Genomic DNA, 115,343 nt, shown 5'->3' on the forward strand with positions numbered 1-115,343 from the left:
CTCAAGCCCCATCCGCGCCTTGCCCCACAGGCTGTTGGCGGCCTGGTTCAGGGTCTCGACCCCGTGGACCTTGAACACCATGCGGATCTGCAGATGATCCTGCAGGTTTTCGCCGACCCCCGGAAGCGCATGCCGCACGGCGATATCGTGCCGGCGCAACAGGTCCGCGGGACCAATTCCAGAGAGCTGCAAGAGCTGCGGAGAACCGATCGCGCCGGCAGACAGCACCACCGCGCGCCGCGCATCGACGCGCTGGACCTCGGAGCCGGCGATACGCAACTCGACGCCGCTCGCACGCAAACCACGCTCTGAATGTTCGAAGCGGACACGTTGCACCTCGGTATCGGTCCACACCTCGAGATTGTCACGGCCCCGTACCGGTTCGATGAACGCCTGATGGGTGTTCTGCCGCCGGCCACGATGCTGATTGACCTGGAAATAGGCACAGCCGAAGTTGTCGCCGCGGTTGAAATCACTGACCTTGGGAATGCCGCACTGTTCAGCCGCATCCCGCCAGGCGTCGAGGATCTCCCAGTCGACCCGACGCTCCTCGACACATACCTCGCCCTGGTCGCCGTGCAAGGCATCGGCGCCGTGTACATAGCGCTCGCTGGCCTTGAAGTACGGCAGGACGCTGTTCCAGTCCCAGCCCCGGTTGCCAAGGCCCGCCCATTCGTCGTAGTCGCGCGGCTGACCGCGCATGTAGATCATCGCATTGATCGACGAGCAGCCGCCGAGCACCCGACCACGCGCGTAGTGCAGCGAACGCCCGTTGAGTCCGGGGTCGGGACGCGTCTTGTAACACCAGTCGGTGCGCGGATTGTTGATCGTATACAGGTAGCCGACCGGGATATGGATCCAGAAGTAGTTGTCGGCGCCGCCCGCCTCGAGCAGCAACACGCGCAAGTTACGGTCCGCCGACAGCCGGTTGGCCAGCAGGCAGCCGGCCGAGCCGGCACCGACGATCACGTAGTCGAACACCTGTTGCATCAGACGAGTCCTGTCGGTGCGATATATCGGGCCGTACGACACGGCGCCGCCTGCACCAGAAGATAGCAAACCGCAGCCGGCGCAGTCGCTCGGCCGGACCCGCTGCGCCTAAACCGCCTCCCCGTCCGCCTGCGCGTACGCCGAGATCGCCTCCAGGAAGGCCTCACCGTACTTGCTGAGCTTGTGCTGTCCAACACCGTTGATCTCAAGCAGCGCGTCTTCGCTCATCGGCTTTTCGCGCGCCATCTGCATCAGTGTCGCGTCCCCGAAAACGATATACGGTGGCTTGCCTTCCACATCGGCGAGACGTTTGCGGACACGCCTCAACGCATCGAACAGCACCGTATCGTAGCTACCTTCGGCTCGCTCTTTGCGCCCAGCGCGGACGCGACCCTCGTCGCGAATCCGTGGTCGCGCCAATGCGAGACGAACCTCGCCCCGCAGCAGCGGCCGGGCCGCAGGCGTCAACCGCAGCACCGAATAGTTCGCGATGTCCTGCTCCAGGTAGCCGTGATGTATCAACTGACGCAGGATCGACGTCCATTCATGCACGCCCCTGTCGCTGCCAATGCCGAACGTCGAAAGCTCGGTGTGTCCCAAGGTACGCACCCGCTCCGTATCGGCGCCACGCAACACGTCGATGACGTGCCGAATGCCAAATCGCTGACCGACGCGATAGACGCAGGACAATGCCTTCTGCGCATCGGTCGTCGCGTCGAAACGCTCCGGCGGGTCGGTACAGACGTCGCAGTTGCCACAGTCCTCGGCCAGCTGTTCGCCGAAGTAGCCGAGCAGCACCCGGCGCCGGCAGGTCACCGACTCGGCCAGTGCGACCATGGCGTTCAGTTTGTGCAGTTCGACGCGCTGCTGCACCGCGCTTTCGTTGCCCTCGATCAGCCGTCGCGCGGTGACCACGTCCTGTGCTCCGTACAGCAGCAACGCCTCGGACGGCAGTCCGTCACGGCCCGCACGGCCGGTTTCCTGGTAATAGCCCTCGATATGCTTTGGCAGGTCGAAGTGCACGACGAACCGGACATTGGGCTTGTCGATGCCCATGCCGAATGCAACCGTGGCCACCACGACATCGACCTCATCCCGAAGGAACCGATCCTGAACCTGTTCCCGCGTACCACTGGGCATGCCGGCATGATAGGCCGCGGCGCGTACGCCCTCCGCGGCGAGCTTGTGAGCGACTTCCTCGACGCGTTTTCGCGACAATGCGTAGACGATGCCGGCCTGATCTTGATGCTCCGTCACAAAACGCAAAAGCTGCTCGAACGGCTTGTGCTTGTCGAGCACGCGATACCGGATGTTTGGGCGATCGAAACCACTTACGTAGTGCGCGGCCGTCTCGAGTCGCAGGACGCGCACGATGTCTTGCCGTGTCTGTGCATCGGCAGTTGCCGTGAGCGCAACCAGGGGAACCTCCGGGAACCGGTCGCGCACGCTGCCGAGCGCCGCATACTCCGGTCGGAAATCGTGTCCCCACTGGGAGACGCAATGCGCCTCGTCGATCGCGAACAACCCGATGTGGACTTCCTGGAGGCGCTCCAGGAATCCGTCGGACAAGAGCCGTTCCGGACTGACGTACAGCAGGTCGAGTTCACCGGCATGCAGGCGCGCCAACACCTCGCGTGCGCCACGCTCATCCTGGCTCGAGTTGTAGAACGCCGCGGCAACGCCGTTGGCGTTCAGTGCGTCGACCTGGTCCTTCATCAACGACAGCAGCGGCGAAACGACGATACCCACACCGGCCCGGTGCAATGCCGGGATCTGGTAGCACAGCGATTTTCCGCCGCCGGTCGGCATCAGTACGAAGGCGTCCCGGCCTGAGATCAGATCTTCGACAATCGATTGTTGATGCGGTCGGAACGCGGTGTAGCCGAACACGTCGCCGAGGGTTTGCTGGATCGTCGAGCGAGCTTTCGAACGGCTACCCGTCATCGGCCGTACCCTGACCGGCGAAGGTCGGATGGTCGGCGATGTCTGCAATGGTGGAAATCGATCGCTGCCGTCATCACAGGTAACGCAGGTAGATGTACAGGCTGCTGACCGCGATCCCGAGGATCATCAGCGGAAACGCCGCGAGGGTGAAGGCGAGAAATCCGATCGGCTGCTGCGATCGCTCGGCAAATCCGGCAACAATGAGATTGGCACTGGCGCCGACAAGGGAGCCGTTGCCGCCGAGGCAGGCTCCGAGCGCCAGCGACCACCACAACGGCATCAGGTTCTCGGCACCGCCGAATGTCGGTGCCATCGACTTGATCAGGGGAATCGTCGTCGCGACGAAAGGAATGTTGTCTACGACTGCCGAAGCGACTGCAGAGCCCCATAAGATTGCCATCGCCGTCACGGTGAGGTCACCACCCGTCAGGCGCAGAATGCCCTCGGCCAGCATCGTCAGCAGACCGGTTCTCTCGAGGGCATGCACCACCACGAACAGGCCGACGAAAAAGAAGATCGTCACCCATTCGACCTCGGCAAAGGTCGCGTGTACCGACTTGGTCTGTGCGGCGGCATGCCTGCCGAGGTTATCCAACAGCAGGAGCAGAGCTGCACCGGCGAGCGCTATCGTCGATGGCTGCTTGTCGATGAAATGCGACAGAGCAAAACCGAGAATGACCAGTGCCAGCACGGCCAACGACTTGATCAACAGCACCTTGTCGGTGATGGCCTCACGTTCTTTGTAGTTCATCACGCGTTGCCGGCTTTCGTCGCTCGCATGCAGATGGCGCCCCCAGATCCAGTACACCGGCACCATCGTGACCAGCATGACGATCACAGCCGCGGGTGCCGTGTGAACGATGAAATCGTTGAAGCTCAGTCCCACAGAAGACCCGATCATGATGTTGGGCGGATCACCGATCAGCGTTGCAGCCCCCCCGATGTTCGATGCAAATATCTCGACAAAAAGGTACGGATAGGCCTTGACACCGAGTGCCTCGGTGATGAGCAGCGTGACCGGAGCGATCAACAGTACCGTCGTGACATTGTCCAGCAAGGCCGACAGCACCGCGGTGACCAGCGACAGCATCAGCAGTATGCCCCAGGGTTGCGCCTTGACCTTTTTCGCCGACCATACCGCCAGGTACTGAAACACGCCGGAACGACGCGTGATCGCGACGATCACCATCATCCCGGTCAACAGGCCAATGGTGTTGAAATCGACCCCGTCGACCGCGTGCTGTTCGCTGATCACCCCGGCGAGCACCATGATTGCAGCCGCACTGGTCGCGACGATCGCGCGATTGATGCGTTCGCTCATGATCAACGCGTAGGTCACCACGAACAGGCTGCCCGCAAACCAAACGGGGTCCCAGCCGAAGATCAACTGAGGTGTATCGACTGCGTGCATGTCAGTCCTCCTGCTCGAGAATGCGCCTACCGACATCCCAGTAGGAGATCATCCCCACCAGGCGGCAGGTGCCCGGCTCGACGACCGGCACGCTGGCGCGAGTGCGATAGAGCGCAAGCAGGGTCTCCACCAGCGGCGTATCCGGATTTACGGCGACCGCCTCGTCGTTCATGAACGCGCGCACCGGCTGTTGCTCCACGCCAGCCAGCCGGCGTCGCAGGTCATGTAGGTCGTCGGATACGAAAGGCGCGGTGGTCAGTCCCTTCTCCAGGATGACCGCGGGCGGCAACACCATTTTCAGCAGCACGTTGACGCCGAAGACGCCCAGGTAGCAGCCGTCTTCGTCCACCACCGGCAGACTGCGGTAGCGGTGTTGCATAATGATTTCAATCGCTTTCGCCACCGTTTCGTCGGCGCGCATCACCGACGGATGGGGGTCCATGACCAGTCTGGCCGTCATCGTTGCTTCCCTCCGGCAACCGGTCACCCGGGGCACCCACTATGCCTCTTTACTTTGCCCGGTTTCCGCTACAATAGTAACGGACAAATACGGCGGCAGCGGTTGTTTGAACGGCCCGCCAGCCAGGGCACGCTTGGCCGGCCTCCTGGCAATTAACCTGAGTCAATGCGAACGGGACCCCAAGTATCCGGGGCGGACGTGTTGCGCCGATGTTGAGGAGCGGCTGCGTTGCATCGATCGGACCACGCACGGTATCGGCTTGAATTGAGGCAGGCTGGCACTGAGGGGACATCCCTGCGTTGAACAACCCAAAGGTCTTCGTCAATCTCTGGTTGACCCTGATGGCGATCTGGCTGATCGCCAACGCCTCGCTGCAGTTCCAGGTCGTCGCAAGCGGCGTGCTGCTCGCGACGTTGCTCAGTCTGGTGATGGTGCGATTCAGCGCCGCCTATGCAGAAGTGAATCTCACGCCGAGGGCGCTGCTGTATTATCTGCGCTACCTGGCCGTGTTCACCTGGGAGCTGATCCGCGCGAACCTGAATGTCGCGCGACTGGTGTTTTCGCCGCGCATCGACATCCACCCGGGCATCGTCGAGATCAAGACCAATCTGAAGACGCGCACCGGACGCCTGGTGCTCGCCAACTCGATCACGCTGACTCCCGGCACCCTGGTGGTCGATATCCGTGACGACACCCTGTTCGTGCACTGGATCGACGTGCAGAGCGTCGATCCGGAGGCCGCGACGCGGGCGATTGCGGCGCGCTTCGAACGTTACCTGAGCGTGATCTATGGCTGACCTGGTACTGAATCTCGCCTTCGTGCTGATTGGCTTCGCCATCCTGTTCGGCGTCATCCGACTGGTAAAAGGCGAAACCGAGACCGACCGGATCATTGCCGTCGATTTGATCACCATCGTCTGCATGTCGGTGATCGTGCTGCTCGCCCACCTGTCGGAACGGTTCATTTATGTCGATGTCGCGATCGTGTACGGTCTGTTGAGTTTTCTGGGGGTACTGGCGGTGGCGCGTTATCTCGAGCGAGGCATCTGATGGATCCGACGCTGTTGCTGACCCTGCTTCTTTGTGCCGGGATCCTGGTCGGGGGCATCGCGGCCGTCAGCCTCGGCAACGTGGTCAGCGCAGTGATTGCCGCGGGCCTGACCAGCCTGTTCGCCTCGGTGACCTACGTGATCCTGTCTGCGCCGGACGTCGCGATGACCGAGGCGTCGATCGGCAGCGGCCTGTCCACCGCGATCTTTCTGTACGCGATCAACCGCACGCGTCGCCGGGAGCGCGAAGACGATGATTGAGCTGCTCGGCAATCTGGTGATCCTCGGCGGCGCGGTCTTTCTGTTCGCAGCCGGACTCGGTGTGCTGCGCATGCCGGACAGCTACAACCGCATCCAGACCGGCACCAAGGCATCGACGCTGGGCACCATTTTGGTGCTCATCGGCCTGTGTTTCCACCATCCCGACTGGATCGGGAAGATGCTTCTGCTGGTGTTTTTCGTGCTGTTGACCAACCCGATCTCCTCGCACGCCCTGGCACGCGCTTCGCATAGTCGGCGAATACCACGCAGCGAGAAGACCGTCGTCGACCGGCTCGAAGAGTTGGAAAACCGCGTGGAAGAGGTATAGACACCCCGACATGGCAAAACGCCTGCTGATCGTTCTGACCCTGTTCCTGCTGGCCTCGATGTTCTGGCAGGCGATCTCCCACTATACCGAGAAGACGGCGCTTTCTCCGCTGGCGACGCGCTATGTCACCCAGGGGCCGGACGAACTGGGGGCGCAAAACCTGGTGACCGCGGTTGTCGTGACCTATCGCGGACTCGACACCCTGGGCGAGGTCACGGTGCTGTTCCTGTCGGCAGCGGCGGTCGGTCTGCTGCTGACGCTCGGTGGCCGGGAGGCGGCGGAACAACCGCCGACCCCTGCGAGCGAGCTGGTCCAGACGGCGGTGCAGTATCTGTTCCCGATCGTGCTGCTATTCGGGATATACATCTTCGCCAACGGTCACCTGACGCCCGGCGGTGGCTTCCAGGGCGGCGCAGTGATCGCTTCGGCGACCCTGCTGCTGTTCCTTGCACTGCCGCTTTCACGCCTGCGCCACATGCTGCTGTCACTGACCGAGTCGCTGTCGGGATTCGGATATGTCGTGATCGGCGTACTCGGACTGGTCCTGGCCGGTGGTTTCCTCGACAACCGGGCGCTGCCGCTCGGTGAGTACGGCCATCTGTTCAGTGCCGGTGCCATTCCGGTGATCTACGTATTCATCGGCCTCAAGGTCGGTACCGAACTGAGTGCCGTCCTCGAACACTTCAAGGGCGATTCGCAATGAGCGAACTGGCGCTGTCGACGGTCACCCTGGGCACCGGTTGCGGCCTGATGCTGATCGGCATGTGGGGCATGCTGATACGCAAGAACATCATCCGGATGATCGTCGGTTTCTCCCTGATCGATACCGGCATCCACATGATCATGGTGTCGCTCGGGTACGTGCGCGGTGGTACCGCACCGATCATCGATGCGTCGGTCGAACGCGCCACCGCGGTTCAGAATGTGGTCGATCCGGTGCCATCGGCGCTGGTGCTGACGGCGATCGTGATCGGACTGGGGATCACCGCGGTGATGTTGGCGTACGCGGTTCAGATCCATCACCACAAGAAGTCGCTGTCGATCGAAGACTGCACGGACACCAAATGGTAGACGTCCTGACCAATCCGCTGAACCTGATCATCGTCGCACTCGGCGTGGGTTTCCTGCTGCCGCTGGTCGACCGCTACAACCCCGTACTCTGTCGCAGCCTGTTCAATTTCGCGCTGCTCTACCAGGCGGCAGTACCGCTGCTGTGGCTGGTCTGGCTCGGTGACGGCGCACCGGTCAGGGAGATCGAGACAGCCGGCATCGCGCCGCCATTTGCGATCAACCTGCGGTTCGGTCTCGAGGAGGCATTCTTCGTCGCGGGAGTCAACCTCGCGTCGCTGCTCGGCGCCTGGTATCTCAAGGGGTTGTTGCGCGGGCGTGCCACGGCGATGTCGGTATTCGTTGTCCTGACGATGGGCATCGACGGGATGATCATGACCCGTGACCTGTTCAACCTGTTCATCTTCATCGAGATCACGGCGATCGCCACGTACGGGCTGCTCGCGCTGGAGCGGACCGCGACGGCCCTCGGCGCCGGTTTCAAGTACATCATCGCCACGTCGCTCGCGTCCTCGTTCTTCCTGCTTGGCACGATGTTCTTCTACTACCTGACCGGGACGCTGAACATCGACGACATGCACGCCCAGATCCATCTCGTACAGGGTCCACTGGGCATACTGGCGATGTCCCTGCTGGTCGCCGGCGTCGTAATCGAACTGAAGCCCTACCCGGCAAACGGTTGGGGGTTGGACGTCTACCAGAGCATGCCCAGCGGCGTCGCCGCCATGGTCTCGGTCGGCGTTTCGGCCGGCGCATGGTTCGCGCTCTACAAGGTCTTGCCACTGATCGATCCGTTCCTGCCCGCAGTGGCCGCAATTGCTGGCGCGACCTTCCTGGCCTCCAACGTGATTGGCCTGAAGCAGGACAAGGTACAACGCCTGCTCGGTTATTCGTCGATCGGGCAGATCGGCCTGCTGACCTTGGCCGTGGTACTGCTGTCACAACTCGGCCGCGTCGACGCGCTGCCGCTGGTGATCGGTGGTCTATTCGTGAACCACCTGCTTGCGAAGGCCGGCCTGTTCTGGCTGGCGGGTGCCCTGCACCGCGAACGCATCGACGACTGGTGCGGGTTGCGCAGCAACCGCCTGTTGCTGATGACGCTCGGTCTGTTGCTCGCGGCGCTCGCCGGGCTGCCGCCGTTTCCGGGCTTCTGGGCGAAGTGGGAACTGGTGATGCAGTTGTCGGCCGGCGGCATGCAGTTCTGGGTCGCAGTGATACTGATCGGTTCGCTGTTCGAGGCCGTCTATCTGTTCCGCTGGTTCGGGCGCGCCATGCAGGCGCATTCGGTGGGCGCCGGCGAACCCGCGTCATCGCTGCTGATGCCGGTGCTGGTCGCGATCCTCGGGCTGTTCGGCACCGGGCATCTGATCGCCCAGACGATGGGAGTGCATACCGTGCCGGCCCTGCTGCCCGTTTACGCAGCGCTGGCGTTGAGCCTGCTCGACGGTCTACCCGGGCGCATCAAGGCCGTGCTCACCCTGTTGGTCGTCGCGCTCTACAGCTACCTGGTCATCCCGACGCTGGTCGGATTGCAGGGGCTGTTCGGGCTGATGCTGCTCGGGGGCGGCCTGGTGATCACGGTCGCCAGCCTGTACCGAAGCGACGCCCGTCCCGCGTACTTCCCGCTGCTGACCATGCTGTTGCTGGCGTTCGGCAACCTGGTCGGCGCGGAGACCAGCCTGGCATTCTTCCTTGCCTGGGAATTCATCACGATCAGTTCATACCTGTTGCTGTGCCTGGGCCGTGACGCCGGTCCGGTCACCCTGCCGTACCTCGTGTTCTCGCTGGCTTCGGCATTCCTGCTGCTGGCCGGTTTTGGCATCGCGTACGCGGAAACCGGGTCGCTGGCACTGGCCGATCTCGATCAGGTCGGGGAACTGGGAGGCGTGGTGCTCGCCTTGCTGTTGGCCGGTTTCCTCACCAAGGCGGGGGCGCTCGGTGTGCATGTCTGGCTGCCCGGCGCCTACGCCGAGGCCGACGACGACGTCTCGGCGATGCTGTCCGCCGTGCTCGGCAAGGCCGCGATCTTCGGCCTCTTCCTGGCCGTGGTTCACCTCGGCTTTGCCAGCGGCAGCGACACGGTGCTGTACCTGCTTGGATGGATCGGCCTGCTGACCGCATTCTTCGGCGCCTTGATGGCCGTGTTCCAGGAGGACATCAAGCGCCTGCTGGCGTATTCCAGCATGGGCCAGGTCGGCTACATGATCGCCGCGCTGGCGACCGGCACCCATCTCGGCTGGCTCGCGGGCGGCTATCTGGCGGTCAACCACCTGCTGTTCAAGGGGCTGCTGTTCCTGGTGGCCGCAGGCGTCATCCTGCGTACCGGCCAGCGCGAGATGTACCGCATGGGCGGGTTGATCCAGAACATGCCGTGGAGCTTCACCGCAATGCTGATCGGTATCATCGCGTTGTCCGGCGTGCCACCGCTGACGGGCTTCGGTGGCAAATGGCTGATATTCAATGCATTACTGGAGAGGGGCTGGCACTGGCAGGCCGGCCTGGCGTTCTTTGCCAGCGCGGTCGCCTTCCTGTACCTGTTCCGCATGATCCACACCGTATTCCTCGGCCAGCGCAAACATGTCCACAGGGACCTGGGCGAGGCGCCGCTGGCGTTGATCGTGCCGCAGATGGCTCTGGTACTTGTGATCGTGGCGCTTTCGGTGCAGCCGAACTGGCTGGTCGGCCCGGTCGCAGGGATCCTGGCGGACTATCTGCCGCAGACCCTGGTGGTCGACGGCACCCTGGTGCAGAGTGGGTTGGGATATTGGGACGGTTTCATGATCATCAACGTGGTCGGTGCCGTGTTCATGGTTCCACTGCTCATGCTGTTGGTTTTTTCGACGTTCATGCGTGTTCAACGTGTCAAACAGTTCAACATCGTGTTTGCCGCCGAACGCCCGGAGTCACCCGAAACCACGCATTACGCCTACGATTTCTACCGTTTTTACGACCGTGCCCTGGGTTTTCTGGTGGTACCCAGGGCAACGGCGTTCTGGAACGGGGTCGCGGAATGGAGTCACTCGCTCGGTAGCGGGCTGCGGGTGTTCTACACCGGCAACGGCCAGACCTATGCCCTGTATGTTCTTTTGTATGTCGCCCTGCTGCACTTCGCCGTCGGAGGTTAGGCCCGATGTATGACTGGCCGCTGCAGATCAGTTATTTCGTACTGAACCTGACGATCATCGGGCTCTACGGCATGCTCTTGTCCGGTATCGTTGCGCGCACGCTCGCCAAGGTACAGGGACGCATCGGCATCCCCGTGTATCAGCCGTTCCTCGATCTCTTCAAGAACCTGGGTAAACGCACCGCCGTCAGCCACGGCTCGATGTTCTACCTCGGCCCCGTGTTCCGCTTGGCCGGCGGGATCGGCACCCTGGCGTTTGTCCCCGTGCTGTACGGCAGCGACATGTTCAGCAACTTCAATTTCGCCGGCGATCTCCTGCTGGCGATGTACTTCATGTTCTTCGGCCAGCTGGGCATGGCGATGGGGGCCGGCGAGAGCGGGCATCCGTTCAGCGCGATCGGTGTCGCCCGCGGTCTCGGCCAGATGACCGCTTACGAGGTGCCATTCGCGTTGGCGATCATCGCGGTCGTCGTGCAATACGACACCCTGTCGATCAGCGAGATCGTCGCGGCCCAGCAAGGCGGCGTCCTCGACTGGACCCTGTTCACGAACCCGCTGGCGGTTGTCGCAGCGATGATCGCGTTTCTGGGCATGACCGGTTATTCGCCGTTCGACGTCACCATGGCGCCCAACGAGATCCCGATCGGTCCACCGACCGAGTATCACAGCTCGTATCTGGCGATGATGACGATGAACCGCGCGGTATTCACCGGTGCCAAACTCGTGCTGTTCATGGATCTTTTTTTTGGTGGTGCCACCAACCTGGTCGAACTCGTCATAAAGACGTGGGCGATCTACATGGTGGCGGTTATCGTCGGCGCGGCCTTCCCGCGGTTCCGTGTCGATCAGTCGATCCGTTTCTTCCTGCGTTATCCGACACTGATCGGTATCGTTGCCATCGCCTATACCCAGGCCTTTCTGTTGGCCTGAGCACGGTAAGGAGGAATTGCCATGGACAAACTTCCGCAGACCCTCGGACCCTTGCCAAACCTTGGATTGAGCCCGGAGGACCGCGATCTTTTCTCTGACGCCCGGCCTGTGCCCTACGAGCCGTACCCGGTCGCGGTGGTCGAGAAGTTCGTCAACTGGGTGCGCGCCAACTCCCTGTGGATACTCGCGTTCGGCACCGGTTGCGGCGCGGTCGAGCTGAATCCATTGATGACCGCCCGCTTCGATGCCTACCGCATGGGCGTACAGATGCGCCCTACCCCGCGCCAGGCCTCGGTATTCATTATCGGCGGCTACGCCTCGGTGAAGACGTTGAAACGGATCATCCGCTCTTACGAGCAGATGCAGGGGCCGAAGTTCGTCGTGTGTCTCGGTATCTGTCCGATCAACGGCGGCATGTACTGGGACAGCTACAACACGGTCAACAAATTTGATGAGTACCTGCCGGTCGATCTGTACATAACGGGATGCATGCCGAGGCCCGAGGTGCTGATGGCCGGCGTTCTCGAGTTGAAGAAGAAGATCAAGGAAGGGCGCGCAGACGGCGCGAACCGCTACATCGAGAATTTCGAGTGGTACAAAGCCAATCAGCGACGCGTGATCAAGGATTGGAACATGCCCGATTACAACTGGTGACGACGATGACGACCGCGACCGAGCTGCTGGCGGCATTCGCCAGAAACTTTTCGATCAGCGAGATTCACGAGCAGAAGCCCGAGCTGACCCTGTTCAAGGTGCCCAAGGAGCAGGCGGTCCGGTTGTTGCGCGAACTGCGCGACGACGCCGGCTACACGCACCTGGCATTCCTCACCAATATCGACTACATCGAGCGCGGGGTCTTCACCCTGACCTACATGCTGCACAATTACGCTGCACGGCATTCTATCGGTATGCATGTGGATCTCGACCGCAACCATGCCGAGATGGAATCGATCCACAACCTCTGGGCCCAAGCGGCCACCTACCAACGTGAGCTGCGCGAGATGTACGGCATCCGTTTTCCCGGAAGCCCGCGACTCGACGACGACTTTTGCCTGGAGGGCTGGGATCAGATCCCGCCGATGCGCAAGGAATTCGATACCGCTGCGTTCAGCCTCGAACGTTTCTACAGCCGCGAAGGACGCGGAACCGAGGATCCACGCGAGCATATGAAGCAGCAGATGTATCCCACGCATACCGACAAACCATCGTCGGGGAGCCATTGACCGTGTTCGAGCCGAATCCGCCCGTCGATCTGAGTTCCGGCAAGTACCTGAAGCTCTGGCAGGGACCGCAGCACCCGGGCATCACCGGCAACATGGCACTTGAACTCACGACGCTCGGGGACGAGGTCGTCGAATGCACGACGCACGTCGGTTACCTGCACCGCGGCTTCGAAAAGCTGATGGAGCGGCGCACCTTTATCCAGAACTTTCCCATCGTCTGCCGCATCGCGGTGCCCGAACCGACTTTCAACGAATACCTGTATGCCGCTGTCGTCGAGGAACTGGCCGGCATCGAGTCACCCGAGCGTGCCGAGTGGATCCGCACACTGAACCTGGAGCTGATGCGACTGGCCAGCTACCTGATGTGGCTGGGCGGAATCGGCGCGGCGTTCGGCCAGGGAACCGTGTACCAGTGGACGGTCACCCACCGCGACTACATCCTCGACCTGTTCGAAGAGATGACCGGCGCGCGGGTGTATCACATGTACATCGTGCCGGGCGGCGTGCGCGGTCGCCTGCCCGACGGTTTCGAGGATCGATGCCGTGACGTGCTCAACCGGGTCGAGAAACTGTTGTTCGACGTGGAGAAGGTGTTGTTCAACAACGTCGTCTTCAAGGCCCGCACCAAGGGGCTGGGCCATATTCCGAAGGAAATGGTCGACCCGTACGGCATCACCGGACCGAATCAGCGCGCCGCGGGTTTTGCGCGTGACCTGCGCAAAGATGAGCCCTACCTGGTCTACGACCAGCTCGAATTCGATTTGATCACGGCGACCGAATCGGATACCTACGCCCGTTCCTGGGTCCGTTATCAGGAAATGCACCAGGGTATCCGGATATTGCGCCAATGCCTCGACCGCATGCCGAAGGACGGCCCGTTCCAGGCCCGGATGCCCAATGTACTGCATTGGCAGGTGCCGGCCGGCGAGACCTATGTGAAAGCGGAGTGCACACGCGGCGAGTACGGCTATTACATGGTGACCGACGGCAGCGAATACGTACGCCGGGTGCATGTACGTGGCCCGAGCTACACACACGCGATCGCCCTGATGGAAAAGCTCGCCGTGGGTACCAACATCGCCGACATCGCCGGGCTGATGGTGTCGCTGCACACCTATCCGCCTGAGATCGAGAGGTAGCGTCGATGAGCCTTAAAGACCTGATCTCGCCGTTCTACGTCTGGCAGCGTGCGTTCGAAAAACCATACACGCAGAAGCGCCCGATCGAGGAGCGACCCGGCGCACCGCGTTACCGCGGGTTTCACATGAACAGCGAGGACTGCATCGGCTGCGGTACCTGCGAGTCGATCTGCCAGAACCGTGCGATTGACATGGTCGCGGTCGAGGGGCTGGAACCGCGGCCCGGTGACAGCGGCCTGCGGCCACGTTTCGACTATGGACGCTGTTGCTGGTGCGCGCTGTGCGTCGACATCTGCACCACCCGTTCGCTGCGTCTGAGCAATCACTACGCCTGGGTGACCGAGGACCCCGACGCCTTCCATTTCACCGCGGGCACCGACCCGATGCCGTGGAACGAGAACCAGTACGGCTATCGGCGCGATGACGATTACCATCTGCTGGTGCACGACCGCGTCGAGATGGACGCGCTGACCGCCGAGCAGAGCGTGCAGGGCTTCGACGAGGTGATGAAGGGCTATACCGAAGAGCAGGCGGTCCTCGAAGCCGACCGTTGCGTCGAATGCGGCATCTGCGTCGCGACCTGTCCGGCGCACATGGCGATCCCCGACTATATCCGCACGGTGCGCCAGCGCGACTACGAGGCCGGGCTGCGTCTGCTCTACGAGACCAATCCCTTCTCGTCCACCTGCGGACGCATCTGCACCCATCGCTGCGAGACGGTCTGTGTCATGGGATACCAGGGCGACCCAATTGCAATCCGCTGGCTGAAGCGCGCGATCGTCGACCGGGTGCCACGCGAGCGCTATCGGGAGATTCTCGACGACAAGATCGTCGACAACGATCACCGGGTCGCCGTGATTGGGGCAGGACCGGGCGGCATGAGCGCGGCCTACTACCTGCGTCGCCTGGGCTACGCGGTGACCGTGTATGAAGCCCAGAGCCGCGCCGGAGGCATGCTGCGGTATGGTGTGCCCTCGTACCGCCTGCCGGACGATCAGCTCGACAAGGATATCGAATACATCCGTTCCCTGGGCGTCGACGTCAAATTCAACACGCACATTGGACGCGACGTGGCTTTCGGCCAACTGATGGACGACTACGATGCCGTGTTTCTCGCGGTCGGACTGAACCAGCCCTCGGCGCTGCGCATCCAGGGGGAAGAACATCCACGGGTGCTGTCCGGGCTGAAAGTGCTCGACGACGTGGCCAACGGGCTCGATCCGGGTATCGGCAAACGTGTGGCGGTAATCGGTGGCGGTAACGTGGCGATGGATGCCGCGCGGGTCTCGCGCCGGCTGGGCGCCGAGGTCACGGTGCTGTACCGTCGGCGCATCGAAGACATGCCGGCCGATCCGGAGGAGATCCACGAATCGCAGGCCGAGGGCTGCACGCTGGTACAGCAGGCCATTCCGGTCGAGATCAGGGATGCGGACTCGAAGGACCAGGTGGTGATCGTCTGGGGCGAAGCCGAGATGGTCGCCGACGACAAGGGTGGCCGCCCGCGACCGGTACTGCAGGAAGACCGGATGCACGAAGAAACCTACGACTGCATCATCGCGGCGATCGGCCAGGGAGGACAGCTGGATTTCATTCCTGCCGAGTACCGCGATCAAATCGAATTCAAGTGGAACAAGTTCGTTCCCGGTGAGTATCAGCAGACCGGGTTGCGTAAGCTCTTCGTCGGTGGCGATATTGCGAACAGCACGGCAGATGCGATCAGCGCCATCGAAGACGGCCACCACGCAGCGCGTGGTATCCACCGTCTACTGAGCGGGACGAACGATGCCTGAGCCCAGATGCGACACTGTTTTGCTGGCACTGCCGGCAGGATCGACCCAGCGACACAGTGGCGATTGCCGCAAAGGAGGTGACGCATGAACACCGTGGACGAGATACTCGACTTCGCGATCGAACGTGAGCAACAGGCTGCGGACTTCTATAGCAATCTGGCCGAGCGCGCGAACAGTGCCTGGATGAAAGAAATGCTGTTGGGCTTCAGCCGCGAGGAGATGCGTCACAAAGGCAAACTGAAGTCGGTGAAACTCGGCGATCGCCTGCTCAATGCCGACCAGCACGTCCAGGACCTGAAGATCTCCGATTACCTGGTCGATGTGGAGGCGGCCGCCGACATCAACCTGCAGGACGCGTTGATCGTCGCGATGAAACGCGAGAAGGCGGCCTACCGTCTGTACAGCGACATGGCGCACAAGATCGACGATCCCGAATTGAAGATGATGTTTCTCGGTCTGGCTCAGGAAGAAGCCAAGCACAAGCTGTATTTCGAGGTGCAATACGACGAACAGATCATGCGAGACAACTGATTAGTCTTCGCTTCATCTACCGCACGGAGTCTCGATGAACAAGCTGGAACAACTCAAGGCAATGACCACGGTTGTTGCAGACACCGGCGATATCGATGCGATCGCCCAATACACACCTACCGACGCCACGACCAATCCGTCGCTCCTGCTGAAAGCGGCCCAGCAAGCTCAATACGCCCATCTGCTCGATGACGCCATCGACCACGCCCGTTCGCGCAGCAACGCTATCGAGCAGATGTCGCGCGACATGATGGACAAACTGGCGGTCAACTTCGGTGCAGAGATTCTGAAGATTGTGCCCGGCCGCGTATCCTCGGAGGTCGACGCGCGGTATTCGTTCGATACCGCAGCAACCATGGCGCACGCCGATCGCCTGATAGCGCTGTACCAACAAGCAGGCGTCGATGCGGACCGGATCTTGATCAAGATCGCGTCGACCTGGGAGGGAATCGCCGCCGCCGAGCAGCTGGAGCGCCGTGGCATCCATTGCAACCTGACGCTGATGTTCAGCATCGCTCAGGCGGTAGCCAGCGCGGAGGCAGGCGTGACGCTGATCTCGCCGTTCGTGGGACGGATAATGGATTGGTATAAAAAGGCCGAAGGTGTCGCGAGCTATGCGCCGGCCGACGATCCCGGCGTGAAGTCAGTCACCCGTATATACAACTACTACAAGTGCCACGGTTATCCGACCGTCGTGATGGGCGCCAGTTTTCGCAACAGCGACGAGATACTCCAGCTGGCCGGTTGCGACTACCTCACGATAGCGCCTTCATTGATGCAGGAGCTGCGCGACACCGAGGGCGAGGTGGCGCGCCACCTGGATCCCGAGCGGGCCCGCACCATGAAGGTCCCCACTGTGGCGGTCGACGAGGCGAATTTCCGCTGGCATATGAACGAAGACGCCATGGCGACGGAGAAACTGGCCGAAGGTATCCGCAACTTCACCAAGGACACCTTGAAGCTCGAGCAGTACGCCTGCCAGCAGTGTGCGTGATTGGTGGCGTCCTACGACTTATCCGATCCTGAGCGCTCAGCGACATCGAGATTGTGTCGCCAGTGGTCGATGTCGCGATCGAACAGGCGGCGACTCTCTTCCGGCCCCCAACTGCCGGCAGGATAGGTGGTGATGAAATCGCGCTCGATCGACCATACCCGAAGAATCGGGTCGACGATCCGCCACGCGTACTCGACCTCGTCGTAACGCAGGAACAACGAGCGGTCACCTTCCATGATATCCAGCAGCAGCCCCTCGTAGGCGTCGGCGTAGACATCGCTCTGCGCGCGGAAGCCGGCATCCAGGCTCACCTCGCGCGTCTGCATCTCCAGGCCTGGAACCTTCGCAGTCAACTGGATGCGCAGGCATTCGCATGGCTGGATACCGAGTATCAGCCAGTTGCGTTCCATCTGCTGGATATGGGTGTCGCGGAAAAACTGGGTCGGCGGCTGGCGGAACCGGATCATGATGCTGGACATGCTTTCGGTCATACGTTTGCCGGTGCGCAGGTAGAACGGCACGCCGCGCCAACGCCAGTTGTCCACATAGACCTTCAATGCCGCATAGGTCTCGGTCACGCTGTCGGCGGGTACGCCGTCTTCGTCAAGATATCCTTTCACCGCCTTGCCGCCGATCCGGCCCGCGCCGTACTGGGCACGAAACGCCTGCGAGTGCACCGCACTCGCTGGAATCGGGCGCACTGATTTCAGCACCTTGACCTTCTCGTCACGCAGCGCTTCCGCTTCCATCGAGACCGGTGGCTCCATGGCCACCAGTGTCAAAAGCTGCAGCAAGTGGCTCTGTATCATGTCGCGCAACGCACCGGCACCATCGTAATACGGTGCACGCGAGCCCACACCCAGCTGCTCCGAATGCGTGATCTGCACGTGATCGATGTAGTTGCGATTCCACAGCGGCTCCAACATCACGTTTGCGAACCGGAACACGAGGACGTTGCGGACCGTCTCCTTACCCAGGTAATGATCGATACGGTAGATCTGCCGCTCGTCGAGGAACCGCGTCAACCGGGTCTGTAGCGCCTGCGCGCTGTCGAGGTCGTAGCCGAAAGGCTTTTCGATCACTACCCGCCGCCAGCCCGTCTCCTCCTTGAGCAGACCGGCACGACTGAGGCTCTCGGTGACTATGCCAAACTCGGCCGGACGGATCGACAGGTAGAACGCGACGTTCGACGAATAATCCGGTTGTTTGCTCAGATAGTCGGCGAGCCGATCGTACATCTCCGCATCACCGATCTCGCCGCGGAAGTAGTCCAGGCGCTGTTCGAAACGCGCGAGCACCTCGGGATCGACGCCGGTCTTGATACCATCGTTGAGCATGGTGCGAGCTTCGTTCAACCACCGCTCACGGTCCCACGGCCGCCGGCCGGTTGCCAGAATTCGGCAGTTCGCGGGCAGCTTGCCGGCCGCGTCCAGCTGGTACAGGGCAGGCATCAGCTTGATGCGCGACAGGTTGCCCGTCGATCCGAAGATCACGAAGGTGCAGGGCTCGATCGACACGCTCATGCTCAGGCCTCGTAGGTCGTGGATGCGACCTTGCCGCCATGCCCCGTCCAATCGGTATGGAAGAACTCCCCGCGCGGTCGGTCGACGCGCTCGTAGGTATGTGCACCGAAGTAATCACGCTGTGCCTGCAGCAGGTTTGCCGGCAGACGTTCGCTGCGGTAGCCGTCGAAATAGGCCAACGCCGACGCGAATGCCGGCGCCGCGATCGCCTGTTCGACCGACAGCACCAATGCCCGCCGCCATCCCGCTTCGGCCCCTTGCAGTGCTGTGGTGAAGAAATCGTCCAGCAACAGGTTGTCGAGTTTCGGGTTGCTGTCGAACGCCGCCTTGATGTTGCCGAGGAACTTGCTGCGGATGATGCAACCGCCGCGCCACATCAGCGCGATACCACCATAATTGAGCTCCCAGCCCTGCTCCTTCGCCGCTTCGCGCATCAACATGAATCCCTGGGCATACGAGATGATCTTGGATGCGTACAAGGCATCGTGCAGTGCCCGGAGATGAACCTCGCGGTCGCCCTGCACGCCCTGGCGGGACGGCATACCGAACTTCCGCGACGCCCTGACGCGTTCGTCCTTGAGCGACGACAACACCCTGGCGAATACCGCCTCGCCGATCAGCGTCAGAGGAACGCCGAGATCCAGCGCGCTGATCCCGGTCCACTTGCCGGTGCCTTTCTGGCCCGCGGTATCGAGGATCTTGGTCACCAGCGGTGTCCCGTCGTCGTCCTTCTTCGCGAGGATGTCCGCGGTGATCTCGATCAGGTAGGAATCCAGCACACCGCCATTCCAGCGGGCGAACACCTCGTGCATCTCGTCGTGGCTCATGCCGAGCGCGCCTTCCATCAGGGCGTAGGCTTCGCAGATCAGCTGCATGTCGCCGTACTCGATACCGTTATGGACCATCTTGACGAAATGCCCGGCGCCCTCCTGTCCGACCCACTGGCAGCAGGGTTCGCCGTCGACCTTGGCGGCTATCGACTGGAAGATGTCCTTGACCAGCGGCCATGCCTCCGGGTCTCCGCCGGGCATGATCGAGGGGCCGTGCCGGGCCCCCTCTTCACCGCCCGAGATCCCGGTACCGATGAAACGAAGGCCCTTGTCACGCAGGTAGGCGGTCCGCCGCGTGCTGTCCGGATAATGGGAATTGCCGCCATCGATGATGACATCGCCAGGCTCCAACAGGGGCACGAGCATCTCGATGAAGCGGTCGACCACTTCGCCCGCCTTGACCATCAGCATCACTTTGCGTGGCTTGGACAGCGCTTCGACCAGTTGCTCGAGACTGTGCGCACCGACGACCGTCGTATCTTTCGCCGGCCCATCGAGAAACTCGTCGACCTTGCTGGTCGTGCGGTTGTAGACCGCCACCCGGTAACCGTGATCGGCCATGTTGAGTACCAGATTCTGACCCATTACCGCGAGGCCGATCAGGCCGATGTCCGCCTTTACCATGTCGTCTTCCTTTGTGCAGTTACCGCCATCCCGCAAATGTAGACGAATAGCCAGGCTTGTTCATGCCCGCGGCTAGACGCAGATCAAGCGAGTTGGATGCGGTGTGGTTTGAACCAATGGGGCCGGTTTCGATCCCTGCAGAATCTGCGCGCTTCAAGTCGATCCTTCGTTTCCGGCTGGCTGCGGCATGCCGGCGAGATGCACGAATGCGGGCGGCGCCGAACCGTCCTTGTCCTGCCCGAAGTAGATCGTCTGGTGCGGAAATGGGATCTCGATCCCCTGTTCGTCGAACCGCTGTTTGACGAGACGATAAAACGTTCTGCCCGCGGCCCATTGCTTGCCGGGTTGGACCTTGATGCGACCTTTTATGACCACGGCAGAATCCCCCAGCGCATCCAGGCCAAACACCTCGACCGGTTCCAGGACCGTCTCGCCGATCTCCGGTTCTTGGCGCAGCTCCTCGCCGATCTGCTTGATCAGCTCGATCACGCTCGCGACATCCTCCCGGTAGGCGATACCGATCTCGAACACATGGCACGAGTAGTCGCGCGTCAGGTTGCTCACACCCTCGATCGCGCTGAACGGAATGGTGTGCACGGTGCCGCTCAGATCGCGCAACCGGACCGTGCGGATCGACAGTGCCTCGACGACCCCACCCTTGTCGCCCAACTTCACCACGTCACCGACGGCCATAAGGTCCTGGAACAGAATGAACACGCCGGTGATGACATCCTGCACCAGGCGCTGGGCACCGAAGCCGATCGCCAGGCCGACGACCCCCGCACCGGCCAGCAGCGGCGCGATGTTGATGCCCAGTTCGGACAGCACCATCAGTGTCGATACCACCGTCAGGATGACCAACAGCGCATTGCGCCCGACCGCGAGCAATGTGCGGACGCGTGGCGACCGACTGGCACCGGTATCCGGATCGTTGCTCGCCAGAAAACGCTCGATCGCACCGCTCGACAGTTCCCAGAGCACGATCGCGATCCCCAGGATCAGCAGGATGTTCAGGGTCGCACCGATCAGCACCTTACCGCTGCCCTCGGCAAACCAGCTCAGCGCATCGATACCCCAGGCGTCCGCGATCAACAGCACCGCGACCACCGCAATCACGCCTTTGAGCAGCCATTGCAGGATCGGGAAGTAACGGTTCAGCCGGGCCTCGAGGCCCGGCAGGCTGTTGCGCAGTTCATCGGACAGCCTGAGACCCGTCCCGAACACGCGATCCGATGCGCGAAACAGCAGCACCGACAACGCAATGACCGCCAGCGAGACCAGCGTCGCCTTGAGCACGAACACCGCACCGTGCTCGACCTGCATCGCCCAGACGCCGAAAATCACGACCAGGTAGAGACTCGCGACGACATGCCAGATACGTGCGAATCCACGCCGCAAAGGTGCGAGCGGTCGGGGTTGTTCTCCCTCCCTGGAACCGGCGATCGCATCACCGATCTTCTGTCTGTTCTGAGCGATCAGCACCAACAGCAGCGCAACGACCACGGCACCCAGGAGATGCAGCAGGAGCTGATACACGGCGCCCTTCAGGCCCAGCAGCAGCGCGGCCTGCAACGTGAAGAATCCGTAGATCGAGATCAGTGCCAGACGTTTGACCCAGTGATGCACGTAGTTTGCCGTCTCGTCGCTGGTCTCCCACAGCCTCAGGTGCGATGCATCGGGGGCAAACAGAAACGCAGAAACCGCCAGCACCAGGCGTGAAATGATCGACGCGTTGATCAGTGCGAGCGCCACCAGCCGGGTCTCCTGGCGCGGATCAATCACGGTCAACACACCGTAGGCTGCGACGGCGAACGCCGCTATCGGCAGGATGTCCAGCAACAAGCGTCCGAGCAGGTGGACCAGCCGCCGCACCAGTCCCGGCACCGGTTGCCTATCGCCTCTGCGACGCGCACGACGGATGGGCCAGGCGATCAATGCCGCAGCGGCGAACCCCGCGGCCAACACGACGAACAGGCGTCCGATGATCCTCAGCCAGCGTGCTCGTACCGCTGGGTCACGCAGTGCCGTGGCCCACTGCACCAGCGTATTCGGCAGGTCGCGCAGGTGGCCGAGCAGCAGGGAAGCGCTGCCGGCCAGTTCCGCGATCCGCTCCGAGACGGCCGTGAGTGCGTCGGCAGCCGCGGACTTCACGCTGTCTTGCGGTTCGGCCTGCTGCGCATCGACTGCGGCCAGCGTCCGCAGCGACTCGATCAGCTGCTTGCGCTGCGCCTCATCTTCGAGCCGTTCTATCAGCACCTGGATCTGTCGACTACTGAGCGGTGCCTGTTCCGCCACTTCCGCGGTCTCCGCCGCGTCGAGCGGGCGGACCGCCACCATCAGGACCAACAACAGGACGCGCCGAATGAATCCACCAGTTAACTGCATACTTGTTCTGTTATCCCGTTCCCGGGCGGCTGTCACCACCCAGAGGCTCGCAGAGAACCACGACCGATTGCAAGGTCGACGACGAATAACGCCCGCGGAAACGCGGGATATACGGCGTTCTACTAAAATAACGACAGGCAGAGCGGTCGACTCAGGTCATGGATCCTGTCGGCGTGGCCGGGGCCCTTGCCTCGCACCGCGCCTGCACCCACCGCATCGGCTGTCGATCGGGGACGTGTGCCCATACCGGGTGACGGCGGTGCAACCGGGCGAACCGCGGGTTCTGGGCCAAAGCTCACGTCCACGGCGTGAATTTTTCACCCACGCCGCGGGTGGCATCGACCTAGTCTAGACCGCACAGAGAGAACGACTTGAAGGCGCTGGAGGCCAGTGATGTATTGTCCAGAATGTGGAGCAGAAAACCCGGATGATGCGCGTTTTTGCGGCAGCTGCGGCAAATCGATGCAGGTGACGACGCCCCCCCCGGTGACCGACCGGCCGACCAGGGTAATCGAACCCACCGGAGGTGACGAAGCGGTCTCGGATGGCCTGAAATACGGCGTCATGGCGGCCAGCCTGCTGATCCCGCTGATCGGCATCGTGATGGGCCTCTACTACATGGCCAAGGGAGACAGCGAAGCCAAGAAAGGCGTCGGGCGGCTGTGGCTGTACGTCGGCATCGGCATCGTGGTGTTCTACATGGCGATCAGCGGCGAGTTCTGAGATGGCAACAGGCACCGGGTACATTTCGATCAGCCGCGAACGTTCGGTTTCCTACGGCCTGCGCGCTTTCACGCTGGTGATCGACGACCAGACGGTCGACAAGATCCGATCCGGTGAATCGAAGCGTTTCGCATTGCCTGGCGGGCGGCACAGTATCCGGGTCCAACTCGACGGGTACAAGAGCAGGCCGCTCGAGGTCGACCTGCAGGCCGGCGAGACGATCACCGTGGAATGCGGCAATCTGGCGCCCAAGACGCTGCGCGAATCTTTCTCGTTGAGCGGGATCGGGCAGTCGCTGAAGGCGTTGTCGGCACCCGAAGACTATCTGTTCGTCAAGCGGGTCGGCAGCGACCACGCCGCCGCACCGGCAGCGCCACGCCGCGAAACGCCTTCGCCCCCGCGCAAGGCGCGCAGCGACCTGACCCTGTTCGTTTCCTACCGGCGCGAAGACAGTCGTGCGGTCACCGGTCGAATCTGTGACCGCCTGACCGCCCACTTCGGCCGCCGCGGGGTATTTCGCGACGTCGATTCGATCCCGATCGGCATGGATTTCCGCGACAAGATCCGCGAGACCATCGATCAGGCCGACATGCTGGTCGCGGTCATAGGTCCACGGTGGGTCGACATCCGTGACCAGCACGGCGAGGTGCGTCTCGCCCAACCCGAGGATTATGTCCGACTCGAGATCGAGAGCGCACTGGCCAAGGGTATCCCGGTGATCCCTGTCCTGATCGATGACGCGCCGATGCCGGGCACCGATCAACTGCCGGAATCGCTGGCGCAGTTCGCGTACCTCAATGCACTGTTTATCCCGCGCGAGCCGTTCTTTCACGCCGGCGTCGACAAACTGATCGAGGAGATAGAGCAACTGGCCGGCCATGCGCCACAGGCGCGCAAACAGTTCTGTGTCGGCTGCGGCAGTCCGCTGGCAGCCGGTCAGCGTTTCTGCACCGGCTGCGGACGACCGACGACCGCTGCGTGACGGCGAACGCAGCGTCTCTTGAAGGGTCGGGCATTCGCGGTCAGGATAGCGGCACCGTCTGGCCGCAACGAGGTATCGAATCGATGAACAGGCTGCTGGGTGTTCTGCTCCTGGTGCTGTGCACGCCGGCCCCGGCGTCCGATCTGGCACGCGAAAACCGGTGGGCGGCGGAGATCGCCGATTCGATCATGACCGGCGATGTCGAATACCTCGATGCCGATGGGCATCGATTCCTGGCGCTCTATACACCGGCGGCGAGCGACCCGGCGAAGGGTGCGGTGATCGTCGTTCACGGCAGTGGTGTGCACCCGAACTGGCCGGACGTGGTCTACCCATTGCGCACCGGCCTCGCGGAGCACGGCTGGGCCACGCTGTCGCTGCAGATGCCGGTGCTGGCAGCCGATGCGAGCGGCAAGGATTACTTCCCGGTGCTGAACGAGGTGCCGCCGCGCATGGAGGCCGCCCTGGCTTTCCTCCGCGAGCAGGGTTTCGAGCACGCGATCGTCGTGGCGCATAGCCTGGGCAGTCTGATGAGCACCTACTGGTTGAGTCACGCCCAGCCATCCGCGGTCAGCGCCTTCGCCGGCATCGGCGCGACCGATGCGAGCAACGGGGCCGACGAGAGCGTCGTCGCGTACCTGAAGAAGATCCGTACACCGGTGCTGGATCTGTACGGCGAACACGACCTGCCTGGCGTGATGGCGCAAGCGGCCGACCGCGCGGCCGCGACGGGCGTCGCGGGCGGCACACTCACCCAGGTACAGACACCGGGCGCGAATCATTTCTATCAGGGCAAGGAAGAGGAGTTGGTGCAGACGCTGCTGCAGTGGCTCGAGGAACTCCCCCGCTAGCCCCCGACACCGCCTGGACCCGGTGTTGTTGCGCGCCGACCCTCGCGACGGGACCGCCGGGGTCTCTCCGATCAGGGCCGCGTCCCCTCACCCGACGCGCGCCTCGCATGTAGATAGCGCAGATGCGTCGGCGACGAAAGATCGCCGGCGTCCAGCCAGATCAGATGCAGATCGCCGGACGGGTCGAGGTCCATTGCCGGACTCCCCTGGTAACCGGGCCCGGATGCACCCGGCACGACCAGGTCGGCGCTCCAGCGGCCGTCGTCGGTCCACGACAGGATGATATCGCCCGGTTCCGCCTGGTCACCCCAGCTCTCGCGCGTGTCGTCCCAGGCGGCGACGAAGCGCTCTCCGCCCGCGAGCGCCGCGTGCCACTGCGGTACCGTGGCACCGAACTCGTCCTGGACCATCACATTCGGCCCGAAGCGGTCTCCCTGGTCGTCGCTCGACGCACCCCAAACCGCGTAGCCGGACGCGGGATTGCGCTTGTCGAGCCAGATCGCACGCAGCTCGCCGTCGGCTGCACGCGCGACCATCACGCGCATCACCCCGCTACCGAGGCCGACGCCGTCAGGGCTGCCATCGTGCGGACCGCTGTGTTCGTTGAGTTGTCGCTCCGCGGCGAAATCTCCCCCGGCAGAAGAGCGGCTGTGGAACAACCGCGTATGGCCGGCACGCCGGTCTTCCCAGGCGACCACGAGGTGCCCATCGGCGGTCCAGGTCGCCGCCGGGTGCCCCTGGTAGGGGTGATCGTCCAGCGGTGCGACCTGCACCGTGGGAGACACGGCCTCGATGGACCGGCCCGTGACATGCAGCTCGGCGGACTCGAGCAATTGTCCGCCATCCCGGTCGCGCGCCCAGACTGCCGCTACCCGGCCCTGCGCAGCAGTGGCCAAGGTCACCTGTCTGCTGCCAGAACCGGCCAGTGTCACGCGTGGGCCTATACCCTTCGCATCGACGACGACCGCCCTGATCTGTCCGTCCTGCTCCCAGGCCGCCAACCAGCGCTGTCGGTCTAGTGCGACGATTGCCGGCTCGTATGCCTCGCCACCGTCACTGAGACGCATGCTCGGCGGAAAGACCACCACTGCGTGCGGCTTGATGACGGCATAGACCTGTGGCGTAGCGTCTCGATCATCCTCCCAGACCAGCGCGACCGCGTCGTCGGTCGCGGCCACGTGGCGCCGGCCGGCTCCGTCGAGGTGATGAAAATGGGGTGTTCCCTCGCCGCCGGCCACCTCGAGCGGTGCGCCGAAATCCCACGGGGCCGCGCTCAGCGCCGACGACCACGCGAGGACGCCAAACAGCAGACGATGCTTCACGCGGCGTCGGCCTTGAAGCTGCCAAAGTCCTGCACCTTGTAGTGTTCGCCACCGACGAACCTGTCGTACAGCAGAAACTCTTCGGCGGTCTGATACCCGGGAGCACGCAGGATCGGCTTGCCGTTCGGTTCCATGAAGTAGAAGAACGGCGTGCCGACGACCTTCAGGCGCACGCCCAGTTCCATCTCGGTGACACGTTCTCCGCTGGGTAGTCGCAGCCGTCTGCCGCTCTCTGAATCCACGTAAGCGAGCACGTAATTCGCGTTGTAACGCTCGATAACGCGCGGGTCGGTGAAGCTTTCGCGGTTGGTCCGCTCGCACGACGGGCAACCGTGGCGACCGAAGTAAAGGAACACCCGTTTCTGCTCCTTGGCGGCCGTCTTCAACGCCTCGTCGAACGGCAGGAATGTCCATTCCTGCGGCGGGTCGGCGCTCGCAGTCGCCGCCCAGGCGATCGACACACACAGGCAGAAGACGATATGCACCACTGACGGCGATCGATGTTGCTGCATGACCGGATTCCTCGTTGGTGCGCCCTGCCGGGCGATAGGAGCCGAATATACCCGATCTGCAGCGCCCACTAGCCCCGCCGCCGACCGCTCAGATCGACCACGAACACCAGGGCCAGCACCGCCAGATAGACCGCAAACGCCACGCCGACCCACTCCGCCATCGTCAGCGACAGCCACTCCCACTGGATGTCGTCGCAGTAGCCGGTCGGCAGAAACATGCCGGGCCACCATTCGTCGAGACGCATCCAGGACGGAAACTCCGGCGAAAAGCTGCAGCTCAGGGCCGCCGTCTTGTCGACCTGGATACCGACGTGTTCGAGTGCCAGCCGCAACCCCCAGCCCGCGCTGATACCCCATAGGAGGTACCCGCCGAGCCTCACGATGAACGCAGCCGGGTAGAGCGCGCCGAACAAGCCGGCCAGCATCAGCCCAGCGACGGCAAGTCGCTCGTAGATGCACATCACGCAGGGGTCGAGCTGCATGCCGTATTGGAACCACAGGGCCGCCAGCTCCAGCCCCAACGCGGTCGCCGCAAGCGCCAACCAGGACGAGCGCCGCTCGACCCAGCGCCGCGACTTCGGCCTCTGCAATGGCATCGATTGTCCCTCCGCGCGACAGGCGCCGTTTTTCGTTGCTACGTCTGGCCGGCATGATACCCGTACCCCAGCCGTGATGCCGATCACCTGCTCAGGGCGCGGTACCGAGATCCTGCTCGACCATCCGCAGGATCGCCTCGAGCAGCGCCTCGCGCGGAAAGTCGTTGTGATTCACCAGGGTCGCACGCAACAGCGAATGGCTGCGCGCCACCGGTACCGCCAGTGCCCAATGGTCCGCATTCACGTAACCGATCAGGCGGCTGCCCGGTATGACCTGGTCGTAGAAGGTCACCTGGCTGTCGTTGCGTGCATCGATACGGGCCAGTTTCCTGTAACTCGGACGCAGCACGGCCGAGATGCGCGCCGGGTCAGGGAAGGTGACCAGGGAATAGTAGGGCACATCGGACGGCAGCGGATTTTCGGCAAGCCAGGCTTTGCGGGCCGCCGGCCGCAGGTCCTCGAGACCACCGCCGTCGCCGGCGGTGCAGCGCGAGCCGGGCCAGTACTGCAGCAGGTTCACCTGCCACTGCTCGGCCTCGTTGGCCAGCGCCGAACCGCCGATCGCACCTGCGGTGCTGACCACTGCGGCGATCCGCGGCCTGATCTCCGGGTAGGCGACGATCGCCTCGAGGATATCCGGCGCACCCTTCGAATAGCCCACCAGCACGATGTCCGGTGATCCGCCGGGGTCCGATCGGCGCATCAGCGCATCGCGGATCTGGCGTGCGTTGTGGGCGCTCCCGGACAATGCATCGACCTGCAGCATCTCCGCGTCGTAACCGTACTGCCGCAGGTGCGTCGCGACGCTGCCAGAGGGATGCAGCCAGTCGGCGAAACAATCCCAACCGATCCCCGGTACGACGAGAGCGGTCAGCCGCCGCCGGGACTCACCCAGGTCGACCGGGGCCCCGCTCCCCGGCGGTTCCGTCCCCACCTCGACCAGCGCCTCGTCGCAGGGCCGATAGTCCGGAAGGTCCGCACCGCCGCGTCCGAGCACCGCACAGAAAATCTCGCGAAAACGCCCCCTTTTATCGACGACCCCGGCGCTTGCGGTCGGCGTCAACACCAAGGGTGGCGTATCGGTGGAGTACGGCAAAAGTGGCTTGGTGCCGCAGGCCGACAACAGCATACCGGCCAGCAAGAGTGGCACGAGACGCCACAGCTCGGCCGACGGGCGCAACGCGCGATCGGCACCCGAATCGGGCGCGCCCTGAGGTCTGGGGAGTTTAGGGGTTGGCATGCGCATCATCCTGAAGTCTGGCGGCGTCGACACGGTCCTGAAGGTACGGAACCCAGTCGAGGAGTTCGATGTCCGACAGCGCCAGCGGCCGGGTAGAGATAAACAGCACCGCACGCAGACCGTCGCTGGCATAGTGCGCATCCGCCCCCGATGGGCCGGCGACGACGCCGTTGACGAATCCGAGCCGCGCCAGTCCGCCCGAGTAGATCAGATCCTGAATCAACAGGTTGCGCGCCTCATCGACCAGCGGGTGCAAGACCGTTCCGGCGCGATCGACATCGGCGAACCGTCCACCCGACGGCCTGCCCACCTGGCCAAGGAACACCGGTTGGCCGCGGAAGGTGAATGACGCCAGCCACAGGCGCAGCCACTGCGAGGTCGCACCTCTTTCGTGGCCCTTGTCCGCAACAAAATCCGGTGGTCGTCCGGCGTATGCCTGACCGTCGTCGCCGGCGAAGACAGCACGCCGGTAGCCACGCCTCACCACCGCCGCGGCAATGTCCTCGAGACCGCCGATCATCACGAGATTGAGGGGATCGCCCCCGCGCATCCCGCCCGCCACGTCTGCACAGCACGGCAGTTGCTCGAGCGCGTCGCGCAGGGCCTGGGGGGCGGTGAAATCCTTGCCGGCCTGCGCGGCCAGTTGCGTACGCACCCGCTGTACCGGGCTGTCCGATGCGTCGTCCGGGATGGGCAGAAACAGCGTGAACGGAACCAGATGCCGCACCCCGAGGAGATCGACGTTCAGCACCTTGGTGCGGTGATGTCGATTGGTGAACAGGATACCGCTGCGAGTGGATTGCGGCGGGATCGGGTTCTCGAAGGCCAGTGCGTTCAGATGTGCATCGATCGCGGCATTTCGCTGTGGGGAAAGCTTGCCATGGAACGACCATGCGAGCCTGTCAGGAATTTTGTGTTTGTGAGCCATACTGACTCCCGCAAGGGAAGGAGCAAGTATGGCGAAGAAGACTACCCCGGCGTTCAGCGCCGAGATGCTTGATCAACTGCTTGATGGCCAGGACCCGACGACGGTGCTGCGCTCGGATGGGCTGATCGGCGATCTTAAGAAAGCCCTGGCCGAGCGCATGCTCAATGCCGAGTTGGATGTCCACCTCGACTCCGAGGCTGAGCAAGCAGCAGGTAACCACCGCAACGGTTCGAGCCAGAAGAGGGTGCTCAGCGACGACGGCGAGCTGGTCCTGTCGATCCCGCGCGACCGCCACGGTCGCTTTGATCCAGCGCTGATTCGCAAGTACCAGCGCCGCTTTCCAGGCTTCGACGAGAAGATCATTGCGCTATATGCCCGTGGCATGAGCACCCGTGATATCCAGGCCCACGTCGGCGAGCTCTACGGTGTGACGATCTCACCCGACCTGGTTTCAGCGGTGACCGATTCGGTCATCGATGAGGTCCGTGCCTGGCAGTCTCGCCCCCTGGAATCGACCTACGCCATCGTGTTCTTCGATGCGCTACGGGTGAAGATCCGCGACGAGGGTATGGTCCGCAACAAAGCGGTTTACCTTGCCATCGGCGTGCGCTGCTCTGGCCACAAAGAGGTGCTGGGGCTATGGATCGAGCAAACCGAGGGCGCCAAGTTTTGGCTGCGGGTGATGAACGAACTGAAAGCCCGCGGCGTCGGAGACATCCTGATTGCCGTGGTCGACGGCCTCAAAGGCTTTCCCGACGCGATCACGGCAGTTTTTCCGGATACCGTCGTCCAGACCTGCATCGTCCACCTGATCCGTAACTCGATCCAGCTGGCGTCCTGGAAGGATCGCAAGGCGCTCGCTGCGGCGCTCAAGCCGATCTACCAAGCCGACCATGCCGAGGCCGCTGAGCAGGCGCTGAGCGACTATGAGAACGGCCCTTGGGGTGAGCGTTTCCCAACGGTGGCACAGAGCTGGCGACGCAACTGGGAGCACGTCATCCCGTTCTTTGCCTTTGCCGCGCCGGTGCGCAAAATCATCTACACGACCAACGCCATCGAGAGTTTGCACAGTGGCGTACGCAAGAGCATCCGCAACAAGGGGCACTTCCCGAACGACGAGGCCGCCAGCAAACTGATCTGGCTGGCGTTGCGCAACATCACGGTGAAGTGGAAAAATCCACCCATCGCTTGGGCCGCGGCAAAAGCCCAGTTCGCTATTCAATTCGGTGACCGATTCACCCTGGATGGCTGATTAACTGAAACGGCTCACACACAAAAATTCTGACACCACCGACCATGCAACCTCGAGGGGCGAAAAATAGTCCGGATCGGTGCCGGCCCGCAACAGCCAGTAGGTCTGTGGCGTCGGATTTTCGATCTCGACCCATACCGGCTGCACACCCGACCCGTTCACGTCGAGCCCGAACAGGGAACGACTCTCATCGCTGCTCAAGACCGCAGCGCGCATCTGGATGTCGCCGTGCGTTGCGCGCAATGCACGTGACCGCAGCGACGCGACGTCTCCCGTCGGTGCCTGCCAGGTCGCGCATCCTGCCATCCACACGCAGCACAGCGCGAGCAAGCCAGCTGCGACGAAACGCTTCCGGTACCGGTTCGTCGTCACAACCGATCGATGGACTGCAGAGTGAAATGTCACCGATGTTTCCCCTCGAGCTGCCGATCGATGAATCCCCCGCTACGCCGCCGCCATGGCAGGAACTCGATCTCACCGAGCGACTTCGGATAGCTGCCGAACAACAGCACGACGCGCAGACCATCGGTGTAGTACGGATCTGTGGTGAGATTGCCGCGCGGCGCCGACGGTGGCGCCTCGCCGACCCCCCCGACCAGACCGATGGCGCCAAGATTCTGCGAATAGGCCATGTCCTCGATCAGCGCGGTACGGGCCTCGTCCACATCCGGATCGATCTTGTGGGTCGTCAGGTAGGGAGAATGGATCGTGAGCCGACTGCCGATATCGCGGCTGATCTGTCCCACCCAGACCGGCTGACCGCGGTAGCGCATGGGGCTTAGCCACAACCGCAGGTGATTGCGTTGGTGGATATTGTCCCGGGCGCGTTGCAGCGCGAGATCCTGCTGCCGCCCGAACAGGTATAGCGGGCTGACCGGCGCATAGGGGTAGCGGTCGCCGAGCAACGCCGATTTCGCCATCTGGGTGACCGATCCCAACCAGGTCTGCTCGGTCGGTCGCCAGCCTCGGCGGACCAACGCAGGAAACGCGTCCTTTACGCCACCGATGACCACCAGGTTCACCGGATCCCCAAGCCGGGTCCCATGGCGGTTGCTGACGCAACACGGCAGCCTCTCCAGCGCGTCGCGGAACGCGTCGTCGTCCGTGTAGTCGACGACCTGGTCGGCTGCATACAGCCGCGGCAAGGTATGCTCGATCTCGGCATAATCCGCGCGAAAGCCGGGCACCCGGTTGAACAGCGAGAACGAACGCAGGTCGCCACTGGTCACCAGGTCCACCTGTACAATCTTCAGTCCCTGGTCGAGGTGCGTCAGGACGAAACCGGATACCTTGCGTGCCGGGGGAACGGGGTTGTGAAACGCAAGCCGCTGGAAACGTTCCGCAACTTTGCCGCCACCCTCCTGGCCGGCAAACGCCTCAGCGGCTTCCGACGCCGGAAAGAAATGCGGGTCCATACCGGTGAACATCAGCCAGTACGGCCGGTCGCTTTGGTTGTCGACCTCTATCCAGACCGGCTGAATACCCTTGGCGGCAAGCGGCACGCCGTACAGGGATTCGCCCTCGTCCGCCGACAGGACGCTGGTCGCGACGGTCACACCGCTTTCGCTGGCGGTCACCAGGCGCTGCTTGAAGTCGCCCGTGGCATGCACCGGCTCCGCGCCGAGCGATGCGCATCCCGCCAGTCCCAGCGCACCGAGTACACCAAGCACAGCTGCAACGATAAAGCGAATCACGATCGGCAGTACTCCCAAGCCGGCGCGCTCATCGCGAGGCCGGAAAAGATTGACTCCATCGACCTTCGAACTATAGGTCGCAAAACGTGCTATCGCCTATCTGGCCGATCGCAGTGTGTCGCCGGGGGGGCGCCATCGGACCGAACGGGCGACGGCTACGCGGCCCGTCAAAAGGATGCCGCGAGACCAAGCGAAAAACCCCTGACGTTTTCTCCGAACACGTAACGCCCGACGATGCGGGTGCGGGTGATCACCACCGGGTAGGCGCTCGAATCGAATTCAATGCCGGCACCCAGTGACGTCAGCGCGTCGAAACCCAAGGCTCCGCTCTGGGCGCCATAGTAGCGGGTGTGCGAGGTCTCGAGCACGTAACGCAATGGACGTTGCATCAGCTGGATCCCGGTCGGCGCTCGCCAGCGTGCCCAAACACCCGCGCTGTTGGTTTCCGATTCGCCGTCCAGGCCGGAGGTGGTGCCGCCGATCGACCTCAGACCGATGTAGGAATAACGCAGCTCGACGTCGACCTCGTAGTCGTCACGGATCAGTTCGTAGTCGAGCATCAGTGAACCACCCAGTCCGTAGGCGCCCATCCGGCCGCCGTCGACGATCTCGAACTCGGTATCGAATCGGTCGTTGACGATTGCCTGCGCGATGGTCGCGTCGGTCGCGACATAACCGAGGGTAAAGTTGAAAATCGGCCGTACGACCAGGGAGCCGTCTGCATTCACGGGAAAATCCCAGCCGACGCCGCCGGTGGCGGCAAACGAATTCCATTTGACCGGAATACGGCGTTGCTCCCCGCCACGCGAGGCGATGAACACGGGGTCGTAGCGGTTGTATCCCAGCGTGCCTTCGAGGTACAGGGGCACACTGCGGCTGACCGTGAAACCACCGCCCAGGGTGGTCTGCCAGATACCCGGATTGCCCTCCGACAGGTTGTCGTTACGGATCGTCAGCGAGGCCGTCGTGACATCCGGCAGCACGGTGAACGACATCAACGTGAGCGCGCCATCGGCAATCTGCTTGAGATCGGCGTGCGAGACACCCAACTGCCAGCTGTCCGCGGATCGTACGGAAAGACTCGTAAAAATCAGGCAAGCGGCACTTGCCGCTATCGCAAACCCCATCGGATGTCGCGCGCCTGCCACCGTCTAACCGAAACCTTTGCTTGCCTGTTCAAACCCAAACGAGGTATCGAGTGGTGACCTTGGGAACATTGCGGACAACGCCGGTGCACTCTGCCCGGCCGGTGTCCCGGTTGCCCGTGCGGGCCCACGCCAAACGACCGTCACCCCGACCGACCACCATCACCCGGCCGGGATGGCGCTATCGGGTCAGCTCGGGCGCAAATACCTGCTTGACGATTTCCATCTGATCGGCCGGCAGCTCGCGGAGTGCCGCTGTCGTGTCCACACGCTGCACCGGACGACTCTCCACGACCCGAACGCTGGCCTGCGGCACCGTCGCAGCCAGTCTGCCGGTACCTTCGCCCATCACGATGCGCAGATACAGCGCGATCGCGAGCGCCAACAGGAGCAGCACAATCAGTTTGGAGAACCACCCGCTGCCAGAGGTAGATTGCTTTGCGGTCGACATGTTCACCCCTCAGATTCGATTTTTCGCCAATCTCTCGCCGGATTATCGCCTATCGTGAGGTTTCTCTCACCAGGGTCTTGTAAATCCACGCATGGACCTGGCCGGTTGCCGAGGGTAGCACCACCATCAGCCAATCCGCGCGACGTCCGATGACCCTGAGCGTCGTGTCCTGATCCAGCTGGGCGACGACCCGGTGTTCGGTCCCGGGTCCGGCCCGCACATTGATGCGATCGCCTTTGACGGTCGCAGTCCAGCCAAACCAGGATTCCTTGGCGATCTCGGGGTGCCGTTCCAGCAGGTGAACCGTTGAATCGCCGTTCAACTGCACCAGGATGTCCCGCGCGTCCTGGTGTCCCTGCCGCGCGGCCGCCAGATACCAATTGATCGCCTCGTCGAGGTCCTTCTTCATGCCCTCGCCGGTCGTGTAAGCCAGCCCGACGGCAAACTGCGCATCCGCATGTCCCTGCCGCGCCGCCTCGCCCCACCACGCCAGGGCCTGTTCGATGTCGACCGACATGCCATTGCCATTGGCGAACAGCCACCCGAGGTGATATTGCGCCTCGGCATAGCCACGCTCGGCCAGCGGCCGCCAGCGACAATACGCCTCGGCATAGTTGCCCTCGCGCAACGCCTTCATCCCGGCCTCGAACTGGCTCGGGCTGTTACCCGCACCGCAACCACCGCACAACACCAAGATCAGCAACGTGGTCGGCGCGAGTGCCGATCTCATGCGCTGGCCACCGCTGCCAGCACTCTGCGCGCGCGCGCCATACCCTGCTCCAGGTATCGATCGATCTCCGCCATCGTGATCGGCCCTTCGGTCTTGCCGGCCGCCCAATTCACGCTCAATGCGAAACAGGCGTAACACAGACCGAGTTCGCGGGCGAGCGCGGTCTCCGGCATGCCGGTCATACCCACCATGTCGCATCCATCGCGCTCCAGGCGCACGATCTCGGCCTTCGACTCCAGTCGCGGTCCCTGGGTGGCTCCGTAGGTACCGCCGTCGTACACCTCGATGTCGACGGAGCGCGCCGCTTGCAGTAGCGCGTCGCGCAGTTCAGCACAATAGGGATTGGTGAAGTCGACATGCGTCACGCCGCTGCCGTCGCCCTCGAACAGCGTGTGTTCGCGGCCCCATGTGTAATCGATGACCTGGTCGGGAACCGCCAACATGCCCGGACCGAGCGGCGCGGTGATACCACCGACCGCCGCCATGCCCACTACATGCCGGACCCCTGCCTCGCGAAGCGCCCAGAGGTTCGCGCGGTAGTTGACCCGGTGTGGCGGTATGCCGTGTGAAGCCCCGTGGCGTGGCAGAAACACCACCGGGCTGCCGTCGAAATGCCCGAATGTCAGAGGGGCGGAGGGGTCACCATACGGCGTGGTGACGATTTCCTGCCTTTCGATCTCAAGTGCCTTGAGCCGTGTAAGTCCCGATCCACCAATGATTCCAATCGCCTGCACGCTGCTACCGCCCTCCGCCACTGCCACCTCACTCCGCGACCGCAAAGATACCCGCCGCGTTGCGCCAGTAACCCTTATAGTCCATGCCGTACCCGAACACATAGCGATCCGGCACCGTCAAGCCGATGTACTGAACCGGCGGACGTACACCACGATCGTGCTCCTTCTGCACCAATACCGCAGCACGTACGCTGGCCGGTGACTGCTGGCGACAGAAACGCAGAATCGCATCCAGCGTGTAGCCCTCATCGAGTATGTCGTCGATCAGCAGCAGATGTTTGCCGGTCAGCGACTGGAGCGGTTCCGCTCTCCAGTGCAGTTCGTCGCCGGTGGTCCGCTCGCGATAACGACTGGCATGCATGTAGTCGATCCGCAATGGGAATCGCAGGCGCGGCAGCAAGGCACCGGCGGCCACCAGGCCACCGTTCATCACGCAGATCGCCAACACGTCTTCATCACCGAGATCACGATTGATCTCGGCGGCCATTCGATCGAGCGCGGCCTCGACGACTGCCGAATCGTGCAGGCAGTCGGCCTCACGCATCACCAAGATCGCCTCTTCTCGCAGTTCGTTCATTGCGGTTCACCCAGATTCAATGCAAGCGTCGATTCTGCGCTCAGCTGCGCCGCAAGCGCCGCTGCGCGATGCCAACGCGGGTCTTCTCGCAGCCGTTCTGCATGTCGAGCCGGGCGTCCATGCAGCCGGACCATACGCGATTGAGCGACCGGATCATGGTAGTCCTTGAGTTCCTCGAGCACCTCGGCGGCGCCAGCGGGATCGTTGCAGACCAGGACCATGTCGCAGCCGGCTTGTAATGCGGCGCGGGCACGTTCCGCGTAACACCCGGCATGACCGGCGGCTGCCATGCTCAGGTCATCGCTGAAAATGACTCCCTGGAAAGCGAGGCGGCCACGCAGCACGTCCTGCAGCCAGAAGCGCGAAAATCCGGCCGGCTGCTCGTCGCATGCCCGGTAGATCACATGGGCCGGCATCACCGCTTCAAGGCCGTTGTCGATCAGGCGGGCAAACGGACGCAGGTCATTGTGCAGCAGATCATCGAACGGACGATCGTCGACCGGGAGATCGGTATGCGAATCGGCGGTCACTCCGCCGTGTCCCGGGAAGTGCTTGCCGACACTGATCATGCCGGCCTCACGGGCGCCGAGCATCCAGGCTCCGGCCAGCCGGCCGACGAGTTCCGGTGAACCGGCGAATGCGCGATCGCCGATGACACCGCTCACCCCGTGATCGATGTCGAGCACCGGCGCAAAACTGAAATCGACGCCGACCGCGCGAAGCTCCGCCGCCATCAGCCAGCCCAGTTCGCGAGCTGCCCGCCGCGCCGAACGAAGATCTTCGTCGCAACCCGCGACGATCTTTGCGGCCGGTGGCAGCCGGGTGAACCCGTCGCGAAACCGCTGCACGCGACCGCCCTCCTGGTCGACCGCGATCAGCAGGTGCGGAGAACGCAACTCATGAATCTCCCTGACCAGCCGATAGATCTGGCGGGGCGAGACGTAGTTGCGGGCAAACAAAATGACCCCACCGGTTGCCGGATGCAACAGCAGCTCACGATCCTCGACACAGAGTTCGGGACCGCGAAGGTCGATCATTACCGGACCATGCAGCATTTAGGCGCCTCCCGGGCGCACGGCGGGCGGCAATTCACCGGATTGAAAGAAACTGACGATGAAGATGAGCATGTTACCGCGCCACGGCCTAGACGCCTTGATTGTCTTATTTGTCACCCTGATCGGCGCAGGCGCCGTATCGGCCGAAGATGAAACGAAGCAGATCGCCTACTACAAGCTGTCACCATCGATCGTCAGCAACCTGGCCGGCGGTCCGCAGTACATCCGCTGCGACGTGCAGTTGATGACCGAGCAGGCGGACGAGCTACCGCAGATCGAACTGCATTCACCAGCGCTGCGCCATAGTATCCTAATGCTGATCGCCGGGCAGGACGGTAAGCAGTTGCAGACCCGAGACGGCAAAGAGGCGCTGCGCAAGGCAGCGCTCGAATCGGTACAGGCCGCGCTGACCGAGCTGACCGGCAAACCGCTGGTCGAGGATCTCTATTTCACCGCCTACTACGTAAAGTGACGTCGAATCGGTCGCGTAGCGCGTCGCCAAGCAGATTTGCCGCCAGCACCACGCCGAACAACGCCAGACCGGGCGCCAGCACCAGGTGCGGAGCAACCAGCAGGTAGCGCACGCCATCCCGTATCATGCCGCCCCAAGAGGCCTGGGGTGGCTGCACGCCCAGACCGAGGAACGACAGTCCCGCCTCGGCGACCACCGCCGCCGCGAGGCCGAAACTCGCCTCGACCCAGACCGGCGCCATCACCAGCGGCAGCAGATGCCACCGCATCACCGCGAAACCGGTGCGTCCCAAGGCAACCGCGGCAAGCACGTGATCACGCTCGCGTAGCGCCTGGACCTGGACGCGCACCAGTCGGGCGTATCCCACCCAGCCCATCACCGCCAGCGCGACGATCACGTTGTCGATGCCCGGTCCAATCATCGCCGCGAGCGCAATCGCGAGCAGCATCCCGGGGAACGCCAGGAACACTTCGATCACCCCGCTGACCACGCGGTCCAGCGCCCCGCCAAAGTACCCCGCGGCCAGACCGACCGCGATGCCGATCGACGCAGAGAGGGTCACGGTCGACAGCGCGACCAGCAACGAGATCCCGGCACCGGCGACCAGGCGGTCCAGCACCGGCCGCCCCAGGTCGTCGGTCCCGAGCCAGTGGACCGCCGTCGGCGGCTGGAGGATCTGCGGCAACACGACCCGATTCGGCTCCAAGCCGGACCACAGACCCGCCAGCGCCAGGCAGGCCCACAACCCAAGGACCACCGCAGGCAGACGCATCAGGCGCCGCCCCGGACACGTGGATCGATGTACGCCGCCAATCCATCCGCCACGCGATTGGCAAGCACATAAGTCAGCGCGATCAGCAGGACGACCCCCTGCACCACCGGATAGTCGCGCTGCCGGATCGCATCGATCATCAGGGTTCCGATGCCCGGCCAGGCGAACACCACCTCGGTGATCACCGCGCCGGCCAGCAAGCCGCCGAGTTGCAGGCCGAGCAGGGTGATCACCGGCAGCAGCGCATTCGGCAGGCTGTGGCGCAACATCACCGCCGGCTCGCTCAACCCCTTGCAGCGCGCCGTGCGCAAAAATGGCTGCGACTCGACCTCCAGCAGACTGCTACGCACCATGCGGGTGGTGATCGCCGCCATCGACAGCCCCAGCGTGAAAGCCGGCAGGATCAGGCTGCCCGGTTCCTCGATGCCGCTGACCGGTGTCCAGCCAAGGTGGATCGAGAACAGCAGGACCAGCAGCGGTCCAAGCCAGAAATTGGGTATCGACACACCCAGCAATGCGAAACCCTGCGCCAACCGGTCCGGCCAGCGACGATGGTACCGGGCGGCGAGCAGACCGAGCGGAAACGCCGTCGCCAATACGACCAGGAATGCTGCGCCGGCAAGCCACAGGGTCGCCGGCAGGCGCTCGGCGATCAACTCGGTCACCGGGCGGTGCTGGACCAGCGATTCCCCCAGGTCGCCGCGCACCAGGTCGGCGTAGTACAAGGCCCACCGCTCCGGCAACGGCCGGTCGAGACCCATTGCGGCCCGCATCGCCGCGCGATCGGCGGCCTGGGCCGACTCGCCGAGTACCACGTCGACCGGATCGCCGGGCACGAACACCAGCAGCAGAAACACCAGGGTACTGACGCCGAACAGAACGGCCAATGTGTCTACCAGTCGCGGCAATACCCTATTCATCGGTGCGGGTCCCACCGCTGATCGACACGCGTGTGCCCGCTGTGACCTGTTCGAACAATGCGACCACGTCGTCGTTGCGCATCCGGATGCAGCCATGCGAGGCCGGTACGCCCATCGGTTCACTGTCGGGACAACCGTGGACGTAGATATAGCGTCGCAGCGTGTCGCAATCGCCGCCGCGGTTGCGGCCGGGTTCGGCACCGCACAGCCAGAGGATGCGTGTGAGTATCCAGTCCCGGTCCGGGAATCGCTCGGCCAGCTGCGGGCCATAGACCTCGCCGGTCGCACGACGACCGACGAACACGGTGTTGACCGGACAGCCCTCCCCGATCTTGATGCGTATCCGGTGCTCGCCACGTGGCGTACAACCCGAACCGGACTGCTCGCCCGGGCCGTTGAACGCGGTCGAGACCGGCCAACGTGCGGTCGCACGGTCACCCGCATACAGGGTGAGCTGCTGACGGTCGAGGTCGATCTCTATCCGGGTCTCAATGTCCGGCGGCATTGCGCTGCCTCACCTCGGTCAACGCCAGGTAGTTGCCATCGCGACCCGGTCGATATCGATCCAGTCCGCGACTGGCGACGACATTCGACTCGTACCACAGCGGTACATAGACCAGGTCCCCATGCACCTCGTTCTGGACCCTGGCGTAGAGTTCCGCGGCTTCCGCGAGATCGGCGGCCTCGGCCGATTCGATCCAGGCATCCACGCGCGCTGATCGATAGCGGCCGCGGTTCGCGCCGCCCGGAGGAACGGAGGCGCTGTGAAACGCGTAACGCAGGATATCCGGCGTATTCACACCGACCCACGCCAGGCTGCACATCTGGAAGCGACCGGCCTTGATGTCGCCGAAGAAGGTGCCCCAATCGTAGCTGGAGATCTTCAGCTGTATACCGACCTCGGCCAACTGGCTCTGCACGACATGGGCGATGCGCTGGCGAAACGGGTCCGTGGACGTTTTGTAGCCGAGCTGTAGCGGATGCTCGGGGGAGTACCCGGCGTCGCGCAACAACCGACGCGCCTCCGCGGGGTCGTAACGGACGGGCGGCAGCGCGTCGGCGCCCGCCCAGTGCTCGGCGCGCAGTACCGATTCCGCGACCTGTGCGCGACCACCGAACAGGTGACGAATGATCGCATCGCGATCGATTGCATGCGCGATCGCGGCCCGAACGGTCTCGTTCGACAACACCGGATCGGCGAGGTTGAATCCGATGTACGTAAAAGTCGTGCCCGGGTATTCGCGCACTTCGACACCGGGCTGGTCTGCAAGAAATGCGTATAGCTCGCCTGGCAGATCGTTCTGCACCAGATCCGCCTCGCCGCGCAACAGCTTCAGTGCCCGCATGGTGGGGTCGGAAACCGGCACAAAGGCGATCTGCTGCCCATCGGCGCGGCGACGCAAGACCACGCCGCCGTCCTCGCGCCATCGCAAAAATGCCAGCGGGCCACTGCCGAGCGGTTCGCGTGCGATCTGCCTGGTGCCGATTGCGGATGCCGGGACTATCCCAAGGGTCAAACGGGCGGGAAACCTGGGATCGGGCCGTTTCAACCGGAAGTCGACCTGATCCTCGCCGTGAGCACGTACCTGTGCAATATGCGCCAGCGTCGCCATATGTGGCGACCCGTTGGCGGGATCAAGAACGCTGCGATAGGTCTCGACGACATCCTTGGCCGAAGGCATCGTGCCATCCCAGAACGGCATACGCTCGGGACGCAGGCGGACACGGTAGTGGGTCGGTGTGATCATCTGCAAGTCGGCCATCGCAGCCTGGGGCTGGCCGGCCTCGTCGAGGGTCACCAGCTGAGCGTACAACAGCGCATTGACGCGCTCCGAAGCGGCGTCGGTGGCCAGTCGCGGATCGAGCACGGTCGGCGCATTGGCCACGGCGAATACGATTGCATCGCCGCGTGGCGCGGCACAGCCGGTCAACAGCAGTATCAAACCAAGCGCCGACCACCTTACCACTGCCTGTAAGGTCTCTTGCTCAGGTTGCTGTTGTAGTAACGGACATCGTGCGACACCTCCTCACCGAGCCACGGCGGGCGCTCGAATGCTTCGTCGGCATCCTCCAACTCGATCTCGGCGACCACCAGTCCCGCGTTGTCACCGAAAAACTCGTCGATTTCCCAGAGATGTCCCGCATATTCCACCAGATGGCGGGTTTTCTCGATCAGCGGTCGCATGGCGACCTGTTCGAGCATTTCGCGGGCATCGTCGAGCGGTATCGGATACTCGAACTCGAGCCGATCGATACCATCCAGCGTGTGTTTTATGTTGAGTTCGGCGGTATCGCCGTCGATGCGGACCCTGACCGCAGAACCTTCGCTGCGCGCCAGGTAACCCTGCACCAGGCGGATACTCCGATGCACCCCGTCGCGCCAGGCATCGGAACGCAACAGAAATTTCCGTTCGACCTCCTTACCCATGCTCAAGCCCTCTCAAACAGTGCAATCGACTCCACGTGCGCAGTATGCGGAAACATGTCCATCACGCCGGCACTGAGCAGTCGATAACCGTATCGTGATACCAATTCCCCGGCGTCACGTGCCAGCGTCCCCGGGTAACACGACACATACACGATCCGCTGTACGCCGAGCGTCGGCAACAGCGGCAGGATCTGTAAGGCACCGCTGCGGGGCGGGTCGAGCAGCGCCTTGTCGAACGACTGGCGCATCCACGGCGCAGGCTGCAGTTCGGCATACAGGTCGGCGACGAAGAATTCGGCATTGTTCACGTCATTGCGTGCCGCATTGGCACGTGCGCGGTCGACCAGGCCCTGGTCACCCTCGACACCCACCGCCCGGGCGGCAAGACGCGCAATCGGAAGCGTGAAGTTGCCCACACCGCAGAACAGATCGAGCACCCGGTCATCGACACCAAGGTCCAACAGTGACAGAGCACGATCCACCATCTTGCGGTTGATCTCGGTGTTCACCTGAGTGAAGTCACCCGGCAGAAAGCCGAGCTCCAACCCGTGCGCCGGCAGCCGGTAGAGCAGACCGACCTCTTCGCTGAGCGGCCGTACCGTCTCCGGCCCACCGGGCTGGAGATAGAAGACGATATCGTTGTCCGCCTGAAACGCGTTCAATCGTCGTTCGTCTTCAGCCGTCAACGGCTCGAGGATGCGCAGAATCAACACGCATTGCTCATCGTCCATGGCCATCTCGATCTGAGGCAACCGCGACCGGATGCTCAGCGATTCGACCAACTCGCGCAACGCCGGCAGCATACCGCCGACGCGCGGATGCAGGACGTGACAGTTTTCCAGATCGGCGACGAGGCTCGAACCGCGTTCGCGGAATCCGACCAGAACCTTGCCCTTGCGTAGCACATCCTTGACCCCAAGGCGGGCCTTGCGCCGGTATCCCCACGGCGTGGCGTTGACGATCGGCGACAGCACCTCCTCGGGCGCCACGTGACCGATACGCGCGAGGTTGTCCAGCAGCGTTTCCTGCTTGATGCGTACCTGCGTCGCGGGGGCCAGGTGCTGGAGGCTGCAACCGCCGCACACGCCGTAGTGTGCGCAGCGCGGTTCGACGCGGTCCGGCGAGGCCGTCAATACCGAAACGGTCTGGCCCTCGTCGTAGTTGCGCCGACGTTGCAGGTAACGGAACTCTACGGTCTCGCCGGGCAGTCCGCCGTGCACGAAGGTTGCCTTCCCATCCACCTTGGCGATGCCCCGGCCGTCATGTGCCATCGCTGTGATCTCGGCACGGAACTCACCCTCAGGGATGCGCAGGCGACGGCGGCGACCGCCCATTCAGCGGTCACCCCATGCGGCCATGAACCGGGCCAGGTGCTCCCCAGGCTGTCGCCTCAGTTCTTCGCGCAGCCTGAGTGCGACCCGGGCACTGTCGTGCCGGGAGATCTCGCCAGTGACGACGAACACGCGCAACGCCAATAGATAGGTATTCAGCGCCGCCAGCTCGGTGAAGGCACCAACTGCGGAGCGGTCGCCATTCAGCCAGTCCTCGGTGAGAGCCTCTTCGCTCAGACCCGCGAGTCCGGGGTAACCGAGCCGACGCGCCGTTTCGTCCAACCCCGGTCGCTCGTGGCCGGTCGCCGCGAACCAGTCACACAGATCGAGATGCGGATCGCCGCTCTCGCTCAACGCCTGCCAGTAGGCGGGAAACGTCACTTCATGCAGCAGCGTGCGGAAACGCATCAACGCCTGATCGGACTGCCCGCCGTTCCACGACACCATCCGTCCATTGCGCAGCGCAGCGGCGTAGTACGCCTGCAGCATCTCCGGTTCGCTCGCCGTCGCACTGCTCAGTGTCTGGATCTGCAGGCTGTCTATCGAATGGTGCACCACCGTTATGCCGGCCACGGCACGCTGGTCCCAGCGCAACGTCTCACCGCCCGATTCCTGTTTGCGGCGATGAAACAACACCTTGGCCACCGAGACATCGTCGAGCGACGGCAGCTGGTAAACACGACGGGCGGATTCTATGTCGGGTGCCGTGGCGATCGAAAAAACTGCAAAGCGCATGACTAATCGGAAGGAAATACGCCGGTAGACAGATAGCGGTCACCGCGGTCACAGATGATCGAGACGATAACCGCGTTTTCGACCTCGTCGGACAGGCGCAGCGCAGCAGCCACAGCGCCCCCGGAGGAGATGCCGCAGAGTATCCCTTCCTCGGCGGCCAAACGGCGGGTCATGTCTTCCGCTTCCTCCTGACTGACATCCATTTCGCGGTCAATCAGCGATGCATCGAAGATTGCTGGCACATATTCCGGCGGCCAGCGCCGGATACCCGGGATCGAGGCCCCTTCCTGAGGCTGCACACCGATGATCTGCGGCCTGGGCCGCTGTTCGCGCAGGTAACGCCCGGTGCCCATGATCGTACCGGTCGTGCCCATTGCGCTGACGAAATGCGTGACACGACCGCCGGTATCGCGCCAGATCTCGGGGCCGGTCGTCTCGTAGTGGGCGCGGGGATTGTCCGGGTTGGCAAACTGATTGAGCACCTTGCCCTTGCCTTCCCGCTCCATCTGCAGCGCCAGGTCGCGTGCATACTCCATGCCCTGCTCGCGCGTCACCAGGATCAGGTCGGCACCGTAGGCGCGCATCGAGGCACGCCGCTCGACACTCAGGTTCTCCGGCATGATCAACAGCATCCGGTAACCGCGGATGGCCGCAGCCATCGCCAATGCGATCCCGGTATTGCCACTGGTCGCCTCGATCAAGGTGTCGCCGGGTCGGATTTCGCCGCGTTCCTCTGCGCGAGCGATCATCGACAGCGCCGGCCGGTCCTTCACCGATCCCGCCGGATTGTCGCCCTCGAGTTTCACCAGCAACGTGTTGCTTGTACCGCCGGGAAGACGCTGTAATCGCACCAACGGCGTGTTGCCCACGCAGGACTCGATAGTCGGGTATTGCATGCGTGCAGTGTACTCAAACGGCGCACGCAAAACGAGTTAGTATCAGACCATCGGCGGCGCGACCGCCGCGCGTAAGCGAGAGGCGTCCTCGGCGTGAAACTGCCCAGGTTCTACCGGTCCGACCTCTATTACTACCGGACCTATTTCATCACCCTCGCCCCGACGCTGGCCGGGCTGACCGGATTCGGCCTGTACCTCTGGCTGGCTCGCGGAGAATCCCTGCTGGCGCTCATCGGCCTTGCCGTGCTGCTGGGAGGACTCGGAATCACCCTGCTGATAGCCGCCAACCGGCTGCGCCACATGCTGCGCCCGGTGCGCATCGTCAATCGCGCCATGCAACGGGTGCGCGCGGGCGAACTCAACGCGCGGGTCAAGACACGTTCGCCGGGCGAGATGGGCGAACTCGAGCACGGCTTCAATAACATGGCCCACGAACTGGTGGCCGCCCACGACCTGTTGCAGGAGCGTGTAGACCAGGCGACACGCGAGGCGCAGGAAAGCATGGAGGTAATCGAAATCCGTAACGCCGAACTCGACATGGCCCGACGGCGCGCTATTCAGGCCAGCCGAGCCAAGTCCGAGTTTCTTGCCAACATGAGCCACGAGATCCGAACTCCGATGAACGGGATCATCGGGTTCACGGAGCTGCTCGCCAAGACCGATCTCGATGAAAAGCAACGCGACTATCTGGGAACCATCCAGAAATCCGCCAACTCGTTGCTGCGGATCGTCGACGACATCCTCGATTTCTCCCAGCTCGAATCCGGCAAGCTGGTGCTCACGCATGAGCCCTTCAGCCTCCGCGAATGCGTCGAAAGCTCGATCAGTCTGTGGGCACCGCAGGCGCACAACAAACACCTGGAACTCGTTTCCATGGTGTACAGCGATGTACCGGACCACCTGGTCGGCGACGAGACCCGTATCATTCAGATATTGAACAACCTGATCGGCAACGCGGTGAAATTCACCGAGCGTGGCGAAGTCGTGGTTCGGGTGATGCTCGAAGAAGAGGATGAGCACCGCATCAGTGTCGCGTTTGCGGTCAGCGACACCGGTATCGGCATCCCGGTCAGCGAGCAGCAACGACTGTTCCAGGCTTTCGACCAGGGCAGTTCCACCGCCAATCGGCTGTTCGGCGGCACCGGTCTGGGGCTTTGCATCTGCCATTCACTGGCTGAAGCGATGAATGGCGGCATTACGGTGAACAGCCGGCCCGGTGAGGGCTCGGTGTTTCGCGTCACGCTCAGGCTCGACCTCGATCCGGACGCCCAACCGACCCGCGCCACACCGCCGCTCAACCGACGTGGCCTGCTGATCGAACAGCACAGCCTGTCGCGCATCGCCCTGCGCAACGCGTTGACCGATATGGGCCTGGCCGTGGACGATATAGCGCGCTTCTCGGAACTCAACGACATCGACATGTCGCGCTTTGCATTGGTCGCCGTCGGCTGCAACGACGAGCGTGCAGTGGTCGCCCAGTGCCTGGAACACATCCGGCGTATCGCCACGGATTACCGCATACCGCTGATCGCGCTGGTCTCAAGTTCCGACGAAGAACTGTTGGCACAATTTGCCGCTCACGGTGCCAGCTATTGCCTGAGCAAACCGCCGCAGCGAAGGCATTTGCGCGAAGCGCTGCGAGGATGCCTGCGTTCCGGTCAAACAACCGCCACGACCGAGCAGACGGCGCAGCCGGACAACGGCGGCGCCAGCGCGTCGACCAGCAACGGATTGCTGAGCGGTCAGCTGTGTATCGCTGCAGATGATCATCCGATCAACCTCGAGCTGATCAGCCATTTGCTGTCCGACATGGGTGCCAAGGTACTGACCGCCACTGACGGGGACGAGGCCGTCGAATTGGCAAAACGGCATGCTATCGATATGGCGTTCCTCGATGTGCATATGCCGCGCATGAGCGGACTCGAAGCCGCGCGTCGCATCCTTGCCCTAAATCCCGCTCGCCCGGTGCCCATTATCGCACTGACAGCCGACGCCGCAGAAAAGAATCAACGCGAGATCGCGCGGGCCGGTATCCTGCGTTACCTGATCAAGCCGGTCAACGAAGAAGCCCTGCAACAGGTGATCAGCGGGATCCAACAGGGAACCAGCCCGATCCAGTTCATCAACGCCACGTCAAACACGATGCCGCAAAAAGAATGGCCGGTGCGTGACGAGGCCCAGGCACTGCGCATCGCGGGTGGCTCGCACAACATTGCGGGAAAACTGTTCGATGAGTTGCGCACCGAGTTGCCGACCACCGTGGCAACGCTGCGCATGCATCTCGAAGCCAAGGACTGGGACGAGTTGTGGCAGCTCGTGCACCGTCTGCATGGCGCGTCCGCGGTCTGTGGTGTACCCGCGCTGTATCATGCCCTCGGCGACCTGCAACCGGCGATCACGCTCGAGGACGAACCCATCGTCAGCACGCTGCTTGAGCGCGTCGCCCAGGAAGCGGAACGGGTCATCCACCTGGAATCTGCCGATCCCCAGTTGCGCCGGCGCAGCGATTAGCGACCCGGGGTCTGCAGCAGGCGCTTCATGTCTGCCACCGCGGTTGCCAAGCCATCGAACAGGGCACGACACACGATCGCATGACCGATGTTGAACTCGAGGATGCCGTCGATTGCAGCTACCGCCTTGACGTTGTGGTAGTCGAGCCCATGCCCCGCATTGACCTGCAGACCCAGTTGCAGCCCTCGCTGCACCGCTTCGCCGATACGTGCGAGTTGTGATCGAGACTCTTCGGGTCTGCGCGCCTCGGCATAGTGTCCGGTGTGAATCTCGACTACCGGGGCACCGATCTCGGCGGCCGCCTCCAGCTGTCGTGGATCGGCATCGATGAACAACGAGACCCGGACGCCGGCTTCGCCGAGGCCTGCGCAATAGTCCTTGAGGTACGGGATGCTGCCCGCAGCGTCGAGGCCACCCTCAGTCGTCAGTTCCTGGCGCCGCTCGGGCACCAGACAACAATCCGCCGGTTGCACACGCTGGGCAATCGACAACATCTCCGCGGTCGCCGCCATCTCCAGGTTCATCCGTGTCTGCAGGATGTCACGCAGAAGCTCCACGTCCCGATCCTGGATGTGACGACGATCTTCGCGCAGGTGCAGCGTAATCGAATCGGCGCCGGCCTGTTCCGCGGTCAGCGCCGCCTGGATCGGCTCCGGATAACGCGTGCCGCGCGCCTGCCGCAGCGTCGCCACATGATCGATGTTCACACCCAGCAGTCGTTCGTATTCGCTCATCGCTCCCGTCCAATCCGCTTGTGTTCGATGCGGATCACGTATCAACGGAACAGTTCGCGGCTGACCAGCGGCTTACCGTCCAGATGATGATTCAACACACGGCGCATCAGAACCCGCGCCTCGCGCAGCGAGTCGGCATCCGGGAACTCGCCGGACGCCAGCGCCAACAATGTCGTCCCGCTTAACGCCCCTGCCTCGTTGGCACGGCACAAGGCACATCCCGTTTCGACGTCGTAAGTGTAGTGGCTGTCGGAGATCAACGGTCGACCCTGGGTGTCCCGGCTCAACGACAGTCCCAAACCGAGATGGCCGAGCAGACGCACCTCGAAACGGCGCAAGACCGGTTCGATCGGCACATTGCCGGACAACCGTTCCAGGGCGCCCACGTATTCTGTGAACAGACCGGGGCTGGGATCGTGTCGCGCCGTGAGTCTCAGCAGCAGCTCGTTCAGGTACATCCCGCAGTAGATTGCTCGGCCTTGCAGTGGTAACGGCGGCCCCGCCGACTCGCAACGGCCGACCGTCTGCACCTCGCCGCGCCCGCGCAGCTCCACCAGAAGCGGCTGAAAGGGCTGCCAGTTCGGTCCGCCGCGACGCCCCTTCAGCACCCCCTTTGCAATGCCCGCTACGCGACCGGCATCGGGGCCGAACATCTCGACCAACAGGCTGCTGTCCCCATAGCGGCGACTATGCAGCACATAGGTGGTCTGCAGCATCGAGGTCCCGGTGTCAGTCCGTGTAACCGAGCGCAGCGAGACCGGCCTCGTCACTCGACCAGCTCTTCTTGACCTTGATCCAGACCTCGAGATGAACGCGAGTCTGGAAAAAGTCGACCATTGCCTTGCGTGCCGCGGTGGCCGTCGCCTTCATCGCCTCGCCGCCCTTGCCCAGCAGAATGGCGCGCTGGCCGTCACGCTCGACCCAGATCACTGCCCCGATGTCGTATCGACCTTCGTGCTCCTCGAATTTTTCAATCTCGACGGTGACCGAATAAGGGAGTTCGCGGTGATAACGGCGGATCAACTGCTCGCGCAGCAACTCGGCTGCAAAGAAGCGTTCGGATCGATCGCTGATCTGATCGTCGGGAAACAACGGTGCGCCCTGTGGGAGCTGTCGCAGGACGGCCTGGGCAAGCGCCGCGGTATGCTCGCCATCACGCGCCGACAACGGGATGACCTCGACGAATGGATGAAGGTCCGCGAGTCTCTGCAGGAAAGGCAGAAGGCGCTCCTTCGGTGACACCAGGTCGATCTTGTTGACCGCCAGGATTACCGGCAGGCCCGACTTTTTCAACCCGTCCAGTACCCGTTCGTCCTCGTCATTCCAGCTCAACGCCTGGACGACGAATACCGCCACGTCGACATCGTGCAGGGCACTGTATGCCGCGCGGTTCAGATACTGATTCATGGCCTTGCCGCCGCGCGTATGAATCCCCGGTGTATCGACAAACGCGATCTGCCCCTTTTCCATCGAGCATATGCCCAGCAAGCGGTGGCGCGTCGTTTGCGGCTTGTGCGACGTGATCGCCAGTTTTTGACCAAGCAGTCGGTTCAGAAGCGTCGATTTACCCACATTGGGTCGTCCGACCAGTGCTGCGTAACCGCTCCTGAAACTCATTTGCGTTGTTCCCCTATGCATTCCAGCATCTTGCGTGCCGCCGCCTGTTCGGCCTTACGCCGGCTGGGTCCTTCGCCGACGGTGTCATCGGCAAGCCCCGTAGAACACCGGACGCGAAACGTCTGATCGTGCTGATCCCCTTTGATATCCACCACCTGATACTGCGGCAACGCCCGACCGACTGCCTGAAGATGTTCCTGCAACCGGGTCTTGGGGTCTTTGCGGCGGGTCTCCGGCGTCGGCTGCGTCAGCCGACCGCCCAGCAACCGACGCACGAGGGCACGCGCCTCGTCCATACCGCCATCCAGATAGACTGCGGCAATGATCGCTTCCACCGCATCCGCGAGAATCGAATCGCGGGCATGTCCACCGCTTCGCAATTCACCGGGTCCGAGACGCAAGATCATGCCGAGCTCCAGTTCGCGGGCGATCTCGGCCAACGTTTCCCGCTTGACCAGATGCGCACGCATGCGGCTCAACTGCCCTTCGTTTGCGTCGTCGACTGTGCGAAAAAGGTGATCCGCCACCTCGAAGCCGAGGATGGCATCACCGAGAAACTCCAGGCGCTCATTGTTGCGTGCGCCCAGACTACGATGTGTCAGGGCGCGCTCCAGCAGGCCGCCATCGTGGAACCGATAGCCGATGCGCTGCTGCAGACGCCTCATGGTGGCGGGATGACGACCGACTCTGAGAACGCCATTACGATGAACACGTTGCCCGCGACAGGTTTACGTACCTCGTAGTCGACGGCGAAACGGGTACCGAACTTTTCTTTGTTGATTTTGATCGCGTTACGATCGAATTCGTAGACGCTGTTGATCTTCAGGCGCTTGATAAAAGACTTCTTCATCTCACCCGGCGACATGTTGCGCACCGCGCGGTCCTGCTCCATGTTGGCCAGCACCTGGCGCAGCGAGTAGTTCTCGAGGTAGGTCGGCACCATTTTTATGCCGACGAGAATGAAAAACACCGCAACCCCGAGCACGACAAGCCACGACAGCATTGTCATACCACGTTGATTCTTTAGTGCAAGCTTCGGTTTCATAAGACTATTCCTGATCCGGGTGTACCCCAGGTATCGGCAGATGTCGTGCCAGTCTTGAAGGGCGGTGTGACGTCACTTCCCGATAGAGCCGATACGGTCGAGGGCCAGGAATCCGCTACGCTGCCAATCCCAGCTCAACCAGACAAAAAAGGCCTTGCCGACCAAGTTCTCCTCCGGCACGAATCCCCAGCAGCGACCGTCGTTGCTGTCGTCCCGGTTGTCCCCGACCATCAAATAGTGGCCTTCCGGCACCGTGACCTCCCGGTGTCCGAGGAACCGGCATGACGGGCTGAAGTCCGCCGCGATCGGATTGATCAGCACATCGTGCTCCACGTCCCCGAGTTGTTCGCGTCCTTCGACGAATCCCAGCGCCCGCATCCCGGAACCCTCCGGCTGGTACTGCCCGTCGATCTCGATTCGCATCGGCTTGCCGTTGATGAACAGCGTCTTATTCTGATAGCGGATGCGGTCACCCGGCAACCCGACCACGCGCTTGATGTAATCGAGCCGCGGATTGACGGGCCAGCGAAACACGACGATATCGCCACGGTCAGGCTCGCTGATCTCGATCAGTTTGGTCTTGGTCACCGGCATCCGGATGCCGTAGGTGAACTTGTTGACCAGGATGAAATCACCGACCAGGAGGGTCGGCATCATCGATCCCGAGGGGATCCGGAAAGGCTCCACCAGAAACGCGCGCAGCAGCAAAACGATCAGGAAAATCGGGAAGAACGATCGTGCGTATTCGATCGTCGTCGGCAGTTTTTCGGTGGATTTGCCTTTGACCAATCGGTACGCCAGCCAGACCACACCCGAGACCAGCGAGGCGATCGCCAGCGCCGGTTCTATACCGAGGGTCATCACCACCCAGACGAGCAGCGCAAAAAAAACGACGATCAGAGTTGTCTGCATGTTGCCTTCCTAAGTCTTGATGGCGCCCCGGGACAGACCTCCGACGCAACCGCTTCTCAGTTGTCTTTGCCTACCTGGAGTACCGCAAGAAATGCTTCCTGCGGAATCTCGACGCGCCCCACCTGCTTCATGCGCCTCTTGCCGGCCTTTTGCTTCTCGAGCAGTTTGCGCTTGCGTGTCGCGTCGCCACCGTAGCACTTGGCGGTCACGTTCTTGCGCAGGGCCTTCACGGTCGAGCGCGCGATGACCTTGCTGCCGATTGCCGCCTGAATCGCCACTTCGAACATCTGCCGCGGGATGATGTCCTTCATGCGCTCGGTCAATTCCCGACCACGCGACTCCGCATGATCGCGATGCACGATCAACGAAAGCGCATCGACCCTTTCACCATTGATCAGGATATCCAGCTTGACCAGCGCCGCCGCCTGGAAGCGCTTGAACTCGTATTCGAACGACGCATACCCACGGCTGACCGACTTGAGTCGATCGAAAAAATCCAGAACCACCTCGTTCATCGGCAGCTCGTAGACCAGTTGCACCTGCCCGCCGAGGTACTGGAGGTTCTTCTGCATGCCGCGTTTTTCGATACACAGATTGATGACGTTGCCCAGGTGGTCTTGCGGCACGAGGATATGCGCCTCGATGATCGGTTCCCGGACTTCGCGGAATTTCCCCGGATCGGGCAGTGCGGCGGGATTCTCGATCTGGATCACGCCGCCGTCGTTCAATGCCACCTCGTAGACCACGGTCGGCGCGGTCGTGATCAGGTCGAGGTCGTATTCCCTCTCGAGCCGCTCCTGGACGATCTCCATGTGCAACATGCCGAGAAAGCCGCAGCGGAAACCGAACCCCAGGGCCTGCGAGGTCTCGGGTTCGTAGTGCAGCGCGGCATCATTCAGCTTGAGTTTTTGCAGCGCATCACGAAACGCATCGTAATCGTCGGAGCTTACCGGATAGAGACCGGCGAAGACGCGTGGCCTGACAGCACGGAAGCCGGGGAGCGGCGCGGCAGCGCGGCGGTTTTCCAGGGTCAGGGTATCGCCGACCGGTGCACCGTCCACTTCCTTGATCCCGGCGATCACGAAACCGACCTCCCCCGTTCCCAGCTCGGACTTGTCGAGGCGTTTCGGCGTGAATACCCCGACCTTTTCCACCTGGTAAACGCGTCCCGTCGACATGACCCGCATCTTGTCCTTCGGACGGATCGCGCCGTTGACCACACGGATCAACGAGATCACTCCCACGTAGGAATCGAACCACGAGTCGATGATCAACGCCTGCAGCGGTGCCTCCGGGTCGCCTTTCGGAGGGGGGATGTGGGCGACCAGGGACTCCAGCAGATCCGGAATACCCAGGCCGGTCTTGGCGCTGACATGGAGTGCATCACTTGCCTCGATCCCGATGATCTCCTCGATCTCGGTCACCACCCGTTCCGGCTCCGCCGACGGCAGATCGATCTTGTTCAATACCGGGAGTACCTCGAGCCCCTGCTCGATCGCCGTATAGCAGTTCGCGACGCTCTGGGCCTCGACACCCTGCGCGGCATCGACGACCAGCAGGGCACCTTCGCAGGCTGCCAGCGAACGCGATACCTCGTAGGAAAAATCCACGTGCCCGGGGGTATCGATGAAATTCAGCTGGTAGGTTTCGCCGTTCTTCGCGGTGTAGTGCAAAGTCACGGATTGTGCCTTGATAGTGATCCCGCGTTCGCGCTCCAGGTCCATGGAATCGAGCACCTGGGCCGCCATCTCTCGTTCGCTCAGGCCACCGCACACCTGAATGAAACGATCTGCGATGGTCGATTTACCGTGATCGATATGCGCGATGATCGAGAAGTTCCTGATGTGACTGAGATCGGTCATGGGCGCCTGCGAAAACCGAAAACCCGGCGGACGAAAAAACGGAACTTTCCACCGGAAAGTTCCGTTCTGGATGCATGCTGCTGCAAAGCGCGCCGATTATACCGGATTCAGGCTGGCTCCGAAATACTGGGCAAGCCGCGCCGGATCGGGGCGCAGACGGCACACCACCTCGTCTCCCAGCATCAGTACCGGAATCGAGGCACCGTAGGCCGCCTGCCAATCCGGGTTGGCATCGACGTTCCGCCATTCGATCTCCGCGGCATGCCCCGGCCAACCGCGAAACAGTACGGCCGCCAGCTCCTCGCAGAGGTGGCAGCCGTCGCGGTAGTAGAACACCAGCGGGTCGGCCACCGGGTTAGTGGTCGAGCCGCAGCGCCATGAACAGCGGATCGTCGCCACGCCGAACCAGCACGGCCACGGTGCGCTTACCGTCACTTCGGTCGATCAGTTCGCGCAAGTGCCGGGCGTTCTTGACATCCACGCCGTCGAACATCAGAACGATATCGCCGCGACGCATGCCTGCGTCCTGTGCAGGACCGGACGCGACACCGCTGATGAGCGCCCCTCCGGCGACATCGAGGCCGAGCTGCTCGCGCACCTTGGGTTCGATGTCAATCACGGTCAGACCGAGTTGTTCGATCTCGTCAGGTTGACTCGGCTCGGGGGTCGGTGTCGCCGCGGTTTCATCCTCGTCCGGCAGACGGCCGACGACCACCTTCAGCTCCCGCTCATTGCCGCCACGTAACACCGTCAGTTTGGCCTGCTCGTCGATGCGGGTCGTTCCCACCAGTGGGGGCAACTGACTGGAATTGAGCAGACGCTTGCCGTTGAAAGCCACGATCACGTCGCCCACCTTGATCCCTGCCGCATCGGCCGGCGAACCGGGCATCACGCGCGAAACCAGGGCGCCGTGCGGTTGCGACATGCCGAAGGATTCCGCCAGGTTACGATCGACATCCTGGATCAGGACGCCAAGATAGCCGCGCGACACATGCCCATACTCGCGCAGCTGATCCGCCACGTTCATCGCAAGCTCGATCGGGATGGCGAACGACAGGCCCATGAAGCCGCCGGTACGGCTGTAGATCTGCGAGTTCACGCCGATCACCTCGCCGTCGAGATCGATCAGGGGGCCACCCGAGTTGCCGGGGTTGATCGCGACATCCGTCTGAATGAACGGAACATAGTTCTCGCTCGGCAGGCTGCGCCCTTTTGCGCTGACGATGCCGGCAGTCACCGTATGATCGAAACCGAACGGCGAACCGATCGCCAATACCCACTCGCCGACCTTCAGGTCACCACTCTTGCCGATCTTGACCGTCGGCAGATCGGTCGCGTCGATCTTGATCAGTGCGATATCGCTGCCCTTGTCCGAACCGATGACCTTTGCTTCGTAGGTTCTGCGATCGCTGAATCTCACCTGGACGGAGTCGGCCTCGGAAACCACGTGATGGTTGGTCAGGATGTAGCCGTCGGAGGAAATCACGAACCCCGAACCCAGCGACTGGCTTTCGCGATCTGCGAAATCTTCGATGCCGTCACCGAAGAAATGCTTGAACAGCTCGTTGAAGGGACTGTCCTCGGGGACATCCGGCATCGAGAAGCCCTTGGGCAGCTGACGATGAGCATGTGATTTCTGCTCTGAACTGATGTTCACCACGGCCGGGCTATTGCGCTCTGCGAGCGTCGTGAAATCGGGCAGGTCACGTGCATTCGCGTTGGCGCTCAGTAGCAGGGCAACGAAACATACCGACCAATACGATCGAATTGCATGCATGAAAATCTTGTTCATTCGACCTTCCTGAATACCTTCGTGATGGGAATGGTTGGCGAACGACCCGCAATACGCAGCAGTTGCACTCCACATCTGCCTGTCGCCACGTCCGCCAAGGTGAGGCGCCGGCTGATCGCCAACCCCACACTCAGGCCCAATAGACCTATCGCCACAGCACCGAGTTCCGAAGACCATGAAAGATGAAGGAACAATCGGTCGCCGGCGATTGCACCCACCAGCAGCCCCGCCAATGGGACCAGGTAGAGCCACAGTGCGCCCCGCTGCAAGGCACCTTCGTCGAGACCGACGATCACGCGGTCGCCGACCTTGGCGTCGATCCCATTGCGCACTCGAAAAGTCAATCGACGTTGCGGAAACCACGCGGCCAACACGGAGGTTCCGCATCCGGACTGCGCGGCACATGTCCCACAGGCACTGCGCCGTTCGGTCGCGATCTCCGCGTAAGCACCGTCGACACCAACGACCTGCGCCTGCTCTTCGATCATTGCGAAGTGGCGTGGACGTGACCGGCGAACAGATGCAAGGTCTTCAGGGGCACCTCTCCGACGACGATCACCTCGTGATCGTCGACCACGCGACCGACCGCTTTCGCGGCACCCAGCGACGACTCGCCTATCAGGCTGTGTTCCCCGGTATGCGGTTGGATATACACCGACACGGTGGCGAGACCATCCGAGAAGATGAAATGTTCGGACTCGCCGGGCAGCTTCGCCATCGCTCTGCGACGATGCACATTCAACTCAAATCCGGGAGGGAGATCGCTGAATGCCCAAGCCGGCCTCGCGAGCCGGTCGGTCGGCAACTGCACCCGCTGACCGGCACTTGTCGCCCTTTTGCCTTCGACACCTGTCATGACCGGGCTTACCGCATCTCCGGTGACAAGGTCGACGAACATCATCTGCGAGACCGGCTGAAGCGCCTCGTCAAACATCACCGAACGCAACGGCAATGCGGTCTCTCGATCGATGAACAGCCGGTAGCCGTAGCGCAGATCGTCCCGCGGCCGGATCAGGAGCTGAAAGGCCGGGCGTCCCGCGACCCGGGTTTCGGACAACAACTCGAGTTGGTACGACATATCGAGCTGTTCGGCACTGATTCCGGCCAGTGGTGAAAACGAGCGGTCATGGGAGCGGCGACCGACGTTGACCTTGTTGTCACGGCCAGGTACCGGACAGGCCACGGCCTGATCGTCGCGGACGATCTCGCGTGGTTTGCCGTTCAGCGTCAGCACGCGTTCCTTTTCGGCTCCATTGTCGACCCGATGCACGATATACATGCTGTCGAGACGATCGCCCATCTGGACGACAAATCGACCTTCGTAGTCCAGGGTACGCACCGCTTCGTTCATGCGCTCGAGTAACGCATGAGGCGTGCTTTCTTCCGATGAAGCCGCGGCAGAAAACAGCAGGCAGCTCCAACACAGTGCGCTGCCGAGTGCACCCAGCCGGATCAGGCGACGCCGCACCATCTAACTAACGGGCGTCATAGCCGACGAACCCGATGTGCGGCACGGGACCGTTGATGCCCGTCCTGCCTCCAAATTCATTGTGTTCGATCACCAGGCGATTCAGTCGGTCTTCAAGTTCCTTGTCGAGCGTCTGCCAGTGTCCCTGGGCGGCCAGGCCGTTCCGATCCGTTATCGACGATACCCCTGGCCCGCTGGCGACGAGCATCGGTGCCGGTGTTGCCAAAGGCGCCTGCATCACCGTCTGCTGACTGCCAAGCCCGGGGTCGGACTGCGGCATCAGGCGTGGTGCGACAACGATTGCCGCAGCAGCGACCGATGCAGCGATCGCCAGACCGGCGGCCGGGCGGGTCCAGCGCGGCGCCACGCGCCGCGGTGGCGCCAGGACCACCGGCTCGTCGCGTAGCGCCTCGTGCACCCGCGCCGCGACCGAATGCGCCTGGCCCGCGGATTCACCGCGCATGACGTCGCCGATCAGCCGGTAGCGACCAAAACAGTCGAGCGCTTCCCCGCCGGCACCGAGTATTGCCGAGACCGCCTTGTGAGGATCGTCGTCCGCGACCTCACCGTCCAGGAAAGCCGAAGTCAGTTCAAGATGTCGCTCGTTCATCTGCCTTTCTCTCTCGTATCTAAGGTGCCAGCAGCGGTTTGAGTTTGGCGTCGATCGCCTCGCGCGCCCGGAATATCCGCGAACGCACCGTTCCTATCGGGCAGTCCATGGCCTGGGCGATCTCTTCGTAACTGAGGCCTTCCAGTTCACGCAGGGTGATCGCGGTCCGCAGATCATCGGGCAAATCGTCCAGTGCCTTCTGTATCGTCTGAGCAATCTCACGCTGCAGCGCCATATGCTCCGGCGTGTCGGATTCCTTCAACGCGCTGCCCATGTCCATCTGCTCTGCGGTGTCGGCCTCGATGTCGTCTCCCGGCGGACGCCGCGCCTGCGCCGCCAGGTGGTTTTTCGCCGTATTGATCGCCACGCGGTAGAGCCAGGTATAAAAAGCGCTGTCGCCGCGAAACTTCGGCAGCGCACGATAGGCCTTGATGAACGCCTCCTGAGTCACGTCGAGGGCCTCGACGGGATCACGGATGTAGCGCGAGATAAGATTCGCCACCTTGTGTTGGTACTTCAGCACCAGCAGGTCGAAAGCCCTCTTGTCGCCGCGCTGCACACGCTCCACCAGCGCCTGATCTGTCGCCCGTTCTCCGCTCACCGCCGTGCGACCTCGGAAAAACCCCGCTCGAGCCGCACCACCTTGCCGTTATTGACCACGGCCCGGGGGCAAAGGTTCCGGATTTCGGTGCTCGGGGCGGTTGCGGTCATGCTGTGTTTTCGTTGCTGTTCGGGACCCATTTTCGTGTCAACGGCGTGACGCGCCCGACCGCCAGCGATTACCCTTGCGAAATCGGAGGCGGACCGGCCCGCCCCCGGTGTGGACAAACGCCGATTATGGCGACTCATTACTGGGCCATCAACGTCATGAAGCACAGTCAACACGCGGACTTCGATGTGCTGATCATCGGCAGCGGCGCTGCCGGCCTCAGCCTCGCACTGCGCATGCCGCCCCACCTGCGCACCGCACTGGTGTCCAAACGCGAGCTCTCCGAGGGCAACACCCTGTATGCCCAAGGGGGGATCTCGGCGGTACTGGACGCCCGGGATTCGATTGATTCTCATGTGCAGGACACCCTGGCCGCCGGCGCCGGCCTGTGCGACGAGTCCGTGGTGCGCCTGGTCGTCGAACACGGCCCGGCCAACATCCGCTGGCTGTTCGAAGAAGGCGTGGAGTTCACCCGCACCCCGCCGACCGGCGATTCGGGCTATCACCTGACCCGCGAAGGCGGCCACAGTCACCGCCGGGTGGTCCATGCCGCCGATGCAACCGGCCAGGCGGTGGAGACGACCCTGGTCCGCCAGCTCGAGGGACACCCCAATGTCAGCGTGTTCGAACACCACATCGCGGTCGACCTCGTCACCAGCGAGTACCGCGATGGCCGTCGCCTGCAACGTCGCTGCGACGGCGCCTATCTGCTCGACATCGCCGCCGACCGGGTGATTCCGGTCGGCGCGCGCTGCGTGGTCCTCGCAACCGGGGGGGCCAGCAAGGTCTATCTTTACACCAGCAATCCCGATGTCGCCACGGGCGATGGGATCGCGATGGCCTGGCGCGCCGGGTGTCGCATCGCGAACATGGAGTTCATCCAGTTTCACCCGACCTGCCTTTTCCATCCGGCTGCGAAATCGTTTCTGATCAGCGAAGCGGTCCGCGGGGAAGGCGGACGGCTGCTGCTGCCTGACGGCAGCCGCTTCATGCACCGCTTCGACGAGCGTGGCGAGCTCGCGCCGCGCGACATCGTGGCACGCGCGATCGACCACGAGATGAAACGGCTGGGTATCGATTGCGTCTACCTGGACATCAGCCACAAGCCGGCGGAGGAGATCGAGCGGCTGTTCCCGACCATCCACCAACGCTGCATGGAACTGGGTTTCGACATGCGCAGGCAGCCGCTCCCGGTGGTTCCGGCGGCCCACTATACCTGTGGTGGCGTCAAGACCGACCAGCACGCCCGCACCGACGTGAACGGGCTGTACGCCATCGGCGAGACCGCCTACACCGGGCTGCACGGTGCCAACCGCATGGCCAGCAATTCACTCCTGGAGTGCCTCGTCTTCAGCGAGCTGGCACTGACCGATATCGTGCGCGAGATCGAGCGGGCCACTGCCCCGCCGGTGCAGCTGGCCCCGTGGGACGAGAGCCGGGTGACCGACTCCGACGAAGAGGTCGTCGTATCGCATAACTGGGAGGAACTGCGCCGGTTCATGTGGGACTACGTCGGCATCGTGCGCAGCAACAAGCGCCTCGAGCGCGCACGTCGTCGCGTCAACCTGCTGCGTCACGAGATCGACGAGTATTACGGCAACTTCCGCGTATCCAACGATCTGCTCGAGCTGCGCAACCTGGTGGACGTCGCCGATCTGATCATCGAGTCGGCGCAGCGGCGCAGGGAGAGTCGAGGCCTCCACTACAACATCGACTTTCCGGATCGCGACGAACACCAGGCATCGCCGACCGTGCTGATCCCAGACAATTACGTACCGCGACGCTCATCCGGCTGACTCGTTCCGGCTGTCACGGAGCGACGACGGTCGGAAGGACAGCAGGGCGCGACGTACTGCACGATGCTCAGCCGCCGGCAGCGAGGCCCCCGGTACGAACAGGTCGAAATGGTCGCCGGTGTCGTCGTCGAGTCGCGCGCTGATCAGCCATGGATTCACGATCCCGATCTGACAGTGCGCAATGCGGATCTCGTGGCGATCCGCCGTTTGGCAGCGCAGGCCGCGCAGCCGGCCGAACACGATCGCCTGCGGGCGTCGACGCAGGTGACGACGCCAACTCCAGGTACCCAGCCCGCCGACCGCCAGTGCGAGTGGCAGACGCCACGCCCACTCGATCGGCGTCCACAACGCCAGCATCATGCCGGCCACCACCAACGCCAGGGCCGACACCTGCATGCAGCGCGTCAGCGGCAGTTTGACAACCGTCATGTGACCTCCTTGTCACCGTGCGGCCCCAGCCTGTCCCCACCACGATATGGGGATGTTACAGCCTGAGACCGGGTCAGTTGACCGCGGACGTAAACAGGCGGAAGTAGTTCTGTGCGGATCGCTCGGCGATGTATTCCGTACTGACGCCACGCAGCTGCGCGATAGTCTCTGCGACCCGGCCCACATAACGCGGTTCGTTGGGTTTGCCGCGGTGCGGGACGGGAGCCAGGTACGGGGCGTCGGTCTCGATCAACAGTCGATCGTCGGGGACCCGCGCAGCGACCGCTCGCAGCGCGTCGGCGTTCTTGAACGTGACGATGCCCGAGAATGACACATAGAATCCCAGCTCCATCGCCGCCTCCGCCATCTCCCAGGTCTCGGTGAAACAATGCATCACCCCGCCCACCTGCTCGGCACCCTCTTCGCGCAGGATCGCGATGGTATCTTCGCGCGCGTCCCGAGTATGGATGATGAGGGGTTTTTGCGCCGCGCGCGCGGCCCGGATGTGCGTCCGGAAGCGCGCCCGCTGCCACTCCAGATCGCCGGTGGTCCGAAAGTAATCCAACCCCGTCTCGCCGATCGCGACATTGCGCGGGTGGCGTGCCAGTTCCACCAACAGCTCGACATCGGGTTCGCGCCGGTCATGGTCGTTGGGATGCACGCCGACCGATACCGAGATCTCGGGATATCCCTCGACGAGGGCGAGCATCGCCGGGTAGGACTCGAGGTCGATCGACACACACAGCAGGTGTGACACGCCGGCGTCGCGCGTCGCCTGCATCAGCGCGGCGAAATCGCCGCCGTAGCGCTGGAGATCCAAGCGATCGAGATGGCAATGAGAATCGACCAGCATAGGACTGCCCATCAGGTACCTTTCGCAAGCAAAACCGGTCGCAGCATGCCGCTCCAGGCGGTTCGCTTCAAGGCGTTATCTGTGGGGGATAGCGGGCGCTACCGCGCCCCGTGTCACATGGTGTGCGTCGGTTTGTCCGATTTCAACGCGCCGGCGAGGTAGCCTTCGATCTTGTTGCGTGCCATGCCGCCGTCCTGATCGCTGAACTGCACGCCGATGCCGGCGGCACGGTTGCCCTCGGCCCCAACCGGTGTGATCCAGATGATGCGCCCCGCCACGGGCAGGCGCTCGGCCTCGTCCATCAGGCTGAGCAGCATGAACACCTCGTCGCCGATGCTGTATTTCTTGGTGGTCGGAATAAACAGACCGCCGTTTTGCACGAACTGCATATAGGCGGCGTACAGCGCCTTCTCGTCCTTGATCGTCAGGGAGAGTATGCCTTTGCGGGCACGCGGCAGGTTGGGCACCGACATTTCACTGACCTCCCGGTCGGGTCATCTGTAACCAGCGGTTGGCGACGAACTCCAGCATCATCTGCACATTGAGATTGCGAGCCGTGTCCCGCTCAAACCTCAAAACCTCATCATAAAAATTAAAAATAGCTCTCAATTTTATGTTTTTAATGAGTTTATCAAGATCACCTGCAAGCCCTGGGTGGTACAGGGACGAGCGATCGGCACCGCTCGCCAGGCGCACCAGGTCGCTCACGCAGCGTTTCATTCCTTCTGTCAGCAAGATTAGCGGCCGCTTTTGCCATTCTTCAACTATCCGTAGCGGGTTTTCGCTGCGACACGCAAGCGCCTCCAACTCGCCGCACAACCGACGCCCCTCCTCTATCCACCCCTCCTCGGCCGCCTGCATGGCGCGCAACGGTGCGCCACCGCTGACCGCCATGAGCTGCTCGGCATCGCCGGACACCCGCCGCTCGATCAACCACTGTCGTACAAGAGTCCCGGGCGGCGGCGTGAAACGCACCGCCTGGCAACGGCTGCGGATCGTCGCCGGCAGCCGATCCGGGTGCGAACTCACCAGGATCAGCACCGTGCGCGACACGGGCTCCTCGAGGGTCTTGAGCAGCGCATTGGCGGCCGACCGGTTCATCGCATCGGCCGGTTCGACGATGAACAATCGGTACCCGCCGGCCTGGGCCGCCAACACACTCTGCGACGACAGCTCGCGGATTGCGCTGATCTTGATCATTTTCCCGGGCTCGTCCGGCTGCACCCAACGCAGGTCCGGATGACTGCCGGCGCGCGTCTGACGGCAGGCGGCGCAGCTCATGCAGGCATCGCCTTCAGGGTCCGGCTGCGTACAGGTCAACGCGGCACCAAGGCGCCTCGCGAATGCCGTCTTGCCGAGCCCGGCCGGACCGCACAACAGCAGTGCGTGCGGCAGTCGTTGCGTCTGCCGGGCGGCAATCAGGCGGCGCCATTGCTCAACGTGCCAGGGGAAACGCTCATCGCCGCTCACCCCGGCACCTCGTCGAGAAAACGCTCGATGGTCGCACCCACTTGCCGGGCGACCTGTTGTAGCGACTGGGAGGCGTCGATCACGCGGAAGCGTTCCGGCTGCGCCGCGGCAAGGCCAAGGTAGCCCTGGCGGACGCGTTCGAAAAAATCCAGGGCCTGGCGCTCGATGCGGTCCGGCGCCGAACGTCGCCCTGCACGTTCCAGGCCGACCGTCACGGGGACATCCAGCAACAGCGTGAGATGCGGACGTCGCGACCCCTGGACCCACTCCTCGAGTGCTGCAATGCGATCGAGCGCGATGCCTCTGCCATAGCCCTGATAGGCATAGGTTGCATCGGTAAACCGATCGCACAAAACCCAGCTACCCTCTGCCAGGGACGGTTCGATGCGCGCATGAAGGTGTTCGGCACGCGCCGCGAACATCAGCAACAGTTCGGTGTCGTCACCCATCCCTTCGTGGCGATGGCCGAGCAGTAAAGCCCGCAGATCCTCGCCGAGCGGCGTGCCACCCGGCTCGCGAGTGACCAGCAGCGGACGCCCGCGTGCGCGGATACGCTGTTCGAGCAGTTCCAGGCAGCTGGTCTTGCCCGCCCCCTCGATCCCCTCGACGGTGATGAAACGTGCATCGCTCATCGCTTCAACTGGTATTTCCTTACCGCGGCATTGTGTTGCTCCAGGGTTGCCGAGAATGCGTGGCTGCCGTCGCCGCGCGCGACGAAATACAGGCTGCTTCCGGGAGCCGGATCGACCGCTGCCAACAATGCCGCGCGACCCGGCATGCAGATCGGCGTCGGCGGCAGGCCGGTATGTACATAGGTGTTGTAAGGCGTATCCCGCTGCAGATCGCTGCGGCGGATATTGCCATCGAAATTCGCGCCGATACCATAGATCACGGTCGGATCGGTCTGCAGTTTCATCCCTTTACGCAGGCGGCGTGCAAATACGCCCGCGATCTCCGGACGTTCCTCGGCGAGCCCGGTCTCCTTCTCGACGATGGACGCGAGGATCAATGCCTCTTCCGGTGACGACAACGGGACATCGGCCGCGCGTTTTTCCCATGCAGCCGCCAGCTCTCGGTCCATGGTCTCCAGTGCGCGGCGCAGGAACTCGAGGTCGCTGGTACCGCGGGTGAACTGATAGGTGTCGGGGAAAAAGCGGCCCTCCGGGTGTTCGTCGGGACGGCCGAGGCGTGCCATCAACTCGGCGTCGCCGACGTCCTGCAGCGTGTGCTCGAGCGCTTCGTGCGCCGCTACGGCGGCACGCACCTGCCGGATGTTCCATCCCTCCAGCAAGGTCAGGCTGTAACTCACCGACCTGCCGGACACCAGCAAGGCCAGCAACGAAGCCGGTTTCAGCTGGTCATCCAGACGGTATTCGCCGGCCCGAATCGCGTTCGCCTGGCCGGTGAAGCGCCCGTACCATTGCAGGTAGCGGGGCCGTTCGAGCATCCCTGCTGCAGCGAGGTCATTGGCCACCGTCGCCAGCGAGGCGCCCTTGCGGACTTCGTAGATCACGCTGCCCTGCTCTATCTTGAGCGGGGTGTCCATGAAGGCCCGGTACTCCATCCACGCCCAACCGACGAACAGGCTGGCGAGCAGGACGAATAACCCGATCGCCCTAGCCACCGTTTCCGTCCTCCGCTGCGCCCCCGTGGCACAGCCTGCGCGTCTCGCTCATCAACGGGTGTTCCGCGACCGCCGGGTCATACTCGACGTCTTCGAATCGCGCGACCCTCACCACACCGATCAGCGAGTTGGTCAGGTAGACTGCGTCGGCGCCGAGCAGCTCGGCGCGATTGACCGGCGACTCGACGAGCGCGTGCCGGTCGCGCTGCGCAATCGCCAAGGCAAGACCGCGGACCACACCGGCGATCCCCGCGCCGTCGACCGGTGGTGTACGCAACGTCGAACCCGATTGCACGAACAGGTTGGTCATGGTGCCGCAGACCACGCGACCGTCCTGACCCAGCATGACGCCCTCGTCGATCTGAGGATCGGACCATTCGGCACGCGCGATCACCTGATCGAGGCGGTTGAGGTGCTTGATGCCGGCCAGGCCGGGATTTTCGCCCAGCCGATGCTGGCATTGCCGCAGACGCCAGCGTTGCGGTGGCGCGGCATAAGGCCAATCGGAACAGCGTAGAACACGCGTCGCCCGCACGGCTTCGGGTCGGCGATATCCGCGTGCGGAACGTCCTGCGGTCCAGTAGAGCTTCAGCACCGCGGTGCTGCGCCCACTGCACAAACGGTCCGCCTCGGCCGCCAGCAGCGCGGTATCCGGTTGCGGCAGGCCGAGGCGCTCGCACCCGAGGGCCAGACGGCCCATATGGGCGTCCCATAGGCAGGCCCGCCCGTCGCGCACCATCAGCGTCTCGAACAGGCCGTCGCCGAACTGGAAACCGCGCTCATCCAGCCATCCAGCAGATTCCAACCGACCGTCGATCAGCGCATCGTCAGGCATCTGGTCCTGCTCGTGCTGCGGCCCGTAAGGACGACCGCTCAGCCGGTGAAGCGTCGGAACACCAGTGTACCGTTGGTCCCGCCGAAACCGAACGAATTGGAGATTGCGACCTCAACCTTGGCTTCGCGCGCGGTCTTGGGCACATAGTCCAGATCGCAGCCTTCGCCGGGATTGTCGAGGTTGATGGTCGGCGGCATCACCTGATCGCGGATCGCGAGCACGGTGAACAAGGCCTCGGCTCCGCCCGCTGCACCGAGCATATGACCGGTCATCGACTTGGTGGAACTGACCGCGAGTTCGTAGGCATGATCACCGAAGGCCGCCTTGACGGCCATCGTTTCGGCGACGTCGCCGGCCGGCGTCGAGGTACCGTGCGCGTTGATGTAGTCGACCTGATCCATGTTGAGCTTGGCATCCTGCAACGCCAGGCGCATGCAGTCGGCGGCACCCTCGCCGCCCGGCGATGGCGACGTCATGTGATAGGCATCCGAATTCATCGCCGATCCGACCAGTTCTGCATAGATGTGAGCACCGCGCGCCTTGGCGTGTTCGAGCTCCTCGATCACCAGCACACCCGCGCCATCGCTGAGCACGAAGCCGTCGCGGTCACGATCCCAGGGGCGGCTGGCCCCAGCCGGATCGTCGTTGCGCGTCGACAGGGCGCGCGCAGCGGCAAAGCCACCGAGCCCGGTCGGCGAAGTCGCCATCTCGGCTCCACCGGCGACCATCATGTCGACGGTGCCGTACTGGATCATGCGCATGGCATCACCGATGTTGTGAGCGCCGGTGCTGCACGCCGAGACGATCGAGATGTTCGGACCTTTCAGGCCACAGAGGATCGACAGATTGCCAGCCACCATATTGATGATGTTGGCCGGCACGAAGAACGGCGAGATCTTGCGTGGTCCACCGGACAGGAAGGCGCCGTACCCGGTCTCGATACCGGTCACACCGCCGATCCCCGAACCGATCGCAACACCGATGCGCTTTGCATTGGCGTCGGTGACCTCGATTCCGCTGTCCCGGAGCGCCTGCAAACCCGCGGCGATGCCGTAGTGGATGAATGCATCCATCTTGCGCGCTTCTTTCTTCGCGATGTACTGCTCCACGTCGAAGCCGTAGATCGGACCGCCGAACTGCACACTGAACTGCGACACATCGAAGTGCGTGATCGGCTGTATGCCGCTCTTGCCGGCCAGGATGTTTTCCCAACCGCTGGCCACATCCAGCCCCACTGGCGCGACCAGACCGAGACCCGTGACCACAACCCTTCTATCAGACATCTGCAAAGCCCCTTATTGCAGGCTGGACATCAAATCAAACGGCCGCGGGTTCGCGAAACCGAACCCACGGCCGCAACACAAACACCCGCTGCAGATCAGCTGTGCGCAGTGACGTAATCGATGGCCTGCTGCACGGTCGTGATCTTCTCGGCGTCCTCATCAGGAATCTCGGTTTCGAATTCCTCTTCCAGGGCCATCACCAGTTCGACCGTATCGAGCGAGTCGGCGCCGAGATCGTCGACGAAAGATGCAGAAGGTACGACTTCTTCTTCTTTGACTCCCAGCTGCTCAACGACGATCTTCTTTACCCGTTCTTCGATAGAGCTCATTCTGTCAATTCCTCCAGAAATGCGTGATTTAAGGCGCCACGCAGGGACGCCGTATTGTATTCAGTTTGCCTGTGCCTTCAAAGCAGAAGGATGCAATTTCAGTACTCACTTAAACAGCGATAGAGGCCGCGCGGTGTGGCGTCACGCCATGTACATCCCACCATTGACGTGGATCGTCTCTCCGGTCACGTAAGCCGCCGCATCCGAGGCCAGAAATGCAACCACCGCGGCGATCTCTTCGGGCCTGCCGAGACGCCCCAGCGGGATCGCAGAAAGCAGTGCATCGCGCTGGCTGTCCGGCAGCTCGCGCGTCATGTCGGTATCGATGAAACCGGGGGCGACGGCATTCACCGTGATGCCGCGCGACCCGACTTCCTGGGCCAGCGACTTGGTGAATCCGAACATTCCCGCCTTGGCCGCCGAATAATTGGTCTGCCCGGCGTTGCCGCTGGCGCCAACCACCGAGGCAATATTGATAATCCGCCCGGTTTTCGCCTTCATCATCGCCCTCAGGCATGCCTTCGACAGCCGATAGATGGAGGTCAGGTTGGTGTCGAGGACGCTGTCCCATTCGTCGGTTTTCATGCGCATCAACAGGTTGTCGCGCGTGATGCCGGCATTGTTCACCAGGATCGTGATCGCTCCATAGCGCTCTCCGATGTCCTTGACCACGCTCTCCACCGCTGCATCGTCCGCCACATCCAGGCACATTCCGGCACCGTTGAAGCCGGAATCGGCAAATCGCTGGCTGATCGCATCGGCTCCCGACTGGGACGTGGCTGTGCCAACCACCGTGGCCCCTTGGGCACCGAGCGCGTCGGCAATCGCCTTACCGATCCCACGGCTGGCGCCCGTGACCAGTGCCACTTTTCCTTCAAGCATGCATAGCCTCCACAGCGGATTGCAGGCTGGCCGGATCGAATACCGGCAGCACTTCGAGTGTCTTGTCGATGCGTTTGATCAGCCCGGCCAGCACCTTGCCGGGACCTGCCTCGATCACCCGCTGAACGCCGCGTCCACCGATCGCCTGCACGGTTTCGACCCAGCGTACCGGGCTGTACAACTGCTCAACCAGTAGCTGGCGGATCGCATCCGGGGCCCCCGCCTCTTCGACGTTTACGTTGTGCAACACCGGTGTCCGCGGAGCGGCAAACGGTACCGACCGCATGGCCTCGGCGAGACGCTGCGCAGCCGGACGCATCAGCGCACAATGCGACGGGACACTGACGTCCAACAACAACGCACGTTTCGCACCCGCTGCCTTGGCCAGCTCGGCGACGCGGGTCACCGCTTCCACGTTGCCGGCGACCACCACCTGGCCCGGCGAGTTGAAATTGACCGCCTCCGCGACCTGCCCCTGCGCGCCCTCGGCACACAATGCCCGGACCCGATCGTCGTCGAGGCCGAGAATCGCCGCCATCGCTCCGGTGCCGGCGGGTACCGCCTCCTGCATGAAACGACCGCGCAAGGCCACCAACCGCGCGGCATCGCTCAGTTCCAACACTCCGGCGGCAACCAGCGCGGTGTATTCCCCGAGACTGTGGCCCGCCATCACCGATGGCTGCAGATCCGTCTCCTGCTGGAGCACCCGCAACACTGCAATCCCCGCACACAGCAAGGCCGGCTGGGTGTTCTGCGTTTCGTTGAGTTTTTCCTTCGGACCCGCCTGGCTGAGCGCCCACAGGTCGACACCAACGGCGTCGGAGCCGGCGGCGAAGGTCTCCTGAACGATCGAGTGGGCGCTCGCCAGATCAGCGAGCATGCCGACCGATTGCGAGCCCTGGCCGGGAAAAGTGACAGCAATCTTCTTATTCATGGGTTTTTCGTTTCAGTACTTGAGCAGTACGGAGCCCCAGGTAAAGCCTCCACCGAACGCCTCCAGCAGCAGCACCTCACCGGGCTGGATGCGACCGTCACGCACGGCGGCGTCGAGTGCAAGCGGTACCGATGCCGCCGAGGTATTACCGTGCTGATCGACGGTCACGACGACCTTGTCCATCGGCAGGTTCAGCTTGCGGGCGGTCGCATTGATGATGCGGATATTCGCCTGATGCGGCACCAGCCAATCGACGTCCGATTTCTTCATGCCGTTCGCGTGCAGGGTTTCGTCGACGATGCGTCCGAGCGTGTTGACCGCCATGCGGAACACTTCATTGCCCTTCATCTGGGTGAAATGCGGATTACCGTCGACATCCGGCAGATCGAATCCCCTCGACACCCCGCCGGGCACGTGCAACAGGTTTTCGTAGGCTCCGTCCGCATGCAGGTGAGACGACAGGATCCCCGGCTCATCTGACGCCTCGAGCACCACGGCGCCGGCTCCGTCGCCAAACAACACACAAGTAGTGCGGTCGGTCCAGTCGATCACACGCGAAAACGTTTCCGCGCCTATGACCAGTGCGCACTTCGCAGCGCCGGTCACGACGAATTTCTCGGCGACGCTCAACGCATAGATGAAGCCCGTACATACCGCCTGCACGTCGAATGCCGCACAACCGTGGATATCGAGACGTTGCTGCAGCAGGCAGGCGGTGCTCGGAAAGATCTTGTCCGCGGTGGTCGTCGCAAGCACGATCAGGTCGATATCCCCCGGCGTTCTGCCAGCTGCCTCCAGCGCACGGCGCGCGGCCTGCTCGGCGAGATCGCACGTGGTCTGACCGTCAACCGCGATATGACGTTTTACGATGCCGGTGCGCTCACGAATCCACTGGTCGTTGGTCTCGACCATGGCCTCGAGGTCTTTGTTGGTAAGCACTTTTTCGGGCAGGAAGCTGCCAGTGCCTCGAATCCGGGCATAGATGCTCATGCGCTGGCCGAAACGTTCAGGAGCTTGCCGACGTGTTGTTCTATTCGGCCCGCGATATCGGCAAGTACTTCTTTCTTGGCAATTGCAATCGCGTGTTCGAAGGCCAGGGTGTCTGCACCCCCGTGACTCTTCACCACGATACCGCGCAATCCGAGCAGGCTCGCGCCATTGTAGCGACGTGGATCTATGCGACGGCGCAAGGCCTTCAACACCGGCAGCGCGACCAGTGCAGACAGCTTGGTGAAGATGTTGCGCTTGAACTCCACCGTCATGAAGTGGCGGATCAACTTGGCGACACCTTCGGTGTTCTTAAGCGCCACGTTGCCCACGAAACCATCGGTCACGACGATGTCGAGTCCTTCGCGCAGATAGATATCGTCTCCTTCGACGTAGCCCACGTAGTTGAGTTCGCTACGCCCGAGCAACTCGTGCGCCTCCTTGACCTGCTCGTTGCCCTTGATCTCTTCCTGTCCGATGTTCAACAGGCCGACCCTTGGCTGCGCGATACCCTCGACCGCCGACACGAGTTCCGAGCCCATCACCGCGAATTGATACAGGTGCGCCGCCTCGCAATCGACATTCGCACCCAGATCGAGCACCCAGGTCCGGCCATCCACCGCCGGCAGCGAGGTAATGATGGCCGGTCGGTCGACATGTGGCAGGGTTTTCAACACGAACCGGGCAGTCGCCATCAGCGCGCCGGTGTTGCCGGCACTCACGCACGCATCCGCTCGCCCCTGCTTGACCAGGTCGATCGCGACCCGCATCGATGAATCCTTTTTGCCGCGCAAAGCCCGCGACGGCAACTCGTCCATGCCGACCTCCTGAGTGGCGTGCTGCACCGCAATACGGTCCGTTACGCCCCCTGGCGGAAGGTGCGCGCGAATGGCTTCTTCGCGCCCCACCAGGATCAGCCGACACTCCTGGTCACGCTTGAGAAAATTCAACGCGGCGGGGACGACCACGCCGGGGCCGTGATCTCCACCCATTGCATCGAGCGCAATCGTGATCGACTGATTCACGCGAAAGCAGGATTTCTGACGGGTTCCATAGACGTGGGCAAGTCGATTGCCGACTTACTTGTCAACGACTTTACGTCCTCGGTAGAAACCGTCAGGGCTCACGTTGTGGCGCAGATGGGTCTCTCCCGACGTCGGGTCGATCGACAGCGATTCCGGTTTCAGGGCGTCGTGCGAGCGACGCATGCCGCGCTTGGAAGGGGTTTTGCGATTCTGTTGGACTGCCATGATGGTCTCCTCAAATTCAACGACTATTCAATCTCTTTTCTGTGTATCGCTCTTCCACGCCGCCAGTGCGGCGAACGGATGCTCCTCGCCCTCCCGGGGCGCCGGAGCGGTCGCCGACCGCGCATTGACGTCTTCGACCTTGACTTTGCAGTCCTGTGCCGGGTGCAGCGGCGCCGAAGGAATTGTGAGGATCAATTCGTCCTCTATCAGCGAACGCAGTTCCATTTTAGCGTCTTCCACCAGCAGCGGATCGAGCGCGTCGGGCAACCGTTCCGCCTCGTCCGTCCCGCTGACCACGGCCAACAGGGAGTCCGAGTCCACATCCAGCGTCATTTCGCCAAGGCAGCGCTGACACTGCAATGCCAACCGGGCGCTGACCTTCACCCGCACCACGGGCCGGCGTTCTGCATCCATGTCGAATGCCAATGTAAACGCCGCTTCACCTTGTGTGGAGGTCAGAAGCGGCGCAAGACGCGGCAAATCGGCCAACGGGATCGTGCCCTCGTACACCTTACCGAGCGAACACAGCCGCAGTGGATCGGCGAAGTCGGGCAAGAGCGACAACATAAGCGCGCGATATTACGAAAAATCGCCCCGCCAGGCAACTGAAAAACTTATGAATTTCGGGCGCTTACTGGCCGGGTTTCAGCCGCCGACGACGGCCAGCAGCACACCCGCCGCGACCGCGGAGCCGATCACCCCGGCGACGTTCGGCCCCATCGCGTGCATCAGCAGGAAGTTATGGTGGTTCGATTCGAGCCCCACCTTGTTCACGACCCGCGCGGCCATCGGCACCGCGGACACCCCGGCGGCGCCAATCAGCGGATTCACCTTGCCGCCCGAGACGCGGTACATCACCTTGCCCATCAGCACCCCGGCAGCAGTCCCGACACAGAACGCGATCGCCCCCAGCGCCAGGATGCCAAGGGTCTCGAGGCTCAGGAACTTGTCCGCCTGCAGCTTCGAACCGACCGACAGGCCGAGGATGATGGTCACCGCGTTGATGATTTCGTTCTGCGCCGATTTGCTCAGGCGATCGACGACGCCCGACTCACGCAGCAGATTGCCGAAGGTCAACATGCCGATCAGCGGGGCCGCCGACGGCAGGAACAGCAGACACAACAGCAGCACCGTCAGCGGGAAAAGGATCTTTTCGAGCCTGCTCACCGGCCGCAGCTGCGACATGACCACCTGGCGCTCCGTGTCGTTCGTCAATGCACGCATGATCGGGGGCTGGATGATCGGCACCAGCGCCATGTAGGAATAGGCCGCGACGGCGATCGCACCGAGCAGATCGGGGGCCAGCTTGGACGCGAGAAAGATTGCGGTCGGGCCGTCAGCACCGCCGATGATCGCGATCGCCGAGGCATCGGCGAGGGAAAAATCGAATCCCGGCACCGCGTTCAGCGCCAGCGCGCCGATCAGGGTGAGAAAGATACCGAACTGGGCCGCAGCGCCCAGCAGCAGGGTCGACGGCTTCGCGATCAGGGCGCCGAAATCGGTCAGTGCGCCGACACCCATGAAAATGAGCAGCGGCGCCACCCCGGTGCTGATCGCAACCGCATAAAACTGGTACAGCATGCCCGGGTCGTAGCCCAGGTTGCTGGCCAACATCTTCGCCGCGCTCAGGCTCGCCCCGGTCGCATGTTTGGCGGCATCCGCCACTTCGGCAACCGGCACACCGAGCAACTGCGCCAGCGCGGCGAGGTGCTGCCGATCACCCGCGAGCAACAGCTGACCGACAGCGTCCTCGGCCAGACCGGCGACCGGCACGTTGGCCAGCACGCAGCCGAAGCCGATCGGCAACAGCAGCAAGGGTTCGAAGCCTTTGCGGATCGCGAGAAAGATCAGCAGGCCGCCCACGACGACCATCAGGAGCTGCCCCCACTCCAGGTTGGCGATCCCCATGGAGCGCCACAGGGCTTCAAAGCCATGTTCTATCATCGCGCGTCAGCTCAGCGTCAGGAGGATATCGCCGACCTGAACGGCATCACCCTGTTTGACCAGCAACTCCTGGACGGTACCGGATTCGGGTGAACGCACTTCGGTCTCCATCTTCATCGCCTCGAGGATCATGATCACATCACCCGACTTGATGGCCTGACCGGCGGCCACGTTGACCTTGAAGATGTTACCGGCCAATGGGGCCGGTACCGGGGTCGCGGCGCCCCGAGGTGCCGCCGGTGGCACAGCTGCTGCGGGCGCCGCCGTGGCCGGCGCGACATGCGTAACCTCGCCACCCGGTGCGACCACCACCTGGTAGACACGTCCGTCGACAGTGACCTGGTAGGCCTCCGCGGCGGGAGGTGTGACGGCGGCAGGTGCCGCGGCCGGCGCAGCCTGCGGTGCCTGCTCGGTGCCGGGTGGCGGTTCGAATGCCGCCGGGTTGTCGCGATTCTCGAGAAACTTGAGCCCGATCTGCGGAAACAGGGCATAAGTGAGTACGTCGTCGATCTCGTCATTCGCGACGCGGATGCCGCGCTCCTCGGCGATGTGGCGAAACTCGTCGGTCAGTTTGTCCAGTTCCGCCTCGATCAGGTCGGCCGGCCGACAGGTGATCGCCTCCTCCCCGTCCGCCAACACGCGCTGCTGCAACTCGGCATCCACCGCAGCCGGTGCGGCGCCGTACTCGCCCTTCAGTACACCCGCGGTTTCCTTGGTGATGGTCTTGTAGCGTTCGCCCGTCAACACGTTCAACACCGCCTGGGTGCCGACGATCTGCGAAGTCGGCGTCACCAGCGGTATGTAGCCAAGGTCCTTGCGGACACGCGGGATCTCCTTGAGGACCTCGTCCATGCGGTCGGCGGCGCCCTGTTCGCGCAGCTGACTCTCCATGTTGGTCAACATGCCACCTGGCACCTGGGCGACCAGGATGCGCGAATCGACTCCGCGAAGCGCGCCCTCGAACTTCGCGTATTTCTTTCGCACCACGCGGAAATACGCTGCGATCTCCTCGAGCAGGTTGAGATCCAGACCGGTATCCCGTTCCGTCCCCTGCAGAATCGCCACCACCGATTCAGTCGCAGAATGACCATAGGTCATCGACATCGACGAGATCGCGGTATCGACCATGTCGATTCCGGCCTCGGCCGCCTTGATGTTGGTCGTCGTACTCATGCCGGTCGTCGCGTGAGACTGCATGGCGATCGGAACCGCGACGGTCTCCTTGAGGCGCGAGACGAGCTCAAAGCAGGTATAGGGCGTCAGCAGACCCGCCATGTCCTTGATACAGATCGAGTGGCAACCCAGGTCCTCAAGACCTTTCGCCATATCGAGCCAATACTGCAGGTCGTGCACCGGACTGACCGTGTAGGACATCGCTCCCTGCGCATGCCTGCCGACCTTCAAGGTCGCACGGACTGCCGTTTCAAAATTGCGCAGGTCGTTCATCGCATCGAAGATGCGAAACACGTCCATGCCGTTGTCTGCCGCGCGCTCGACGAAGCGCTCGACCACATCGTCGCCATAGTGGCGGTATCCGAGTATGTTCTGTGCCCGGAAGAGCATCTGCATCGGGGTATTCGGCATCGCCTTTTTGAGCGCACGAAGGCGCTCCCAGGGATCTTCGCCGAGAAAACGGATACAGGCGTCAAACGTCGCGCCGCCCCAGGTTTCGAGCGACCAGAATCCGACTTGATCGAGCTTGTCCGCGATCGGCAGCATATCCTCCAGACGCAGACGGGTGGCGAACAACGACTGGTGTGCATCGCGCAAGACGACGTCGGTAATGGCGAGCTGGTTCGTAGTCATGAAGCCTCTACGTCCTGGTGGAAAGTGATCGGATCAGGCAACCCGCGACGCACGGTAACGCGCGACCGCGGCCGAAATCACCGCGATCAACTGGCGGTTGTCGGTGACGTCGAGTGGTTGCTGGGTGGTTGTGGCCTCCGTCCCGGCCGTGTCATCCAGACGATCGGCAAGCATCGACATGCCGCGCAGCGTAAACACCAGGACGACCAGGAAGCCGAACACGATGCCCATTCCAAGCATCATCAATTCGACGCCCTGCATCAGCAAATTGCCCATTTGGCTCGGTCTCCCCGGAGTTCAATCGCTTGGATCACCGATGCGCCGAACGCGGCCACTATTGTAATAATTCGACAGTAGACGCACCGTGACGCCCGCATTCTAATAGAAGACCGCCGCATTCTGGTATTGAGAGATTCAATCCCTACACCCAAAATCGTCGGTTCGCCGCTCAAACAGGATCGTCGTCGACATGCAAGCCCTGATCCTCGGTTCGTCGTCACCGTTTCGCCAGGCCCTGCTCGCCAAGCTGGGACAACCGTTTTCGACCGATTCACCGATGATCGACGAGACACGGCGCCCGGACGAATCGCCGCAGCAGCTGGTGCTGCGCCTGGCCGAAGAAAAGGCCCGCGATGTCGGTCTGCGTCATTCCGACGCGCTCGTGATCGGCTCCGACCAGGTGGCCTGCATCGGCGAGCGCATCCTTGGCAAACCGGGAAATCGCGAGAATGCCATCGAGCAGCTGCGCCAGGCATCGGGCAGGAATGTGGAGTTTTTCACCGGGATCTGCCTGCTGAATACCGCAACCGGGCATCTGCAGGTGGACGTCGAGCCGTTCACCGTGCGGTTTCGTCGACTCGATCAGGCACAAATCGAGCGTTACGTCGATTACGAACAACCGTTCGACTGTGCCGGAAGTTTCAAGTCCGAAGGTTACGGTATCACGCTGTTCAGCGCGCTCGACGGCCGCGACCCAAACACCCTGATCGGGCTACCCCTCATCCGCCTGGTCGAAATGCTGGCCGCAGAGGGCATCGACCTGCCGTGAAGCGCAGAGGCGCTCCCGCGGTCGCCGGTTATTTCGTTTCCGCCCGCAGAAATGCCTCGAACATCAGGATCGACCACAAGGGCGTGCTCCAGTCGCGCCGCCCCTGGTCATGTTCGGTGAACAGGCGCTGCAGCCTGTTTCGGTCGAACACCGCCGTATCCTGCAATGCCTGACTCGCCAGGGCTTCTCGCAAACGATCGCGCAACGGGCCACGAAACCATTTTGCCAGCGGGACATCGAAGCCCTTCTTCGGCCGATACAGGATATCGCCCGGCAACCAGGGCTCCATCGCTTTCTTCATCAGGTACTTGCCTACCCCCCCCCGACGCTTCAGATCGACCGGCAGCGTCGATATCCACTCCACCAGTTGGTGGTCGAGCAGCGGCACACGCACCTCGATCGAGTGCGCCATACTCGCGCGGTCGACCTTGGTCAGGATATCTCCGGGCAGGTAGGTTTTGAGATCCAGATATTGCGCTAGCGACAACGGTTCGTCGGTCGGTGCCGCGGAGGCATGCTGCCGAAACACCTCGACTGCATCGTAGCCGTCGAGACGCCGGGTGAACGCCTTGCTGTACAGTGACCGGCGCAGGTCGCGCTTCATGACGGAATTGATCTCGAAGAAGCTCTCCACCGGGTCCTGGCCGATCGAGATCAGGCCCTGGCGCCTGCGCAGAACCTCCGGCAACAACGGCCAGTCGGGGTAATGACGCCCGATACCGCCGAGCAGGTGACGCACAGCGGACGGAACATGGGCCTTCATCGCAAGATCGTCGAGGTGCTGTGCGTAACGCCTGTAACCGGCGAGGTTCTCGTCACCTCCGTCACCGGAGAGCACGACCGTCACGTCTCGGCTGGCCAGTTCACAGACCCGATAGGTGGGCATAGCCGAGCTGTCTGCGAAAGGTTCATCGTACAGACCGGGCAACAGGTCGAGCAGCGAATGATCGTCTGGATCGACGGCACCCACGCGATGAACGCAGCCGAACTTTTCTGCCACCGCGGCTGCGTACTCGGCTTCGTTGTACTCCGCCTCTCCGAACGCAATCGAACAGGTATTGACCGGATCGGCACTCACCTGCGCCATCAGCGCGACCACGGTGCTCGAATCCACGCCACCCGAAAGAAAGGCCCCAAGTGGCACTTCGGCGATCAGGCGTATATCCACCGCCTCGCGCATCCGTGCCACCAGCTCCTCGCCGGCCTGAGTCTCCGACAGGTTTGGGTCGAGTGGCGCGAAAGGGATGTCCCAGTACGGCTTCTGATCCAATACGCGCCGACCGCGCCGCACCATCAGGGTATGTCCCGGCCGCAATTTGGCGGTATTGCGGTAGATCGTGCGCGGCTCCGGAATGTAGCCGAGCGCGAAATACTCCTCCACCGCAGACTCGTCCATCTGTCGGTCGAGGGCGGGATGTTGTTTGATGGCCTTCAGTTCCGACGCAAACACCAGATCACCTTGCGGCAGCAAGGTGTAATACAGGGGTTTGATGCCGAGCCGGTCGCGTGCGAGAAACAGGGTCTCGCGATTTCGGTCCCACAGGGCAAACGCGAACATGCCGCGAAACCGCGTAACGCAGCTATCGCCCCACTCTTCCCAGGCGTGCACTATGACTTCGGTATCACAGTGCGTCCGGAAGCTGTGACCGAGCCGGGTCAACTCCTCGGCCAATGCCGCGAAGTTGTAGATCTCCCCGTTGTACACGACAACAACCGAATCGTCTTCGTTGTACAGCGGCTGCTGTCCACTCGACAGGTCGATGATCGACAAGCGGCGATGCGCGAGTCCGACACCGGGCTCGACGTGAATACCCCCCTCGTCCGGTCCGCGGTGAAACTGGCTCTGGTTCATACGTTCCAGCAATGCGCGGTCGACATCACTGCGCGAATCGATCGAAAAGATGCCAGCCAATCCACACATCGCGCGCTGCCCCTCAGTCCGCGATACCAAGCACGTGATCGATCGCCCTGCCGATCGTCGGCGCAGCACTGCGTGCAAAATCCTGCAGGCGGGCATCGCTGGCGTCGAGCCCCTGGACACTCAGTGGCGTCGTGATGGCGATCCAGGCACCATCGGCACGCCCCGGATAGATGCGCGCCAGCGCCTCCCAGGCCTTGCCTTCGTACCGGTTTGTCAGGTTCCGCCCCGCAACCCGGTACCATTGCCAGACGAGATGTTCCTGTTGCACGCCGCCGACAGGCACGATGACCTTGGACCGAACCACGCGGACCTCTTCGCCACCCAAGTCGACGCGCACCGAATCGAGTCCGGCGGAGCGCTCCAGATCGGCCGCGATCTTGTTCTGCTGGCTGATCGCCTCGACACCCTGCCGCTGCTGCGGATACAGCGCCACGAACAGTTGAACCTGGTCGCCGTCTGGATCAGCGTAGCGCGCCTCGATGGTCTGATCGGTGGGCAGATAATCGGGTGACCATAGCGGCGACGCTTCGATCGCACGCCAGCGATCTATCGAGTTCGGCGCGGAAAACTGGCCGACCAGCTGTACCGACGCGTTTTCCGCACGCATGGTAAACAGCACCACGGCGAGTGACAGGCCGAGCGCCGACAATGCCACCGCCGCAACACGTAACCCCACCGATTCCCTACTCAATACGCGCGGCGGCGGAACGAATGCGGGCGCATCCTGCTCCTCCTGCCAATAGGAACCGATCCAGAACAGGATGAACATCACGATGCCGAAGAAGAACCAGCCGTAGATCAGATGATCAACGCCGGTCGCATATTTCATGCCGCTGAGGTGGCCGATCATCACGATGATGTAGGCACGCACACCGTTCGCAAGGATAGGCACTACAGCCGACACCGCGATGAACAGGATGCGCTTCCACAAGGTGTGATAAGTCACATAGGCGTACATGAAACCCAGCGTCACCGATGCGATCAGATATCGCACACCGCTGCACGCCTCAACCACTGACCAGTTGCCGCTCGGCAACGAGAACCACAGGCCCTCGCGATAGACAGGGATGCCGGTCAACTTCAATGCCGCAACCGTGAAACTGGCCGTGAATTCCATCATCGGCGGCACGAGGTCCTCACCCATCGGCACGGCGAAGAACAGGAACAGCAATGGAAACGCCAGAAAACGCGTGACCTGCAGTCCGAGTACGCCGCCCAAGGCACTGATGACGATCGCGACGAATGCCAGTTGTTCAACCACCAACACGCCGGTCAGCCGTGCCAGCACCCATACGCCGAGTCCGAGCGCGACTGGAACGAGAAACCCTGCAGACGGCTGCGGAGTGAAGACCAGCAGATGGCTACGTCTCTGCCAGATCAACCAGAGCGTGATGGGAACGATCAGAAACCCATGGGTATAGGTTTCGAAGTTGTACCAGGTGTGCACCATGCCCAGCGCGGTGGACTGGAACAACAGAACCATTCCGACAAATACCACGACACTGGCCACGAATGTCGCGCGCCAGCTTGGAGCTACGGAGTGTGCTGCCTCATTCACAGGTTCTACTACCTTGCAGACGGCAAATAATCAGCGCTTGTGCCGCGAAATCAGGAGACCGTGGCCGCAGCAGGCTGCTCGCGGCGAGCATTGGGGAAATACAGCACTTCGTCCATCCGTCCCCAGGCAAAATCTTGCAGCAGACGTTCCAGACGGGCCTCCATGCGCTCAAGGTTCAGATAGTGCCGAAACTGGGTTTTCGCATCGAGTCCGGATTGACGCGGCTGGTCGGGGTCGATCTCCCACGGATGGAAGTAAAAGATGGCCGGCTGTCCATCCACCATGTTGACCCGGCGCATGGCCCACCGCATGCCAGCGTACGGCACGAGACGAAACCAGCCGCCGCCGCCGCACGGGAGATTCTTGTTGGCGACCCTGACCGTGGTTACCGGAAACTCGAGAAACTCGTCGTCGACCGGTCTGAACACAAAACGCGGCGCATCCGGCATTCCGTAAAGGTCATGTTTGATCGGGTAGATACTTGAGCTGTATTTGTGTCCGGTGTCCCGCAACACCCCGAGCGCCCAAAGATTGGCGGCCCCGATGGAGTAACTGGCCGCCCGATACCCGATCACCGGTTTACCCGACAGATCCTCCAGCAGAGACTTGGTCCGAATGACGTCTTCGCGAAACTGCTCGGGATCCTGTTGGGTCACTCGAACGTGCGACCATCCATGGCTGGCCAATTCATGGCCTTGCGCGACAATTCGGCGCACCATGGCGGGGTAACGCTCCGCTATCCACCCCAGGGTGAAGAACGTTGCCTTGGCGTCGTGGCGATCGAACAACGCAAGGATTCGATCCACGTTGCGTTCGACCCTGCATTCCTGCCGATCCCAGGAATCACGGTCGATGTAGCGTTCGAATGCCGAGACCTGAAAGTAATCTTCGACATCGACGGTCATCGCGTTCGATCGGCGTTGCAACACAGCGTTACCGCCCGGCACGCACGATCAAGGCAGACGCTGTCGGGCGTTCAGCCGGACGGCAATGGTTCATCGTCGTCATCCATATCCATTTGCAGCATGATGGCCTGCTTCAGCATGCGCCGATTCTTTGCCAAAGCCCCGCGCAGCTGCGCCACCTCCTGTTCCAGCAACGCGACACGCCCCTCCAGGTCAGTCGGGCGCTGAGTGCTGGTACTCTCTGCGCGTACCGTCGGTCGGGTTTGGGTCGCCGTTTCGGCGTTCGCCTGCCCCATCTCCTGCGCCATCTCCTCAACCACTGTCTGCACGTGTGAACCATCGAGTTCGTGCAGTTCTTCCAGCGATCCGAACAACAGCAGTCGATCGCACAGATTGTTCACCCGACGCGGCACGCCGCCGGTCGCCGAAAAGATCGCGTCGAACGCCTCGTCGCCGAGCAGGGGGTCATTCTGCCAACCGACCAGCGTGAGCCGGTGTTCGACATACGCCTGCAATTCCTGGCGGTCGAGCGGCCTGAGATGGTATCCGGCAATGATGCGCTGACGCACTTGCTCCATGCCGGGGCTCTGCAGGGTCTGCTTCAGTTCGAGCTGACCGAGCAGGAAACTTTGCAGCAGTGCCTGCCCGTCTTCCTGGTAATTGGACAGCATGCGCAGCTCTTCGATCGATCGCGGCGGCAGGTTCTGCGCCTCGTCGACGACCAGCAGGACACGTCTGCCCTCGGCACGCCGTGCGCGGAAAAAGGCCTCGAGGTTGCGGAGCAGCGCGGCCTTGGAAAGGTTTTCGTGGGCCAGGCCGAACGATGCACTGATCATGCGCAACACTTCGTCTTCGTTGATCTGGGTCGAAACCAGCTGTGCGGCGACGACGCTTTCATCGTGCAATTCCTTGAACAGGTTGCTGACCAGCATGGTCTTGCCGGTCCCGATACCGCCGGTTATGACGATGAAACCTTCCCCCTGACGGAGCCCGTAACGAAGGTAGGCCATCGCCCGGTTGTGCCCGGAGCTATTGAAGAAGAACCGCGCGTCCGGGCTCAGCTGGAAAGGTTTGCCGGACAGATTGTAGAAGGATTCGTACATGGCTAGAGAAAACTCGTGGTGAGCGAGAGCCCGATCCGGTTTTCTGTTTCCGTCCCGCTGTCCGAAAAATCATCCTCTTGATGCGAGACACTCAACGATGCGCTGGTGCGCGGGGACAACCTCTTGCTCAGCGAAAAGCGCACATCGAAGCTGTCGCTTTTCGCGTCATTGTCGTTGACGCTATGGGTGTATCCACCGCTGACCGAGGCACTGTAGTCACCCCCAAGGCGGCGCGAGACGTGCGCCGTCATGCCATAGGTGTCCTCGTTCGCCTGCGACACTTCATACTCGCGCTTCGAGAGGTACCCGGTGACGGACACGTTGGTGCGACGCCCGGTTACTGTCACGATACCGCTGACGCGGGTGCTGATGAAATCCTCGTTGATATCACGCAGATCCGGAATATTGACGATGACCGGGTCGCCGGTGTCCGGATCGACGATGATGTTGCCGTTCTCGTCTGCAAGGAAGAAAAACGAATCGACCAGTTCGAAACTGCGCCGGTTGGAGATATCGCGAGACACGGTTATCCCGGTACGCGTCCGCCGGCTGACGTGCGATATCTGGCCGGAATAGGTGTGGCCGAAATACCGCGATCCGTAATTTGCAGACAGGCTGGTGCGTGACGTCGGGTTCCATGCGGCCCCCACAGACCAGGTAATCCCGTTCGTGTCGCTGCGGCTGGTTTCGACGTCGTTGTCCTCCCAACCGATGGTGGAACTCAGATTCAGCCGGGGGTTGACGCGATAGCCGACACCGGCGCTTGCCGTGGTCGTGCTGTCGTCGCGATCGTCGTAGTGCGTGGATCGCTGGCTGACATCACTCCGCCAGCTCAAAGGCCCGAAATAACGACCGCTTTGCACCCCCAGATGCAATCGCGACGAGGTTGAATCGCTGCCGCTGTTGCCGGAGTCGCTGACCACGTAGTCGACAGAGTTGTTGCTGACAAAATCCGCGTAACGGTTCAGGTGATGCTTGAAGATCGGTTTCACTCGCAGCGAGTAGCTCTGTTGCCCGCCACGCCGATCGAAATTGATCGAGTCGACGTTGCTCGTCGTGGTGCCGTCACCACTGCTCAGACGGGCCGTGGCCTCGCCGCCAAGGAAGAAGAAATCCTCGATCGCCTCCACTTCACCGGCCGCCAGCAGGGAATGCGCAATCGGGCGCGGGTTGGTATCACCGGTGCCTTCTGACAGCGTCAACCGGTAGTGCGCATTGGCCTTGGAACGGCCGCCTTTCCCCGTTAGGTTCAAGCTCGGGCTCAGTTGCAACACTGTCCCGGAGGAACCCTCGGAGTCATCGACCACCGTCGCGCTTGCAGTGACCGAATCCTTCAGTCGCCATTCGCCGGCGCTCGCCGTACCAGTGAAGCAAACCGTGACCACCGCAATCCCGGCGAAAGAGCCGAGATTCCGCAACCACCCGCGCTTGGCAAGATGCATCTCCCGCGACTCCCTCCTAATGCTCATCGCTACCGTAGCCGTATCCGTACCCATAGCCGTATCGATAACCGTAGCCGTAGCCGTAGCGACCGAAGAACAGGTCGGGTTTGCACTTGTTCAGGATCAGCGACACTTTTTCGACGGAATTCAACTGCGATACCGCGTCCTGCACTAGAAACTGCGGCGTGACACCGGATTCGACGACCAAGCAGATCTGTCCCATCTGGTGGGCGAGCACGCTCGCCTCGCTGGTGGCGAGCAACGGTGGGGAATCGAACAGCACGACACGGTCCGCGTACCGCAATGCCAGTTCGTCCAGGAGATGGCGCATCGTATTGCTGGCCAGCAGTTCGGTCGAACGCCTGTGCCGACGCCCTGCCGGCAACACCGAGAACTTGGGTATGTCCGTCTTGACCAACAGATCCTTGAGATCCAGGCTGTCATCGATCAGCCGATCAGTCAGCCCCGGAAGATTGTTGATCTTCAGCAGGCGAGACAAGCCGGGTTTCGCGAGGTCGGCATCGACCAGCAAGACCGTGCGATCCATTTCCATGGCGATCGAGATCGCCAGATTGAGCGAACTGAAGGTCTTGCCCTCGCCCTCGACCGAACTGGTCACCATGATCAGGTTGCGATGCGCCTCGCCCATCGCCCCCTGGCCGAACGCCCGCGTCAGCAACGGCCGTTTGATCATACGGTACTCTTCCGCCGTGCGGCTGCGCTCGGAATCGGGCGAAAGCACGCCTTCGAGGCCCAGTGCACGAATCCGCAACACATCGCTCGGCGCTGTCGGAGACTCGTCGAGCGGAAGTTCCATCGCCGGTTCGGCGGCAACGAAAGCTTCCGGCTCTGGCGTTTCGACCGACGCCTGAGGCGGTTCGAAAGTCATTTCGTCTGACACCGGGGCTTCGGCGACCGCCTCGGCTTCCGCACGCGGTGGTGGTGCCGCGGGCTCACGGGCGGCAGGTGCCGGTGGCTTCTGCGCCGGCTGGTCCAGCTTGCCCATCATTTTTTCGACGGCTTTTTCGATGATGCTCATGGTCAGGCCAGATTCAACGACTGCGCCAATCGCGGCAGAAGTTCGATGTTGAATTGATACAACGCGATCACGACGCCAAATGTAAGCAGCAATCCGCTCAGCGTCAGGACGAAACTCACGTTGCGCACCTTGCGTGCGCGGATCTGGTCAGTCGTCCATATCATGTTGACGCTGCCCAACACAGGCAGATTCAAGGTCTCGCTGAGCGCCTGACGTTCGTCGAACGTCGGTCGGAACTGCGACATCAGGAAAGCGACCCCAAACCCGACCGCGAGGCCGGCGAGCAGGACCAGGGAACTCAGCAGGACACGATTCGGACCGGAGGGCTTGGTCGGCGCCCGCGGAGGATCGACCACCCGGAAGCGAACGTTTTCCGCCGTGCTGTCCACCTTGCGTCCGAGACGTGCCGATTCCAGGCGGGTCTCGAGCACGTCGTAGTTCTTCTTGGCGATCTGGTAATCGTTCAGCAGGTCGCGACGCTCCGCTTCCAGTGCCAGTACCTTGTCGATCGAGCCCTCGAGTTCCGCGAGTTGCTTCTCGTAAGCGGCAAGCCGTGTCTTTCGGGCTGCCACGTCACCCTCGAGCTGCGCCATCGAGATGCGCATCTGCTGATAGACCGGGTTTTTGTCGGCGTCGTAGGCGGTCGGGCCGGCCTCTGCCAGCCGCCGCTGGATCTCCGCAATGATGCCAGCACGTTCCTGCTTGAGGTCGGCCAATGAGCGTTGCGCCTGGACCACGTCCGGATGACGATCCGTGTAGCGCACGTTCAGTTCGTCGAGGCGCAGCTGCACCGACTGGATACGCCGGTCTATATCGGCCGTTTCCGGGTTGTGAGTGACCTCGGGCACCGGCACCATGCCGAAACTCGGCACCTCGCCTTCGACCTGGCGACGTGTCGTCTCCAGACGCTCTTCGAGGGCCGCCAGTTCGAGCTTGTCGGAAGCTATCCGCTCCTTCAGTTCCCGCACCCTCTTGTAGAAGCTGTCCGAACCTTCCGGCAGGACCTCGAAATTGCGCTGTTTGAAACGCGCCAGCTCGGCATCGAGTTCACGCAGACGACGCTCATACTCCGATTTCTGCTGCTCGAGGAACTGGGTCGCCGAATCCTGCTCCTTGCGGGCCTCGCCCAGATTGCTCTCCATAAAGATGGTCAACAGCGATTTGACGACCATGGTCGCGAGTTCCGGAGAGTCCGAATCGTGCGAGATCGTGTAGAGGTTTTCGCGGGAGGTGCCGGACAAACGAATATTTTTCTTCAGGCGGCTCAACAACTCGTCCTTCTCGGCATCGGTGGTCGCCTTCAGGTCGAGGTCCGTCATGCGCGTGACCTTCTCCAGGTTCGGCTGACTGAGCAGGGTCCGCGTCATCAGAAAGATCTTCTGTTCGGTATCGCCCGCGTTGAACGCGATGCCTTTCAGCAAGGGGCGAAGCACCGAGGAAGTATCGACGTAGACGCGCGCCGATGCCCGGAACTCATCCGGAATGCGCGCCACGACCGACCAACCGATGACACAGATCAGCCACGCGACTCCGAGCATCCACCAGCGGAAACGCCAGGTTCCCCTGGCGTACCGAAGCAGTATTACGATGACGTCATGCATACCGCTCGCCTACAGCTCAGAACCATGCCTCTGGGACAATGATGATATCGCCAGGCCGCATGTCGACGTTGGCCGTGATATCGCCGTCTTTCAGCAGGTCGTCGAGCCGCAGGCGGAACTGCTCCTGATTACCGTCGACCGCACGGATCAACGTCGCATCGTTGCCCGCCGCGTATTGCGTCAGGCCGCCGGTTTCGACCATCACGTCGAGCAGGGTCATCGAATCACGGTACAGCAGCGCTTTGGGCCTGGCCGACTCACCGACGACGCGGATCTGCTCGCGGAAGGTGCCGACAAACGACCCCACGATTACCGTGACCAGCGGATCGCGAAGGTAGGTCGCCAATTCGGCCTCCAGGTCGCGCGCGAGTTCGGCCGGCGTCTTGCCCGCCGCAGGGACCTCCTCGAGCAGCGGCGCGGAAAGCAGGCCGTCCGGGCGCACCGGCACCGAGGTGCTGACTTCGGGGTTACGCCAGACGAATATCTGCACCGAGTCGCCCGGTGCAATCCGATAGCGCGTCGAATATTGGGCATCACCGCTGGCCGTCGGCAGTTCAGGCCGCGCATTTTTCTGCGACGCGCACCCCGTCATTACCAAAACCCCCGCAAGGGCGCCCAGCGTGGTGACCAAGCGCACTGATCTAAGGAGATTCCGCATATCAATCCTCTCTTTCATGGTCGCTGTCCGTCGAAGCCTATCTGCGCCGCCTTCCACGGCCCGGGCAGTTTACTCAATGTTCATCAAAAAAGCTTGCTGCACAAACGGTTGTAGCGGCAGCTTGTAAATAATCCTGACATTGCGGCGACGCCAAAAACCGTCGCGCCGCAGCCATACCGACCCGGGCTATACTGCACGCCGCGATTGCCACTCGAAGACTTTCCCGCATGTGGTCCACGATAGGCGGTTTTTTCCTGCCGTTCCAAGGTTTAACCCTCGTATTTCGTCCCGGCCTGCGGCGCTACGTACTGGTTCCGCTGGTCCTCAACGTCGTCATATTCGCCGGTCTCGCGTATGTCGCCGGCCATTATTTCGACGTCTTCATGGATCGCTGGCTGCCGACGCACGAGTGGCTCGCGTTCCTGCGCTGGGTGCTCTGGGCGATCTTCGCAACGGCCTATGCGCTGGCGTTGTTCTACGGTTTCACCCTGATCGCCAACCTGATCGGCGCGCCTTTCAACGCCTTGTTAGCGGCGCGTGTCGAGGAAAAGTTAACCGGTGAGCTGCCGCAACAGGCCGATGCCTCAGTGCTCGCCGCGATCGGCCCCGCACTGGCCGGCGAACTGAGCAAGATCCTGTATCTCGCCAGTCGCGCACTGCCGTTGCTGATCCTGTTCCTGGTTCCCGGACTGAACATCCTGGTCAGTATTGGATGGGTCCTGTTCGGGTTCTGGTTTCTCACGATCGAGTACGCCGATTACCCGATGGGCAATCACGGCATCGCGCCGCGAGATCAACGCAAACACCTGCGGAGCCGGCGCTGGAAATCCCTGTTATTCGGGGCCGGGGTGACCACGCTGATGCTGATCCCGGTGCTGCAGTTCGCGGCGATGCCTGCCGCCGTCGCCGGCGCGACCCGGCTGTGGGTCGACGATCTGCAACCGGATTGATCCACCCCCCGCCCGCTCCTAGGTCTCGGTGCGCAGCCAGGCGGCGATCCGCTCGACACCGATCGCCAGACGGTCAAGATCGGTCGTGTACGCAAAACGCACGTGCCGGCCGGCCAGATGGGCGCCGAAATCCACGCCGGGGGTGATTGCCACCCCGGCCCCTTCCAGCAGGCGCCGGCAGAGCGTCTCGCCATCATCGGCAAATGGCCGGATGTCCGCGTACAGATAGAAGGCGCCGGCCGGTCGCGCGCCGATCCCGAACCCCAGCTCGGTCAAGGCGTCGTACAGGAAATCGCGTCGATGCCGGAACGCCTCGCGCCGCTCTTCGAGGATCGCCATCGTCGATGCCTTGAACGCGGCCAGCGCGGCAAACTGCGACGGTGTCGGCGCGGCGATGAACAGGTTCTGGGCGAGGCGTTCGAGCGGTTCGACCAGCCCTTCCGGCGCGACCAGCCATCCGACCCGCCAACCGGTCATGCCAAAGAACTTCGAGAAGCTGTTGATGACGACGATATTGTCGTCGCCGAGTGCGAGCGCGGTCTGCGGCGGCGCGTCATATTGCAGGCCCTGGTAGATCTCGTCACAGACCAGCAGCGTGTCCGGTTGCGTCCGCAGCTGCGCGGCCAGTGCGGCAATCTCGGCATTCCCGATCAGGTTGCCGGTCGGGTTCGCCGGCGACGCGAGCATCAGTGCCCGCAGACCCTCGCCGATCAGCGGCTGCAGGGCATCCGGCCGGACCGCGTAGCCGTCGTCCACCGAAACGGGCAGCGCGACCGGCACGCCACCCAGCTGCGAGATCATATGACGGTTGCACGGGTAGCCGGGGTCGGTCACGACCACGCGGTCGCCGGGATCGACCAGCGCACCCAGCACCAGCTGCAGCGCACCCGAGGCACCCGGCGTGATCAGGACCCGCGCCGGGTCGATGCTCACCGCAAAACGTCGCGCGTAGTAGTCGGCGATCGCCTCGCGCAATGCCGGCAGACCGGCCGCCGGCGTGTAGCGCGTCTGTCCGTCGCGCAAGGCGCGCATGGCCGCCTCGATCACCGGCCGAGGCGATTCGAAATCCGGTTCGCCGATCTCCATGTGCACGATGTCACGCCCGGCGGTCTCGAGCGCGCGCGCCTGCGCGAGGATCTGCATCACCCGGAACGGCGCGATCTCCTGCATGCGGCGCGCGATTCTCATCCGGGTACTTCAGCCCCGGCGCCGAGCACCTCGCGCAGAAAAGGCAGGTCGACCATCCCCGCCTGCGGCGCCGGCCCGGCAATGCTGGTGGCCGGGCGGCGCGGCTCGCCGAGCGAATCGAGCACCACCATGGCGGCGCTGAAATCCTGGCCCAGCGTGTAATCGTTGACCGTCACGACAACCCGTTCGATGCCGGCATCGCGCGCGGAATGCACACCGTGCGCCGAGTCCTCGAATGCGATGACTTCGTCGGGATCCAGTTGCATGCGTTCCAGTACCCAGGTGTAGATGTCCGGCGCCGGTTTCTTGTGCGGCACGATATCACCCGCACCGACCACCTCGAACCAATCCAGACCGTCTGCCGCCAATGCATTGCTGAGCAGTGCGCTGACATTCTCCGGAGTCGTGGTCGTCGCGATCGCCAGCCGCAGGCCGGCGCCCCGGGCCTGTTCCAGCAGACGGCGTACGCCCGGGCGCAAGGGTATCGCGCCCTCGGCCATCAACGCCATGTAGTGACGGGTTTTGTCGCGATGCAAACCCGCGATGAAGCCCGCCAGATCGTCGGGACGACGGAAATCGCGGTTGAAGCTGTCGAGGTAATACCGTATCCGCTCCTTGCCGCCGGTCACGCTCAGCAACTTGCCGTACAGCTCGACCGTCCAGTCCCAGTCCAGGCCGGCCTCGCGGAACGCGCGGTTGAATGCCACGCGGTGGCCGTCGCGTTCCGTGTCGGCGAGCGTACCGTCGACGTCGAACAACAAGGCTTTCAGCTCACTCAATTTGATACTCCCGGCAAAAGCGCTGAGCTTATCCGACCCAACGGCGCAATTGCCCCTACATGCAGTGAATGTTAGTTTGATGGTTTGACGCGGAGGCCGCGAGCATGGGCGACGAACTCTATCCGCAAAACGACCGTCACGGGATTGCGCCTTACCAGGCGGCGCCCGACGAGGTGTACATGAATCCAGCCCAGGAGGCGCACTTCCAGGCGATCCTCCAGGCCTGGCGTCGCGAGCTCATGGAGGAGGTGGATCGCACCGTCGATCACATGAAGGTCGACAGCGGACAACACCCGGACCCGAACGACCGCGCCTCACAGGAATCCGATATGGATATGGAACTGCGCACGCGCGAACGCGAACGCAGGCTCCTCGGCAAGATCGAGAAGACCCTGAAAAAGATCGACGAGCACGAGTATGGTTACTGTGTGCAGTGTGGCGTCGAGATCGGCATCCGACGCCTCGAAGCGCGCCCTACCGCCGACCTCTGCATCGACTGCAAGACCAAGCAGGAGGCGCACGAGCAGCTGCACGGCTGATCCCGCCGGCCCATGCGAATAGTCACGCCGTGCTACCGCGGCCGCTTCGCCCCTTCACCCACCGGCCCCCTGCACTTCGGTTCCCTGGTCGCCGCGGTCGCCAGCCATGCGGACGCGCGCAGCCAACACGGCGAATGGCTGGTGCGCATCGAGGATGTCGACCAGAGCCGTGCCCGCCCTGACGCCGAACGCCAGATCCTAGAGGCGCTGCATGCATTCGGCATGCACAGCGACAGCCCGCCGGTACGGCAGAGCGGCCGCGTCACCTTATACGACGCGGCACTGCACAGCCTGGCGCAACGCGAACTCGCATACCGCTGCAGCTGCGGCCGCCGGCGGATCGCCGAACTCGGACGCCCCGGCCGGGAGGGACCCATCTACCCCGGCACCTGCCGGGTCACACCGCCGGCGCCGTACATCAACAGTGCCTGGCGGGTGATCGTCGACGGCGAGCCGATCGCGTTCGAAGACCGCGTGCTCGGACCCATCGTGCAGGACCTGATCGCAGAGATCGGCGACTTCGTGATCCGGCGCCTCGACGGCTACACCGCCTACCAGCTCGCGGTCGTGGTCGACGACGAGGCGCAGGGCATCACCCACGTCGTGCGCGGCGCTGACCTGCTATGGTCGACGCCGCGCCAGATCCGGCTGCAACGCCTGCTGGGCTACCGCACGCCGAACTATGCGCACATCCCGCTGGTCTACGGCACCGATGGACACAAACTCAGCAAGCGCGACAATGCGCACCCGGCCGACCCGGGCCAACCGATGAACGGATTGCGCGCGGCCTGGCTTCACCTCGGACAGACCGATCCGCCCGCCGAGATCCGCGACGTCGATGCGTTCTGGCGCTGGGCGACACGACACTGGGACATCCACCGCGTACCCCGCGAACAAGGGCCACTCAATGAACCTCCCGATTCCCTATGAACTGATCGGCGGCGAGGATGGCGTACGTCGCCTCGTCGACCGCTTCTACGACTACATGGACAGCGACCCAGAGGCCGCCGATATCCGCAAGCTGCACGCCAAGAACCTGCGCGTTTCGCGCGAGAAGCTGTTCCTGTTCCTGTCGGGCTGGCTGGGCGGCCCCAACCTGTATGTCGAAAAACACGGCCACCCGATGCTGCGCCGTCGCCATCTGCCGTTTGCGATCGGCATCAGGGAGCGCGACCAGTGGCTGCACTGCATGCGCCGCGCCCTGGCCGACAGCGAACTCGACCAGACACAGCGCGACCGCCTGCTGCAGGCGTTCGCGGCGACCGCGGATCACATGCGCAACAAGGCAGAGCACGAGGCGGATGGGCGGTTGCGGTTGTTTCCGGGCGGCTCGAACTAAGCTGCACCTTGTCCCCGGGACAAAAGCCTGGAGACTGAGGTGGCTGCATCACGCCTGCTGCCAGACAGCGGCCAACACCGGGCTGAGCTGATCACGAACGTCGCCTGACAAGGTACTTTCGCCGGGCCCCGGACGGGTGAAAGCGGCCATCGCGGCGACCAACTGATCGATGTCGGTGTTGACGGCGATCACCGAGTCAGACGCTTCGAAACGCTCGATCTGATTTCCTGCATCCAGGTACCAATCGCCGATCACGACGGCGTCCGCGCTTCCGATCACCGTTACCACCAAGTCGTCCTGTATACGTTCGAACCACAGTTGATCGTGTGCCAGATCGGAGAAGCTCAGCACGTCGCTGCCGCTGTTGTCACGCACGAGGTCGCGCTCATCACCCATTGCGTAGCGGTAGGTGTCGTTGCCGTCACCACCGGACAGTTCATCATTGCCGATTCCACCTTCGAGCACGTCGTCGCCCGCCATGCCGAACAACAGGTCATCGCCGTTGGCACCCGCCAGATGATCATTCTGCGCCGTGCCCCGAATGCAGTCGTCGCCGTCTCCACCGTCGATCTTGCCGATACTCACCAGCTGCGTTTCGGAAAAATCGAGGACATTGTCACTTGCGTCGCCGAAAACGGTTTGAGAGTACACGCCTTGTATCAACTCGACGCTGTTCTCGGGGCCGAAGTCACCCGCCAGCCCGATTATGTGAAGCGGACGGCTGTAGAAGATGCGATCGTATCCATCGCCCCCCCAGTAGTGATCGTATGCATCATTGCCGAGCACCCAGAAGGTGTCGTCCCCTGCACCGCCGTACGACCAGTCGCTTCCGGCACCGCCATAAATGATATCGTCGCCACCGTTGCCATAGATCCTGTCGCTGCCGCTCCCGCCCCCCAGCAGATCGGATCCGTCTCCGCCGAGCACCACCTCGTCCAGGGCCGACCCCCGGTATCTCACCGGGTCCTCTGCGAACACTGCGTCGATGCGCTGGTCGGTCAGGACCCCGCCATCGGCGAACAAGAACTGCTCAATGCGTTGATCCGGCGATTCGAACCAGTTCCGAATCAACAACTCGTCGTTGGATGCGTACTGCGCAATCAGATCATTTGCGTCGCGAGACAGGACGAGATTACCGGGGTCGATTCCGGGCGCGAACCGCACCGCATCGACGCCCTGCGCGTCGACCAGCGTGTCTTGGCCATCTCCAGGAGTGAACAGGTAGCTGTCGTCACCTGTACCGGCATCCAGCCAATCATCGCCCCCATTGCCGACGAGCAGATCACTGCCCTCGCCACCGAACAGCTGATCGTCACCGCCGTGGCCGCAGATGGTGTCCCGCCCACCGTTGCCACGGATCAGATCGGCACCTTCCGTGCCTTCAAGCAGCTCGTCGCTTGAGTCTCCCTCGAGCTGGATACCCTGCACCACCAGCAAAGCCTCAACGTCTGACGACGCCAAGTGACCGCCATCGGCAAACTCGAAAAACTCGACTTTGTTCGCGTATGATTCGAACCATCCCTGGATACGCACCAAATCGGCCTCGGAATAGGCCAGCAACAGGTCGTCGCCATCACGCGTGGCCGAGAGACTGCTGACGGTGATCCCTTCGGCGAACTGCAGCCTGTCGATGCCTTGAACGTCGGTCAGAATGTCTTGCTCATCGCCCAACGCGAACACATAAGAATCGTCACCATCACCGCCATCAAGAAAATCGTTGCCGGTTCCGCCGTCCAGGACGTCGTTCCCGGCTTGGCCGGCCAACACGTCATTTCCCGCGTCTCCAAGGATGCGATCCACCACCGACGTGCCGCTCAACGCATCGTCGCTGTCCGTGCCATCAATGTCGAACCCGCGAGCGACGAGTTCTTCGTAGCTCAACTGCGTTCCATCGTCAAAGATAAAATGATCGATATCGCGTGGGCCACCAAGCACGTTTGCTGGATCGAAGTTTTCGAGATGAATCTCGATGCCATCAACATCGGTTGTGAGGAGCAACGATCCAAATCCGAGACGCACGCTCGATGCGCCGTAACCAAAACCCATTACGAGGCTGTTGCGGTTTCCATTTGTGGAAGGATCGTCAATGTGCACACCGAGCGCCGGAAATCCCGCGGCGGACACGACATAGGTATCACTGCCCTCGCCACCGTGCAGCGTCGCGCCTACGAATGGCACCCGCACACCAGACACGCCGATCGGCACGTCAAGAACGATGGTGTCGTCACCGCCACCCGCTTGTACGTCGAACGTCACCGGTTCCGCAAATGTCCATTCGACTGGATCGAGATCGATTCTGATCACGTCGTCACCGTCCCCGGTATCCACGTGGAAGTCCCATGGGCCCGGCCGGACCACCACGAAATCACTACCTCCATACGTAAAGTAGGCGCCCGCACGATCGACAAACATGACATCTTCACTGTTTGTTCCTTCGACAGTTGGCTTTCCTTCTCCGTCGTGTCTGTTCAACACATGGATTGAGCTGAACAGCGGTGAGCGCCCCTCATCGAGTTCCACAGCGGCCTTGACTACCTCAGACGCACCATCGCCATCGACATCCGAGACAGCCACCTGGACCATGTGGGAAGAAGGCGTTGTGACACTGGTATCTGGGTATGGCACAAGCAACCTGAAACCGTCTGTGGGCGCTAAGGTCGCGACATCAATTTCTGCCGATAATCCATCTGGCCGCCCGAAGATCACCTGTGCGACACCATTTGCGGGATCCGACGAACCCGCCACACCGTCTGCTACTACAAAGGTACCGAGAACAATGTCATCGATGCCGTCGCCATTGATATCCCCGTTCGCGAGGTCGAAGTCCGCGTAACCATGATGTCCCCGCTGCTCCAGGCCCAAGATACGAAATCCGTTTGCGCCATCAAGTTCCGAGAGATCGAAAACTGCGGGCATATCCGCTTGACCAAACACGACCCAGGGGTCATCCCATTTTTTGCTAAGCAGGAAATCATCGAATCCATCGCCGTTCATGTCGCCGATCGAATGCGCAACAAGAGAAGAGCCTGGAAAGTTGCCATTCATGACGACCTCCACACCCTGGCCTGCAGCAAGAGCGGAAATATCGACATCGGTGGCTGCCGCGCCGCCAAAAACCAGCCGTGCGCTCCTGTTGAAACCGTCATAATAGGTGTGTACGAAGAGATCATCGAAGCCGTCGCCGTTGACATCTCCGATTTGCTTGGCCTGGATGTTTTTCGCATTGGGATTCAAGTCGGTAATGACAAAATCAGCCATTGCGATCAACTCGGCCGATGATGCCGTGAATCCTTTCAGTGATGAACTACCGAGAATGACGGCCACTTCCGGAGCCGCCCCATCGGCGGCCTGCACCTCGGTGTCGAAAATGAAATCGGGAGTTCCGTCGCCGTTCCAGTCAAGCACATCCGCCACAGTGACAGAATCATCGGCACTATACTCGGACGCCGCCCCCAACGCGATGCTGGCCAGCTGATCGGATGGCTGACCGGTGACCGTTGCCCCCCAGCCTCCAGAGCCGCCAAACGCGATGATGAACTTGAGCTGCCCATCCTCGACCTCGTTGAATCCAACGTCCGAATAGCCATCCCCGTCCACATCACCGAGCGCCTTGACGACCAGAGGATGATAGAAGTCGAGATAGAGCTCCCAATGGTAGGATGTACCCGGAGCGAACTCATTGTCGCCGTGGTCGTAAAGCGTCGTAACCCGCTCGGGTGCATCACCCCATCCACCAGCTTGCCCATAAACAACATACGCGGCATTTTGCACGGTGTTTTCCGCACCGTACCCTTTGTTACTTCGAACCAGCAAGTCTTGGTAACCGTCACCGTCCACGTCGCCGGCCGAGTCGACCACCTGGAAAAACAGCGCGCCGGCCGCACCGAGGATAGTCGAGGACACCGCATACGGCGACCGCTCACCGACCGGATCAAACGACTCTGCACCGGCGATAAGGTCCGCCAAAGCATCGCCATCCAGCCGTACGCCGTCAGGCAGCACCATTGCTGAAGGCGGTGCACTCAATCCGTTCAGCAACTTGGTAATCGGCTCGCCATTCATTAACAGATACAGATCGTCGCCGTGCTTCGCGAATGTCACTGTTGCGTCTATCGAGCCATAGACAACGATCGTGTTCGAACCGGCTGTATCGTCGATGAGGGCAAAGGGGTAATCGCCGAAAATGCGATAGACATCGTCACCCTCGCCGCCCGCGAGAACCGTCGCTTCCCGCTCGACATCGAACAGATCATCGCCTGCAGTGCCCGCTACGACCCCCGCTTCAACATCAGCCCCGGTTCGAAACTTTCCAGCACCAGCATCCGGATCGAACAGCTTGCTTACAGTGACAACAGTGCCATCTGCGAAGCGAATCTGTTCCACCGCTCCGCTGAGCCAGTCTTGGACAGTCAACTGATCGTTGCCGGTACCAATCCGGAGGTCGTCACCAACCACCTCAAAATCCAACTCACCTCGCAGCCTATCGGCAAAATGGACGGTGTCGTGACCATTTTCCTCGCTGATCAGATCAACGCCGTCGCCGGCAAAGAAACGGTATTCGTCAGAACCGGTTTCCCCATGCAGCTGATCATCACCGGCGCCGCCGATCACAACATCGCCGCCAGAACCGGCCTGCACAGTGTCAGCACCCATACCACCGTATAGGCGATCGTCTCCGTCGTCGCCCGAGAGTGCGTCATCTGCCAGGCTACCAAACACCACTTCGGACCCGCCGCCACCCACCAGAAATGCCGCATTGGGGATGCTTTTCCGGATCATTTCTTGAAAGGAGACCGGGGCTGCACCCTCGAAAAGAAACTGATCGATCGCACCCGTCAGTCCCTGTGCCACAAAGACGGTGTCCATCGCACTGAAATTGACAATCAGATCGCCATTTCCGCCGACGAGCTGGGCACGCAAAGATTCTGTGTTGACGCCTGGTCCGAATTCGAAGGCGTTTGTACCGGCAGTGTCATCGACTCCATCAACTTTGCCTGCAACTATCGGGCTGTCTCCTTGATTAAACACATAGGTGTCGTCCCCTGGCCCACCTTTGAGTTCATCAACCCCCTTGCCACCAATCAATACGTCGTTGCCTGATTCGTCCGATTCGGCAGCGAGGCCATCGCCGTGCAGCGTGTCATCATCTTCTCCCCCGAACAGCCAGTCATTGCCACCCTGACCCACTAATTCGTCGTCGCCAGAATGCCCGTAAAGCACGTCGTCGCCATGGAACGATGACGGGAGGCCAACAATGTCGCCGAATAGATAATCACCGGCCTCGCCTCCAAACAGCACGTCCGATCCACCGTCACCATGCAAGGCATCGTTGCCCGCACCACCATCGAGATAGTCATTTCCCTCATACTCGGCGTCATCGCCGATGCGCACCTGAAAGTCCCCTTCTAGCCAGTCATTCTCCGTTCCACCGATCAACCAATCGTCGCCACCATTGCCGACCAGGCTGTCCTCACCCGTCCCGCCAAACAAGCGATCGTTGCCGTGAAATGCGCCCGGTACGACTTGGCCACCCTCACCATCAGGCTTCGAAATGTCTCCCTGGATCTTGTCGTCTCCAGTGCCTCCATAAACAACGTCGCTTCCGGCCTCTCCCCAAATACGATCTTCACCGTCGCCACCAAATATTCGATCATCACCGATACCGGAAACGTAACCGAGGTGTGTTTCTCCATCACCATCTGCGTGCAGCGTGATCCATTCATAGTCATAGGTGTCTTGGGGAATGTCGCTGGCGCTGAGGTGCGGCTGCCAATCACCGTAAATCCAGTCGTTGCCCCCGCCGGCATAGATGAAATCGTCGCCATTTCCACCAAAAAGACCGTCCAGCATGCCACTGCCAAACAGCATGTCGTTGTCGCCTCCGCCTGAGACGAAATCGCCCCAATCGTCCGCCGGCCCACTGAACGCCGAGTCGCCCTGACCCTGCCTAACCGCCGCCTCATCGGATTGATCCGTTGCGTAAAGGGCGTCGTCACCGGCGCCACCAAAGATGAAATCCTTGCCGACGCCGCCTTCCACCAAGTCCGTGTCGGGCGCACTACCCAGGTACTCCCCATCTGCACCACGATTGGGCTCCTGCCAAGCGTAGATCCAATCGCGACCGTCGCCGCCGACAACATGGTCCGGCTGGTTGAATTCGTTCAGCGCACTCCAGTTCGTGCCGGCACCCCCACCGACCGTCGTGCCATCCAGCTGCTCCGAATCCGGAGACCCGATCACCGGCACGTATGACAATGCCGGCGCTGGCGAAGGATCAATCAGTTCAATATGGAAATCGGTATTCCTGAATGACTCAATCGTCAGGACCGCACCATTGTCGACACGCGTTACCAATAAGTCATCGGCAAACATCTCATACTTGAAGTCACCTTCGACCCCGAGATACTCATCCGTGCCCGCGACGCGCATACCGCCATCGAGCACCTCTCCATCGAAGTGCACGGCGCCGTCCCCATCATGATCGAATATCGTGTCGCCGCCCCCTGCGAGATAGATATCCAGGCCCTCGCCACCCTCGAGATAGTCGGCGCCACCACCCCCAATCAGTAGATCGGCCCCACCGCCCCCGTAGAGGGCATCGCTCGCGTCGCTGCCTTTGAGTTCTTCCGGACTTCCGGTACCGAACGCCAACAGCCTCGCTTCCGGTGTCGGGTACTCGCCGGACGGTGCACTGCTATCGACCTCGATCTTGGCGGCGAGCTCGAGATAACGGGTCGGCGACTGCTCGGTGAGCAACGCCATCCCGCTGTCCGCCTTGTTCCATTCGACCAAAATCGCGAGAAACGCCGCGCGATCCGCGATATATCGCTCGGTCAGACCGGTCCTCGTACCGGGGTCGTAGAGATCCAGATCGTGTTGCGCATACAGTGACGCATCGCCGATGACCACGAACGGATTGAGGTGCACCAACGCATAGCGGAACGCCGCGCCGTCAATTTCGGTGTTGCTTGCCTGGTCCATGAGGAAGCCAAGCCGCTGCATCACGCGCTCCTGCGGGTTACCTGCAGGTTCTGCGGGATCAATCAGCTTTATGTCAGTAACCCCGTGCGCGCCTTCTGCTATCGCACGCAATTTGTGGATGTTTCCGTAAAACTCATCGCGGTTGACGATGTTTGCGAAACCCTGGTCGCCGCGATCCACAGGCGATGATTTCCAGTCGTTCGGGAAGAACAGACGGCCGAGCCCGTCGAGCACGTTTTCGAGCGAGTTGCCGTCAGACAAATGGCGGAACCCTGCCCTTTGAAAGGAGGCCGCGGCAAGCAGTGTATTCAGCCTTTCTATCGAGATATTTGGCACGAATCGCTCAACGAGATCCATCAGTGCAGTGCTGTCCGCGATCAGCGTGATGCTGTGGGTTGAGCCGAACGTGCGCAGCAATCGATCGAATGGATTGCCTTCCTTTTCGATAGACCCCATCTCAGGTTGATCTTCGATAAAGATCGGATCAAACGAACCGTAAATTTGGCCCGCGCCGGCAACAAGATTCAGGTCGCGCAAACCACCGTCGCCGTAAAAATTCGAAACTAGGTCGAACTCGGTGCGCGCTTCACCAGTAAAGTATTCCCCGAGCGAGACCTTCAGTGCCGACGTGGTGTCGTTGGGGAGCGCAGACATCGCATACTTGAACAATCCCTGTTCGTAGATACTGCGCGCCACCGGGTCGTACTGTTCGACAAGCGCCTGGACGAAGGCGAGCCGCTGTTCCAATGTGGCACCACCATCAAACGCCTGAGGATCAATGTCCTGCAGTTCACCAACAGTGACGGCGTCGATGAATGCGGCCGGATTAGCTATGACCTGGTCGATCAGCGCCACGCGCTCACGCAACGCCTGGCCGAGTAGCGCCGACGTTGTCGCACCGCTGATTTTGCCCATTCCAGCGCCGTTGAAGACATAGGCTTGCTTGACATACTCAGGATGCATCAGCGCGAATGCCTGGGCGAGGTGCCCGCTCAGCGAATAGCCAGTGATCGTCAGCGGCCCTTCTGCTGTTTCCGGGAATGCATCCAGCGTCAAGGCACCCGCAATCCCACTGCCGTCTCCGCCGGTCGCCAGTTGACCCGCGCGGAGACCCTGAAAATAGACCTCCATATCGCGCAACTGCGCCCATGCGAACCCATGACTGAAGATCTGGCCATCGGCGCCGTTGGCGCCGTCACGTTCGAAATCGCCACCGTCGTCACGGAACTTCGACTCGGTCGAGCGCATCGACAGCGTGTATTGCCCGGTCTCGCGATGCCGGAGCAGGGTCGCGGAGAAGCCGCTGGTGGTGTTCGGCAGGTGATCGATGACCTCCCAGGTTGCGATGAAGTCGTTGACCATGCCAGGCGCACCATCGGCCTCGCCACCCGTCATTCGTGTTGGACCGAGGATTCCCTCCTTGTCGAGCCTGTCGAACATGTTGTAGTGGTTAGAACCAAATCTCAGACGCCCAGTCAACTGATCTCGATCATTGAGACTTGTCATATCATCGAGATAGCTCTCCGCTGCAAACTGCGCCAGCAGCCTTTCGTACAATGTTCCAAGCTCATTCATGCTTGCTCTCCGTGTTCTTATGGTTTGGCAGGCTTCAGGACCTTGCTTACGAACTCGAATTCCAAGTAGTGGGATTTGCCGGGTGGGCAGAAATTGAAGCGGGTATCAAAAAAGCCCCGTTTGACAGCGAGGGTCTCATGGGTCTGCAGGTCCTTGACGATGATCTCCCCACCCCAGACCCCAAAATGTCGGTCGTACTCGTCACGGACTTCGCGCCAGGTGTAGCCATAGCGACTCTTCAAGGTATCGATCTTTTCCGCGACTAGCGGCCGCCCGAATCGTTCGCCAGATCGGTTGTTCAGATACTGCGTACCGTCCGGCTCACCGAGTCGATAGCGCCAGTAGCGGCTCTCGCCAGACGGCGGCCGCTCGGCGAAGACATCGCGATTCCATCGATCACCCCGGTCCCTGAGACCCCTAGTCGTCTCAAAGAAGGGATATTTCGTAAGGTAAGCCCCCCAGGGCGTGGCCGCCTCAGCATCGGTATGCCCCCACGGGTCTTCGGGGATATCCCGATTCTTCAGCCGCGTCAGGTAGTCGCGCGGATCGCGCTGGCGCATCTGAAACACGCCCTCGACGTTGTCGACGGTCTTGTAGATGAATTCACCAGCCGCGGTGTCGCACTTGTGCCGGAAGTATTGCTCTCGCGAGAAACCGGCGTAGGGGCCGAGCTGCGAATCCAGCAACCGCTCGCCATAGCGGCGGGCTAGCTCCTCGTGGCGCATCTCGTCTTTCACACCAGACACCGCGCTGCATCCTCCAAGCAACACTGCAACTGCGATCAACAGCCACAGCTGTGTTGCCCTGTTCCGCCGCCGCTCACACGCTCTCACCGTTGCACTCTCCCTCGTTTCTTGGTCATCGTGGCCATTCAACCGCGCTGCCATCATCGCTCCCGCACGCTCTCATCCCGATACCGCAACAACGGACTGAGGAAGAACTCGATCATCCGCCGTCTGCCGGTCTTCGATTCCACTGTCACCGTCATACCGGGACTGAGCTTGACTGGCCTGCCGTTGACGTCGATCTGCGTCCGTTGCATGCGTACCCGCAGCTTATAGACCAGGCCCTTGCGTTCATCGGCGACCGCGTCATTCGACAGGTCGACGACCTGACCGTCGATCGTGCCGTACTGGGTGAACGGGAAGGCGTCGATCTTGATCGCGGCGTCCTGCCCCACCGCGACGAAGCCGACGTCCTTGTTCTCCAGCACCGCCTCGACCTCGAGCGCCTCGTCCTGGGGCACGATCACCAGCAGGGCCTGCGCCGGGGTGACGATCGCGCCGACGTTGTGGACCGCGAGCTGCTGCACGACGCCGCCGACCGGGGCGGTGATGGTCTGCGCTCGGACACGGGTATCGGCCTTGATCAGTTCCTGTTGTGCGGCAGTGAGCCGCTGTTCGGCGGCTTCATGACGCTCCAAGGCCTGGCGGTGAAACTCGCTGTGCGCGTAGGTGATGCGCGCGTCGATCTCGTCGACCGCGGCGGCGAGCCGCGCGACCTCGCCCCGGTGTGCGGCCAGGTCGTGGAAGGTCGTGAGGCGCTCTTGTTCGGTCTCGAGGTACTGCTGCTCCGGCAGCAGCTTCTGCTCGGCGAGGCCCTTCTGGTCGGTTGCGCGCCGGGTGACCAGCGGCAGGATGGCCTGCAGTTTATCGACCTGGCGCGCCGCGGCGTCCCGCTCGGCGGCCAGCTTGGCGCGCTCGCGCTGCAGGACTTGGCGCCGGTCCCCGAACTCGCGCCACTGGCGCAGCAGGATCGGATCGAGGGGCCGCTGGTTGTCATGTTCCGCCACGCCGTCACGTTCCAGCCAGTCGGCCAGGGTCGCGAAGCGGGCGACCTCGCGCCGGGCGTTGCCGACCTCGTCGCGCAGACGATCGACGTCGGCCTGGGCGCTGGTCGGGTCGAGCTCGATCAGGACGTCGCCGGCGCGTACCGCCTGCCCGTCGGTCACATGGATCGCGCGTACGCTGCCGATCTCCAGCGGTTGCACGGTCTTGCTGTGCCCGCTCGTGATGATGCGCCCTTGGGCGACCGCGACGATGTCGACCTGGCTCAGGCTGGCCCAGGCGACCGCCGAGACGAAGCACAACACGATCACCCAAAGAATCGCGCGTCCGGCCGGTGACGGCGGGGTCTGTTCGATCTCCTGCGCGGCGGGCAGGAAGGCGGTCTCGGTGCGGCTCATGCCGGCTCTCCGAGCGGCGGCTGGATGGCGTCACCTTCCGAATCGCCGTCGTCGATCCCACTCTGCAGCGCGTGCAGCCGGGCATACAGGCCGCGCCGCTGCAGCAGCGTGTCGTGGCTGCCCTGCTCGACGACCCGGCCGGCGTCGATCACCAGGATACGGTCGGCATGACGCACGGCGCTCAGGCGGTGGGCGATGATGAACACCGTGCGCCCCTGGCAGATCGCACGCATATTGCGCTGGATAATGCGCTCGGACTCGTAATCTAGTGCGCTGGTCGCCTCGTCGAGGATCAATATCCCGGGGTTGCCGACCAGTGCGCGGGCGATCGCGATGCGCTGCCGCTGCCCACCGGAGAGGTTCGCGCCGTGCTCGCCGACCAGGGTGTCATAACCCTCGGGGAGTTCCAGGATGAACTCGTGCGCACCGGCAAGCTTCGCCGCGGCGATCACCGGTTCCATCGGCAGACCGGGATTGGCCAGCGCGATGTTCTCGCGCACGCTGCGGTTGAACAGCACGTTCTCCTGCAACACGACCCCGACCTGGCGGCGCAGCCAGGCCGGTTCGACCAGCGCGAGGTCGACGCCATCGATCAGCACCCTGCCCGACTCCGGGACGTACAGGCGCTGGATCAGCTTGGTCAGTGTGCTCTTGCCCGAACCGGAGCGGCCGACGATCCCGATCACCTCGCCGGGGCTCATCTCCAGGTCGATATCGCGGAACACCTGCGGGCGATCCGGAGCATAGCGAAAACCGACATGGTCAAAGCGCACCGCGCCCTGGAGCTGCGGTAGGGTCGCGCGGCCCGGGTTGTAACCGATCTCGGTCGGGGTGTTGAGGATGTCGCCGAGGCGCCGCACCGAGATCCCGGCCTGCTGGAAATCCTGCCAGAGTTGTACCAGGCGCAGGATCGGGCCGCTGATGCGCCCGGCGATCATGTTGAACGCGATCAACTGACCGACCGACAGCTCGCCGTGCATCACCGCGGTCGCGCCAATCCATAGGATCAGCACGACCGTGACCTTGTTGACGAAGCCGGCACTCTGACTGGCGATGTTGCCGAGGTTGGAAGCGCGGAAGCTCGCGCCGACGTAACCGGCAAGCTGCTCTTCCCAGCGCCGCTGCATCTGCGGCTCGACCGCCATTGCCTTCAGCGTCTGGATACCGCTGATCGACTCGACCAGGAAGGCCTGGTTCTCGGCACCGCGATTGAACTTCTCCTCCAGCCGGCCGCGCAGGATCGGCGTGACGACCAGCGACAGCACAATGTAGAAGGGGATCGCCCCGGCTACGACCGCGGTGAGCAGCGGGCTGTAGTAAAAGAGCACCGCGAAGAACACCAGCGTGAACAGCAGGTCGATCACCAGCGTCAACGCCGAGCCGGTAAGAAAGTTGCGGATATTCTCCAGCTCGCGCACCCGCGCGACCGAGTCGCCGACCCGGCGTGCCTCGAAATAGGCCAGCGGTAGGCGCAGCAGGTGCGCGAACAGCTTTGCGCCGAGCAGCACGTCGACACGGTTGGTGGTGTGCGCGAACACGTAGGTGCGCAGGCCGCCGAGCACGACCTCGAACAGCGACAATGCGAGCAGCCCGATCGCGAGCACGTGCAGTGTCGTCAGGCCGTGATGCACCAGGACCTTGTCGATGATCACCTGGAAGAACAGTGGTGTGACCAGCGCGAAGAGCTGCAGGAAGAACGAGGCCGCGACCACCTCGCCGAACAGTTTCCGGTGTCGCACGATCGCCGGGACGAACCAGCCGAAGCCGAAGCGCCCCCCGAGGTCTTTCAGTGTTGCGCGCCGGGTCACCAGGATCAGCTCGCCGGACCAGGCAGACTGGAAGATCGTCCGCGGCAGCGTCAGCGGTCGCGTCTCGAGCGGATCCTGGATCAATACCTTGTCGTCGTTGATGGCGGCGACGATGAAGAAGTGGCCGTCGGTATGACGGGCGATCGCCGGCAGGTGCGTGCGCTGCAGACGTTGCCAATCGGAGGTCGTACTGCGAGCCTTCAGATCGAGGGCCTGTGCGCCACGCAATATTTCCGCATTGCCGAATTCGTCGGTGTCGCGGATACCGAGCAAGTGGCGCAGCTGCCCTCCATCGGCCGCGCGCCCGTGATAGCGGGCAAGAAAAACGAGAGACGCGAGCCCTGTGCCGCGCGCGCTGGTCTGCGTACTGTGTGGCATGTCCACCCTTCCATGGGTCTCTCGGACCTGTTCTGGCTTTTCGCCGTCCCGGTGTCCGCTCAGGCCTGAACCTGTGGTCTACGTAATGTGCTGCTGGTCCAACCTTCCGTGGCGGACCTCGGCTCGAACCTATCCGACGACGGCGAAAATCTCAACCAACAATCCCCGTTGGCACAGAGGTTTCAGACGAATCCTACAAAATAGGGTCGACAGTCATACTGCTCGCTTGCGTTGTCTTTCGGTATTCGATCGCGCGCGATTCGTGGCATTCCTGGCAGCGCGATGGATCAAAATCGGCAAAGCGCCTGCGGGACTGCAGGCGGCGCGCACCCCCCGTTTTCGACCTCGATCGCACAGGATCAAAACCGGCACTCCACGTAAGGCGATACCGTCAGCGTCGAGCCACCGGGCCTCGTGTGCGCCCTCGCCCACCCAGCCCAAACAACAGGTACAGCAGCACCGGAACGCCCACCCAGGCCACGATGATCCACCACCGGACCTCTATCCGGTAGCTGGTCGCGGCGGCACCCATCTGCCAGGCGCGGTTCTGTGTCGATGCGGAGGTCGGCGGTTCGTCGACCCAGGTGAGCAAGGGATTGCGCAATACGGGGACACCGTCTTGGTCTTCGGCCAGATCGACCTGGTGGCGCCAGTAGTAGTGCCGCGCGGTCTGAATGGATGTCTGCGAGGCTCCACCACGCGAAGCCGACACCGATGCCGAGCCACAGCAGGTAGGCGGCCGTGGACAGGTGCCTCGCGGGAGCGTCGCTGCCGACGAGCCAGACGAGGGACCCACCGCGCACCGGTGACGCACGCATCGCCAGGCAGAACGCCAGCAATGGCATCACGAACAGTGGCGCGGTCACCAGCGCGCCGACGCGCCCGTTCCACTCGTAGGGATCACCGAGCCAGCCGAGGTGCACGACCAGCGCGGTGGCGACGACCGCGACCAGCGCCGCATAACTCAGCCCGACGACGACACTTGGTGCATGGTGCCGTAGAAGCAGTGTCACCGGCGTGAGTGCGAGGTTCGGGAGCGCCCACCAGAAACCACCGAGCGCGAGCGACCAGACCTCCGAGAGAAGCGGCATATACGCGGTACCGCCCTGGCTCTGAAAACCGCTTACCGTCGTCGCCACGATGAACACCAGCACCGGCACCAGCGGCGGCAACAACGCGACCTGCAGCAAGGTGCCCGTCCAATCGACCTCGGTACGGGCCTGGGGATTCATATCGTTCGCCATGCTCGCCCACCGACCGTCCGTGTGATGATGCGTTCGGACTGTAGCACCCGGGCAGGACGAGCGTCGCCGCGGCGCCCGTCACCTGGTCTTCCGCCGATTCATGGACGACGTCGGATGCGACGACTGGCGGCCCTGCCCTCGACTCATGGCCGCCGGCTAGGCTTTACACCACGGTCAGAAGACGCAGGCCAGCCCCCAGACCTGATAGACGAACAGCGTCATGTAGCTGCCCAGGATGGTGTACAGGATGTGCCGGACGCGTAGCGTGCCGGCGACCCGGAAGGCGGCGTGGGCAACCAGGAACACCACGCCGATACCAGTAAGCGCCAGCTTCGTCGACACGAAGGTCGCGTTCCCGATGTCGAGCAGTGCCGCCATGAAGAGGTTAATCTCCCTGGCGCCCTTCCCCAGCAGCTCCAGGGTGAACAGCGCATCGAGGCAGCACAGCAGCAGAATGCCCAGCGCGACCGCGAACAGCCGCTCATCGTACCGGTCGACGTAGTGCGCATGCGCATCTGTCTGGCGGCGTGCACGGCGCCGCCGTCCGTGGATCATGGGGCCGAAGAAAAGGCTGCTGAACGTGGTCCGCCGTCGGTCCGTCACGTCGCGCTCAATCCAATCGCTCACCACCACGGCGACTTCTTCGGCCACTGAAACCCCCTGCTGTTATGGGTTACGACACCATTTTCACAGCGAAGATCGGGCCAATCTTGAAAAACGCCCCCCATCAGCGGCTTACCCACGCCAGCCGCGCGCGGCCACGGCCAAGTGTTAAAGAATCTTGTCATTTTTCCGGAATAGCGTTCCGACCGCGCATCTGTTGCGGGCTCCAGTGTCGCCCGGCGCCAGGTCGGGCGAAGCCGCAGGGGTCGGACGGGCACGAGCCTGTCTGGTCGTCTAGATCCAGCCTCCGCTGTCGGCGCGGAGTGGCCGACCAGGCCGAGTTCGATTCCGAAAAGAGGTTCAGTCTCCGTCGCCCAAAAGGCGGCTCATGGGAAAAGCCGACACTCCCCCTGGGACATGCGCCGGCCGCGAAAGACCATCACCAATCCGGTCCCCCCGTCGGATTGATCACACACTGACACCCTCGATAGAATTCCGGTAACAGAAACATTCGCGAGAACAACGAGATGCAAGTCGAAACGCACGACCTGTTGCACGAATTTCCAGAACACGCCGGAAGAATCGCCGAGCTGCGAGAGGACAGCGACGCTTTCAGGCACATGATGGATGAGCACAATTGGCTGGATTCGCACATCCGCAGCCTGGAAGAGCATGATCTGCCGGTGGCGGATTTTCATATCGAGGAAATGAAAAAGCGCCGTCTGTTGTTGAAGGACAGGCTTTATGCGCTGATCACCGAGTGATCCAGGCATCCCTACCCAATCACCGCTGCGCGCATCGACAACATCGATGGTTCGGTTGGCCGCGCGCGGGCCGACGATCCTCAACACCGCTGAATCGCGACAGCCGAGCGGAGGTTCAGGGCGAACATTATCCGGGGACGGTGGCTCGAGGAGTAGCCTTCCAAGAATGCGAGAAATGAAGGCGTTACGTTTCGGGTAGAACCAAGGGGTTGCACGATTCAGGGGGTTGCGAATGTGCGGGGAGAGATTGTGGGTCGCTTCGATTTTCGCGGCGGTCGAAAACACCGCTAGCTGCCAGCGGACCGATCGAGACAACTGCCACCCAGGTTCTCCAGAACTTTCCCCCTCAGCCCGGCCACGGCCGTTGGTTTCAACTCCCTGTTGAAAAGCCCATCTGACAGGCGCCTTACGAAGGCTTGCGGATGGGGTTGTCAGGGGCGCGTTTGCCAGTCTTCTAACAGCCAGGTCGGTATGTCCTGCAGGATGGGTGGAGTGCGTTTCCAGGGATCGGGCGAGCGTCCCAGTTCGTATCCCAAATCGAAAGAAGTCCGCATCTGCTCTGGATCGAACGCCAGGAAGTTTTGGCCCACGTCGGCATCGTCGGGGATGGAGACCAATCTGAACTCGTAGCCGCGGATCTTTGCTGCCGTAAATGCACGTAGCAACAGTCCATCCGTGGAGTTGCTCATCATTGCACCAAGCGCCGGGCCGGCGAGGTGAAGCGCATCGTTGCGAACGGCTGAAGGCCTCGTGACCTGTTGCCCGTTCTGCACGACGTAAACGGTGCCCGGTCCGTATTTCGGCGGTTTGGGTTTCCCGGTGCCGGCGAGGCCGACAACGACTAGGTTTTGGCGGACTCCGCCATCTGCGAACAGGTAGCCCGCTATTTCCACGGGCGGGAAGGCAATGGGTGGCGCCGCCGAGGCGCGCAGCACTTGCTTGTAGAGTGCGAGTGCTTCTTGCGTTCCCTCCTTGGCAATCATGCCCAAGTTCCAGACCCAGGTCTGACCATAGTCGAGGTTGGTCGTCCCGACCCATAGGCGCCGATTCGCGTCATGGGCAGCCGCAACGCGCTGCAGAACTTCGGCAGTAATGTACTTGTCGAGCAATGCCTGCAGGGGCGATGTGTCGAATACGGCGTTCCTGCCCCAGAGCAGGCTGAGCAGTCGCTCGTTGCTATAGATGTCCCTGGACGTGATGGTTGTGAAGATCTGCTCGAGGGCTGCGTCGTCCTGGGGTGTCCCGAGGAAGGCATGCGTCGCCAGTAGCGCGCCGGTGCTGACACCGGTTACCACGTCAAACTCCGGACGCTGACCGCTCTCTGTCCAGCCCTTGAGAAAGCCGGCTCCGAAGGCGCCGTATTGTCCGCCCCCGGATAGCTCCAGGATATTCAGGGCATGTCCACGCAAGCGCTCGAGCCCCGGAATCACGCCCTCTGCTGCCGATGCCTTGGCGGCATCGACGACCATGTAGCGTTCGGGATTCAGCGGATCGTGGCCATTGGGAAGCGAAGCGTAGGGTACATGCTGCCGCGACAGTTGGCGTTCCGGGGCCGAAGCACAGCCCCCAAGCGTGACCACCAGAAGCGCCGCCACCAGCACGGTCACAACGTCACTCCTTGTCGTCATGCTGCCCCCATTCGAAAGAGAATCCTGGCATCCGTGGCCTTGAGGTGGCTCTCAATTACGAGGAACTGCCATGTTTCGCCTTATCTGGCCCCAGTCTACAACCGAGAGACCTGGTAAGAGTCGTCTTGGGTGATTCATTGAACAGGTCGCGATATTCAGCGGCAAAGCGTCCGAGATGCGTTAGGCCGGCCCCTAATGCTGCGCGCTTGATCGCGCCGTGCTTCGCTGAGGCGCCGAGCAACGCTATGCGCGCCTCGGTAAGACGGCGCTTCTTGAAGTATTCGATTGGGGTGCAATCGCACATGGTCAGAAAGGCGTTATACAGTGTTCCCTGACTGACGCCTGCCGCCGTACACAAGTCAGCGAGCGAGACCGCGTGGCCCTGCGCAGATGCAAAGCTTTCCTCGGCTTTGCGCACAATAAGTCCGTATCTCGGACGGACGCGTACTTTGCTCCCGGTTGCCTGTCGCGCGTGCAGGTAGAGTTCGGTGACAGTACTCAAGATATGGGCAGTCAACATTTTCTCTGTACTTGAAGGCCATGTAGCCTGACGAGCTGCGTCATAGTGGGTCCTGAGTATCTTGGCTAACTTATGCCGCGTCTTCGCCAAGATTGCCGGCGCCATTTCGATTCCACCTTCACCAAGCCGCACGGCATCGCGACCAACGCCCCTCAGGGCGGCAACCGTCGCGATGAAATCGTCGCGAGGAATTCCGACAGCCAGTATTTCACGAGCCTCGCCGTAGACCTGGTACAAGGTGTTGGCCACCGGCATATAGATTGATGAGTAGGTTGCCTCTTCGCCGTTGATGACTAACGTTCCATCCCAGGCAATGGGAATTAGGAATGCCGTGTAATCTTCGTTCAGATCCGTCAGTGCGCTGGATCGTGTGCCGACGACTGCATGGCTAAGCGCGGCATCTTCGCCGCTTACCACGGTCACCTTCGCGTCGAACTTGCCACGTCCCAGCTGTGTCAACGCGTCGGTACGAACCGGCAGGTTGCGACGAGCCTGCCCGTAGCCATGCGCATCCTGACCCCGCCAGCTCGTTTCCTCCTGCCGGGAATTGTCGTCGAAAGCTTTATCGCCAAGGATGGTCACTGGGCAAGCGGTCGCATAGATCGGATCGACGGCATTCTATATCGTAAAACTGCATTGAAGTTGGAAGATTTGGATATAGATTCCACGATTTTGACCCGCGCCTATAGCCAGAATGGATTACCTTTGAAAGACCTATTCGTGGTCGGCTGGGGCGGGCTGCGGATTGTGTAAGACTTGTGGATCTTGTCGAGATGCGAGATCCCGATGATGCTTGGACAGCTTCAGTTCGTGACTTCATTGCTCTGTCTGCCGGGATTGGCTGTATCCGCCGCAAGCGAGGACCCTCTGGAGACGTTTCTGGCGGTTCCCGATGCCGCAACGGCTCTGCCGGTCGAGGCTGCGAAAACACCTTGAGAATTGGAGGAGACCCATGCTTATAGACAAAAAGTACCTCAGCGCAGCGATTGTTACCCTGTTCTTGACCGGTATTGCCTCGGCGCAGGACGCCGATCCCCAGGTCACGCTATTCACCAACGTCAACGTGTTCGACGGCGTCAACGAGAAACTGATTGAAAACGCGAACGTCGTGGTCACCGGAAACAAGATCAGCGCGGTGTCTACCGAGCCCCTCGCCGTGGCCGGTGGACGGGTGATTGACGGCGGCGGATGTACGCTGATGCCCGGCCTTATAGATGCCCATTGGCACACGATGTTCAACTTCGCACCCATCAGCAAAGTGCTCGGCGCCAGCTTCGGTTACCTGAACATTGCCGCCGCCGACGCGTCGCGAAATACGCTGATGCGTGGGTTCACGACGGTGCGCGATGTCGGCGGGAACAGTTTCGCCGTGAAACGCGCCATCGACGAGGGCCTTGCCCAAGGCCCGCGGATCTATCCCTCGGGAGCGTATATCGGTCAGACGAGCGGGCATGGCGATTTCCGGGGCCCGAACGATGTTCCGGAGAACCCAGGCCTTCCCTTGGACTATCAGCAGAGGGTGGGAAACACGCTGATCGCGGACGGCGTTCCCGAGGTGATCAAGCGCACACGCGAGGTGCTGCGCATGGGCGCCAGTCAGATCAAGGCCATGGGCGGCGGTGGCGTGTCATCCCTATACGACCCGCTGGATGTCACCGAGTACACCTTCGAGGAAGCGAAGGCGATCGTCGACGTCGCCAAGACTTGGAACACCTACGTCGCGGTCCACATCAATACCAAGGAAGCGATCAAGATGTGGGTCGAGGCCGGTGCGATGTCCATGGAGCACGGCTTCTTCATCGACGATGAAACCGCGAAGCTGATGGCCGAAAAGGGCGTCTGGTGGAGCATGCAACCGATGGATGCCGAGGGCGAAGACGCCTTCGAGTTTGAAAGCCCGATCAGCACGGCCAAGTACAAAGATCTGGTCTCGAAACTCGATATCGCCATCGCCGCCGCAAAGAAGTACAAGGTGAAGACGGCGTTCGGTACAGACATGCTGTTCGACGCAAAGCTAGCCGCGAAGCAAGGCAAGTTCCTTGCCAAGCTTAGCAAGTGGTACACGCCTTACGAGGCGCTGAAGATGGCCACCCATGACAATGGTCAGCTGCTCAAGCTGAGCGGACCGCGCGATCCCTATCCCGGCGAACTGGGCGTGATCAAGGAAGGTGCACTCGCAGACCTTATTCTGGTCGCAGGCAACCCCTTGCAAAACCTCGAGCTTGTGGCCGATGCCGACACGAATTTCGTCATCATCATGAAAGACGGCGTCATCTTCAAGAACAGCCTCCAGTGAGGCGGATCAGTATCGACGTTTACGCAAGCCCGCGCTTCATCGTCGGGCTTTGCCTAGTTTGCATGCTGTGCTGCGACGTCTCGATGGGTGCCGAAACCGGCAGCAGTGATGCGGCCGCGCAATCTGAGACGGGTGCCGGCAGTCAACTCGGTTTTGCCTCACACAGAAGTGTCTAGGGAGAGTTGGCTGAGACCGCCAAGCGGCAAAGCGAAGGCGCTCTGGCCAGATTTCATCGCCGCAAGAAAGAGCTTGAAGACCGAACCGGTCTGACCTACGGGTTCGATAGTCAAGCCCAGTACCTCGCAACGGATTCAGACAAGTCGCGATCGGATGCCGCCAGCAATGTGACCCGGTTCTATGGTGTCTGGACCGCGACGGGGCGGAGTACGCCGGATGACGGGGCTCTTGTCTTCAAAGTTGAATATCGCACTGCGCTCGGAGATAGGATTTCGACCCAGGCGCTGGGTCCCTCGCTTGGCTACGCAGGCGTTTTTTCCTCTACCTACAGCGATGCAGGCGCGATCTTGACGAACCTCTACTGGCGCCAGCATTTTGCCGGCGGGCGCGGCGGTTTGGTCGTCGGCCAGGTCGATCCCTACGACTATGTCAATGTCAACAGCCTCTCGACTCCGTGGACAGCATTCACCAACCTCGCTTTCGAGCAACAGCCGACGCTGCCGGCACCCCCTCAGGGGCTCGGTGCTGGGGCGCGCTGGCGGCTGGATGACAACTGGCAGGTTCTGGCCGGCTTTGCGGATGCAAATGCGGACCCGTCGGAGCCGTGGCAAAGCGCGAGAGACTTCTTCGACGAATTCGAGACATTCAAGCACGTCGCCATCGGCTGGGCGCCAGACTGGGCTGATCGCTACGACCAGACATTGCAGCTGACGATCTGGCAGGTCGACGAGCGGACAGAGGCCGGCGTGGAAGACGGTTACGGTGCCGCTTTCACTGCAAGCGGGCGGCGGGACCAGTGGCGCCCCGTTCTGCGGTTTGGATACGCTAACGACGCCGGCGCTGTTTTGGAGCGCGCGGTCAGTATCGGTACCGGTTACGATGCGCGCGGCGGCAAGGATCTCGCCGGCCTCGGTGTCAGTTGGGGACGCGCGCCCGACAACTCCCGCGACCAGTACACCGTCGAGGCATTCTATCGCTACGACATGACAGACTTTCTGGAACTGACACCGGAAATTCAATACGTGGTCAATCCTGCCAACGACCCGGCAACGGACGACATTCTGGTGTTGGGATTTCGTCTCCGCGCCTTCTTCTGAAGCCACCACTATCTGCATGCCCGCGACACGACCCAGATAAGAACGTCCTGGTCATCATGAAAGATACAAGAACGCCCTCTGATACCAGCGGGCTCGGTGGGGTGTCCGCACTGCCCGCGCAGAATATTCACGCCCGCCGCCGAGGACGTGCACGAGCTTCAGTGGGCTGATCTGGTCGATGAGTCGGCTGATGTCGACGTCGGCTACGCGCTATGCACCAGCGGCGTCGACCGCTATGACCGCGAACGATAGCGACCGGGCTAGTCGCGGAGAATTTGCGCAACAATCGATCGACGGCAGTCTTGGTTCGGTGAACTGAAGCTCACGGCGGCCACCGTCGGATCTCAAGGTACCGACGTTGCCGTCGCGCGCGGCAAAGGGGCTTCGTCTTGAATCGTTAAGCCGATTTGATCATCGTTTACTTGAAATCGGCTGGTGGCGAAATCGTCGACGGACCTTATCCCCGCCTCTCCAACTTCGCGTAGTCCGCAGAAAAACCAATCCGGGGAAAGCTTCTGGCCGAACCTTTTCCTCGGGCGGTGGCTCAAGGAGTAGTGAAAGGCGGCGGCAAAGCAGTCCCGGCGATCGTGAACCTCAGGTGGCTTCTGACGAGGCGGTGCGGCTGTCCGCCCGACTGTCAGTTGCCGGGGTTTACCGTGTTTCCGAACGCCGCGAGCGCACGATCAGCACGCCGCTTAGTCCGGCGATGAGCAACAGCAGGGCACCAGGCTCTGGCACCGTCGTGCCGTTCATCTCACCGACACGCAGCCGATAGACCTCGACGTCCGTGCCACCGATGTTGGCGATCTCGATGCCGTAGCTGTAGGTCGTGCCAATGCCCAAACCGAAGATCGACACGCTGTCGAAGTCACCGGTTATGCCATTGATGCTGTCGCTGACGATGAGGTCGTAGACAGCGGACAGCGGATCGAACGAGAACAGCACCTCGAGAATGCCGTCGAGGGCTGCAGTGGCGGCGTCAAACGCCGCGTAGTCGACGCCTCGGTTGTTGCCATCGATGGCCATCTGCAGCGTACTGCCATCACCCAGTGTCAGTCCGGTATCCAGTGTCACCAATGTGTGGTCGAGGCTGACGATGCCGGTCGCGATGCCGATACCGCCTTCGCTGACGCCGACCCGCATGCTGGACGCGGTTACCGGCCCGCCACCGACACCGAGCTGGCCGGTGGCTGTGCCTGTGCTGTTGTTGCCGCGCACGTTGCCGACCTCGATCTGGCCAAAGCCGGTAATGTCGCCAGTGACGTTCGCCGTGCCCACGGCCGTGCCGTGGGCATTGGTGTTGCCGACCTCGAAGGACACGCCGTTGGGGGCACCGCTGTGTACCCCGCCAGCGAGCACGTCGAGCGTACCCGTGGTGCTGCCGGTCGCGTTGGGGTCGGCCGAACCGTTGCCGATGCCGATGGACGCGAAACCGCTGATGCCGTTGGTCACCGACAGCGCGCCGCTGCTCTGGCCGGCGCCGGCCACCGTGCCGACGGAGATGAAGCCCCCGCCGGGCGTGCGTGACAGGGTGCCGCCGACGTTCAAGCCGCCCACGGCGTTGCCCGTGCTGCCCAGGCCAGTGACGCCGACCTGCAGCGACGTGAAGTCTGCGACGTCGCCGCTGACCGTCAGGGTACCGTCGGCGTCCCCGCCGCCCTCGGTGCGCCCTACGATCAGGCCGCCCGACCCCATGCCGGTGAGATTGCCGGCGACGCTGCCTGTACCGGTGGCCGTACCGCTGCCGACCCCGTCGACGAAGAGGCCGAAGGCCGCTTCGCCACCGACGTCGACGTCACCCGGGTTGTTGACGCCGCCGCTGGTCGCAAGGCTGCCGTCGGAGCTGCCAAGGCCGACCGCGGACGGTGCATTGGTGACACCGACGTGGAGGTCGCCACCAACGGACAGACCGACAGCGTTCAGGGTCAGAGAGCCGGTGCCATACGGTGGCAAAAGAATCGGATTGGCCCTGACGCCGACGTTGAGGTCGTTGGTTTCGGCCAGGGTCCCGCCGCCCGGATAAAAGGCGCTGCCACTGTCTGCGGTGGCGCTGCCGCCATTGTCGATCTGGGTGTCGTCGAGGTTGCCCGGAGGCACGCCGAGTGACCACTTCGAACCATCGAACCAGTCGTCGGCACCGCCGATCCACGATATGACGGCGGCGTTGGCCGAGCTGGTGGTCAATATCAGCGTGCCGGCAAGACAGAGCACGGCGTTTCGCCAAGGCCGTGGTCTGGCGACCGTGGAGCCTGCGTCCCCAGCTCCGTGGTCGTTGGCCAAGATCCGCGCGCGAGCGGCCCGATCTTCGTGTCGCAGACTTGTCATTGGCCATCTCCCGTGTCGGCTCACAACTGTTTGCGTCAGACCACACCCGGAGAACGAGTCTTCTTCCGTGAGCAACGCATCAGGCAAGCCGCTAGCAATTCGAGTGCCATGCCATCAACTGGTTATGCGTAAAGGGTTTTTGGGGCTGCCACAACGGTCGACGAGCATGCGCCTGTAAGATATCTGGACAGCATTTCTCGTGGCCAAACCGGATGCCGACGCCGTCGCTGGGTGGGGACCCGAGCGTGGAAAACCGAACGGATGGAGCGCCGGCCAGGCGGTCAAGCGGGCTGCCGGACGTCCCCGGGAACCGAATTCAGACGATCCGGGACGCAGCCGTCGAGATGTTCGATCGGGGTGAAATCGATCCAAGGCGGCAGCGACAGATTGCGGGTCCCTTTGCGAACCGGTATGGATCAAACACCGGCTGACCGGGTGGCGCGACAAAGAGGCGTTTGGTTCGCATTCGATGTCGAGGCTTTTTACAGTTGCCATGCACTGTGGGACGCCCAGGTCGCCCAAGCCGCTGATGCACGTAATCTCCCACATTCGGTATGGTTATTGCTGATATCCTTTCAGGACGCCCCCTCGCATCGGGGTTCTCGATGGAAGTCTGGGTAGCACGCGGGGAAAGGCATGACACACATTAAGACGCTCTGCATCGCGTCGACGGCCTTTGCGTGGTTTCCGGGCACCGCCACCCGGGTCGTGTCGGTCGGTTTCGGCTACCTGAAGCCGGGTGTCTCGGCAACGCCGCTCGAGTGGGTCGCCTCGAGTTCCGGCACCGGACGGCAATCTCTTGAACACCGGGGAGGTGATTGTCGTCACGTCTGACTCGGTATCACCAAAGGGACTGGGCAGCACTTTACGGCGGTAGCCGAGGGTTGGATTCCTTCGACATCGGTGACGGCGCGCTCTACGACAATGCCGTCGATGTCTCTCCTACCGGCTACCCGAATCTTGGACCGGGTGTACCCCGACGACTCCCGGTCCGGCGATTGCCCGCAGGGATGAAGGAACACCTGCGACGCATGTCTGAGCGGAGGTCGAAATGAACAGA

At 62.4% G+C, this 115,343-nt stretch carries 109 protein-coding genes (2 of these 109 cut by a window edge); 31 read left to right on the plus strand and 78 right to left on the minus strand.

The annotated features are described in order from the left end of the window. From H6955_00510 to H6955_00525, 4 genes are all read right to left on the minus strand, one after another. Positions 1–990: the 5' portion of a GMC family oxidoreductase N-terminal domain-containing protein gene (locus H6955_00510; GenBank protein MCP5312002.1), read on the minus strand. The gene continues 633 nt to the left of window position 1, outside the view; only the first 990 of its 1,623 coding nucleotides appear in the window; it begins with the start codon at positions 988–990; its stop codon lies beyond the left edge, outside the window. 108 nt (positions 991–1,098) lie between these two features. Next, on the minus strand, positions 1,099–2,934 hold the full coding sequence (gene recQ, locus H6955_00515; protein ID MCP5312003.1) for a DNA helicase RecQ: 1,836 nt from the start codon (positions 2,932–2,934) through the stop codon (positions 1,099–1,101). Positions 2,935–3,007: 73 nt separating this feature from the next. Next, on the minus strand, positions 3,008–4,345 hold the full coding sequence (locus H6955_00520; protein ID MCP5312004.1) for an ArsB/NhaD family transporter: 1,338 nt from the start codon (positions 4,343–4,345) through the stop codon (positions 3,008–3,010). Position 4,346: 1 nt separating this feature from the next. After that, on the minus strand, positions 4,347–4,805 hold the full coding sequence (locus tag H6955_00525; GenBank protein MCP5312005.1) for a CBS domain-containing protein: 459 nt from the start codon (positions 4,803–4,805) through the stop codon (positions 4,347–4,349). A 341-nt stretch (positions 4,806–5,146) separates the two neighbouring features. Here H6955_00525 and H6955_00530 point away from each other — a divergent pair, with 341 nt between their 5' ends. The 14 genes from H6955_00530 (at position 5,147) to tal (ending at position 17,242) form a co-directional block, all read left to right on the plus strand. Then, positions 5,147–5,602, plus strand: a complete 456-nt coding sequence (locus tag H6955_00530; protein ID MCP5312006.1) for a Na+/H+ antiporter subunit E — start codon at positions 5,147–5,149, stop codon at positions 5,600–5,602. After that, on the plus strand, positions 5,595–5,855 hold the full coding sequence (locus H6955_00535) for a cation:proton antiporter (GenBank protein MCP5312007.1): 261 nt from the start codon (positions 5,595–5,597) through the stop codon (positions 5,853–5,855). Before H6955_00530 ends, H6955_00535 begins: the two co-directional genes overlap by 8 nt. Continuing rightward, positions 5,855–6,115, plus strand: a complete 261-nt coding sequence (locus tag H6955_00540) for a DUF4040 domain-containing protein (protein ID MCP5312008.1) — start codon at positions 5,855–5,857, stop codon at positions 6,113–6,115. The genes H6955_00535 and H6955_00540 overlap by 1 nt, the downstream gene beginning before the upstream one ends. Beyond that, positions 6,108–6,443 (plus strand): monovalent cation/H(+) antiporter subunit G, encoded by a 336-nt coding sequence (locus tag H6955_00545; protein ID MCP5312009.1) that lies wholly within the window; start codon positions 6,108–6,110, stop codon positions 6,441–6,443. Before H6955_00540 ends, H6955_00545 begins: the two co-directional genes overlap by 8 nt. 10 nt (positions 6,444–6,453) lie before the next feature. Then, entirely contained in the window at positions 6,454–7,146 is a 693-nt protein-coding gene (locus tag H6955_00550; GenBank protein MCP5312010.1) for a sodium:proton antiporter, read from the plus strand. Then, positions 7,143–7,514, plus strand: a complete 372-nt coding sequence (locus H6955_00555) for a cation:proton antiporter subunit C (protein ID MCP5312011.1) — start codon at positions 7,143–7,145, stop codon at positions 7,512–7,514. The genes H6955_00550 and H6955_00555 overlap by 4 nt, the downstream gene beginning before the upstream one ends. Next, entirely contained in the window at positions 7,508–10,636 is a 3,129-nt protein-coding gene (locus H6955_00560) for a proton-conducting membrane transporter (GenBank protein MCP5312012.1), read from the plus strand. Before H6955_00555 ends, H6955_00560 begins: the two co-directional genes overlap by 7 nt. 5 nt (positions 10,637–10,641) lie before the next feature. Beyond that, entirely contained in the window at positions 10,642–11,565 is a 924-nt protein-coding gene (locus H6955_00565) for an NADH-quinone oxidoreductase subunit H (protein MCP5312013.1), read from the plus strand. Between the two features lie 21 nt (positions 11,566–11,586). Then, the gene (gene nuoB / locus H6955_00570; GenBank protein MCP5312014.1) at positions 11,587–12,219 is read left to right on the plus strand and encodes an NADH-quinone oxidoreductase subunit NuoB; all 633 of its coding nucleotides are present in this window, start codon (positions 11,587–11,589) and stop codon (positions 12,217–12,219) included. 5 nt (positions 12,220–12,224) lie between these two features. Then, positions 12,225–12,788 carry an NADH-quinone oxidoreductase subunit C gene (locus tag H6955_00575; GenBank protein MCP5312015.1) on the plus strand — a complete coding sequence of 188 codons (564 nt, stop codon included), beginning with the start codon at positions 12,225–12,227 and terminating at the stop codon, positions 12,786–12,788. 2 nt (positions 12,789–12,790) lie between these two features. Continuing rightward, on the plus strand, positions 12,791–13,927 hold the full coding sequence (locus H6955_00580) for an NADH-quinone oxidoreductase subunit D (GenBank protein ID MCP5312016.1): 1,137 nt from the start codon (positions 12,791–12,793) through the stop codon (positions 13,925–13,927). 5 nt (positions 13,928–13,932) lie between these two features. Beyond that, the gene (locus tag H6955_00585) at positions 13,933–15,717 is read left to right on the plus strand and encodes an FAD-dependent oxidoreductase (protein ID MCP5312017.1); all 1,785 of its coding nucleotides are present in this window, start codon (positions 13,933–13,935) and stop codon (positions 15,715–15,717) included. Between the two features lie 84 nt (positions 15,718–15,801). After that, entirely contained in the window at positions 15,802–16,248 is a 447-nt protein-coding gene (locus tag H6955_00590; protein ID MCP5312018.1) for a ferritin family protein, read from the plus strand. 34 nt (positions 16,249–16,282) lie between these two features. Then, positions 16,283–17,242, plus strand: a complete 960-nt coding sequence (tal, locus tag H6955_00595) for a transaldolase (GenBank protein ID MCP5312019.1) — start codon at positions 16,283–16,285, stop codon at positions 17,240–17,242. 11 nt (positions 17,243–17,253) lie between these two features. Here the strand turns inward: tal and H6955_00600 are convergent, their stop codons facing one another. The 3 genes from H6955_00600 to H6955_00610 all read right to left on the minus strand — a co-directional run bounded on the left by H6955_00600 (position 17,254) and on the right by H6955_00610 (position 22,604). After that, a complete protein-coding gene (locus tag H6955_00600) occupies positions 17,254–18,759 on the minus strand; it encodes a glucose-6-phosphate dehydrogenase (protein MCP5312020.1) in 1,506 nt (501 codons plus the stop codon). An 8-nt stretch (positions 18,760–18,767) separates the two neighbouring features. Continuing rightward, positions 18,768–20,219 carry a decarboxylating NADP(+)-dependent phosphogluconate dehydrogenase gene (gene gnd, locus H6955_00605; GenBank protein MCP5312021.1) on the minus strand — a complete coding sequence of 484 codons (1,452 nt, stop codon included), beginning with the start codon at positions 20,217–20,219 and terminating at the stop codon, positions 18,768–18,770. A 153-nt stretch (positions 20,220–20,372) separates the two neighbouring features. Then, positions 20,373–22,604, minus strand: coding sequence for a mechanosensitive ion channel (locus tag H6955_00610; GenBank protein ID MCP5312022.1), 2,232 nt, complete (start codon positions 22,602–22,604; stop codon positions 20,373–20,375). A gap of 393 nt (positions 22,605–22,997) precedes the next feature. On the opposite strand from H6955_00610, the gene H6955_00615 reads away from it, so the two are divergent. From H6955_00615 to H6955_00625, 3 genes are all read left to right on the plus strand, one after another. Further along, positions 22,998–23,327 carry a zinc ribbon domain-containing protein gene (locus H6955_00615; GenBank protein MCP5312023.1) on the plus strand — a complete coding sequence of 110 codons (330 nt, stop codon included), beginning with the start codon at positions 22,998–23,000 and terminating at the stop codon, positions 23,325–23,327. A gap of 1 nt (position 23,328) precedes the next feature. After that, complete coding sequence (locus H6955_00620) at positions 23,329–24,309, plus strand: TIR domain-containing protein (GenBank protein ID MCP5312024.1); 981 nt, start codon at positions 23,329–23,331, stop codon at positions 24,307–24,309. 83 nt (positions 24,310–24,392) lie between these two features. Then, entirely contained in the window at positions 24,393–25,160 is a 768-nt protein-coding gene (locus H6955_00625) for a DUF3530 family protein (protein MCP5312025.1), read from the plus strand. A 71-nt stretch (positions 25,161–25,231) separates the two neighbouring features. Here H6955_00625 and H6955_00630 read toward each other — a convergent pair whose 3' ends face one another. From H6955_00630 to H6955_00650, 5 genes are all read right to left on the minus strand, one after another. After that, a complete protein-coding gene (locus tag H6955_00630; protein ID MCP5312026.1) occupies positions 25,232–26,482 on the minus strand; it encodes a hypothetical protein in 1,251 nt (416 codons plus the stop codon). Continuing rightward, positions 26,479–26,994, minus strand: coding sequence for a thioredoxin fold domain-containing protein (locus H6955_00635; GenBank protein ID MCP5312027.1), 516 nt, complete (start codon positions 26,992–26,994; stop codon positions 26,479–26,481). The genes H6955_00630 and H6955_00635 overlap by 4 nt, the downstream gene beginning before the upstream one ends. 68 nt (positions 26,995–27,062) lie before the next feature. Further along, the gene (gene dsbB / locus H6955_00640) at positions 27,063–27,590 is read right to left on the minus strand and encodes a disulfide bond formation protein DsbB (protein ID MCP5312028.1); all 528 of its coding nucleotides are present in this window, start codon (positions 27,588–27,590) and stop codon (positions 27,063–27,065) included. A 91-nt stretch (positions 27,591–27,681) separates the two neighbouring features. Beyond that, a complete protein-coding gene (locus tag H6955_00645; protein ID MCP5312029.1) occupies positions 27,682–28,770 on the minus strand; it encodes a hypothetical protein in 1,089 nt (362 codons plus the stop codon). A 46-nt stretch (positions 28,771–28,816) separates the two neighbouring features. Further along, the gene (locus tag H6955_00650; GenBank protein ID MCP5312030.1) at positions 28,817–29,758 is read right to left on the minus strand and encodes a hypothetical protein; all 942 of its coding nucleotides are present in this window, start codon (positions 29,756–29,758) and stop codon (positions 28,817–28,819) included. A gap of 28 nt (positions 29,759–29,786) precedes the next feature. Here H6955_00650 and H6955_00655 point away from each other — a divergent pair, with 28 nt between their 5' ends. Beyond that, complete coding sequence (locus H6955_00655) at positions 29,787–31,010, plus strand: IS256 family transposase (protein ID MCP5312031.1); 1,224 nt, start codon at positions 29,787–29,789, stop codon at positions 31,008–31,010. On the opposite strand, the gene H6955_00660 is transcribed toward H6955_00655, so the two are convergent. The 8 genes from H6955_00660 to nagZ form a co-directional block, all read right to left on the minus strand. Further along, complete coding sequence (locus H6955_00660; protein MCP5312032.1) at positions 31,011–31,316, minus strand: hypothetical protein; 306 nt, start codon at positions 31,314–31,316, stop codon at positions 31,011–31,013. A 95-nt stretch (positions 31,317–31,411) separates the two neighbouring features. Continuing rightward, entirely contained in the window at positions 31,412–32,692 is a 1,281-nt protein-coding gene (locus H6955_00665) for an LssY C-terminal domain-containing protein (GenBank protein MCP5312033.1), read from the minus strand. Between the two features lie 179 nt (positions 32,693–32,871). Next, positions 32,872–33,831, minus strand: coding sequence for a hypothetical protein (locus H6955_00670; GenBank protein MCP5312034.1), 960 nt, complete (start codon positions 33,829–33,831; stop codon positions 32,872–32,874). Positions 33,832–34,030: 199 nt separating this feature from the next. Further along, entirely contained in the window at positions 34,031–34,300 is a 270-nt protein-coding gene (locus H6955_00675; GenBank protein ID MCP5312035.1) for a hypothetical protein, read from the minus strand. Positions 34,301–34,349: 49 nt separating this feature from the next. After that, positions 34,350–35,030: an SEL1-like repeat protein gene (locus tag H6955_00680; protein ID MCP5312036.1), complete on the minus strand. Its 681-nt coding sequence runs from the start codon at positions 35,028–35,030 to the stop codon at positions 34,350–34,352. Beyond that, positions 35,027–35,866 carry an S-methyl-5'-thioinosine phosphorylase gene (locus H6955_00685; GenBank protein ID MCP5312037.1) on the minus strand — a complete coding sequence of 280 codons (840 nt, stop codon included), beginning with the start codon at positions 35,864–35,866 and terminating at the stop codon, positions 35,027–35,029. Before H6955_00685 ends, H6955_00680 begins: the two co-directional genes overlap by 4 nt. Continuing rightward, positions 35,793–36,341, minus strand: a complete 549-nt coding sequence (locus tag H6955_00690; protein MCP5312038.1) for a hypoxanthine-guanine phosphoribosyltransferase — start codon at positions 36,339–36,341, stop codon at positions 35,793–35,795. Before H6955_00690 ends, H6955_00685 begins: the two co-directional genes overlap by 74 nt. Then, on the minus strand, positions 36,338–37,396 hold the full coding sequence (gene nagZ / locus H6955_00695; GenBank protein MCP5312039.1) for a beta-N-acetylhexosaminidase: 1,059 nt from the start codon (positions 37,394–37,396) through the stop codon (positions 36,338–36,340). The genes H6955_00690 and nagZ overlap by 4 nt, the downstream gene beginning before the upstream one ends. A 58-nt stretch (positions 37,397–37,454) precedes the next feature. Between nagZ and H6955_00700 the strand changes: the two genes are divergently transcribed. Further along, positions 37,455–37,868: a flagellar basal body-associated FliL family protein gene (locus H6955_00700; protein ID MCP5312040.1), complete on the plus strand. Its 414-nt coding sequence runs from the start codon at positions 37,455–37,457 to the stop codon at positions 37,866–37,868. On the opposite strand, the gene H6955_00705 is transcribed toward H6955_00700, so the two are convergent. The 8 genes from H6955_00705 to cysM are packed head-to-tail and all read right to left on the minus strand — an operon-like array spanning position 37,846 to position 44,950. Beyond that, positions 37,846–38,640 (minus strand): ABC transporter permease, encoded by a 795-nt coding sequence (locus H6955_00705; protein MCP5312041.1) that lies wholly within the window; start codon positions 38,638–38,640, stop codon positions 37,846–37,848. The two genes, H6955_00700 and H6955_00705, sit on opposite strands and share 23 nt — an antisense overlap. Continuing rightward, positions 38,640–39,560 (minus strand): ABC transporter permease, encoded by a 921-nt coding sequence (locus H6955_00710; protein ID MCP5312042.1) that lies wholly within the window; start codon positions 39,558–39,560, stop codon positions 38,640–38,642. The genes H6955_00705 and H6955_00710 overlap by 1 nt, the downstream gene beginning before the upstream one ends. After that, entirely contained in the window at positions 39,553–40,065 is a 513-nt protein-coding gene (locus H6955_00715) for a L,D-transpeptidase (protein MCP5312043.1), read from the minus strand. Before H6955_00715 ends, H6955_00710 begins: the two co-directional genes overlap by 8 nt. Then, positions 40,049–41,527, minus strand: a complete 1,479-nt coding sequence (locus H6955_00720) for an ABC transporter substrate-binding protein (protein ID MCP5312044.1) — start codon at positions 41,525–41,527, stop codon at positions 40,049–40,051. Before H6955_00720 ends, H6955_00715 begins: the two co-directional genes overlap by 17 nt. Next, positions 41,521–41,988, minus strand: coding sequence for a CYTH domain-containing protein (locus H6955_00725; GenBank protein ID MCP5312045.1), 468 nt, complete (start codon positions 41,986–41,988; stop codon positions 41,521–41,523). The genes H6955_00720 and H6955_00725 overlap by 7 nt, the downstream gene beginning before the upstream one ends. A 2-nt stretch (positions 41,989–41,990) precedes the next feature. Continuing rightward, a complete protein-coding gene (rlmD, locus tag H6955_00730; GenBank protein ID MCP5312046.1) occupies positions 41,991–43,322 on the minus strand; it encodes a 23S rRNA (uracil(1939)-C(5))-methyltransferase RlmD in 1,332 nt (443 codons plus the stop codon). Beyond that, complete coding sequence (locus tag H6955_00735; protein MCP5312047.1) at positions 43,323–44,054, minus strand: hypothetical protein; 732 nt, start codon at positions 44,052–44,054, stop codon at positions 43,323–43,325. It lies immediately after the preceding gene. A 2-nt stretch (positions 44,055–44,056) separates the two neighbouring features. Further along, positions 44,057–44,950 (minus strand): cysteine synthase CysM, encoded by an 894-nt coding sequence (gene cysM / locus H6955_00740; GenBank protein ID MCP5312048.1) that lies wholly within the window; start codon positions 44,948–44,950, stop codon positions 44,057–44,059. Positions 44,951–45,043: 93 nt separating this feature from the next. Between cysM and H6955_00745 the strand changes: the two genes are divergently transcribed. Next, the gene (locus H6955_00745) at positions 45,044–47,461 is read left to right on the plus strand and encodes a response regulator (protein MCP5312049.1); all 2,418 of its coding nucleotides are present in this window, start codon (positions 45,044–45,046) and stop codon (positions 47,459–47,461) included. Here H6955_00745 and pdxJ read toward each other — a convergent pair. The 13 genes from pdxJ to rpoE form a co-directional block, all read right to left on the minus strand. Beyond that, positions 47,458–48,195, minus strand: coding sequence for a pyridoxine 5'-phosphate synthase (gene pdxJ / locus H6955_00750; GenBank protein MCP5312050.1), 738 nt, complete (start codon positions 48,193–48,195; stop codon positions 47,458–47,460). The genes H6955_00745 and pdxJ overlap by 4 nt on opposite strands. 41 nt (positions 48,196–48,236) lie before the next feature. After that, positions 48,237–48,911 carry a DNA repair protein RecO gene (gene recO / locus H6955_00755; GenBank protein MCP5312051.1) on the minus strand — a complete coding sequence of 225 codons (675 nt, stop codon included), beginning with the start codon at positions 48,909–48,911 and terminating at the stop codon, positions 48,237–48,239. A 13-nt stretch (positions 48,912–48,924) separates the two neighbouring features. Continuing rightward, the gene (gene era / locus H6955_00760; protein ID MCP5312052.1) at positions 48,925–49,833 is read right to left on the minus strand and encodes a GTPase Era; all 909 of its coding nucleotides are present in this window, start codon (positions 49,831–49,833) and stop codon (positions 48,925–48,927) included. Further along, complete coding sequence (gene rnc, locus H6955_00765; protein ID MCP5312053.1) at positions 49,809–50,477, minus strand: ribonuclease III; 669 nt, start codon at positions 50,475–50,477, stop codon at positions 49,809–49,811. Before rnc ends, era begins: the two co-directional genes overlap by 25 nt. After that, positions 50,474–50,857 carry a DUF4845 domain-containing protein gene (locus H6955_00770; GenBank protein MCP5312054.1) on the minus strand — a complete coding sequence of 128 codons (384 nt, stop codon included), beginning with the start codon at positions 50,855–50,857 and terminating at the stop codon, positions 50,474–50,476. Before H6955_00770 ends, rnc begins: the two co-directional genes overlap by 4 nt. Before the next feature lie 72 nt (positions 50,858–50,929). After that, positions 50,930–51,718, minus strand: coding sequence for a signal peptidase I (gene lepB, locus H6955_00775; GenBank protein MCP5312055.1), 789 nt, complete (start codon positions 51,716–51,718; stop codon positions 50,930–50,932). A gap of 107 nt (positions 51,719–51,825) precedes the next feature. After that, a complete protein-coding gene (gene lepA / locus H6955_00780) occupies positions 51,826–53,631 on the minus strand; it encodes an elongation factor 4 (GenBank protein MCP5312056.1) in 1,806 nt (601 codons plus the stop codon). 96 nt (positions 53,632–53,727) lie between these two features. Further along, the gene (locus H6955_00785; protein ID MCP5312057.1) at positions 53,728–53,982 is read right to left on the minus strand and encodes a glutaredoxin family protein; all 255 of its coding nucleotides are present in this window, start codon (positions 53,980–53,982) and stop codon (positions 53,728–53,730) included. 4 nt (positions 53,983–53,986) lie between these two features. Next, on the minus strand, positions 53,987–55,408 hold the full coding sequence (locus H6955_00790) for a DegQ family serine endoprotease (GenBank protein MCP5312058.1): 1,422 nt from the start codon (positions 55,406–55,408) through the stop codon (positions 53,987–53,989). An 11-nt stretch (positions 55,409–55,419) separates the two neighbouring features. Next, on the minus strand, positions 55,420–55,911 hold the full coding sequence (locus H6955_00795; protein MCP5312059.1) for a SoxR reducing system RseC family protein: 492 nt from the start codon (positions 55,909–55,911) through the stop codon (positions 55,420–55,422). Continuing rightward, a complete protein-coding gene (locus tag H6955_00800) occupies positions 55,908–56,894 on the minus strand; it encodes a MucB/RseB C-terminal domain-containing protein (GenBank protein ID MCP5312060.1) in 987 nt (328 codons plus the stop codon). Before H6955_00800 ends, H6955_00795 begins: the two co-directional genes overlap by 4 nt. Positions 56,895–56,898: 4 nt before the next feature. Beyond that, positions 56,899–57,501: a hypothetical protein gene (locus H6955_00805; protein ID MCP5312061.1), complete on the minus strand. Its 603-nt coding sequence runs from the start codon at positions 57,499–57,501 to the stop codon at positions 56,899–56,901. A 19-nt stretch (positions 57,502–57,520) separates the two neighbouring features. Next, positions 57,521–58,102 carry an RNA polymerase sigma factor RpoE gene (gene rpoE / locus H6955_00810; protein ID MCP5312062.1) on the minus strand — a complete coding sequence of 194 codons (582 nt, stop codon included), beginning with the start codon at positions 58,100–58,102 and terminating at the stop codon, positions 57,521–57,523. A 266-nt stretch (positions 58,103–58,368) separates the two neighbouring features. Here rpoE and nadB point away from each other — a divergent pair, with 266 nt between their 5' ends. Continuing rightward, on the plus strand, positions 58,369–60,006 hold the full coding sequence (gene nadB, locus H6955_00815) for an L-aspartate oxidase (protein ID MCP5312063.1): 1,638 nt from the start codon (positions 58,369–58,371) through the stop codon (positions 60,004–60,006). Here the strand turns inward: nadB and H6955_00820 are convergent. The 18 genes from H6955_00820 to H6955_00905 form a co-directional block, all read right to left on the minus strand. Next, on the minus strand, positions 59,995–60,435 hold the full coding sequence (locus tag H6955_00820) for a hypothetical protein (GenBank protein MCP5312064.1): 441 nt from the start codon (positions 60,433–60,435) through the stop codon (positions 59,995–59,997). The two genes, nadB and H6955_00820, sit on opposite strands and share 12 nt — an antisense overlap. A gap of 73 nt (positions 60,436–60,508) precedes the next feature. Then, positions 60,509–61,288, minus strand: coding sequence for a TatD family hydrolase (locus tag H6955_00825; GenBank protein ID MCP5312065.1), 780 nt, complete (start codon positions 61,286–61,288; stop codon positions 60,509–60,511). Between the two features lie 113 nt (positions 61,289–61,401). Next, positions 61,402–61,761 carry a PilZ domain-containing protein gene (locus H6955_00830; protein MCP5312066.1) on the minus strand — a complete coding sequence of 120 codons (360 nt, stop codon included), beginning with the start codon at positions 61,759–61,761 and terminating at the stop codon, positions 61,402–61,404. Between the two features lies 1 nt (position 61,762). Then, positions 61,763–62,758 carry a DNA polymerase III subunit delta' gene (locus H6955_00835; protein MCP5312067.1) on the minus strand — a complete coding sequence of 332 codons (996 nt, stop codon included), beginning with the start codon at positions 62,756–62,758 and terminating at the stop codon, positions 61,763–61,765. Continuing rightward, positions 62,755–63,390, minus strand: coding sequence for a dTMP kinase (locus H6955_00840; GenBank protein ID MCP5312068.1), 636 nt, complete (start codon positions 63,388–63,390; stop codon positions 62,755–62,757). The genes H6955_00835 and H6955_00840 overlap by 4 nt, the downstream gene beginning before the upstream one ends. Beyond that, a complete protein-coding gene (gene mltG / locus H6955_00845) occupies positions 63,387–64,382 on the minus strand; it encodes an endolytic transglycosylase MltG (GenBank protein ID MCP5312069.1) in 996 nt (331 codons plus the stop codon). Before mltG ends, H6955_00840 begins: the two co-directional genes overlap by 4 nt. Further along, positions 64,375–65,217: an aminodeoxychorismate lyase gene (gene pabC / locus H6955_00850; protein MCP5312070.1), complete on the minus strand. Its 843-nt coding sequence runs from the start codon at positions 65,215–65,217 to the stop codon at positions 64,375–64,377. Before pabC ends, mltG begins: the two co-directional genes overlap by 8 nt. Before the next feature lie 38 nt (positions 65,218–65,255). Next, positions 65,256–66,500 carry a beta-ketoacyl-ACP synthase II gene (fabF, locus tag H6955_00855; GenBank protein MCP5312071.1) on the minus strand — a complete coding sequence of 415 codons (1,245 nt, stop codon included), beginning with the start codon at positions 66,498–66,500 and terminating at the stop codon, positions 65,256–65,258. 95 nt (positions 66,501–66,595) lie between these two features. Further along, on the minus strand, positions 66,596–66,829 hold the full coding sequence (gene acpP / locus H6955_00860; GenBank protein MCP5312072.1) for an acyl carrier protein: 234 nt from the start codon (positions 66,827–66,829) through the stop codon (positions 66,596–66,598). Between the two features lie 141 nt (positions 66,830–66,970). Next, positions 66,971–67,711 (minus strand): 3-oxoacyl-ACP reductase FabG, encoded by a 741-nt coding sequence (gene fabG, locus H6955_00865; GenBank protein ID MCP5312073.1) that lies wholly within the window; start codon positions 67,709–67,711, stop codon positions 66,971–66,973. Beyond that, positions 67,704–68,645 (minus strand): ACP S-malonyltransferase, encoded by a 942-nt coding sequence (gene fabD / locus H6955_00870; protein ID MCP5312074.1) that lies wholly within the window; start codon positions 68,643–68,645, stop codon positions 67,704–67,706. Before fabD ends, fabG begins: the two co-directional genes overlap by 8 nt. A gap of 12 nt (positions 68,646–68,657) precedes the next feature. Next, the gene (locus tag H6955_00875) at positions 68,658–69,635 is read right to left on the minus strand and encodes a ketoacyl-ACP synthase III (protein MCP5312075.1); all 978 of its coding nucleotides are present in this window, start codon (positions 69,633–69,635) and stop codon (positions 68,658–68,660) included. Beyond that, positions 69,632–70,657, minus strand: a complete 1,026-nt coding sequence (gene plsX / locus H6955_00880; protein MCP5312076.1) for a phosphate acyltransferase PlsX — start codon at positions 70,655–70,657, stop codon at positions 69,632–69,634. The genes H6955_00875 and plsX overlap by 4 nt, the downstream gene beginning before the upstream one ends. 54 nt (positions 70,658–70,711) lie before the next feature. Next, positions 70,712–70,882, minus strand: coding sequence for a 50S ribosomal protein L32 (rpmF, locus tag H6955_00885; GenBank protein MCP5312077.1), 171 nt, complete (start codon positions 70,880–70,882; stop codon positions 70,712–70,714). 27 nt (positions 70,883–70,909) lie between these two features. After that, positions 70,910–71,437, minus strand: a complete 528-nt coding sequence (locus tag H6955_00890; protein MCP5312078.1) for a DUF177 domain-containing protein — start codon at positions 71,435–71,437, stop codon at positions 70,910–70,912. Positions 71,438–71,527: 90 nt separating this feature from the next. Continuing rightward, positions 71,528–72,826 (minus strand): sodium ion-translocating decarboxylase subunit beta, encoded by a 1,299-nt coding sequence (locus H6955_00895; GenBank protein ID MCP5312079.1) that lies wholly within the window; start codon positions 72,824–72,826, stop codon positions 71,528–71,530. Between the two features lie 6 nt (positions 72,827–72,832). Beyond that, a complete protein-coding gene (gene oadA / locus H6955_00900) occupies positions 72,833–74,632 on the minus strand; it encodes a sodium-extruding oxaloacetate decarboxylase subunit alpha (protein ID MCP5312080.1) in 1,800 nt (599 codons plus the stop codon). A 33-nt stretch (positions 74,633–74,665) separates the two neighbouring features. Then, positions 74,666–74,908: an OadG family protein gene (locus tag H6955_00905; GenBank protein ID MCP5312081.1), complete on the minus strand. Its 243-nt coding sequence runs from the start codon at positions 74,906–74,908 to the stop codon at positions 74,666–74,668. A gap of 193 nt (positions 74,909–75,101) precedes the next feature. On the opposite strand from H6955_00905, the gene maf reads away from it, so the two are divergent. Beyond that, on the plus strand, positions 75,102–75,680 hold the full coding sequence (gene maf / locus H6955_00910) for a septum formation inhibitor Maf (GenBank protein ID MCP5312082.1): 579 nt from the start codon (positions 75,102–75,104) through the stop codon (positions 75,678–75,680). Positions 75,681–75,708: 28 nt separating this feature from the next. Here the strand turns inward: maf and H6955_00915 are convergent, their stop codons facing one another. From H6955_00915 to H6955_00950, 8 genes are all read right to left on the minus strand, one after another. Next, positions 75,709–77,601, minus strand: coding sequence for an amidotransferase 1, exosortase A system-associated (locus H6955_00915; protein ID MCP5312083.1), 1,893 nt, complete (start codon positions 77,599–77,601; stop codon positions 75,709–75,711). A 13-nt stretch (positions 77,602–77,614) separates the two neighbouring features. Then, the gene (gene xrtA / locus H6955_00920) at positions 77,615–79,159 is read right to left on the minus strand and encodes an exosortase A (GenBank protein ID MCP5312084.1); all 1,545 of its coding nucleotides are present in this window, start codon (positions 79,157–79,159) and stop codon (positions 77,615–77,617) included. Between the two features lie 50 nt (positions 79,160–79,209). Next, positions 79,210–80,064: a DUF3473 domain-containing protein gene (locus tag H6955_00925; GenBank protein ID MCP5312085.1), complete on the minus strand. Its 855-nt coding sequence runs from the start codon at positions 80,062–80,064 to the stop codon at positions 79,210–79,212. 71 nt (positions 80,065–80,135) lie between these two features. Continuing rightward, on the minus strand, positions 80,136–81,167 hold the full coding sequence (locus H6955_00930) for an AAA family ATPase (GenBank protein ID MCP5312086.1): 1,032 nt from the start codon (positions 81,165–81,167) through the stop codon (positions 80,136–80,138). A gap of 2 nt (positions 81,168–81,169) precedes the next feature. After that, positions 81,170–82,609, minus strand: a complete 1,440-nt coding sequence (locus H6955_00935; GenBank protein MCP5312087.1) for a TIGR03016 family PEP-CTERM system-associated outer membrane protein — start codon at positions 82,607–82,609, stop codon at positions 81,170–81,172. A gap of 16 nt (positions 82,610–82,625) precedes the next feature. Further along, the gene (locus H6955_00940; protein ID MCP5312088.1) at positions 82,626–83,498 is read right to left on the minus strand and encodes an AAA family ATPase; all 873 of its coding nucleotides are present in this window, start codon (positions 83,496–83,498) and stop codon (positions 82,626–82,628) included. Between the two features lie 152 nt (positions 83,499–83,650). Then, the gene (locus H6955_00945) at positions 83,651–85,249 is read right to left on the minus strand and encodes a chain-length determining protein (protein MCP5312089.1); all 1,599 of its coding nucleotides are present in this window, start codon (positions 85,247–85,249) and stop codon (positions 83,651–83,653) included. Positions 85,250–85,265: 16 nt separating this feature from the next. Beyond that, a complete protein-coding gene (locus H6955_00950) occupies positions 85,266–85,907 on the minus strand; it encodes a polysaccharide biosynthesis/export family protein (GenBank protein MCP5312090.1) in 642 nt (213 codons plus the stop codon). Positions 85,908–86,134: 227 nt separating this feature from the next. Here H6955_00950 and cysZ point away from each other — a divergent pair, with 227 nt between their 5' ends. After that, positions 86,135–86,857 (plus strand): sulfate transporter CysZ, encoded by a 723-nt coding sequence (cysZ, locus tag H6955_00955; protein ID MCP5312091.1) that lies wholly within the window; start codon positions 86,135–86,137, stop codon positions 86,855–86,857. Between the two features lie 18 nt (positions 86,858–86,875). Here the strand turns inward: cysZ and H6955_00960 are convergent, their stop codons facing one another. Together H6955_00960 and H6955_00965 are read right to left on the minus strand one after the other, a co-directional pair. Next, the gene (locus tag H6955_00960; GenBank protein ID MCP5312092.1) at positions 86,876–88,045 is read right to left on the minus strand and encodes an aminotransferase class I/II-fold pyridoxal phosphate-dependent enzyme; all 1,170 of its coding nucleotides are present in this window, start codon (positions 88,043–88,045) and stop codon (positions 86,876–86,878) included. After that, positions 88,042–88,824 (minus strand): HAD family hydrolase, encoded by a 783-nt coding sequence (locus H6955_00965; GenBank protein ID MCP5312093.1) that lies wholly within the window; start codon positions 88,822–88,824, stop codon positions 88,042–88,044. The genes H6955_00960 and H6955_00965 overlap by 4 nt, the downstream gene beginning before the upstream one ends. Before the next feature lie 104 nt (positions 88,825–88,928). On the opposite strand from H6955_00965, the gene dksA reads away from it, so the two are divergent. The 3 genes from dksA to H6955_00980 are packed head-to-tail and all read left to right on the plus strand — an operon-like array spanning position 88,929 to position 90,702. Beyond that, positions 88,929–89,363, plus strand: coding sequence for an RNA polymerase-binding protein DksA (gene dksA / locus H6955_00970; protein MCP5312094.1), 435 nt, complete (start codon positions 88,929–88,931; stop codon positions 89,361–89,363). Positions 89,364–89,375: 12 nt separating this feature from the next. Further along, positions 89,376–90,293, plus strand: a complete 918-nt coding sequence (gene gluQRS / locus H6955_00975; protein ID MCP5312095.1) for a tRNA glutamyl-Q(34) synthetase GluQRS — start codon at positions 89,376–89,378, stop codon at positions 90,291–90,293. Then, positions 90,271–90,702, plus strand: coding sequence for a group II truncated hemoglobin (locus tag H6955_00980; GenBank protein MCP5312096.1), 432 nt, complete (start codon positions 90,271–90,273; stop codon positions 90,700–90,702). The genes gluQRS and H6955_00980 overlap by 23 nt, the downstream gene beginning before the upstream one ends. Before the next feature lie 48 nt (positions 90,703–90,750). Here the strand turns inward: H6955_00980 and H6955_00985 are convergent, their stop codons facing one another. The 6 genes from H6955_00985 to H6955_01010 form a co-directional block, all read right to left on the minus strand. Continuing rightward, on the minus strand, positions 90,751–99,258 hold the full coding sequence (locus H6955_00985; GenBank protein MCP5312097.1) for a hypothetical protein: 8,508 nt from the start codon (positions 99,256–99,258) through the stop codon (positions 90,751–90,753). 17 nt (positions 99,259–99,275) lie between these two features. Beyond that, complete coding sequence (locus H6955_00990; GenBank protein ID MCP5312098.1) at positions 99,276–100,004, minus strand: hypothetical protein; 729 nt, start codon at positions 100,002–100,004, stop codon at positions 99,276–99,278. Positions 100,005–100,144: 140 nt separating this feature from the next. Then, positions 100,145–101,443 carry an HlyD family type I secretion periplasmic adaptor subunit gene (locus tag H6955_00995; protein ID MCP5312099.1) on the minus strand — a complete coding sequence of 433 codons (1,299 nt, stop codon included), beginning with the start codon at positions 101,441–101,443 and terminating at the stop codon, positions 100,145–100,147. Beyond that, positions 101,440–103,629: a type I secretion system permease/ATPase gene (locus H6955_01000; GenBank protein MCP5312100.1), complete on the minus strand. Its 2,190-nt coding sequence runs from the start codon at positions 103,627–103,629 to the stop codon at positions 101,440–101,442. The genes H6955_00995 and H6955_01000 overlap by 4 nt, the downstream gene beginning before the upstream one ends. 359 nt (positions 103,630–103,988) lie before the next feature. Further along, positions 103,989–104,873, minus strand: a complete 885-nt coding sequence (locus H6955_01005) for a hypothetical protein (protein MCP5312101.1) — start codon at positions 104,871–104,873, stop codon at positions 103,989–103,991. Between the two features lie 174 nt (positions 104,874–105,047). Next, entirely contained in the window at positions 105,048–105,524 is a 477-nt protein-coding gene (locus tag H6955_01010) for a hypothetical protein (protein ID MCP5312102.1), read from the minus strand. A 479-nt stretch (positions 105,525–106,003) separates the two neighbouring features. On the opposite strand from H6955_01010, the gene H6955_01015 reads away from it, so the two are divergent. Then, on the plus strand, positions 106,004–106,240 hold the full coding sequence (locus H6955_01015) for a YdcH family protein (GenBank protein MCP5312103.1): 237 nt from the start codon (positions 106,004–106,006) through the stop codon (positions 106,238–106,240). A 431-nt stretch (positions 106,241–106,671) separates the two neighbouring features. Here the strand turns inward: H6955_01015 and H6955_01020 are convergent, their stop codons facing one another. Then, a complete protein-coding gene (locus H6955_01020; GenBank protein MCP5312104.1) occupies positions 106,672–107,847 on the minus strand; it encodes a patatin-like phospholipase family protein in 1,176 nt (391 codons plus the stop codon). A gap of 76 nt (positions 107,848–107,923) precedes the next feature. Then, complete coding sequence (locus tag H6955_01025; protein ID MCP5312105.1) at positions 107,924–108,970, minus strand: helix-turn-helix domain-containing protein; 1,047 nt, start codon at positions 108,968–108,970, stop codon at positions 107,924–107,926. 370 nt (positions 108,971–109,340) lie between these two features. On the opposite strand from H6955_01025, the gene H6955_01030 reads away from it, so the two are divergent. Both H6955_01030 and H6955_01035 read left to right on the plus strand, forming a co-directional pair. Then, entirely contained in the window at positions 109,341–110,684 is a 1,344-nt protein-coding gene (locus H6955_01030) for an amidohydrolase family protein (protein ID MCP5312106.1), read from the plus strand. Positions 110,685–110,866: 182 nt separating this feature from the next. After that, complete coding sequence (locus tag H6955_01035) at positions 110,867–111,958, plus strand: carbohydrate porin (GenBank protein ID MCP5312107.1); 1,092 nt, start codon at positions 110,867–110,869, stop codon at positions 111,956–111,958. A gap of 651 nt (positions 111,959–112,609) precedes the next feature. On the opposite strand, the gene H6955_01040 is transcribed toward H6955_01035, so the two are convergent. Further along, positions 112,610–114,169, minus strand: coding sequence for a PEP-CTERM sorting domain-containing protein (locus tag H6955_01040; protein MCP5312108.1), 1,560 nt, complete (start codon positions 114,167–114,169; stop codon positions 112,610–112,612). 750 nt (positions 114,170–114,919) lie between these two features. On the opposite strand from H6955_01040, the gene H6955_01045 reads away from it, so the two are divergent. Then, on the plus strand, positions 114,920–115,117 hold the full coding sequence (locus H6955_01045) for a hypothetical protein (protein MCP5312109.1): 198 nt from the start codon (positions 114,920–114,922) through the stop codon (positions 115,115–115,117). A gap of 217 nt (positions 115,118–115,334) precedes the next feature. Next, on the plus strand, positions 115,335–115,343 hold the 5' end (the start) of the coding sequence (locus H6955_01050) for a hypothetical protein (GenBank protein ID MCP5312110.1). Its footprint extends 561 nt past the window's final position; 9 of the gene's 570 nt are visible here — the first part of the coding sequence; its start codon is at positions 115,335–115,337; its stop codon lies off the right edge, out of view.

The sequence above is a fragment of the Chromatiaceae bacterium genome, assembly GCA_024235395.1.
Lineage (GTDB): Bacteria > Pseudomonadota > Gammaproteobacteria > Chromatiales > Chromatiaceae > Thiosocius.

Coding starts and splice junctions, on each gene's coding strand:
- H6955_00565 (MCP5312013.1), top strand. CDS start 10,642: ATGTATGACTGGCCGCTGCAGATCAGTTATTTCGTACTGAACCTGACG.
- H6955_01015 (MCP5312103.1), top strand. CDS start 106,004: ATGCAAGTCGAAACGCACGACCTGTTGCACGAATTTCCAGAACACGCC.
- H6955_00840 (MCP5312068.1), bottom strand. CDS start 63,390: ATGAGCGATGCACGTTTCATCACCGTCGAGGGGATCGAGGGGGCGGGC.
- H6955_00995 (MCP5312099.1), bottom strand. CDS start 101,443: ATGAGCCGCACCGAGACCGCCTTCCTGCCCGCCGCGCAGGAGATCGAA.
- H6955_01045 (MCP5312109.1), top strand. CDS start 114,920: ATGACACACATTAAGACGCTCTGCATCGCGTCGACGGCCTTTGCGTGG.
- H6955_00820 (MCP5312064.1), bottom strand. CDS start 60,435: ATGACGGTTGTCAAACTGCCGCTGACGCGCTGCATGCAGGTGTCGGCC.
- H6955_00985 (MCP5312097.1), bottom strand. CDS start 99,258: ATGAATGAGCTTGGAACATTGTACGAAAGGCTGCTGGCGCAGTTTGCA.
- H6955_00525 (MCP5312005.1), bottom strand. CDS start 4,805: ATGACGGCCAGACTGGTCATGGACCCCCATCCGTCGGTGATGCGCGCC.
- cysZ (MCP5312091.1), top strand. CDS start 86,135: ATGTGGTCCACGATAGGCGGTTTTTTCCTGCCGTTCCAAGGTTTAACC.
- H6955_00875 (MCP5312075.1), bottom strand. CDS start 69,635: ATGAGCATCTATGCCCGGATTCGAGGCACTGGCAGCTTCCTGCCCGAA.
- H6955_00705 (MCP5312041.1), bottom strand. CDS start 38,640: ATGCGTCTGCCTGCGGTGGTCCTTGGGTTGTGGGCCTGCCTGGCGCTG.
- H6955_00935 (MCP5312087.1), bottom strand. CDS start 82,609: ATGCATCTTGCCAAGCGCGGGTGGTTGCGGAATCTCGGCTCTTTCGCC.
- H6955_00800 (MCP5312060.1), bottom strand. CDS start 56,894: ATGGTGCGGCGTCGCCTGATCCGGCTGGGTGCACTCGGCAGCGCACTG.
- H6955_00650 (MCP5312030.1), bottom strand. CDS start 29,758: ATGGCTCACAAACACAAAATTCCTGACAGGCTCGCATGGTCGTTCCAT.
- pdxJ (MCP5312050.1), bottom strand. CDS start 48,195: ATGAGCGAATACGAACGACTGCTGGGTGTGAACATCGATCATGTGGCG.
- H6955_00560 (MCP5312012.1), top strand. CDS start 7,508: ATGGTAGACGTCCTGACCAATCCGCTGAACCTGATCATCGTCGCACTC.
- H6955_00690 (MCP5312038.1), bottom strand. CDS start 36,341: ATGAACGAACTGCGAGAAGAGGCGATCTTGGTGATGCGTGAGGCCGAC.
- H6955_00610 (MCP5312022.1), bottom strand. CDS start 22,604: ATGCAGTTAACTGGTGGATTCATTCGGCGCGTCCTGTTGTTGGTCCTG.
- H6955_00675 (MCP5312035.1), bottom strand. CDS start 34,300: ATGTCGACCGCAAAGCAATCTACCTCTGGCAGCGGGTGGTTCTCCAAA.
- H6955_00635 (MCP5312027.1), bottom strand. CDS start 26,994: ATGCAGCAACATCGATCGCCGTCAGTGGTGCATATCGTCTTCTGCCTG.
- H6955_00585 (MCP5312017.1), top strand. CDS start 13,933: ATGAGCCTTAAAGACCTGATCTCGCCGTTCTACGTCTGGCAGCGTGCG.
- dksA (MCP5312094.1), top strand. CDS start 88,929: ATGGGCGACGAACTCTATCCGCAAAACGACCGTCACGGGATTGCGCCT.
- H6955_00980 (MCP5312096.1), top strand. CDS start 90,271: ATGAACCTCCCGATTCCCTATGAACTGATCGGCGGCGAGGATGGCGTA.
- H6955_00915 (MCP5312083.1), bottom strand. CDS start 77,601: ATGTGTGGATTGGCTGGCATCTTTTCGATCGATTCGCGCAGTGATGTC.
- H6955_00735 (MCP5312047.1), bottom strand. CDS start 44,054: ATGCGCTTTGCAGTTTTTTCGATCGCCACGGCACCCGACATAGAATCC.
- gluQRS (MCP5312095.1), top strand. CDS start 89,376: ATGCGAATAGTCACGCCGTGCTACCGCGGCCGCTTCGCCCCTTCACCC.
- H6955_00590 (MCP5312018.1), top strand. CDS start 15,802: ATGAACACCGTGGACGAGATACTCGACTTCGCGATCGAACGTGAGCAA.
- maf (MCP5312082.1), top strand. CDS start 75,102: ATGCAAGCCCTGATCCTCGGTTCGTCGTCACCGTTTCGCCAGGCCCTG.
- H6955_00795 (MCP5312059.1), bottom strand. CDS start 55,911: ATGATCGAAGAGCAGGCGCAGGTCGTTGGTGTCGACGGTGCTTACGCG.
- recQ (MCP5312003.1), bottom strand. CDS start 2,934: ATGACGGGTAGCCGTTCGAAAGCTCGCTCGACGATCCAGCAAACCCTC.
- H6955_00905 (MCP5312081.1), bottom strand. CDS start 74,908: ATGGGCAATTTGCTGATGCAGGGCGTCGAATTGATGATGCTTGGAATG.
- cysM (MCP5312048.1), bottom strand. CDS start 44,950: ATGCAATACCCGACTATCGAGTCCTGCGTGGGCAACACGCCGTTGGTG.
- H6955_00615 (MCP5312023.1), top strand. CDS start 22,998: ATGTATTGTCCAGAATGTGGAGCAGAAAACCCGGATGATGCGCGTTTT.
- H6955_00825 (MCP5312065.1), bottom strand. CDS start 61,288: ATGCTGGTCGATTCTCATTGCCATCTCGATCGCTTGGATCTCCAGCGC.
- H6955_00790 (MCP5312058.1), bottom strand. CDS start 55,408: ATGCATGCAATTCGATCGTATTGGTCGGTATGTTTCGTTGCCCTGCTA.
- H6955_00930 (MCP5312086.1), bottom strand. CDS start 81,167: ATGTACGAATCCTTCTACAATCTGTCCGGCAAACCTTTCCAGCTGAGC.
- H6955_00950 (MCP5312090.1), bottom strand. CDS start 85,907: ATGCGGAATCTCCTTAGATCAGTGCGCTTGGTCACCACGCTGGGCGCC.
- rlmD (MCP5312046.1), bottom strand. CDS start 43,322: ATGGGCGGTCGCCGCCGTCGCCTGCGCATCCCTGAGGGTGAGTTCCGT.
- nadB (MCP5312063.1), top strand. CDS start 58,369: ATGAAGCACAGTCAACACGCGGACTTCGATGTGCTGATCATCGGCAGC.
- pabC (MCP5312070.1), bottom strand. CDS start 65,217: ATGCCTGACGATGCGCTGATCGACGGTCGGTTGGAATCTGCTGGATGG.
- H6955_01005 (MCP5312101.1), bottom strand. CDS start 104,873: ATGGCGAACGATATGAATCCCCAGGCCCGTACCGAGGTCGATTGGACG.
- oadA (MCP5312080.1), bottom strand. CDS start 74,632: ATGACTACGAACCAGCTCGCCATTACCGACGTCGTCTTGCGCGATGCA.
- H6955_00805 (MCP5312061.1), bottom strand. CDS start 57,501: ATGAACGAGCGACATCTTGAACTGACTTCGGCTTTCCTGGACGGTGAG.
- H6955_00535 (MCP5312007.1), top strand. CDS start 5,595: ATGGCTGACCTGGTACTGAATCTCGCCTTCGTGCTGATTGGCTTCGCC.
- acpP (MCP5312072.1), bottom strand. CDS start 66,829: ATGAGCTCTATCGAAGAACGGGTAAAGAAGATCGTCGTTGAGCAGCTG.
- H6955_00770 (MCP5312054.1), bottom strand. CDS start 50,857: ATGAAACCGAAGCTTGCACTAAAGAATCAACGTGGTATGACAATGCTG.
- fabG (MCP5312073.1), bottom strand. CDS start 67,711: ATGCTTGAAGGAAAAGTGGCACTGGTCACGGGCGCCAGCCGTGGGATC.
- H6955_00925 (MCP5312085.1), bottom strand. CDS start 80,064: ATGACCGTCGATGTCGAAGATTACTTTCAGGTCTCGGCATTCGAACGC.
- H6955_00540 (MCP5312008.1), top strand. CDS start 5,855: ATGGATCCGACGCTGTTGCTGACCCTGCTTCTTTGTGCCGGGATCCTG.
- H6955_01000 (MCP5312100.1), bottom strand. CDS start 103,629: ATGCCACACAGTACGCAGACCAGCGCGCGCGGCACAGGGCTCGCGTCT.
- H6955_00960 (MCP5312092.1), bottom strand. CDS start 88,045: ATGAGAATCGCGCGCCGCATGCAGGAGATCGCGCCGTTCCGGGTGATG.
- H6955_00715 (MCP5312043.1), bottom strand. CDS start 40,065: ATGCCGCCGGACATTGAGACCCGGATAGAGATCGACCTCGACCGTCAG.
- H6955_00685 (MCP5312037.1), bottom strand. CDS start 35,866: ATGTGTTCGGGTACGGCATGGACTATAAGGGTTACTGGCGCAACGCGG.
- gnd (MCP5312021.1), bottom strand. CDS start 20,219: ATGGTAAAGGCGGACATCGGCCTGATCGGCCTCGCGGTAATGGGTCAG.
- H6955_00680 (MCP5312036.1), bottom strand. CDS start 35,030: ATGAGATCGGCACTCGCGCCGACCACGTTGCTGATCTTGGTGTTGTGC.
- fabF (MCP5312071.1), bottom strand. CDS start 66,500: ATGTCTGATAGAAGGGTTGTGGTCACGGGTCTCGGTCTGGTCGCGCCA.
- H6955_00530 (MCP5312006.1), top strand. CDS start 5,147: ATGGCGATCTGGCTGATCGCCAACGCCTCGCTGCAGTTCCAGGTCGTC.
- H6955_00550 (MCP5312010.1), top strand. CDS start 6,454: ATGGCAAAACGCCTGCTGATCGTTCTGACCCTGTTCCTGCTGGCCTCG.
- tal (MCP5312019.1), top strand. CDS start 16,283: ATGAACAAGCTGGAACAACTCAAGGCAATGACCACGGTTGTTGCAGAC.
- H6955_00575 (MCP5312015.1), top strand. CDS start 12,225: ATGACGACCGCGACCGAGCTGCTGGCGGCATTCGCCAGAAACTTTTCG.
- H6955_00895 (MCP5312079.1), bottom strand. CDS start 72,826: ATGATAGAACATGGCTTTGAAGCCCTGTGGCGCTCCATGGGGATCGCC.
- H6955_00655 (MCP5312031.1), top strand. CDS start 29,787: ATGGCGAAGAAGACTACCCCGGCGTTCAGCGCCGAGATGCTTGATCAA.
- nagZ (MCP5312039.1), bottom strand. CDS start 37,396: ATGCTGCATGGTCCGGTAATGATCGACCTTCGCGGTCCCGAACTCTGT.
- recO (MCP5312051.1), bottom strand. CDS start 48,911: ATGCTGCAGACCACCTATGTGCTGCATAGTCGCCGCTATGGGGACAGC.
- H6955_00520 (MCP5312004.1), bottom strand. CDS start 4,345: ATGCACGCAGTCGATACACCTCAGTTGATCTTCGGCTGGGACCCCGTT.
- rpmF (MCP5312077.1), bottom strand. CDS start 70,882: ATGGCAGTCCAACAGAATCGCAAAACCCCTTCCAAGCGCGGCATGCGT.
- H6955_00940 (MCP5312088.1), bottom strand. CDS start 83,498: ATGACTTTCGAACCGCCTCAGGCGTCGGTCGAAACGCCAGAGCCGGAA.
- nuoB (MCP5312014.1), top strand. CDS start 11,587: ATGGACAAACTTCCGCAGACCCTCGGACCCTTGCCAAACCTTGGATTG.
- H6955_00945 (MCP5312089.1), bottom strand. CDS start 85,249: ATGCATGACGTCATCGTAATACTGCTTCGGTACGCCAGGGGAACCTGG.
- H6955_00660 (MCP5312032.1), bottom strand. CDS start 31,316: ATGGCAGGATGCGCGACCTGGCAGGCACCGACGGGAGACGTCGCGTCG.
- H6955_01030 (MCP5312106.1), top strand. CDS start 109,341: ATGCTTATAGACAAAAAGTACCTCAGCGCAGCGATTGTTACCCTGTTC.
- lepB (MCP5312055.1), bottom strand. CDS start 51,718: ATGACCCTCGGTATAGAACCGGCGCTGGCGATCGCCTCGCTGGTCTCG.
- H6955_00725 (MCP5312045.1), bottom strand. CDS start 41,988: ATGGGTAAGGAGGTCGAACGGAAATTTCTGTTGCGTTCCGATGCCTGG.
- H6955_00620 (MCP5312024.1), top strand. CDS start 23,329: ATGGCAACAGGCACCGGGTACATTTCGATCAGCCGCGAACGTTCGGTT.
- lepA (MCP5312056.1), bottom strand. CDS start 53,631: ATGACCGATCTCAGTCACATCAGGAACTTCTCGATCATCGCGCATATC.
- dsbB (MCP5312028.1), bottom strand. CDS start 27,590: ATGCCATTGCAGAGGCCGAAGTCGCGGCGCTGGGTCGAGCGGCGCTCG.
- fabD (MCP5312074.1), bottom strand. CDS start 68,645: ATGAATAAGAAGATTGCTGTCACTTTTCCCGGCCAGGGCTCGCAATCG.
- H6955_00700 (MCP5312040.1), top strand. CDS start 37,455: ATGAAGATGAGCATGTTACCGCGCCACGGCCTAGACGCCTTGATTGTC.
- H6955_00625 (MCP5312025.1), top strand. CDS start 24,393: ATGAACAGGCTGCTGGGTGTTCTGCTCCTGGTGCTGTGCACGCCGGCC.
- H6955_00555 (MCP5312011.1), top strand. CDS start 7,143: ATGAGCGAACTGGCGCTGTCGACGGTCACCCTGGGCACCGGTTGCGGC.
- H6955_00545 (MCP5312009.1), top strand. CDS start 6,108: ATGATTGAGCTGCTCGGCAATCTGGTGATCCTCGGCGGCGCGGTCTTT.
- H6955_00670 (MCP5312034.1), bottom strand. CDS start 33,831: ATGGGGTTTGCGATAGCGGCAAGTGCCGCTTGCCTGATTTTTACGAGT.
- H6955_00830 (MCP5312066.1), bottom strand. CDS start 61,761: ATGTCGGTGCCCAACCTGCCGCGTGCCCGCAAAGGCATACTCTCCCTG.
- era (MCP5312052.1), bottom strand. CDS start 49,833: ATGCATAGGGGAACAACGCAAATGAGTTTCAGGAGCGGTTACGCAGCA.
- H6955_00710 (MCP5312042.1), bottom strand. CDS start 39,560: ATGAATAGGGTATTGCCGCGACTGGTAGACACATTGGCCGTTCTGTTC.
- rnc (MCP5312053.1), bottom strand. CDS start 50,477: ATGAGGCGTCTGCAGCAGCGCATCGGCTATCGGTTCCACGATGGCGGC.